Genomic DNA, 115343 nt, shown 5'->3' with positions numbered 1-115343 from the left:
AAAGGCATTACACGCAAGGCTGTCAGCTTGGGATCTGCCGTCTCTGTGCCCACCCGCGTCTGCACATCCGCCACCGTCGTCGTGCCGCTATCCACCAGCATCGCCGCTCCGGTCAGCCATTGCTCCGTCGCAGTATCACGATTGAACTTCTGCTTGCTCGCATTGATGTCCCGCACCCACTGGGTGAAACCATTCGCACCGCTGAATTGCCCGGCCAAGCCGGTGTATTCCAGATGCGCATGGGCATTCACCAATCCCGGCATCAAGATGACATTGCCCAGATCGATGATCTCATCTCCAGATGCCAGCGCACAAACCTCCGGCCATCTTCCTGATGCGACGATTCTTCCGTCACGCACAAGCACTCCGCCGTTTTCTATCGGCGGAGCAGTCACCGGCAGCAATATGCGCGCACGTAACAGCATGGAAAATAAATCAGCCCGCGCTGACGATAATGCAGCGCAGGCTGGATTTAAACATCGGAATCTATTCTATGCGCCTTACTTGAGGGCCGCTTCCTGCCGTGCGCGTTTGCCGCGCGAGGCCTGGGATTGCTTGCGATCTTTGCGTTTGCCCTGCCGTTTGCGGATCTGCTGTTCGATCTTTTTCGTCACCATATCGATCGCGGTATACAGATCGCTTTCCGTATCTTCCGCGAACAGGTCCGGTCCTGGCACCATCAGGCGCATGGAGACAGTATAGTTGTCATCCGCCGTCTTGGTGTTGTCATGTTCCAGGATCACACGCGCGTTGATCGCCCACCGGTCCAGATGCTCCAGCTTGTCGATGCGGTCCATGATATGGTCCTCGATAGCTTTGGTAAGCGTCACGTTGTGCGTTGATAGGATTAGTTTCATAGTTTTAACGTGCTTCTTTTTCCCCGTAAATTCCAGTTTAACCGGCGATTTATGCTTTCTATTTCTCCAGCTTAAACTGTTCCCTTTGCAGATGTTTAGCGACTGTTTCTCGGTTCACTTCTTGTGACCGTGTTTTTGTATGAGCCGTTCGAAAGAATCGAGCAGCCTGTGTAAATATGCCTTCTCGGAAAACTTCTCCCTCCACATTTGATGCCCATTCTTTCCCATGGCTTGCAGTTGCGACCGGTCTTTAAACAGGGCTGAAAGTGCAGCGTTTAGTTCAGTTACCGACCGCAGAGATAGCATGACCCCATTTACGCCATTTTGCAACCATTCAGGTGTCGCCCCGCCATCAAAAGCCAACACCGCTTTTCCATGGGCCATCGCCTCCGGCCCGATCAATCCAAATGGCTCCGGGCGCAAGGTGGGAGTCACCACCAATTCTGCCTTCGCGATCTGCTCATCCACCTGTTGCGGCGAAACCTCTCCTAGAAACTGGATACGCTCATTTACTCCTGATTGCTTCGCCAGCGCCTCCAACTCCTCACGCTCAGGACCATCTCCGCAAATTACCAGGGAACAATTATGCTCGTGCAGATGCGCCATCGCCTCCACCAACAGATGAACGCCTTTGGCCTTCACCAGCCGCGATGCCGCCACGATGCGTCCGGGAACCGTTGCCGCTTTTACCATCGGCTCTTTCGCATACAGCAGCACTACATCGATGGCCTCGCGTGGGATACCGTTCTCCAGCAGTCCGTGGGCCATGAATTCTGACGCCACCTGAAAATGTTGCTGCCGCCCAAAGGTGAAATTTTGCTGCACCCGTTGCCAGCGTTCCCAGTTCCCTTTCGGATTCTTGCCACCGCAACCGCTCGCGTAATGATGCCAGAAACACAATGCGTCATGTGGCCGGTGACATGCCTTAAAGCCGCGCCACATCCGGTCGCCTCCCGAGCAAAACCAGCTCTGGTCATGGAGAAACCGGACATACGGCACAGAGCGTCCTGCCTCTTCGAGAAAAAACGGATGATCCATCTGATGCACTTGCACGATGTCCGGTCGGAAGTCCCTGAGTATCTCCTCCCAACGCCCGCGCAAGACACTATCGGTCACATCGATGGAAAAACGATAGACTGGGCACGATACCTCGCTGCCTTTCCCATCCCAATAAGCCAGGGCCACTTCATGCCCTCCGCCCACCAGCAACGCCAGTGTCTCCACCACCACACGATTCGCCCCACCGGTGTGGCAACGGGCACTTTCATTGACCAGCAGGATGCGCATCGGTCAGCTCGCTTTTGCCGCGGAACGCTCCTGCTCAGGCAGCAGCGGTGCGCCGCAATCAAAACAATAATTGGATTTGGGCGGGCATAATGTCCCGCATTCCGCGCAGTTTAGGTGCGCCTTCTTATGACGACGATGGATGATCAGATTCCGGATGTAAGGAATCCACGTGAACGCGTAGGCAAAGATGAAAACGGAATCTTTTTGATAAAACAGTGCGTAGCTGAGCAGTAACAGCGATCCGCTCAGACTCAGCCACCAGAACGCCGAAGGCACCACCACCTGTTTCTTCTTTTCCGTGGCATACCACTGCACGATGAAACGCGAGAAGAAGACGAGGTTTCCCACCCAGCCGATGACCTTCCAGAAATGCCACTCGATCCCCAGCAGCTTGCCGCCGGGAAACACAAGGTTGTGCAGCCAATCCATAGTTCGCTGGATTTAGCCCGTAATCCGCGGCTCTGACAAACAGAAAGCCATCCCTACTCAGCCAGCAGCTTCTTTACCTTCTCTTCCAGGTCATTCACTGCATTGATCTCACGCAGGATGCCTTTTTTATCTATCAGGAACACCGTCGGGAAGGCCATCACACCATACTTCGCCGCCCAACCGCCCTCCGGATTCCCCATGTCGAAATGTTGCAGCCACGGTATCTTGTGCTTCTCCACAACCTCTTTCAGCACCTCCATGCTTTCATCCCGGTTGAGGCCGATGATCTCAAAACCCTGCGGCTTGTACTTCTCATACATCTCCTTCAACTCCGGTATGGCCCGCATGCAAGGCCCGCACCAACTGGCCCAGAAATCAAGCACCACCACCTTGCCGCGCATATGCTCCAGGTTGATCTCTTTCCCATCGATGCCGGGAGCCATGAAGATGAACGGATGTCCCACGGCATTGAGACGTTTCAACTGCGCCCGCATGATGTTTTGCGAGGCAACTCCCAGTTTCTTGCCTTCCAGTTCAGAAGCCAGTCGGCGCGCCAGCTGCACATTGCCTTCTCCGACCGCGCCATTGAATGTCTGCAACAGGATGTTGTCCGGTTCCGAACGGCCCGGAAACTCCTTCATCAATATCCGCGCGATCTTTTCCTGCACTTCCAGCAAAGCCGGCATCTCCAGTTCTCGATTGCCGATCATCTCCCGTGTCAACTGCTCCAAGCGTATCTGGAGACGTTTCTCTTCCGGCAGATCAGGTGAATTGATAAGCGCCGTCTTGAGCTCCTGCAACCGCGCCTCACGACTGGTATTGCCTAGCTCCACGGACACTTCATTCAGCTTGTACTCCTTCTCACGCGCCAGCTTCGCATTCGGATGATCGGGATATTTTTCGTAGAATGCCCGCGCCAGATCCGCTGCCTTCGCCGTCTGCAGACCGTTCTTCCGATGATACTCATCGATCTGTTCCTGCGTCGGCAGTTGCCCCTTCCACTCCGGTGGAGGTCCGCCGGGCGGGCGCGATTCTTTCAGGAATTCCTGCCACGCCTTGTCCGCTTCAGCCGTTTTGTCTTTGTCCGGTGCCTTGCCCTTCTCTTGCGCGTGAATACTTGGCGCCGTCAACAAAGCCATCCCCAACAAAAGAGATTGCCCGATGAAAATGATACGCTTCATGGCTTTGTTACTTCTCCACCTTTTTCGGCACTTCCGCAAGCCAACGTTCCAGCAGGATCTTCGACCGCCTCAATCGCCGCGGATTGTCCGGCGCATTGAAATCCCCTTCCCGCTCGTTCGCCGCCGGGTTGGCCAAAGCCATATCCACCGCCGCCAGCAGCGTTTGCAAATCCCCCTCGGAGATGTTTGCCGCGGCTTTTTCCACCTGCTCCAGCCGCATGGATTTGCGGGCAAATTCCAGCATCACCGCACAAGGCTCCAAGCACGGAATGACACTCTTCTCAACCGCATTGTCCGCAGCCAGTTCAGGACCACCCCACAACCGGCGCTTCAGGCATGCATCCCGATGACACCCCGCATGAGCCAGATCCCTCACCTGCCCATCCGTCAACATCTGGGATATGCGATACATCCCTGTCTGCCGGTTGACGAAACTGCGATAACTCGTGACCGGCGGCTCCGGTTGTGTTGCCATGAACCAATCAGCCAACGCCCCCGGATACAGATGGGCCAGCGCGCATTCCAGTTCCCCGGCCGTAGCCGCCTCCGCCAGCCAGCCACGGCGCAGACTTGGTGCTGACTTCAGCGGACGAAACCTCCCTTCTCCCGTGTGATTCGCCAAAGCACGTAATGCCCCGATCTCCACACGGTCCAAAGCAGAATCGCGCGCCCCACGGTCTGCCACATGGCGCAACTCGAACGAGCCTCCCTGATGGCTGATCTGGACCTCGCCAAAAACCATCCCGTCAGACAAAGCGGCCAAAAAAGCGTTCAGCGCCGGATTTTCAAGTATTGCCATCTGTGTGCTGACAACTTAGCCCACTGCGCCATTTAGCCAATCGGATTCGGTTTTTTATCGACCTCCATCGGCTTTTCCTCCGGCATTTCCCCGGTCAGCTTCCAACCGGAATCCTGCTTGAGGTACAAAGTCTGCGTCGGAAAGGCAAAGTTCAGGCTCTGGTCGTCAAAGCGCCTTTTTATCTCCAGATTCATCTCCTGCATCCCGGCCAGATAGGCTTTGTAGTCAGTATCATTCCACCAGTGAATGACCGTGATATCCAGCGAAGAGGCTCCAAACTTGTTGAAGCTGACCCACACATCCTGAGTCTTCTGATGCCCCGTATAGACCTCTTTCAGAATCTCCGCCGCTTTTTTGACCCGCTCGTACGGCGTGTCATAAGTCAATCCGATGCTCATCACCGTCTTTATATTCGTTCGCCGTGTGACGTTGGTGATTGTGGCATTACCCATCGTCTTGTTCGGTACCGTGACCAGAAAACCGTCCAGGTTGCGCACCCGCGTGCTGCGCAGGCCGATGGTTTCCACCGTGCCATCCACCGCATCGAGCTGGATGCGATCGCCGATACGGAACGGCTTGTCCAAGAACACAGCCACCGCTCCGAAGAGATTCGCCAAGGTGTCTTGCGCCGCCAGGCCGATTGCCAGACCGCCGATGGACAGTGACGCGATGGCTGCCGTGATGTTCACCCCAAGATTCGAGGATGTGACCAACACGGCCACCACGACGATGAATACCTTCAACGACTTCCGGATGATCGGGTAAAGCTGGTCATCGAACGTCCGGTCAGACTCGTTCTGATTCTTCTGCTTCCAATAACCCAGCAGCAGATCCACAAACTTCATGACCATGTACGTCAGCGAGATGGCCACTACAATGAGCAGCCCCTTGGACATGATCTTCTCCATGTAATCCGGCCACTCGAAAACACTGAGACCGATGTGCAGGAAAATGACGAAACTGACCACCTTGACCGGTCCCTGCAGCAATTCCAGCAGCAGGTCATCGAACTGCGTCTTGGTTCTTTTGGCCCATTGCTTGAGCCACACACCCACCAGGAAATCCAAAAACTTGGATATGTAGAACGCCAGAAAGATATAGATCAGTGAAGCAATGTATTTCCACCGCGGATTTCCCAGCGTCTCCTTTTGCAAAATGGGATACTGGTCCAGCCCGAAAGTGACCTGAAAATCCTTGGTTATCTCCGCCCACTCATCTTTATTCTTCTCAACCGGTTCCTTGACATAGTTCGTCACGGTCGAGCCATCCACGTTCGTGTAGATGATGGCATTGGTCACGAACAGTCCATTGGTCGCCGCCGGTGAATTCGTATTCGTCTGCGCGCTCGCATAAAACGACCACAACAACATCAACAGACACAATCCGAGGAATCCGCGATAAACTGTCTCAAACTTCAACTTCATAGAGACTTACTTGAGGCAAAAAAGGCAGGACGTCAACCCGCAGAGCCAAACTTTTTGGCTACAAATCGCTCATCCTCCCGCCACTATGCGGACTATCTCCAGCCTATCCCCGGGCTTTACCATGCGCGCGCCGAACTCGGAGGGCGGCACAGCCTCACCATTTAGCTCCACCACCACACTCTTGGGCAGCAACTGCTGGCGCGTAAGGAAGTCCGTCAATGAGCACGGTCGCTCCAGCGGCAATTCACGTCCATTGGCGGTCACAATATTATCCATCTTACTCCCTCGTTAGCTTTACCGGTTCCTTGCTGTTCTCTACCTGCAGAGTCACCGATTCCTCGCCGATCTCCAGCAGCTTCACCAATACCTTCTTCCCGGCGATCTCCATCTTGCGCTCCTCGCCCTTGGCAAACGTCTTGTCATTGATCAACGCCACTGCCTTCTCGTTCTGGCCGATGATTCCTTTCAACTTCAAAGCGGTAAAATCCTTTTTATAGGCCACCCCCGCCGCTGGCCACACCACGGATGCCTCCTCCTTTGAGGCATTCGCGAAATCCCCTTCATCAAAAACCGGCTGGTTCCCCTCCCTCACCCAGTCCAGCACCCGATTCAATCCATGCACCTTGTAATACTGGGCAGCCGGTTTGATCCTACCTTCCGTGTACGTGTTCTCCATGATGGCCGTCACCTGTCCCGGCATCTGCAAATGCTCCATCAGCGCCAGCGCCACCACCTCGCACACTGCCTCGATCGTCTGCGGCTCGATCATCCGGCTCTCCGGCTTGTTCTCATTGATCCACAGATGCGTGTACTCATGAGCGCAGACCGCGATCATCTCATCCTTCCACAACCCGCGATGCAGCAGCACCGTATGCACCATCCCATTGCCCACCGGGCGTGAAGTGGACAGCCCATGCCGCTGCATCACCCCCTTGTCACGTTCTCCCAGTTTGCTGTTCCAATAATCCACGTCGAAAACATTCACCGTGACGGTCGTGTTTTTCAGCCTCATCTTTCCGTTGCTCAAACTGTCCAGCGTGCTTGCGGCGGCACCGAACGTCTTCCGGATCTCGTCATCCTTCAATGCGGTCACTGGCACACAGACTGGGCAAAAATACCGCCCATCCTCCGTCTTCTCAGCCGTCTCCTTCACCGGCAAACCGCATTTGCTGCAATGCAACTTCAGCTCATTGCAGGTGGCACAGATGGCCACCGTGCCTTTTGTGGCGGGATGCTTTTCGTAGACGAAATATTTCTGCCCGGCTTTGACCGCTTCTCCACAGACGATGCAAACAGGCGGATTCTCCGCGCTGAATGCCTGACCAGGCGGCATCAACGACAGCAGCAACAACAACAGTTGGAGGTGAATCCGCAGCATCATCACGCCGTCAAGGCGGCATCCCAGTCTTTCCATACCGGCTCATAGCCAAGGCGGCGCAACACTTCCGCCATCTCCTGCGGTGAGCGTTCATCCGCGATGTCGAATTGTCCAGTCGCATTCGTGCTGCGATCTGCCGGTGCAGACCATTCGCTCGCCCCTACCGCCAGCTCTACGATCCGCCCCTTCTCCGTACGATGTATACGATCCTTGCCCGCCCCTGTATAGCCGCCCGGCTCTGTGTGGCTGCCCGCACTGATCATCGTGATGCCCAGCGGTATTAAACCATTGCGCAATCGCGCCGGTTCACGCGTGGACAGCACCAAACCTACATCCGGCAGGAATAAACGGAACGCGCAGATCAATTGTGCGAGTTCACGATCGCCCAAATGAGTCAGCGGTTGAAACTCACCAGCGCAAGGACGCAAGCGTGGTAACGAGATAGTCACCTGAGATTTCCAGCAATGACGCAGGAGATATTGCGCATGAGCAGCCACAGAAATGGCTTCATAACGCCAATCCGCCAGACCATACAACGCGCCGATGCCCAAACGACGGAACCCGGCAGTGTAAGCACGCTCAGGCGTTTCCAAGCGCCAGTCAAAATTGCGTTTCGGTCCAGCCGTATGCATCTCGGCATAAAGCCCGCGGTCATAAGTCTCCTGATACACGACCAAGCCGTCCGCACCCGCTTCCACGATTGGCCGATATTCTTCTGTCTCCATCGGGCCGACTTCCAGCGAGACGCTCGGCAGCACTTCATGAAGCGCGCGGGTGCAATCTGCCAAGTAACCGTTGGAGACAAATTTGGGATGCTCTCCCGCCACCACCAGCACATTACGGAAGCCTTGTTCTCTCAGAGCATGGGCTTCATGTAATACCTCATCCACGGAAAGCGTGACGCGCAAGATGGGATTGTCTCGGGAGAAACCACAGTACTTGCAGTTATTGATGCATTCGTTGGAAAGGTAGAGCGGCGCGAATAAACGGATGACACGGCCATAACGCTGTTTCGTCATCATCTGAGAACGGCGGCCCAACTCTTCCAAGGATTGACCGGCAGCAGGCGACAGCAAAGCCGCAAAATCCGCGAGACTCGCAGGTGACCTTTGCAATACCTGCTGCACGCGCTCGCGCCCCGCCGTCTGGGCCACGTCTAACAAGGCCGGGAACGGAAGCGCATTGAATTCATTCACGAACGACATGCATCCACACTAGCAAAAGGGCGCCCTCATTCAAGGGGCGCCCTTACGATTGCCAAATATTGCTTGCACAGTCTTGTAAACGCCTTAAGGAGCCTCGTAGGCCAGTCGGAAGAAGGCGTTCCCTATGCTGGCATTCAATGTCAGCGTCAGATCGTCACCATCTTCTTCCGGCACAGCTTCCACTCCCTCCCAGGCGGGTTCACTCAGGGAAAGAGTCGATTCCAAGTAGTAACCCGTCGTGTTTGGCCAGCGGAGAATCACATCGCTGCCTGACAGGGTGATGGTCAGCGCCGGACGCGTGCTGGCCGCACCAGAAACCGTGACTGTGACCAAGCCCTTGGCATGACCCGAGTTTCCGTCCGTGACCAGGTAGTAGAAAGTATCTTCCAAAGTTTCGCCCGGAGCCAGAGCCTGCAAAGCGCTGGAAGCCGAAGGATCATAGCTAAAACTGCCATCTGAATTCACCACCACGGTGGCTCCCAGCTCGCTCGTAGCAGAGTAAGCGGGTATGGTCGCACCCAAGATGTGAAGCACGCCGACGTAAACAATATCTGGATCGAGTGAACCACCTGTATAAGCTGTCGCCGATCCAGGAGGATCGGGGACGATGGCACTGGTGGCACCGTTATCTCCCGGCAATACTATTCCTTCGCCAGCACTCTGCATGCGATCCGCGCTGGTGATGTTCACGAGCCGGATGCGGTCAACGCGGCCATTCGCCGGAATACCGAAAGTATCCAGATTGAACTTGGTGGCGTGAAGGATGGAGCTGCCGCCGTCGTAGGGAGCCGAAGATTGAGAACCGATATAAACCCACGGTGTCCAGACGTCATCGACGGAATTATGTACCTGAACCATAAATGCTTCCGGCGCATTCACACCACCCGCTTCAAAGACCACAAAATCATCCCCGGAAAGATTGGTCAGCATCACGCCCGAGGCCCAGCTCAACTCAAAACCGCTTCGCTCGGTGGTGCCTGCGTTTCCCCGGGGAAGGTTCAATGCTTTCGTGCCGAAGAAAGTCGATTCATCGCGGAACTGATGTCCGATTGACAACAATCCCTGGAAACCAACGGCAGAATCCGGGAAGCCAGCGACTTCGGTCGCTGTCTCATTCGGTTCCGCAGTCACCGTCGCATTGCTATAGGTACCGGCTGTCAGTGTTAGATAGACATTGGGGGTCAACGCCTGATCAAAGGTGATACCATTGAAAGTGAACGTCTTGGATTCCAGCGCCACTACAGTCTTCGCGTGACCGTTGCTGTCAAAATCATTGACCAGCACACCTGGAGCCGAAACGTTCAACGTCAAATCATTCGCTATAGAATAGGTGTCGTTGGTGGCGACTGGAACCCGGCTATGACCACTGGGAACTACGCCCAAAAGAGTGACCAGCCCCAATACGGGAAAGAGATGACGTATGCGCATAACAGGTACAGCTTGCTTGATTGCGTTTTAAGTGTCTCCCCGTTTGGCGACCTAAGAGTAGATCTGAATAAGCAAGACTGCAACTCCGTTGTCATATTTTTAGGCAATAAGATTTGGAATTGACACAGCAAAAAAAGCCAAGGCAATGACCGCCTTGATCTTTCACATATTTCCCCGAAACGAAAAAGCCTGCCATCTTTCGATGGCAGGCCTGCAAATCTGTTCGGAAGATCTTAGAAAATCTCTTCCTGTTTGAAGAAGCGCTTCACTTCCGCAGCCGCATTCTCTGGTGTATCCGAAGCGTGGACGATGTTCTCCATCTTCGTCTTGCCAAGATCACCACGGATGCTGCCCTTCGGTGCCTTTGTGGAGTCCGTCGGGCCGACCATGTCACGCACCTTCACAATGACATTCTCGCCTTCCAAGATCATCGCGACCACGGGGGCCGACTTCATGAAGCCAGCGATCTCCGGGAAGAACGGCTTGTCCGCCAGATGGGAATAGTGGTCCTTCAGCAACGAATCCGTCAGTTGCATCATCTTGCAAGCACGCACCTTCAGCCCGCTCTTCTCAAAGCGGCCGATCACCTCACCGATCAGGTTCCGCTGTACGCAGTCAGGCTTCAACAAAATCACAGTCAATTCCATAGGCGGGCAAAGCTACGTGTTCGTATTTATGAGAAAAGCAAAATCTTTAGCTATTTTGGGCTGTTTTTTGCCATTCCTTATCTAAGGGCGACATCGGGACAGCAAAAAGGCCGATGGAAGATTCCATCGGCCTTCGCAAAATCAAGCGGGGTTTAGCCTCCCACTTCCGCCTTCGCCTCGGCCGCCAAGGCCGTGCTCAGATAGCGCTCACCCGTGGAGCAAGCCACAGTGACGATGGTTTTGCCCTTGTTCTCAGGACGCTTGGCAACTTCCAAAGCCGCCCAGACATTCGCGCCCGTGGAGATGCCGACGAGGATGCCCTCTTCCTTCGCCAGACGGCGCGCCATGGCAAACGCGTCATCATTCGTCACCTGCACCGCTTCCACGATCTGCGCATTGCCGGTCGAATCCTTCAGATGCAGGTTCTTCGGCACAAAGCCCGCACCCGTGCCTTGGATCTTATGTGGTCCGGGTTTAATGGCTTCGCCATTGAGCGTTTGCGTGATGACCGGAGAATCCTTCGGCTCCACCGCTATGGCTTGGAAGGATGGCTTCTTCGGTTTGATCACTTCGCAGCAACCCGTGATCGTGCCACCCGTGCCGACTGCGGCCACCAAGATGTCCACCTTGCCATCTGTGTCTTCCCAGATCTCGACCGCCGTCGTCTTCTTATGGATCTCCGGGTTCGAGGGATTCTCGAACTGCTGCGGAATCCACGCATTCGGCGTTTCCTTGGCCAATTGCTCAGCCTTGTTGATCGCACCGCGCATGCCTTCTGCGCCAGGCGTCAGGACGAGCTTCGCACCAAGCATCGCCAGCAAGGTGCGGCGTTCCAACGACATCGTCTCTGGCATGGTGAGGATGATCTTGTATCCCTTCGCCGCTGCCACGAACGCAAGTGCAATACCCGTGTTACCGCTCGTCGGCTCAATGATGACCGTGTCTTTCTTCAAGATGCCGCTCTTCTCGGCGTCCTCGATCATGGCCATACCGATACGATCCTTCACGCTGCCCAGCGGATTGAAAAACTCGCACTTCAAAAGAATGCTCGTACTGGCGTCGATGCCTGCGCTGGCCGGAATGCGATTCAGGCGAACGAGCGGCGTACGCCCGACCGTCTCCACGATATTGTTATAGATGCGTCCCATAAATCAGTGATTTCGAATTCAGTTACCTCGGAAAAATGTGAGCGCAAGTTTCCGCGCATTATGCATTCCGGGCAAGATTTTTTACCGGATAACCCAGATGGGGTGTCCCACCCAAGTGATGATGGGACTGTAGAGGGAAATCTGTGAAGAACTGCCGCGCCGTTTAACTGGCATTCGCATTCTTCTTCAGAACCGTCTTGATGGCATCCGTAAGCATGTAGAACTCAAACGGCTTCCACAGCATCAATCCTTTCACGCGTCGGATGAATTCATCGATCTTTGCATCACCGCGATGGCCCGTCATGAAGATAAAGCGTTTGCAGAGATGCGGCTTGGTGCGCTCCACCGCGAGGTAGAACATGTCACCTGGCAGCTTGGGCATGGCCATATCGCACAGGATGATGTCGAAATCCGTCGCCATCACATGCTTCACTCCTTCCACGCCGTTCTCCACCGCCGTGACCTCGAAGTGCTGGTCCACCAGATACTCTTTAAGGAGAAAAATGAAATCCTTGTCGTCATCCAGCACGAGAATCTTCCGTCTGTCGGGCGGCAATTCATCCTCGGGCACCTCATGAACTTTTTCCTGACCGGGAATAAAGAACTTTTTGAAATTCATATGGGCGCCGCAGGCAAACGGAATTGATTTTGCCAGAGATGGTGCGCGAGGCGGGGGTCGAACCCACAACCTACGGCTTCGGAGACCGTCACTCTATCCAATTGAGCTACTCGCGCATCCGCACTGACAAAACAGGGCCATAGCGGCCATCCGCTCCTAGCCCCATTTGAACGCAGGATAGGTAACACAACCAGCGTGCCGCAAGGAAATTACAGATGCTACGCACACCTTTATTGCCTAGAATCACCTTCACTAAGGCCGGATGGCACCCCCATGTGAAATCGTCAAATCGATAGTGCATCACCCGGCTCATCCACTGATTTTAACCACTGCTCCGCTATCGGCGACTCCACCTCGAACGGATTGGATAATTCCAACGTCTTGGCTCCCGCCGCATCCAATACTTCCCAATCCACATAGTAGCGCAGACTCCTGCGGCTCAACTCCTGCATCAGACGAGAGCGCAATCCTGCCCGCGTATTGTTCGGTGCTGTTTGCAACGCGTGGATGACGTCATCGCCGCCAGGTGTCCAACCCGCCTCAATCTTATCCAACGGCAACGCCAAGCTGCGTCCGGGTGAAATGTGATGGAACTCCAAGTCCAATGACTTCAGCCATGGATCATCCCAATCCAAATTCTGCTCTGTAACGAACTGCTCAAAGAGCCACCGCTTCGTCACCCAATCCACTACGCCAACCAGTTCTTCCTTCTTCTTGCACAGACGCTCGATCGTTCCCTGCCAAAGTCTTAGCACATCATCCGTCTCATCATCGCGACCGCCAAATTCGCTCTGCGCTTTGCGCCGATACAGGTCTAGCAACTCCAGCGCATCAATCTGCCGTCCATCGTTCAGATGCACCAGCCATGGCCCTTCCGTATCATGTGAGAGGATATGGAAAGTCATCACCGCGTCCGACAACGCGATCTCAGGTAATTGATCCACCTCCAGCAAATCCAGCACGAGCGCCGTGGTGCCGACTTTCAACGCTAGTGTAGAAGGCAGCACCGAAGTATCACCGTGCAGCAGATGCAGGCGGCGATACTTGCGCCCATCGGCCAGCGGTTCATCACGTGTATTGATGATGGCGCGATTGAACTGCACCCACTCGAACAAGTCGTTATTGATATAATCCGCACGCTGGCTGATCTGAAATTTCGGCACGCGACCTGTGGGGAAAGGCGCATTCCCCTGCTCTACTCCCGGTGACGCACCAACCTTTCCCGCGCCAACCATAAGTAGTCTCACCGTAAGAAATGCCAAGAGGGAGAGGACATTCTTTTCCGTCAACGGTGCCTGCCGTCGCACGAGATAATTCTCATGACAACCGAACGTCGCGCCGGAGTAGTGATCCACATTGTTCCGTACGAAACCGGCCAACTCCGTCATCTCCAACTCCTTCAAGGCCAGGTTTAGCATCGCATCCCCTGCGCGATCATACTTGATGACATCACGCACCGTCAGGCATTCGGGCGTGCAATACTCGAAGTGGCCCATGTCCACATACGCACGGCCACCATTGAAGAGGAAACCGCCATTCCCCGCCGGCTCATCCCAATCGCGCTGATGCAAATCAGGCAGGCCGAAACGGTTGTTCTCAAAGAGCCAGTTGCGCACGCGGCCAATCAAACCTGCAGGCACGCCGCTCTCAGCCAGCAGGCATCCATACTCGGTTTCAAGTCCGACAATGCGATTCATAGGACTTAGCCAGTTAGCAATGGAATGCGTGGTGTGTATCGCGCCACATTGGTGCTCTTACGCTCCAACAAGGCTGCTTCCACCACTTTCCCATTCAGATTTTCACGCAGGGCATCAGGCAATTTCACAGAGACATCGACGGTCTCCGGCAGAGCCTGACCGCTCACCAAGGCATCCCACGCGAGCAAGAGAATCAGTGCCGCGCGCTCGGGCGTTTGCTTTTGATCGATGTGCTTCTTCAGCCACTCCGTCGTCGATGCCACTTGCTCCTGCTTCGGTGTCGCCACCATCACGCCGCCGTGTTGAATCTGGAAACCACCATCGAAGTTCACTTGCACGAGCACATCTTGATTCGCCTGCTCAGCAACTTCAGCCAGCAGCAAGGTGATGAGGAACGGCGCTTGAAAGACTTGCTCAAAACTCTGTTTCAATTGCGGGCTCAAACCAAAACTCACAAGCCGACGCACATTCACATCTGCACTCGCCCGCGTGAACGCCTCCAGATGCGCGGCATCGATCAACATCTGGCGCACGCGCTCGATATCCGCCGGATGTCCCAATGCCGCCATCGCTTGGCGATCGAATATCTCGAACACTTTCGATTGCCCGCTACCCACGCCGAGCAACAACACACCTGTTTCCAAGCTCACCGCGAATACTGGTGAGCCCGCTGCGATTTGTTGCTGCACGTAGTCTCGGCGATTCGCGATCGCCTCCAGCCAGCGAAATGGTTCCTCGGTCATGCCCCCTCCTTCTGCGCCGCCTGATGCTCGGTGCTCTGCACATCCCGCACGCCCTTATCATCCAGCACTTTTAGAATCGGCCACAGCGTCCGTGTCGGATCGACACCACCCGTAGCCGCATCAAATTCCGACGCCACCGTCAGCACGTTGTGCGCGAAACGGATGGCCTGCTTCAGCGTCATCGTCGAGGGTTTCACCTCTCCGAACCGTTCCTGAAAACTCAATACACTCCGCACCGTGCCTGAACCCGAACCGGATGCCGCAAAAGACACCGCTTCAAATTGTGCGCCCAAGGGATCGTAGAAATAAATTCGCGGAACAATTCGATCTCCCTGCGTCTCCACCGTAGCAAACACTGGCGCGACCACACCCACGCCTTGCAATGTCAGGGGTAAATTCTCACGAAGTAATCGCGCCAAAGCTCGCACCTTCGCTTCCAAACTCAGTGGCTGTAATTGGCTGCGACGATAGTAAGCGAATGAAACCTGCATCGCCCGCGCCATCTCAAACGCCATCGCAGGGACACCGGCAATGGCGAGCACAGAAGAGCGGTCGATCTCGATGATCTTGTTCACATCATCCGCCACGATGATGTTACCCGCTGTTGCCCGTCGATCACCCGCCACCAGCACGCCATCGCGAAAGCGGAAGGCGAAAACAGTCGTGGAGTGCGTCTGCTCCGGCGCGCGTGAAGAAGCCTCTGCGCTCAATGGCCGCAGATTGTGCTGCGCGAGCAGTCCGAGGAAATCCCCTGCTATCCCGGTGTTCATGTCAGTTCATTGGCCGGTGCGTTGCCGATAGCGCCGCGCCTGGTCGGGATCGACCTTGCGCATGCGCTTCAGAAGTTCCTCCGTGCTTGGCTTTTCCACTTGAGGTTCCCGTGGCCCCTCGCCTCCGCCGCCACCCGGTGAAGGGCCGGTCGGCCGTTGTTTCTGGCTTTGATCAGGCATATCTCATGTCTCCGCAATGGCTTGCAGGTCATCAGGCGTCACCGCCCGCTCTATGCATTGAGCATAGCGCAAAATGTCTTCCGGCGCGAATAAATCCAGCAACGAAATGCGCAAGCGCCCCCGGCTGCCTTGGAGCGTCACATGGTCCCACTGGGCGGAGATGACGGCATCCGTGAACTTCGCCACGCACTTGCCTCGTATCCATGCCCGAGTGTCCTTGGGCGGTTGATTAACAGCGGCCATCACCGCCTTTTCCTCCGGCACACCAATCATCACCCCAGCGTGTTCCAAGCCCGCATGCAATCCCTCCGCCTCATCTACCAAGTGATAAGCCAAGTCCAAGCTGCGCAACCAAGGATCATCATTCGACACATTCTCCGCCGCTTGAAACTCACGGACCAACATCAGCTTCGCCACCCAGTCCAGACGGTCGCGGCAACGCCGGTAATCCTGCTCCAAATCATTCAAGGCCGTCTCCCAATCCTTGACCAATTCTATGCGCTCAACCGAACTCAAGTCACATACCGCCTTCACGCATTCCAAGTAGTGCCGCTGAATCTCCAACGCCGTGCTAGGCACACCACCGCGCAACTTCACTTCCCATTTATAGCTTAAATCCTGCGAGATAACAGGGAGAGCCAGCAACGGATCATCCAATCGCGGATGACGCTTTTTCGGATCCAGCACGAGTGCTTCCAACACCAGTGCTGTCGTGCCAACCTTCAAGCGCGTGGCAAAGGGCGACATATTCGCATCACCGATGATGACATGGAATCGCCGATACAAGAGTGCATTCGCGTGCGGCTCATCGCGCGTGTTGATGATGGGCCGACGCTGCATCGTATCCACGCTCTGCAACTCACTAAAGAAATCACTACGCTGAGCGATCTGAAATCCAGGGCCCTCGAACGAATCCTCCGCTTCGATGCCAAACTTGCCCGCGCCCGCAAAGATCTGCCGTGTGACGAGAAACGCTTCCATCCCTTCGGCTAAAGTCGCCCACACTAGCGAACGTGGCAGCAGATAATTCTCATGGCAACCGTAGCTATGCCCCCAGAAATCCGTGTTGTTCTTATACACCCGCACCTTCGCTTCACGTCGCTCAGAAAGTTTCTGTGCACACGCCTCTACGATACGTTCCCCTGCCCGGTCTTGCAGCACGATGTCCGCAAAGGAACGGCATTCCGGCGTGCAGTATTCGGGATGCGCGTGGTCGTTGTAGAAACGTGCACCATTCGGCAGCACCAAGTCGCTCTTGATCTCCTCGAAGCTCAGTTCACGTTCTTCGTCCTGCCGGGTGTAGTTCGCCTCGTCGTAATCCTGCCTGAGTTCCATCACGCGAAAACCGCGCATGTCCAGATGCGGATCTTCCGCTGAATAATCCCAGCGCTGCCGCACACCGGCGATAGTCGCGCTGCGGACGAGATCGATGGATTCCTGCACGACATCCAGTTCATCAGCGCCATCCCGCGCGATGCCATACTCCGTCTCAATCCCAAACAAAATCGGCAGCGTGTCCATATCTACTATCACCGGTAGGGCGAGAGTCCTCTCGAGCCCATGCCAAACCTTTGTGCGCCCGATAGCCTGTAACGATGCTCAGGCAACAAGTTAAACTTTCAAATTATCTGACTGGCGAATACGCCTCTATCTGGCAACAGCTCGACAGAGTCTCGCCCTACCGGATTAGATAATCTTCCCCGCATACCCCGTCGTCTGGCGTGGTCGTATCGGCGTGAGCCGTGCCACATTATCCGGCTCCAGATCCGTGAGCTTTAACCAATCCTCCGTCATATCGTTCGACGGGAACAGGCCGCTTTCCACATACTCTTGCTTCAACGACGCCAGCAAATCTCCATACGTGATTGGCGACTCCGCTCCATTTGCAATAGAACGCTGGATGGCCACCGCCTTCGCCCGCTCCACGATCGCCGCAATGATCGCCCCGCTCGCAAAGTCACCCCGATAAAACGTCTCTTTGCGACCACTGCGATAATTCACTTCGAGAAACGCATTCTCATCCGTCTTCGCGTAATGCGTATCCGCCATGCGCTTGGCCAACTCAGCCCCCGGCTCTGCCAACGGCAACGTATCGCGCAGATAAATTTGGTAGATCGCCCGCGCGCCTTCCTTATCCGGTCGCGCCACTTTGATTTTCCGATCCACGCGACCGGGCCTAAGAATCGCCGGATCAATCAAATCTGCACGATTCGATGCCAAAATGATCACCACATTCGCGAGGGCTTCCAGCCCATCCATCTCCGCACAGAACATCGGCACGAGCGTGCTGGACATGGAATTGAACCGTCCACCATGACGCACCCCTAGCAGCGATTCCGCCTCATCCATGAACAGGAATGCGAGATAGCCCTCAGCCGCGCGTTCGCGGCATTGCTGAAAAAGATCGCGCACCTGTCGCTCGGATTCACCCACCCACATGTTGAGCAATTCCGGCCCTTTCACATGCAGGAAGAACTCAGGATGATCCACACCCGTCTGCTGCTTCAATTGCTGGCGTAGATTGTAAGCGGTCGCTTTGCCGAGCAGCGTCTTGCCACAACCGGGCGGCCCATGCAGAAGAAACCCTTTCGGGATGCGATGATCAAAACGCTTATAGAGATCACGATGCAAGAACGGCAGCTCGATCGCGTCGCGGATGGATTTCACCGCTTCCGCCTGTCCACCGATCGCTGCCCAAGGCACTTCACCTACGACATCCAGGGTGCGATCCACTCGCTTGCCATGTCCGATGACCTCCAGTGCGATGCGTTGATTCGCATCCAACCGCACTTCCATGCCGGGCTTGAGCTTCTCCTTCTGCAAGAGCGCCGAACGCTGCACCACCAGCGGCATCACCCCAGATTCTTGTCCTATACGCAGGCGTCCATCAGACAGCGTTTCATCCACCCGCACGATCGGCCCGTGTTGATCGAAACCAAGACTGCGCGTCACCGCAAAAGCTTCGTTACACAGGACGCGTTGGCCAGGTTGCAAACTAGCGAGCGACAGATCGGGATCTATTTTGCACACGTAATCCGTTCCCCCGACACAGACGTGCGCTTGATCATCTTTCAACGCCGCCAGAAAAGTTCCGATGCGCAGAGCTGGCGCACGTAATTTCTCCACCGCTTGATCCAGCTTCTCGATGACTTCACGCGCCTGATCGTTCATCTCCTCCATCATCGTGATGCGATCACGCAGATAGACTAAGTCTAGCAACACTGTGCTCCGTGCCGGCATCTTCGTAGCGATGAGGTCCAGCAATTGGAGAGCGGAAAGAGAATCAAGGTCTTCGCGACTCAAAAGGTCGTTCAGCGGAAGCGACGTAGAATCGCCGGGAACGGGTGTTTCCGGCTTGGGAGACGGGGTTGGCGTTGGCGTACCCGGCTGCTTCTTTTGCCCAGCCATAACAGAACACTACTCTGTTTTGCCGGGAACGCAACCGGGAGTGAAACCAGTGAGATAGTTAGCCATAGCGCCCGTGCTGCCGGATTCCAGCCGGCAGTTGAGCGCATCCGACGAAGCCTGTTTTCTCTGCCTTATCCTGTCGGATTTCCTCTCGCTGTTGAGAGTTCAGCGCGTCTCAAATTGCGTCGTCACCCAAACTGCCGGCTAGAATCCGGCAGCACCTTACTCCAAACTCTTACCCAGCGCGGTCACGGCATTCTTCACGGATTCAATCAGTTCCTTCGGCTCCACCGCTTGCGCATGTCCCCCCCAACCAAGGATCCATCGTTGCACCTCGATAAGGCTCGATAGCTTCATCGTCAATTCCGCGCCGCCACCTTCCAACTCTTTAAGCTGCTGTGAAGGATGCCAGCGTTTCTCCCGGATGTAATCCGCCGCAAACTCATCGAAACGGATGATCACCGTTTGCTCCTTCTGCCCGGAATGAACGCCAAAGCTATCACGCAACCGTTTCTCCAAAGAGAACTTCTCCGGTCGCGCGAACTTCTTGCCCGTCGGCTCCGCTTTTACGATACGTGCGGGCGCAAACGTCCGCAGGTCATTGCGCAAATGATCGAAGGCGAAGAGGAACCATTCACCATTGATATTCGCCAGATGATACGGGTCCACCACACGCTCCTCCGTATTGCGCTGGCCGCCTTTGCGATACTCCAGCTTGAGCTGCTTCCGCTCCGCCGCTGCTTTGCTCAACAACTCGAACACTTCTAGATTCAGGATCGGCTCAGCACTGGTGCGGAAAGAAATGGTCTGCTCCCAATCTGCAAGATTCAATGAAACCGTGTCTGGTAGCGAAGACGCCATCTTCTTGAAAGCCGAAACCAAAGGTCGCTCGAAATTCGTGCCGCGATATTGTTGCAATGCTTTTTCCGCCACCAGCAACGCGAACAATTCACCCTCGGTTATTTGCAGCGTGGGAAATGCACCGACTTCTTCCGTGTAATAATAACCGTTGCGACCCTTATCGTAAGCCAGCGGCAGATTCATCCGGTCGCGCATGAACTCCAGATCGCGCTGGACAGATTTAGCACTCACTTCCAGTTCTCGCGCTAAGCCTGGTCCGTTCGGATACTTACCCAACTGGATCTCCTGATGGATGCGCATCATGCGGTCCAGCGGAGGACGCGTGGTGGGTACAGAACGCGGTGCCGGTGCTTTCTTTTTTGTGGAGCGCTTGGCCATGCTATTTCCCTAGGTACGTCTCCGGGTCCTGTTGATAAAACTTCTCCAGTTCCTCGTAGAGTGCGGGGTGATTCTTCCTCATCTGTCGCGGCTTTTCAAAGAAACATTCCGAGGCGACCGCAAAAAACTCCGCCGGGTTGCTCCCACCATATTCATCCATCACCGTCTTGCGCCCACGTTCGATAGCTTCCTGCAACTCACGATATTCCTCACCGAGAATACGTGCCCACGCCAGATGCCGCCCGTATCGCTCGCGAACGGTATCTCCCGGCAATGAAGGCGCCCCATCTGCCGCACCGTCTTCCTGATCCAGTTGATGGGCGAACTCGTGGTAAACCAGATTGTGCCCATCATTGGCATTGGCCGCACCATGCAGGGTGGCATCCCAAGCCAGCACCACTACACCGGCATTCCATGATTCACCCAACCTGCCCTGCCCCTCGTGTTCCACCTGCTGATCACCGTGATTTCCTGAGCCTTTGGCAAAATAGCCAGAGGGATACACGAGAATGGTCTTCAGCTTGGGATAGCAATCCGTATCGCGATTCAGCAGAAGCAGGCAGGCTTGGGCTGCGATAACCAGCCGCACCTCATCCGTGATCTCCATGCCACCACAGCCTTCAAAGACTTTCTCGCCCAGAAAGACTTGGATGAGGTCTTCCAGGGCTTCGCGGCCTGCGGCGTCCAGCCGTTCGTAAAAAGGAAAACGGCGCAGCAGGATGTCCTGCCACGCCGTGGGGAAAGGCTGTGCCTTCAGTTGTTCGCGACGACGACGTTTAAAATACCCAAACATGCCGGGATATTTTGGCCGCCTGCGCGGACAACGCGTTTTTAGCCGATCAGCTTCGCGAGCAACTCGTCGTTCGTCTTGTGCTTCTTGAGCGCGGCCTGAAGGGTCTCCATGGCCTCGATCGGGTTCAAGTCCACCATCATACGGCGGAGCTTGCGGATGGATTCCAGATTCTTCGCGGCGAAGAGTTTTTCTTCCTTACGAGTGCCGGACTTCGGGATGTCGATGGCCGGATACAGACGGCGATCAGACAGCTTGCGATCGAGCACCAATTCCATGTTACCCGTGCCTTTGAATTCTTGGAAAATCAGTTCATCCATGCGGCTACCGGTATCGACGAGCGCCGTGGCGAGAATCGTGAGGGAACCGCCGCCTTCAATATTACGCGCAGCGGCGAACATCTTACGGGGGATTTCCAGAGCGCGGGCATCCACACCACCGGTCATCGTACGGCCGCTGCCGCCATGCACGCTGTTGTAAGCGCGGGCCACGCGGGTGATGGAGTCCAGCAGCACGAGCACGTCCTTGCCGCATTCCACCATGCGACGGCAACGCTCGATCATGAAGCGGGAGAGACGCACATGCGTTTCCAGGTCCATATCGTTCGAGGAGGCCACCACTTCGGCCTTCACGGAACGCTGGAAGTCGGTGACTTCCTCAGGACGTTCGTCGATGAGCAACACAATCACATGCACCTCTGGGTGATTCGTCGTCACCGCATTGGCGATCTGCTTGAGGATGGTCGTTTTACCCGTGCGCGGAGGTGCCACGATCAGACCGCGCGTGCCTTTGCCGATGGGCGTGACGAGGTCGATGATGCGCGTCTCAAGGATGTCCGGCGCGGTTTCCAGCGTGAACTTTTCCGTCGGGTCGATGGAGGTCAGGTTCTCGAAGCGCACCAGCTTGGTGTAATCAGAGAACGGCATGCCGTTGACGGCCTGCACTTCGCGGAGCTGCGGGCTGTTGCCACGATGCGGCGGTTGGAGCGTGCCACTAATCAAGGCCCCTTCACGGAGGAAGCTGCGTTTGATGGTATCAGGCGTGACGAAGATGTCGGAAGGCTTGGGTTGGAACCGGCTCTCTGGGGAACGGAGGAAGCCAAAGCCCTTTTCGGATATTTCCAAATAGCCGGAACCTGTTTCCGGCGTATTCACTGACGGTTTGTTCATAGATGTATCGACTTAAAAATATAAATGGGTGCGCCCCTGACTGACCCGGCCAAAGACATCAAATGATGAAGTCCACTTGGAACGATGAATCGTCTAGGGAGAACCGGAACCCAAGAACATAGAAACTGAGAAAACCTGACTTACTAGGGGCCGGTTAATACCTGCAACGCGGCAGTAACTAAACCTAATATTCCGCAAATGCAACTAGAATTTCACCTGTTAACCAGCACTATACCATAAACCCCGTAGAATGCCATCGGCTTTCGCTAAGTTTCTTTCCTTTTGGACCCCGGCCACCGGAAAACGCTCAATCGTTTTATTATACCCGGTGCCAGCGGCAACCTCCTGCCACACAAGCCCCTGCGAGTCATCCACTGACTTTTGGGGGATTCTTGTTTTGCAGAATTTGGTGCGGTTAGCAGGACTTGAACCTGCATGGGTTTCCCCACTACCACCTCAAGGTAGCGCGTCTGCCAATTTCGCCATAACCGCAACCGAGCGCGTAATTGAACCTTGAATTTCTGCGAGTGCAAGCGAATTTATCAATAACCCGATGAACGAGACCAAAAGGCATTCCAAGGACGCCCCGGGATTTCCTGTGGATTTTTTCAGCGGGGGAAAATACTATCAAAGCCATGCCAGAGAAGAACAGTAACGAAATCCCACGGGATGTGCGGGATTTGCTAGAAAAGGGAAATGCAGCGGTTCAGCGGGAGAACTGGGACTACGCCTTTTTGTTTTACCTCCAAGCACTGCAGAAGGAGCCAGGCTTCTTTGATTGCCGCCAGGCTTTGCGCGCTGCCCAGATCGCCAAGGCCAGCAAGAAGACCAGCTTTTTTGGCAAGGTCATGAGCACTGCGGGCAGTTCACCGCTCATCGCCAAAGCTGCTGTCTTGGTTAAAAAGAATCCTTACGAAGCCATCGCAACCTGCGAACAGATCCTGAACAGCGATCCGGACAACAGCATGGCGCATAATACGCTGGCTGAAGCCGCGATGAATGCCGACCTGCCCAAGACGGCCATCTTCTCACTGGAACAGAATCGCAAGAACAACCCGAATGACCGCGGCATCGCCATGGCTCTGGCACGTGCCTACATCGCGAGCAAAGCCTTCTCCAAGGCGGAGCTGGTCTATCACGAGTTGCTCAATAAGAATCGCAACGACACCGAGATCGCCGTTCTCTTGAAAGACCTTTCGGCGACCAAGACCTTGCAGGAAGGCGGCTACGAAGGTCTGGCCGATGGCAAAGGCTCCTATCGCGACATCCTCAAGAACAAGGAAGAGGCGATCGCGCTGGAACAGGAGTCCAAACAGGTTCGTTCCATCGAGCAGACACTCAAGCTGCTGGATGAAGCCGTGGACAAACTGCGCGAAGACCCCTCCAATATCCAACAGGCAAAGGTCGTGGCCGATCTCTACGTGCAGGCCAAGGACTACGACAAGGCCATCAAGTATTATGGCATGCTGATGGAAGTCGGCGCCGGTGATGCCAACATGGAACGCATCATCAATGAATTGAAGAGCAAGCGCTTCGACCAACAGGTCATCGCCCTCGACAAGGAATCTCCAGATTACGACCAGCAACGTGCCGAGATCGAGAAACAAAAGGCGGAGTTCCAGATCGAGGATGTCAAACGTCGCGTGGAGAAATATCCGAACGACTTGCTCATCCGCTACGATTACGCAGTGATGCTCCTCAAGCTCGCGCGTTACAACGAAGCCTTGCAGGAATTCCAGAAGACGCGCAATCACGGCAACCGTCGCGTAGCCTCCCTCGTGCAGATGGCGAAGATTTTTGCCGCTACCGGCAAGAACGATTTCGCCATCGCCCGTTTGCAAGATGCCCTCAAGGAAAAAGCCGGCATGGACGAGGAAAAGAAAGACATCCTCTACATGCTGGGCGATCTCTATGAGAAGATGGGCAAAGGCGAGGAAGCCATCGAACAGTTCAAGGTCATCTACGAAGTGGACATCGGTTACAAGGATGTTGCAGGCAAGGTGGATGCCTATTACGCGGCGAAGAAGTAAGCGACAATCTAGAAAAGAAGAGGCCGGTCCAGTCGGACCGGCCTTTTTCTTCACCGAACGGATCCAGCAGGACGCTTCGTTTTCAACTGCAGCAACTTCTCCCCCGCTGCGCGCAAGGTTTCCTCTTTCTTGGCGAAATGGAAGCGGACGAGGTGGTTCACAGGTTCGCGGAAGAAGCTGGATCCGGGCACGCCGGTGACGCCGATCTCGGTGGTAAGCCATTCGGCAGCCTTGGTGTCATCGGTGAAGCCAAGCGAGGAGATATCCAGCAGCACGTAGTAGGCACCTTGCGGCTCAGAATACGGCAAACCAGTTTGGGCGAGGTAGCTGAGGAACACTTCTTTCTTCCGCTGATAGCTCTGCTGCAACCCGGCGTAGTATTCCGGCGGGAATTCCAAGCCCGTCACGGCGGCTTCTTGCAACGGCGCGGCGGCACCGACGGTGAGGAAGTCATGCACCTTGCGGGCTTGCGCGATCACCTCCGGCGCGGCCTGCACATAGCCTAAGCGCCAGCCGGTGATGGAATACGTTTTCGAAAGCGAGTTACACGTTATGGTGCGCTCGAACATGCCCGGCAACGTCGCCACGCTGATGTGCTCCTGCGGTGCATAGACGATGTGTTCATACACTTCATCCGCGATGACGAACACGTCATGCTCCTGCGCGAGCACGGCAATCTCCAAAAGTTCTGCACGAGTGAACACCTTGCCGCAGGGATTGGAAGGATTGCACAGGATGATGGCCTTGGGCTTTTGCGCGAAGGCAGCGGTGAGTTCGGCTTTCGTGTAATCGAATTGCGGCGGGCGCAAGGGCACGTAGATGGGCGTGGCGCCGCAGAGGATCGCATCGGCCGCATAGTTCTCGTAGAAGGGCGAGAACACGATGACTTTATCGCCGGGATTACACGCGGTCATCATGGCCACCATCATCGCCTCGGTGCTGCCGCAAGTAACGACGAGATGTTTATCCGCCTCAATGGGCAGGCCGCTGAAGTGCCGGATCTTCTTCGCCAACGCCTCACGAAAGCGCGGTGCGCCCCAAGTCACGGCGTATTGATGATACGGGCCATCGGCGGCACGTTTCAGAGCGGCGAGCAATTCAGCAGGCGGCTCGAAATCAGGGAAGCCTTGCGCGAGATTGATGGACCCGTGGCGGTTCGCCAAGCGTGTCATTCCGCGAATGACGGACTCGGTGAAACCGGCAAGACGTGTGGCGGTGGACGGCATATTTAGATTTCGGCGAAGAGTAACGAGGCCGTTCGCGGCTGCAATCTTTCGCGGAAAAAATTATGTTGTCCGCTTAAAACTAATCTTCACGCACCGGATCGCGGTCTGCGAGTTCTCCTTGGTTCAAAGTCCGACCCAGCTGCAAACGGCTTGGACCACCCTGCTTTCTCTTTTGACGAGGCACGTCAGGGATGTCCAAAAGAGATGTCCCGGCATTGGAAGAATTCGTTGAAGCCCGCTGATGCCGCATCTTGAAGCGGCGATCAACTGATTTATTGATCGCACGCTTTTTCGTGTGGGAAGGTTTGCGCGTCGTTTTCATCCGGGAAACTACCATCACTGAGATGGCATCTTAACGGCAGGCTTTTCCCTCAAAAGAAAAGGCAATCACCCCATATCCAGATCGCTTTCTATGTGATTGCTGAAATCTCGGGAGAGCAGCAAAATCTTTTGCAGTTTCCTGTTCGCTTTGTCCGTCCGCGGGAACTTATCAGGCAAGATGGAAGATACAGCTCTACTTCGGGATTATGTGGATAACCGGTCGGAGGCAGCTTTTTCCGCGTTGGTGAAGCGTCATCTGCCACTGGTTTATTCCGTGGCGCTACGCCGCACCAGCAAGCCACATATCGCAGAAGAGATCGCGCAATCCGTATTTTGCCTGCTGGCTGATAAGGCCCGGACGATCCGTTCCGAAGCAGCACTCGCGAGCTGGCTCCACCAAACCGCCTGCCTGATGACGGCCAAGTATTGGCGGACTGAGTATCGCCGTCAGCACCGCGAACTGGAGGCCGCCCAAATGATTCAACCGCAACCCACCGTAGAAACGCCTTGGGACGACATCGCTCCACATCTGGATGAAGCCATGAGCGAACTCCCGGAGCAGGAACGCATCGCGTTGCTCCTGCGGTTCTTTCAGGGAAAATCCTTTGTGCAAGTCGGAATGACGCTGGGTGTCACAGAAGATGCCGCACGTATGCGGGTAAACCGGGCATTGGAAAAACTCAGGTCTTTGCTGGAGGCCAAGAAGGTTGCCTGCACGACGGGCCTTTTGGGTGCTTTCTTGTTGGAGCATTCGGCACAAGCAGTTCCACCCGGCGTTGAAGGATCAGTCCAAGCAGCCGCACTAAAAGCAGCCCATGCTGCAAGCACTGCTTCGCTTTTGGGAGGGTTGCTGACTGGGTTCACTACGGCGAAGCTAAAAACCGTGACCATTGGCATTGCACTGTGCGTTGTGGGGTTAGGCCTTTATTTCGCTGACAGACCATCGCCCAAAAATCATAGGATTGAAACCCGCAACTCGAAGGCAATTATCCGAGAAAACTCTGTTGTAACGAGCAACACTATCAATGCCAAAACTTCCATAAGAAGACCAGCCATATCGGGTAAAAATACAGCACAAGTTACGCCACAATCCACAGAAGCACGGGAACTGTATGATCTTGGCTGGAAACTTCAGCAGGAGAAAAAATATGATGAAGCATTGGACGCCTACGGCAGATCCATCGCCTTGCTCGACCAAGGGATTGGCCGGTGGAATGCCTTCAAGGATGTTTATTTCAGCCGGGCCAGTCTTTACGCAGATTTGAAGGATTACGAGAAGTCGATTGCTGACCATACACGAAGACTGGAACTTGATCCCAAGTATTACAGTTCACGACACAACCGCGCTTTGTATTATTCCTACTTGGGTAAAATGGATGAGGCCATAGCCGACTATTCCGTGATAATCGATGACCGGGATATTGATTATTCAACATATAGTCACCCAAAAGAAGAAGCCATTGCGTTGGCTTACGAATATCGAGGTCGGATTTATGAGGATCGAAAGGAATACGACAAAGCATTGGCCGACTACTCAAACTCCATCCTAAATGACCCCACGGGTGGACATAGTATGCTTGTTTATTGGAGGCGCAGTAAACTCCACCAAAAAATTGGACGCAAAGACTTGGCAATCATCGATCTCGATATTATGTCAGAACGCGCCATGGAATTGGCCGCCACAAGCAAATCCAATTCTCGTTCTAATGAGGAACCACTGATGATTGTCAGCAAGGCTATGGAGGTGCTGAAAGAATCCGAACCCTATCATCTGGAAGCAGCAGCGGCGGTGAATTCGCGTTATGGAAAATATGACTCCGCAATTCGCTACCAAGAGCTTGCGTTGAAACGCGCGGTGAACATTTCAAACGAAGAGCGCGCAGTCATGGAAGCCAGACTGGCACTCTACCGTTCCCAAACACCGCTAATCAGCGATCCGAGTAATAATCGGCGTGCTTCAGGTAGCAGATGAACCTCAGTTATCCCGCTTCAGCAGATAGCTCGCGATGCTTTCGAGCGCTACAGCTTTGCCCTTGAACGGCTTCAATGCAGCGAAGGCTTTGTCGGTGAGTTGCTTCGCGATCTTTTGGGATTTCTCCAGGCCGACGATGGAGGGATAGGTGGCTTTTTGCGCGGCGGTGTCTTTGCCGGCGGTCTTGCCGAGCTTCTCGCTTGTCTGGGTAACGTCGAGGATGTCGTCGATGACTTGGAAGGCGAGGCCGACGTTGTAACCGAAATCGGTGAGGGCTTGGAGTTGAGCAGGCGTGCAATTCGCGCTCATGCCGCCGAGGCGCACGGAGCAGCAAAGGAGCGCGGAGGTCTTGCGCTCATGGATGTAGCGCAGCTCGGGCACGGAGAGCTTCTTCCCCTCGCCTTCCAGATCCGCAGCCTGACCAGCGATGAGTTGCAGGGAGCCGGAGGCTTTCGCGATCTCCAGCACCAAGTCCTTATGCGAGTAGCGCGGCCAACCTTTGCTCAAAGCGGCGATCTCGAATGCTTGGGTCAACAGAGCGTCACCGGCGAGGATGGCCATGCCTTCGCCATACACCTTATGGTTCGTCAGTTTGCCGCGACGGTAATCGTCGTTATCCATCGCGGGGAGATCATCATGGATCAGCGAGTAGGTGTGGATGCATTCCACGGCGCATGCGAGCGGCAAGGCAGGTTCGATCTCGCCACCACAGGCTTCCGCGGCCGCGATGCACACGGCCGGGCGGATGCGCTTGCCACCGGCGAAGATGGAGTAGCGCATGGATTCATGCAGCACGGCGGGTTTGGTCTTCGCTTTGGGCAGAAATTTATCCATCGCGTCATTCACTTGCGCGGTGCGCTCGGTGAGATAGGCGCTCAGATCAAAAGTCACGTTTTTGCTCGCGGACTTGGCGGAATTGGTCGGCATGGGGAGGTTTTCTACGGAAACCTGCCCCTCCGCGCAAGCGAATGAATGAATTTTCCTGTTGCTTCCAGCCATTAGCACAGTAAGTTTCCCCGCTCTCGAAGACAGAGACTATGAACGCTGAAATCACTCGCAAAGCCCTGGATAAGGTTGGAAACCCGAATGTTTTGATCAACGTGGTGTCACGCCGTGTGCGCCAGTTGAACTCGGGTGGCGGCAGCGGTCGTCCGTTGATCCAAGACGCAGCCGGTCTCGGTGCAGCAGATATCGCCATGCGCGAACTGGCCGAAGACAAGCTGGCCTACGAGCAGACGATGGACATCACGGATTTCGAATAAGCAAAGAGCAAGAGGGGTTGAACCCCGGCAATTTCACGGCAGCCAGGAGGTTCACTCTTCCTGGCTGTTTTATTTTCTCATGGCGGATATATTGACCAATTCCAAAGCCCGGCGCGATTATACCATCCTCGAGACCTACGAGGCGGGCATCGTGCTGCATGGCACTGAAGTGAAGGCCTTGCGCGCCGGCAAGGGCCAGATCAGCGATTCCTTTGCCCGGGTGGAGAAAGAACAGGTCTATCTCTACAACGCCCATATCGACGAATACACGCAGGGCAACCGCTTCAATCACCAGCCCAAGGCCCCCCGCAAGCTGCTGCTGAACAAGAACGAGATCCGCAAGTTGTATGAGCTGGCCTCAATCAAGGGCAATACGCTCGTGCCGTTGAGCTTTTACTGGAAAAACAACAAGGTGAAGGTCCAGCTCGGCGTGGGTCAAGGCAAGGAAAAGAGCGATAAGCGTGAGGATTTCAAGAAGCGCGATGATGAGCGCGAGATGAAACGGGTGACGATGAAGTATATGAAGGGGCGGTGAGCGGGAGGAATGCGCTTTTCAAGGCATTGGAAGCATCGTTTATTCCACTTCACTGCTTCAGATCGGAGAACAATTCAAGATTCAGTCAGGGCTCGAGGGGATTCTCGCCCTGCTGATTTTGATAAAAGAAAAAGGCGGAGAAATTATTCTCCGCCTTTGCAAATTGGTTATGCGAAAATGGCTTAGGCCGCAGCGGGCTTCTTCCAAGTGCGCTTGGCCGGCTTGGTCACGAGACCTTCCTTGATGGCCTTCGCGGTCACGCGGATGTAGCGAACTTCGCCGTCCACCACAGCCTTCACGCGTTGGAGGTTCGGGAGGAAACGGCGCTTGGTGATCGCCGTGACGTGGGTGCCGATACCGCCTTTTTTCTTGGCCTTACCAGAGCGCCAGATGTGACTGCCTTTGATGGGGCGCTTGCCTGTCAGTTCGCAAATTTTCGACATAAACTCTAACTTTTATCTGTTAAAAGAGTGCGAACAGTAATCATCCACCCCTCCCTGTGCAAGCCCGAATTAAAAATTTTTTCAACAGCCTTTCCCAACTCGCCTAACCACCCAACGGGAGCCTTTTTAGGTCCAGCTACCATACATAGTATGACACAGTTCAGAAACCACAACCAACTGGCGGATTGCGAGCCGATCTGAACGGCGTAATCTCTCCCGAAATGGTCATTCATGCACATTTAACATTTTCTCGTAAATGTGTGTTGACTGAAAGAAGCCATTTGATATTGTCCCGGCTCTTTCGAAATCGAAATTGGATGAAAACGTATTTGCCGAAGATTAATCAGGACCAGAAGAAGTGGCACGTGGTGGATGCCGACGGAGCTGTCCTTGGTCGTGTCGCTGTCCAGGTTGCCAACATCCTGCGCGGCAAGAACAAGCCCGTCTTTACCCCTCACATCGACGCTGGTGATTTTGTAGTCGTTATCAACGCGGAAAAGATCGCCGTGACTGGTAAGAAGGAAACGGAAAAGGAATTTATGTCCTACTCCGGCTGGAAAGGCGGCGAGAAGTATAAGACCGTCTCCCAAGTCCGTGAGAGCCATCCTGAGCGCCTCATCATGCATGCCGTGAAAGGCATGCTGCCGAAGAACCGTTTGGGTGCCCGCATGCTGACGAAGCTGAAGGTGTACAAGGGTACTGAACATCCGCACAAGGCGCAGCAACCTGCCGCCCTCGCTCCCGCGAAGTAATTTTAATTTTACCCAGATATGGCTACTACCTCTGAGTTTTTGGGCACAGGCCGTCGCAAGACCTCGGTCGCCCGTGTGCGCCTCGCCTCCGGTTCCGGCAAGATCACCGTGAACGGTCGCGAATTGAACGCTTATTTCATGACAGACACCCAGCGCGCGCTGGTGCTGCAACCCCTGAGCATCACGGATACGGCCAGCAAGCTGGACGTGAATGTGAACGTCAAGGGCGGCGGTCCTGTCGGCCAAGCTGGTGCGGTCCGTCATGGTATCGCCCGCGCTTTGCTCAAGTTTGATGCAAACTTCCGCGCTGCCCTCAAGACTGAAGGCACGCTGACCCGCGATTCCCGTATGAAGGAACGCAAGAAGTACGGTCAGCCGGGTGCGCGCAAACGCTTCCAATTCAGCAAACGCTAATTCTGGAACAAGTTTCACAAAAACCCCGCTGGCCTCCAGCGGGGTTTTTTGTTTTTACCTATGGCCACCATCCCTGCCCCATTCGAGAAGCAAGTCGGCGAGATTCTTATCTCCACTGATAAATCGCGTCTAGACCGTGACTTCATCCATGGCGAACTAAGCCGCACTTACTGGGCTGCAGGCATTCCGCATGAAGTGGTGGAGCGTTCGATCGAAAACTCCCTGTGCTTCGGTGCCTATCTGGCCGGACAGCAAGTGGGATTCGCCCGAGTCGTCACAGACCAAGCTACATTCGCGTGGTTAAGTGACGTCATTGTCGCAGAGCGGGAACGTCAGCATGGCATCGGCAAAGCGCTGGTGAGCACGATCATCACTCATCCTGGTCTGCAAGGCTTGCGGCGGTTCATGCTGGGCACCAAAGATGCGCAGGGGCTCTATAAGAAGTTTGGGTTCCAGATCGTGGAAGACACCGGCTTCTTCATGCAAATCTTCAATCCTAACCCATATGTTGCAAAACTCTGCTTGCCAAAAGAGGCGGCAGGAAATTGATTGTCGCCATGTCGAAAACTGTTCGTGTCGCTATCGTTGGAGCCTCTGGTTATTCCGGTGAAGAACTTGTGCGTCTGCTGCTGCGTCATCCGCACGCCGAATTGACCGCGGTGACCTCCCGCCAATCCGCGGGCAAGAGCATTGCGGAAGTGTTCCCGAAGTTCGCCCATTATCCGAAAGCACGGGATCTGCACTTCTCCGATCCCAATGTGGAGCTGCTCGCCAAGCAAGCAGATGTCGTATTCCTCGCCCTGCCCCATGGCGTCGCAGCGGAGTTCGCTATTCCACTGCTCCAGCTTGGCTGCCGTGTCATCGACCTCAGCGCGGACTTCCGCCTCAAGAGCGCGGAGGTTTACAAAGAATTTTACGCACATGACCACCCGGCTCCCGATCTGCTCACGAAGTCCGTGTACGGCTTGCCGGAAGTGTATCGTAACGAGATCAAGTCTGCGCAGCTCATCGCTTCGCCGGGTTGCTATCCTACGAGCATCTTGTTGCCGATCATCCCGTTGTTGAAAGCGGGATTGATCAAGCACACCGGCATCATCGCCAATTCGATGAGCGGCGTGAGCGGCGCGGGTCGCAAGGCGGAGATTGATTACCTCTTCGTAGAGTGCAATGAGAGTGTGCGTTCCTATGGCCTCCCGAAGCATCGTCACCTCTCTGAGATCGAGCAGGAATTGTCGAAGGCAGCCGGAGCACCTGTCACCATCCAGTTCACACCGCATCTCATCCCGGTGAACCGTGGTATTCACAGCACTTTGTATCTCGCGCCAGAAAAGCATTTCAGCACGGAGACAGAAGCGGCGGAGCTGAATGCGAAGATCAAAGCGTGCTACCAGCAGGCTTATGCGAACGAGCCGTTCGTGCGCGTGCTGGAAGGCAAGGCATTGCCGGACACCAAGAATGTCGTAGGAACCAACATGGTGGAACTCGCGTGGCGTCTGGATGTGCGCACTGGCCGTCTGATCGTTCTCAGCGCGGAAGACAACATCGTGAAAGGCGCGAGCGGACAGGCGGTGCAGAGCTTCAATATCCTCGGCGGATTCCCGGAGATGTCAGGACTAATCTGACCCATGTAGCTGCCGAGGTAACGAGGCAGAACTAACCAACTCGCTAAAACAGTTGAATCGTTAAAATGGGTTTCAGCCCGTTTTAACGATTCACTTTTTTACGATTTAACGCCGTTCAGATATGACGCAGTGCCAAGGCCACTACCGTCAGGATGCACATCATGCCTGACGGCATGAACTTCTTGTTCTTGGCGAACTTCATCCCGAAGAAAACCAGCAGAAAAGCCAACACCACATCCGCCGCGTAAGGCCAAGAGATAACGCCTAGGGCGCAGATGGCCAGAATCGCCGCAAAGATGCTTGAGGCGATGAGCGAAGCCTTGCTACCAGCCTTGACCAAGCCCATCACTCCGCCGATGACGAGCAACACGATGTAAATCCACAAAACAGTATTCGGTGACATAAAAATTTAAAACAACGGGCAGGACTTTCAATCAATCGGCGCTCACATCCAAGCTCAGAATCTCGCCGCCGGAACATTCCACATGCACGCTAAACGGGCGGCAGCAGACTTCACAATCCGTGGTGAAAGTCTGACTACGCACGGTAGCATCCAGCACAAGGGTGCTTTCACCGCCGCAATAAGGGCACGAGACTGAAGCATCATCTTCCATGAATCAAAGAAGCCGTAGTTGGCCTAAAAAGCAACTGCAGCGATTTACTCGCCAGCAGTCTCATCCAAGAAATAGTCAGCGGGTTTCACTGGAGGGATGATACGATCGAGCTGTTCGGCCAGCGTATCCAAATCGCCTTCGTTCCAGATGACGTAATTGGCACGGTTCATCTTTTTTTCCAAAGGCAGTTGAGATGAAATACGCTGGTTGATGTCCACATCTGACCAGCCGCGCTGATACAAGCGCTGCCTCTGCGTTTGCTCAGAACAGCCCAGGCAAATGACGGCATCAAAGCTGGTTTGGGCATTCGTCTCGAAGAGCAACGGAATCACCACGACACCCACCGGACAACCTTGCTGACGCCATTGTTGCGTTTCCGTTTCCCACGCCTGACGGATGCGAGGATGCAAAATCCCTTCAAGATCTTTGCGGGCAGCTTCGTCCCCGAACGCGATACGGGCGAGGGCGCGCCGGTCCAGATGCTCGCCTTGCAGCACGCCATTACCGAAACGGGCGACGATCTCCACTAAAGCAGGCTGGCCTGGCTCGACCAGTTGACGGGCGAGATGATCCGTATCCGTGACCATCACGCCGCGGTTGCGCAATATCTCCGCAGCTGCGCTTTTGCCCGCACCGATCCCGCCCGTTAATCCGTAAAGCTTCATGAGAGTTCATGTACACACCAATACGGACAGGGAAAGCAAGCAAGCCTCAAATTCACTCCGGCAGCAGGGAAGCCGGGGTGCAGGGAATGGTCAGCGTAAAGATCGCGCCATGGCCATAATGGCTCTCCACTCGTAGCAAGGCTTGCGTCTCAGAGATGAGATGGCGCACGACGGAAAGGCCTAGGCCGGTGCCCTGGCCCGCCTCGCGTACGGAGAAATACGGCTGGAAAATACGGCCTAATACGGCTTCTGGTATACCTACGCCATTGTCACGCACTTCGATGACAACAAACGGACCTTTGTTCAGAAACCGCTCCTCATTCACCACTTTGGCACCATGGCTGGATTCGAGTTTGTCGGCAGACAAGTTTTCATTCTCCATGCGCGCATGAACCCACACATGATGATGACGGGCCGTGCAAGTAAGTGCGTTATGGATGAGATTGATGAGCACCTGCTCCAGATCGAGGGCGTTCACCGGTAGCATCACATTGCCTGCACTGTTCACGATCTCCAGTTCGTGCTTCTTGACGGCCGGATGGAACGAAAGAAGTTCATCAACATTCTTCAGCACTGAGCCGAGGTAGGCTTCCTTCTCGCTGTGGGCACGCTGGCGGAAGAGATCCATGTAACGGCGGGAGATTTCCAAGCAACGTTCCACATGCTTTGAAAGCTGGGCCACATCCTTCCGCATGGCTGCCAGCTGTTCGCCGTTCACGAAGGTCACCCCGCTCAGCCGTTCCCCCATCATCTCGGCCATGCCTGAAACGACAGTCAACGGACTGTTAAGATCATGAATGATGCCGGCGTAGAGTTCGCCTTTCATCTGCGAGGAACGAACGGTCTTTCGCTGGCCCTCGATCTCTTCCTGCAGGGAATTGAGGAGGCGGGCTGTTTCTTTGATACGACCGGCGGCGTTACGATGCTCCATCGCGGCGGAGACGACCTTGCGAATCTCATCCACACCGAATGGTTTCACGAGGTAATCCCGCGCACCTAGGCGCAAGGCCTGCCGCGCAGTTTCCAGCGTCTGATAAGCGGTAAGGATGATGACCTCGATGGCCATATCCATCTGCTTCAACCCCGCCAGAACATCAATACCAGAAACGCCCGGCATACGGATGTCCACGATGGCGGTGTCCACCACATGATTGCGTGCCAGTTCCAGAGCTCGTTCCCCATTTTCCGCGATGAGCAGCTCATAATCATCTCCGAACACCATGCAGAGGGCTTGTCGGGGGCTCTCATCATCGTCCACGATCAACAACGTACGACGGTGCTTGGCTCCGCCTGCCATATCCGCCTGTGCTTCATGCGTCACAGGCCTCTCTGCGTTATTGTTCGTGCTCTTCATGATCGGTGCGTTTGAGCCGGTTTATTCGCCAGACAGTAGCTTCTCCCACAAGGCGTCGTTCAAAAGCACCTTGTTGATGAAATCGCGATCATCATTCCCCACAGGCACGGAAGATTTTTCCAACGGGAATGTGAGCGTGAACTTGGCCCCCTTGGGCGAGCGGGATTCCGCGCGAACGCGACCACCCAAGTGATAAGCCAAGAAATAAAACGCCATCAGGTTGATGCCGAAATCTTCCGGATGACCGCTGCGGGCAAAAAACGGATCGAACACCCGACGCAAGGCTTCGGCAGGCAAGCCGGGACCATCATCCTCGACGACGAGCTTCACGCCATTTTCCTGAGACTCCGCGGACAAGGTAATGTGACCGCCAGCCGAGAGCTGGGCGATCGTCTCCTGCATCAGCAACTGGAGCATGCGCGTCAGTTGCGGACGCTCGGTGTTCATCGCCGGCAGATTCACCGGCACGTTGTTCGTCACGGCGATCTTGCGGCTCGTCAGAACAGGCTCCAACGTCTTGAGCGCTTCGATGACCACCTCAGACAGGTTCACGCTTTGGAGCGCGCCGCTGTTGGCGTTGAGCAGGCCGAGATTGTCGAGCTGGGCGGAGATGCGCTCCACCTGCACGCGGACGTGATCGTAGAAATCACGCCAGAAGTTCGGGTTGCGCAGTTCATCCATCGCCATCTTCTCCTCCTGCAACTTGGCCGGAGCCAGATCGAGGAAGGTGCGCACGGCCACCAGCGGATTGCGCAGATGATGGCTCAAGCCCGCTGCCATCACGCCGAGGCTGACGACGCGGTCCGTGATCATCATGTTGTGCAGCACGGAAAGTTTCTCGCGCATCAACTGGTCACGCTCGTGCTGGACGATGAAGAATTCGATACCACGCTTCAAAGTCGTTTCGAGCTGTGGGATGTCCCACGGTTTGGTGACGTATTTGTAGATGGCACCGGTATTCACAGCGTCGATGGCGGCATCGAGATCGGAATAAGCGGTGGCCAGAATACGGATCACACGCGGGCTGATCGCACGGGCCTTCTCCAGAAGCTGCACACCTTTTTCACCGGGCATGCGCTGATCCGTCATCAACACGGCGATGGAGTCGCGGTTCGCCTCAAAGATCTGCAGACCTTCTGCTGCATTAGGGGCTGTCAAAATGCGAAATTCATCGGCGAAGGCGCGGGAGAAATACTTCAGGGACTTCTCCTCGTCGTCTACATAAAGGACCGCGTATTTTTTGTAGTCGTACAGATTCTGCATATATGTAAATCAGGATACGGCCTCTAGGGCTTCTTTCTTAACAGCTTTCAATGGGAATTCGAGTATAAATTCGGTGAACTTGCCGGTTTCAGTATTCACCTGTATGCGGCCTTCATGTTGCTGCATGATGCGATAGCAGATGCTCAGGCCGAGGCCCATGCCCTGCCCGACGTCTTTCGTAGTGAAAAACGGGTCGAAAATCTTGTCGATGACGTGGCTTGGGATGCCGGGGCCATTGTCCCGCAGGATGAGATGGTAATGGTATTCGGTGACCTTTTCCTCGATCCAGATGGCGGGCTTGTCCCCCCGTTCGCCCCGGCCCTTGAGAGCGTCGAGCGAATTCTGCAGCAGGTTCATGAGCAACTGCAGCAAGGTGCTTTCATTGCCCATGACGATCTGCTGGGCGTTGAAGCTCTGATGCAGTTCCACATGATCTTTCAGCTCGCCCGAAAGAAAACGCAAGGCAGCGGCTACCGGTTTGCCGATCTCCACTTCATCCAGCTTGTCTTCACGCGGATGGGTGAAGGTCCTGAGGTCGGAGACGATGTCCTTCACGCGATTGACACCGTCTTCAACGTCCTTGAGCACCTCGTTGAAATCTTCCAGTTCTTTTTCCGGAACGTACTTCGATTTTTTGCGCAGCGTGAACAGGCCGGTTTTGGCGTAGTTCAGCGGGTTGTTGATCTCGTGGATGATGCCCGCGCTCATACGGCCGAGGGAGGCCATCTTCTCCGTCTGCACGAGCTGCGTCTCAGTCTCTTTCAACTGCTCCAGCGTGGCCTCAAGCACCTGATTTTGACGGGCGAGCTTGCGCTGCATCTGATAAGCACCGACGAGGTTGCGCAGGCGCACATGCAATTCGGTCACGGAAAACGGCTTGGTGAGGAAATCACTCGCACCGTGGGAGAGCGCATTCAGTTTCGTATCTTCATCCGCGCGGGCGGTGAGCAGCAAGACGGGGATGTTCTGCGTGGTGCTCTTGGTGCGGAGTTCCTTGCAGACCTGCACGCCATCCATCTCCGGCATCATCATGTCGCACAGAATGATGTCCGGCTGGAACTGGGCGGCGAGTGCGATGGCCTGGCGGCCGTCGGCGGCTTCCAGGACTTCGTACTCGGCGACCAGTTCGGACTTCAGGTAGCGCAGCATGTCGGGCTCATCATCCGCGATGAGCACCTTGGCCCGTTGGCCGTTCACGCCGATGGGTTGCAAGGGACGGATGCTGTCCTTGAGCGCGGTGAGCGAGGGGAAAAGTTCCGCACGACGATACAGACCTTGGAGCCATTCGCCTTGGGGCGAAGGATCAGGCGGCTGTGCGTCTTGGGACACGACAGGTTCTGGTGTAATGACAGGCATCTGTGGAGACACAGGTACAGTTTTTTCCTCCCTGCCCACAGCTGCCGGGAGACGCACCGCCATGGTGGTACCCACGCCTTCCTTACTGGCAACGGCAACTGATCCGCCCTGAACTTCAACTAATTCTTTCACCAAAGCAAGACCGATACCGGTTCCCTGATACTTTCTTTGTGCTGAGGTATCCGCCTGCCAGAAACGGGTGAACAGGTAAGGAATATTGGCTTCGGCAATACCAACACCGGTATCCACCACCTCTATCTGGGTAAATTCTCCGTCTTTCCTTGCTTTTATGATGACCTGCCCTTTGGCCGGAGTGAACTTGATGGCATTGAAAACCAAGTTGAGGAGAATTTTTTCCAGCTTGTCCCGATCCGTCACAATCGCGGTGACCGAGGGATCCACTTGGGCGGAGATATGGACGCGCTTATCATCCGCCATTTTCTGAACGGAGCTGCGCAGGCCTTTAAGAAAGTCTTCCAAATTCACTGAGTCCCGCCGCACATCCATGTGACCGGACTCGAGCTTCACGAGGTCCAAAAGGTCATTGATGAGTTTCAGAAGGCGCAGACCGTTGGCTTCCATCGTAGACAGCCATTCACGAGTTTGTTCATCGAAGTTATGCGCCTTCTGGCGGCGCATGGTTTCGATGGGAGCCAAAAGCAATGTCAGCGGTGTACGCAGTTCGTGGCTGATATTGGCGAAGAAACGGGTCTTCACCTCATCCAGCTCCTTCAGCTTTTTGTTCGCATCCTCCAAGACCTGTTTATTGCGGTCCAGTTCGAAGCGCAGGGCGAATTCACGGTAACGAGTATCCCCGGTGTAATAGCTGGAAACGACGACGATGAGGCCGGTCAGGATGAGGAAGTAGAGGTTATTAAACACCAGTGGGAAATCATGCGTAGTGCCGATCATGAGCACCGCCACCGCATACATGGCCGTCACCAAAAGCCAGGCGAGGAGATTTTCAAAATAGGTCCAAGGGAGGAACAATCCGGCACCGATCAACACGATGTTTAAACCCGCGTAATAAGGCGAAGTGACATCATCTGAGGCGTAAATCATACCCGCGATGAAAAACGCCGGGAGCATGTACCAAATCATCCCCAACACGCGGTAGTTTCGATCACCGAACTCCGTATTGAAGGCGGAACGGACGATGCCGACGTAGATGGAGCACAGTATGCGCAGCCACAGGAACTCCCAGACCAGTTGCGGATAGACCAGATAATCGAGCGTGAAGCCAGCCGGCATCAGGATCATCGCCCAAACAGCTCCGAGGCGCGAATTGCTGATCCGCACCTTCTTGTCGTATTCGGCAAAGGCTGTTTTGACGTCCTGCTGGTTCACGATCAGAGAGGCTTGCGGACTTCCACGAAAATATTGGCACCGGTGTGATCAGCCTTCACAGAATACATCCCTTGAGTGCTTTCATCGGGGATCAGCGTGCCGAGCTGCTTGTCATCGCGATACACCAAGTGCCATTCAAAGATGTACTCCATGATGTTCTTGATCGGATTGCATGAATCCACATTCGTGGCCACCACCAAACCACCGGGCGCAAGCTGTTCGTAGAAGATCGTCATGAGACGCTTGCAGATACGGTCGCTGAGGTAATCGAACAACCCGGCGCAATAGATGAAGTCATATTGCTGGCCCAGAGACATCGGCTTGCCGCCCTCTTTCAGGATCTGATGCACCGATTTCTTGGTGAACTGGAGGCCGGTGAAGCGGCGATAACGCGCCTTCACCTCGTTCAGCTTCTGGCCGGTGGATTCGAGTGTTTCATCATTGAAATCCAGCAGCGTCAACTGCGCGCGGTCACAGATGTCATCCTGTTGCAGGAAATCGTGGATCTCCTTGGCCGGACCGCAGCCAAGATTCAGCACCCGGCAAGGACGGCCCAAGCGCGTGACGCGGCGGGTTTCTTCAGCAAGACGTTGGGTGAGGTATTTGACGCGGTTGCGATGCGCTTCGGCAGGAGCCTGATTCAGGATGTAGACATTCAGGATCTTGGCGAAGAGCGAGCTGCCTTCATGCGGGTCGCGCAGAATCATGTTCACCATCTCGTAATCACCAGCATAACCCAAAGGCTTCTGGTAAATACGATACATGAACGGCGAGCACAGCAGCAACGGGTGCAACTGCCGTTTCACATAAGTGCGGTGAATTGGTTGCAGCTCGGTGTCGATCTTCTGGGCGATGTCCTCGAACCGCACAAAGAGATCATTCACCACGGGTAACATGGGGCTGCTCAGCTCGGCGATGACTTCGCGCTCGCGTTGCTGGCGGTCTGCACCGGGATCGGAGCGGATGCTCAGCTCCACCTGCTCCAGCCAGCGTCGCAGATCGGCCAACAAGGTCTGCATATCCGCGACGACGACCTTGAAATCCGGCGTGACGCGCTGGTTTTTGCTCCATTCGGTGATGAAATCCTTGAATTCATCACGCAACCGGTTGGGTTGAGTGCTGGAAACAAGGAAATCGACGTCCACCCACGCTTCATCAAGCGTGGTTTCACAAACGAGCACGATGCCCGTGTTCACCAGATTGCTGACGACAGCACGGCCCGAGTACACAAGCCGGTCCCGGATAATGATCCGGAAATCAGAAAGCACCTCGGACAGCTGGAGGATGCTGTAAGGGTTATAGACTTCGAAAACAACCAGATAGCGAGTCAGGCGCAGGAGGGTCGCACGCACTTCTGCGCCTTGGCTGTTTCGGCAGACTATAAAGCTATCCCGATCTCGGGAAGGCGATGTTATGACATTTTCGTTTTCCATTTGATACGTCCGCCACGGTTAGCCCGTTGATATAAAAAAGCACACCAATCCTCCCCCTCAAGAATAGGTAAATGGATACCAGAACCATTCGGCCCCGGACAATGTTTTTTCTTCTCCAAGACAAGAACTTGCAAATTATTTTGACCAACCTTTTTTTTGACTGAAAGAAATTTCCGCACAAACAGGTACAAAGACAAAGGAGTTGATGACCAAGTGTTTCATTAACTGAAAACATAGGAACTTATCGTCAAATTTTGCTCTATGGTGAACAGAATGATGATAATAAGATTTTTTGCTTTCATACAAGAGCGACATCGGTCTACTAGAAAACTATCATGCGGACCCCAACTCCAACCAACACACGCCCGCTCTGTTTGCTGACATTGGCCGCAACCAGCCTGTTAGCAGTACAAAACACCCAGGCGATCGGTTTTCGGATCGTCAACCAGGATGCAGCGGCCATTGCCCGTGGCAATGCGTTCACCGCCACCGCAGATACACCGGCAGCGATGTATTACAACCCTGCCGGCATCACCCAGATTGAAGGCACTCAAGCCCAACTGGGATTCTACATCACCTCCGTCAATTCAACATACCACTCACCCGCAGGCGGCAAAGCCCACTCTCTCTTCGAGGTGCAACCGGTGCCGCAAATGTATTTGGTGCACTCTCCAAAAGAGAGCGATCTCTCATTCGGCTTGGGAACATATGCACCTTATGGATTAGGCATCGAATGGCCGGAAGACAGCGGTTTTCGCACGCTCGCGCTGGAAGGTCGCCTGATGTATACCACCGTGAATCCAGTGGTGGCATGGCAGGCACTTCCCTCGCTATCGATCGCAGCCGGACCGACCTTGAATTATGGCCGCGTGGAATTGCGCCAAGGCATCTTCCTGCCAACGGCGGGTGATGAGTTCAAATTCAAAGGCACAGATTTCGCCTATGGGTACACGGTTTCCGCCCGTTGGCAGCCCACTGAGAAGCTGGCGTTCGGTATAAACTACAAATCCAAGTCGGAGATGACCTTCCGCGGCCATTCCGTGGCGATGCCATACACTGCCGAGGAAACCACTCGGGCGACCATACCCTTCCCACAATACATCATGGGCGGCGTTTCCTATCGCCCCACGCCGGACTGGAATTTTGAATTCAATGTGGATTGGACGGATTGGGACTCACTTAACACCGTGACATTTGAAAAATCTTCCGGCAACACTCCGTTCGCCTTCAACTGGCAATCCTCGTTCCTCTACGAGTTCGGCATCACACGCAAGCTGAAGGACGGCTACTTCGCCAGCATCGGCTACTTCTACAGCGGCAACTCCACTTCTGCAGTGAATTTCAACCCGCTGACGCCTGACACCAATCTGCACGTGGGCAGTCTCGGCATAGGACGTCAGTTGGAGAAATGGTCTTGGGCGGTCTCTTATCAGATCATCACCGGGCCAAAGCGTACCATCACCGGAAGCACCCCCTCCATCGGCGGCCAGTCTGCAGACGGTACATACAAATTCTTCAACCACTCACTCAACATCGCGGTGGGTTACGGCTTCTAAGCTAGCTTAAGACAAAACGAAAAGCCGCGCCCTGGATGGACGCGGCTTTTCCAATTACTGGAGCGTTATCTGGCCAAATTGAGATTCTTCACGATGCGCATCGTGGAAGCCGCCTTGTTCAAGGTGTAGAAGTGGATACCGGGAACACCGTTCTTCAACAGTTCCTGGCATTGTTCTGTGGCATATTCGATGCCGTATTCCTTCGCCGCTTCGTCGTTATCGCCGATCTGGTCGAGGCGGTTGACGAGCTTGGAAGGCAATTGCGCACCGCACAGCGCGGTGAAGCGCTTGATCTGCGAACCGCTCATCACCGGAATGATACCGGGGATGATGGGCACTTTCACACCGAGCTTGGTGAGGTGATCGCGGAACTCAAAGAAATCGGCATTATCGAAGAACAACTGGGTGATAACGAAGTCCGCGCCTTTATCGATCTTGTTCTTCAGGCGTTGCCAATCAACCTGTTTGCCTTCCTTGCAAGCGATGTGGCCTTCTGGAAAACCGGCCACGCCGATGCAGAATTCGTTCATCTGCTGGATGAATTCCACGAGTTCGTAGCTGAACTCGAAGCCGCCCTCAGTCTTTACGAAACCGCCCGTGCCGCCCGGAGGATCTCCGCGCAGGGCCAATATGTTTTTAATGCCCAGATCTTTCGCCTGCTTCAACACAGCAGCCAGTTCATCCTTCGTGCTGTTCACGCAGGTGAGGTGGGACATGGCGGTGAGCTTATGCTCGCGCTGGATGCGGTCTACAATCATCAGCGTCTTGTCGCGCGTGCTGCCGCCTGCACCGTAGGTGACGGAGCAGTAATCAGGGCGGAGGGACATGAGTTCGGGAATCGTCTTCTCCAAGAGAGACGCGTCACCTTCCGCCGTTTTCGGTGGGAAGAACTCGAACGATATGGCCGGACGTTGCGCCTGGGCGCACGCCTTATGGATGTCCCGTATCAACTGCATTGTGCTGGTTATTATGCGCTTAACCGGGTTAAGCGCAAGGCCGGTTGCGACGAAGTGATCACTAATGTCCGGAATGTTGCACATCCCGATACCGGTTCGGCCAGCACCTGGATCTGACTACCGTGCCCTACCTAGCTTCCACACAACCCCTTGACGAACGGCCCAAGCTCGTCTTGATTGGCGGTGAAGTAGTATGCCGAAAAAGACCACGACGACCAAGCAACTCTCCCGCGAACAACGGCGTGACCTGGACATCGAAATAGGTTTTCTGGAAGGTGTTGTCCGGCGCGATCCCCAATACGAGGAAGCCCTCCAGATCTTGGGCGATGACTACACCGCCCGCGGCCGTGTGACCGAAGGCCTCCATGTGGACGAACAGCTCGCCCAGTTGCGACCGGAAGATCCATTGGTCTTCTACAACCTCGCCTGCAGTTACGCCCTCATGAAGGATTATGAGAAGGCCATCAAGACCCTCGACCACGCCATGGACCTCGGCTATCGCGACTTCCACTGGCTCTCCCGTGATGAAGACTTGAAAGAACTGCGCAAGCATCCCCTCTTCAAGCCCATGCGCGAACGCATCAAGAAACTCAAGGGCGGCAAATCTTCGGGCAAATAATCTGAACGCATGAACGTACGCACGGGCCGCAAGGTGCAGCACTACCGGACGGTAGGCTTCGATGAATCAAAGAACTCCGTGGTGCTCATCGAGCAACGCCTCCTGCCTCACGAGTTCCAGCTTATTCACACCAGGAACTTTCGCGACACCGCCGTCGCCATTCGCGACATGATCGTGCGCGGTGCTGGAGCCATCGGAGCCACCGCCGCCTACGGCCTCGCCCAAGGCGCCCGAGCCTTCAAAGGCAATGACCTCGCCAAGTTCCAAAAGCACGTGGACGAAGTCTTCACCGTCCTCAAAGAAGCGCGCCCCACCGCGGTCGATCCCGTGAACGCCATGCTCGATGTCCGCGCGCAAATGGCCGCTGGCACCACTGTGGCCGAGCAACAGACCCGTGCCCTGCACGCCGCCCATCACTTCGCCGATGACGATGTGGAGCATTGCCACGCCATCGGGAAACTCGGTGCGCCCTTGATCAAAGAAGGCATGCGCGTGCTCACCCATTGTAACGCCGGCTGGCTCGCCTTCGTAGACATCGGCTCCGCCACCGCCCCCATGTATGAAGCGCAGGCACAGGGTAAAAAGTTTCACGTCTTCTGCGATGAAACGCGTCCCCGTTGCCAAGGCGCCTCGCTTACCGCGTGGGAACTTTCGCAACAAGGCATCAGCCACTCCGTCATCGCGGATAACGCCGCCGGTCACCTCATGCAACGCGGCGAGATCGACATGGTCATCGTGGGCAGCGACCGCACCCTCGGCCGCACCGGTGAAGTCGCCAACAAGATCGGCACATACACGAAAGCCGTCCTGGCCAAGCGTCACAAAATCCCCTTCTACGTTGCCATTCCACTTTCCACCATTGATTGGGACATGCGCTCTGGTTTCGACATCCCTATCGAAGAACGTCACGAAAGCGAAGTTCTTGGCGCATGGGGCATCGCTCAAAGTGCAAAGGGCAAAGTGCGCGGCGCGAAACAGGTTGGTGAGAGGACTTACGTCCGCATCGGCAACCCCGACAGCCATGCCCGCAACCCCGGCTTCGACGTGACACCTCCCGACCTCATCACCGGCATCATCACCCCCGCAGGCATTTTCAAGCCCAAGGAGTTATGGAAACGCCGGAAAGAACTGGGCCATCAAGACGATTCGTAGTTGATAAATTGAACGGCAACTAGTGCCGCCGTAGTTCATTGGGAGCTTGTCATTCGGCTTCATCCAGATTTGGTCTGGTGCATTTTTCCTTTGCTCTCCCCTACTTCACCATGGTCGAATCAATCCCATGCTCCGTTTCAACTCCTTGGCCACCGCTGTCGTCTTGAGCCTCACCGGCCTGACCCTTTCCCTTTCCGCTGCCGATAACAAACCCGCGACCGTTAATACAAACTTGGTCGCCGCCGATATCCTCCCGCTCGCTCTCGAATCCGTCCCCACGAACGTCAATCCCGGCCCTGAATACTCCGCCGCACAACTCGACTACGCCATGGTCATCGGCATGGACCGCACGCCGAAAGGCCGTATCTGGGCTGCGTGGGTCGCGGGTGGCGATAGCCACAAAGGCCTCTTCGTCGCCGCTTCCAGCGATGATGACGGCAAGACATGGTCCGCCACGCGCTTGGTCATTGATCCCACCGATTCTCCCACAGGCATCCCTCGCCGCGCCCTCGTCGGCAATTTCTGGACCGATCCCACCGGCAAGCTCTGGCTTTTCTACGATCAATCCATGGGCTACTTCGATGGCCGCGCCGGTGCTTGGGCTATCACCTGCGATAATCCCGATGCCGATAAACCCGTCTGGTCCGCTCCGTTCCGCATCTGGCACGGTGCCACCCTGAATAAACCCATCGTAATGAAAAACGGTGAATGGCTCATGCCCATCTCTCTCTGGGGTCGCAATCATATCGGTCCTGCCCTCTTCAAAAACGAATTCCCTGAACTCGACGATCTCCGCATGGCGAATGTCTTCGTCTCGAACGATCAAGGCAAAACCTGGACCCGCCGTGGCGGTGTGAAAGTCCCGCAAAGCCAGTTCGATGAACACATGTTTGTGGAATTGAAAGACGGCCGCCTCTGGCTCCTGGCCCGCACCACCTACGGCCTCGCCGAAAGTTTCTCTTCCGATCAAGGCCGCACGTGGACCGATGCCCAGCCCTCAAAGATCAAACACATCAACGCCCGCTTCCACCTGCGCCGCCTCGCCTCCGGCAAACTGCTCTTAGTGAAGCACGGCGAGATTGATGAACGCACCGCCAAGCGCTCTCACATCCGCGCTTTCCTCTCTGATGACGAAGGCCAGACCTGGAAAGGCGGCCTCCTGCTCGATGAACGCACTGGCGTCTCCTACCCCGATGGCTTCCAAGCTCCCGATGGCACCATCAACATCATTTACGATCATAACCGCGCCAAAGATCGCGAACTTTTCATGGCCAAATTCACCGAAGAAGACATCCTCGCGAGCAAAATCGTCTCCAACAAAGGCCAGCTAAAGATGATAGTCCACAAAGCATTGGGCAACCCAAGCCGCACAACCGAGTAATCACGCGCCCTAGATTTGGTGTTTGATGTGCCTCTGGTGTTGGGAGCTTTGGATTTGGGATTTATCTTTGCATAAGAAATTTTCTCCCGAAACCTCCTCGCCTCTGCTACCGTCTTTCCACTCATGAAAGCGACCTCCACTCGTTGGTGTTTCCTGCTGTCTCTGTTCATCCTCACCTTGGCGCACACCCATGCCGCCGAGAAATACAATGTCCTCTTTATCTCCGTGGACGACATGAACAACACCCTCGGTTGTTACGGCGATCCGCTTATCAAAACCCCGAACCTCGACAAACTCGCCGCCCGAGGCGTCCGCTTTGACCGCGCCTATTGCCAATTCCCCTTGTGCAGCCCCAGCCGCAGTTCCTTGATGACCGGCCTGCGTCCCGACACCACCCAAGTCTTCGATCTGCAAAAACATTTCCGCAGCGTCGTGCCCGATGCCGTCACGCTCTCACAACATTTCCAGAATAACGGCTACTACGCCGCGCGCGTCGGCAAGATCTACCACTATGGCAACCCCGGCCAGATCGGCACCGATGGACTGGATGACGCCCCTTCATGGAATCATAAGATAAACCCCAGTGGTCGCGACAAGGTCGAGGAAGCCAAGATCACCAACCTCACGCCCAAGCGCGGCCTCGGCAGTTCGCTCAGTTTCATGGCCTCCGAAGGCACCGATGAAGAACAGACCGATGGCATGGTCGCCACTGAGGTCATCAAGCTCATGGAGACGAACAAGGACAAGCCCTTCTTCCTCGCCGCTGGATTCTATCGTCCTCACTGCCCTTACGTTGCGCCCAAGAAATATTTCGACATGTATCCATTGGAAAAGATCACCCTGCCGCCCATTTCTGAAAGTGAGTTCAAAGATGTCCCCGCCGCTGCGCTCGCTTCCACCAGTCCACGGCCCTATTTCGGCGTAACGGCTGACGAAGCGCGTAAGGCCAAACAAGCCTACTTCGCCACCATCACCTTCGTAGATGCCCAAGTCGGTCGTCTGCTCGCAGCTTTGGACCGCTTAAAGATCGCGGACAAGACCGTCATCGTCTTCTGGAGCGATCACGGTTATCACTGGGGTGAGCACGGCCTGATGATGAAGCAGAGCAACTTCGAAGAATCCGCGCGCGTCCCCTTGCTCATCGCCGGTCCCGGTGTGAAAGCCGCACCAAAAGGCTGCCAACGCACTGTCGAATTGCTCGATCTCTACCCCACGCTCTCAGATCTCTGCAATCTACCCAAACCCACCAAGGTCCAAGGTGTAAGCCTCCAGCCCCTCCTGCAAGACGCCACCGCCAAGTGGGATCGCCCTGCCTACACGCAAGTCGCCCGTGGCGGCACACCCGGTCACTCCGTCCGCACTGAACGCTGGCGCTACACCGAATGGGACAATGGTAAGGTCGGTGCCCAGCTCTACGATCATCAGAACGATCCCAAAGAACTGAACAACCTCATCAACGACCCGAAACATGCGGGTGTCGTCGCCGAGATGAAATCCCTCGTCCAAAAGAACTGGCCCGCCAACTCCTTCTCCAATCAAGCGCCCGCCAACGACGGCAAGAAAAAAACAAGAAGAAGAACGCGTAAGGCTCAGTTACAAACTTATTGTGGCACAAGCAACCGCCTACCAAGCGATTACTTGCATCCCAGACGCGGCAAATGTTAACCCCCTCTCCCCAAGGGAGAGGGCCGGGGTGAGGGGAAAGGCGACTTTCCTGAGTAAAGGCCGCGTTCGTTACTGTTTCCATCATTCAAAGCACACTAATAGCCGCCTGAAAACTTGCCTTCCTCACATTCTTAGACTACTAATCTCCCCGTTGTAATTAACAACAAGGAAGCCGTAACCAGGTTCCACACAATATGAACGAACACGCATTTTCTGCTCCGTATATGGCCTCGGAAGCGCCCGCTGAACAGCGCGCGCAATTCATCCGTCGCACTTATCTGCATCTCGCCGCCGCCATCCTGTTCTTCACAGCACTTGAAGTGTCGTTGTTCAAGAGCGGCATGGCTGATTCCATCCTGAAGATGATGGTGGGCGGCAAATACACCCCATTGATCGTGTTAGCCCTTTTCATCGGCGCTTCCTTTCTGGCCAATTGGTGGGCCAGGTCAGATAGCTCGCCCGCACTGCAATACGCTGGCCTTACGCTCTATGTCATCGCAGATGCCATCATCTTCGTGCCGATCCTCTGGTATGCGCAGAAATTTAGCGGCCCTACCGTGCTGCCCATGGCGGCATTTTTCACGCTCCTCCTTTTCGCCGGCCTGACTTTGTCTGCCTTTATCACCCGGAAGAACTTCTCATTCCTCGGTCCAATCGTGACCATTGCCAGTTTGATCGCCTTGGGCGTGGCGGTCGCGAGCATGATCTTCGGCTTCAATCTCGGCATCTTGTTCTCCGCAGTGATGGTTCTGATTGCTGGTGCATCGATTCTTCACACCACTTCGAACATCATCCATGAGTACCGTCCAGACCAGCACGTGGCTGCTTCCCTGGCTTTGTTCGCTGCCGTAGCGATGCTCTTTTACTATATCCTGCGCATCCTCATCGAGCTCACGGGCCGCCGATAATCACTGGATAAAGTTTTCACCAAACGCCGGACGTCACAACGTCCGGCGTTTTTTCTTTTTCACTTACTGAATAAATCACGCTACCATCGCTTCCATACTTAAGCATGAAGAACCTCATCGCACTCACCTTGCTTTGCGTCGCCACTCTTGCTGCCACCGCACAAGAAGCCATACTGCTGGAGACCACGAAGATCTGGGATAAGGGAAATCATAACGCCTTTACCGATCTCATCCGTTTCAAAGGCCGCTGGTATTGCACCTTCCGCGAAGGCGAAGCACACGTCTCGCCCAAGGCAGACCTGCGCATCCTCACCTCGAAGAACGGCCGGGAGTGGCTCTCGGCCAGCGTCATCGAGATGAAAGGCCACGATCTGCGCGACCCCAAGCTCAGCGTCAGTCCCGATGGCAAATGGCTCGAAGTCCTCGGCGGCGATGTCATCCGTGAAGGCAACAAAGCCGCCACCTCCACCCGCAACTTCATCGCCCGATCCAAGGATGGCATCACCTGGAACCGCTTCGATTATGTCGGTCCCGATCAGGAATGGCTCTGGCGGGTCACTTGGAATAAAGGAAAGGCATACGGTGTGGCCTATGATGTCCGTCCCGATACCCGTGCTTCCGGCAAATTCTCCTCCAAACTTTATGTCTCGGAAGACGGCGTGCGTTTCGATCCCCTTGCCGATCCGCTTTGTGAAGAAGTTGGCGCGAATGAAGCCACCATCCGCTTCGCCAAAGATGGCACGGCGTATGTTCTGCAACGTCGCGATGGCAAAGCCGGGGCCAATAGCGCCTTCCTCGGCATCAGCAAAGTGCCTTACAAAGAGTGGGAATGGAAAGACCTCGGCGTCTTCTTCGGCGGACCGAACTTCATCCAGATACCCGATGGCCGCTGGATCGCCGTCGGTCGTATGCTCCGTCCGGATGACAAAGGCAAGATCGTCGCCCGCACTACCGTCTGTGAATTGGATGTGAAAGAAGCCAAACTCCGCCCGCTCCTCGATCTCCCCAGCGGAGGCGATACCAGCTATGCCGGCCTGCAATACTACGGCGATCTCTGGATCAGTTACTACTCCTCGCACGAAGGCAAAACGAGCATCTACATGTCCAAGGTGAAACTTCCCAAGGTGAAGAAATGATCCGAGAGCAAGCCAGCATGACCCGCCGCCGATGGTTCCTTGCCACCAGCGGTTTGGCTTTGTCCAGCTATTTTGGTGTCGCGGCCGAAGCGAACGCACCAAAACTCCTCTCCGTCCAAAAGATTTGGGACTCTGCTCCGCACAACGCCTTCACCGACCTGCTCCACCATAAAGGCGAATGGTTCTGCGTCTTCCGTGAAGGAGCCAAGCACGCCTCACCCGATGGCAAACTCCGCGTCATCACTTCCCACGATGGCGAGAGATGGGAATCCGCTGCTCTGGTGGAATCTCCACTCGGTGATGCCCGCGATGCCAAGCTCTGCGTCACACCAGATGGTCGCCTCATGCTGAACGGCGCCATCGCCCTGAAAGATCAATCCCAGCACCGCCACCAATCCGTCGCGTGGTTCAGCGATGATGGCCGCAAATGGTCCGAGCCTTCACTGATCGGTGATCCCGATTTCTGGCTCTGGCGTGTGACGTGGCACGAAGGCAAAGCCTACACCATCGGCTACAACACGAACAAAGACCGCACCAAACGCTTCCTCCGCCTCTACCGCAGCGATGATGGCAAGAAGTTCGAAGTGCTGAATGAACGCTTGTTCGATCAGTCTTCTCCCGGTGAAAACACGATCCGTTTCTTGAAAGATGGCACAGCCCTCTGTCTCGTTCGCCGCGATCTCGAACCTTTTACTTCCCTGCCCGGCACCGCCAAACCACCTTACAAAGAATGGACATGGCGCGAGGGTCTGCCGCGCATCGGCGGCCCGAATTTCATCCAGCTTCCCGATGGCCGCTTGCTCGCTGCGGGCCGCAATCACGATGGCTCCATCCGAACCTCCTTGTTTTGGCTGGATGCCGAAAAAGCTACCTTGACCGAGTGCCTGAAACTTCCCTCCAAAGGTGACTCCAGTTACCCCGGATTAGTCTGGCACGAGGGCCAGCTTTGGGTTAGCTACTACTCCTCACACGAATCCAAGACCGCGATCTATTTGGCCAAAGTATCTTTATGAATCAGCCGCTGTATCCCTTGCTCTCGCCCAAGGCAATGAACCGCCGCTCCTTCCTGTTCACCACCACCTCGATCGCTGCCGCCGCATTGTGGTCTGGTCATGCGCTGGGTGCGGTCACCAAGAACCCCAAATTCTCCGCCTATCCTTTCCAACTCGGTGTCGCCTCGGGCGATCCCGATGATAAAAGCGTGATCCTCTGGACGCGCCTCGCACCAAAGCCGCTCGAAGAAGATTTTGGCATGACGCCGGACTCCATTGAGGTCTCCTGGCAGATCGCCGAAGATGAAGCCATGGCCAAGGTCGTGAAGAAAGGCACCGTCATTGCTTCACCGGATTGGGGCCATTCCGTACACGTGGAAGCGGATGGACTGAAGCCGGACCGCTGGTACTGGTATCAATTCAAAGCCGGCAGCGAGTTCAGCCCGAAAGGCCGAACACGCACTATGCCCCCGAAGAACAGCACACCTGAGCGCCTGCGCTTCACTTTCGCCTCCTGCCAGCATTACGAGACCGGCCTCTTCACTGCCTACGAGCACATGCTCAAGGAAGACCTCGATCTTGTGCTTCACCTCGGTGACTATATCTACGAATACGCGGGTATCGATAAACGGGTGCGCAAACACGTCGGCCCGGAATGCAAAACCTTGAACGGTTATCGCTCGCGTTACGCCCAGTATAAGGCGGACCCCGCCTTGCAAAACATGCACGCTGCCGCACCCTGGATCGTCACTTGGGATGACCATGAGTTCGACAACAACTGCGCGAACGACATCTCTGAGGAGAAAGGTGTTCTCCCCGCAGACTTCCTCATCCGCCGCGCCGCGTCGTATCAAGCTTACTACGAGAACATGCCCCTGCGGCGCTCTGCCTTGCCGAAAGGCCCGGACATGACGCTCTATCGCAAGCTGAACTTCGGCAAACTCGCTGAATTCCAAGTGCTCGATACGCGCCAATACCGCTCCGACCAGCCTTGTGGTGACGGCAACAAACCGCAATGCGATGAAGCGCTCGACCCAAGCCGCACCTTGCTCGGCGTCAAGCAACGCGACTGGCTTTTCAACAACCTCGGCAAATCCGCTTCCACTTGGAACATCCTCGCCCAGCAGATCATGATCGCCCGCGTGGACCGCAAGGCCGGTGCCGAAGTCGGCTACAGCATGGATCAGTGGCCCGGCTACGAAGGCGATCGCCGCAAGCTCCTGAAGTTCCTGCACGACCGTAAGATTTCCAATCCCGTCGCCCTCGCCGGTGACATCCACACGAATTGGGCAAACGAACTCATCGCAGACTTCGACAACCTCGACTCCAAGAGCGTCGCCACTGAATTCGTCGGCACCTCCATCTCCTCCAGCGGCGATGGCCTGAACATTCCGAAGAATCTCGACGCGCTCTATTCCGAAAACCCCTTCGTGAAATTCCACAACGCCGAGCGCGGCTACGTCCGCTGCGAAGTCACGCCCAAGCAATGGCGCACCGACTACAAGACCGTGGAATACGTCACCCGCCCCGGCTCACCAATGAACACGCGCCGCTCGTTCGTTGTAGAAAGCGGCCAGCCGAAATTGCAGAAGGCGTGATCCGCTTGCAAAAGCAAAGCGTATCGCTTAAACTGGTTAAAGACTGGTTAATTTAAAGCTATGGCAACTATAACTGCATTTGACGCCAAGACGCGCTTTGGCGAATTGCTGGACCGCGTTGCGACCGGCGAAGAGATTGTCATCACCCGGCACGACAAACCGGTTGCACGAATTGTGCCTGAAAACCGCAACAGCCTCGCTGACGTACAGGACGCTGTAAATGGCCTCAATGAATTAAGGCAGCAAATCGCCGCCCGCAAGCGAAGCGGCCGCAAGCTGACCGATCAAGATGTCCGTTCTGCGTTGGAGGAAGGAAGGAAGTGACAGATCCATTCGTAGTCGATAGCTCCATCGCTATTGGCTGGGTCCATCCCGATCAATCAACGGATTTGTCCGTCCGCTTGCTAGTCGATGTCAAGCAGGGCGCGAAACTTCATGTCCCCTCCCTATGGTTCATAGAAATGGCCAATGTGCTAGCCGTGCTGGTTCGCCGTAAAAAACTGACTGAAGCCGATTGCTCCACCGCATTAGCTCGACTGGAACGCTTGAACTTACAAGTTGACCACGAATCAACCGTAATCGCTTTTACACGTTTGTACACCTTGGCAGAACAGCATGGATTGACCGTCTATGATGCAGTTTATCTCGAATTAGCCATCCGCAAATCACTGCCACTGGCCACTAAGGATGCCCAATTGCAATTCGCCGCCAGAAAATGCGGTATCAAAGTGCTGTGACAGTCAGTGATGAGATAGTTCTGTCGAGTGAATCAGGTGAGATACCGCTGAAAATCCACCACAACCGCAAAGCTCGCCGTTACCTCCTGCGCATCCGCCCGGACGGCAGCTTGCGCGTGACCATCCCGCGTTATGGCAATCGTGAAGAAGCCATGCGCTTTGTCGCCCGTCAAAATGAGTGGATCATCCAGCATCGCGCCAAGGTTTTAGCCCGCAAACAAATCGCGCAACCTGTCATGCACGGTTCGCTCATCCGGTTTCGCGGAGAGAAAATCCCACTGCAAGTTCATACTCACGATTCCATCCACACTCTACATTTCTGTGATCAGATGATCAGCAGCAACGTCGCCAAAGACGACTGGCGACCGCTCATTGAACTGCACTTGCGAACGCTTGCGGAAGAAGAATTTCCCAAACTAGTCCAAACCTTGGCCAGACAACATGGATCGGAAGTAAAACACGTTTCGATCCGCGATCAGAAATCCCGCTGGGGTTCTTGCTCTGCGCGCAAGACCATCTCGCTGAACTGGCGACTCATTCAAGCACCTCTCTTCGTGTTGGAATACGTCATCGTGCATGAGCTTATGCACTTGCGGGAGATGAACCATTCCGCCCGTTTCTGGCAGCACGTCGCCAGCGCTTTTCCTCGACATAAAGAAGCGGAACAATGGTTGAAAGATTTCGGCAAAGAATTGCGCTGATATTTCTCTCGCCGTGCAACACTGACAAGCTACCGGACGGTAGGATATATTCGTCCGTATACGTCCTATTTTCTTTTCACACTAAAGCGAAACAGGTATCTAAGTCCGCACAATGAGTCTCCACGAGGAATTTATCGACATGGCCGGTTCATCGCTGTCCCGCACGGCGATTTTTTGGGGTGATGACAAGATTACTTATGCCCGCTTGCTCGCGCAGGTCCGCGCCCTGAGCCAGCGTTTGATCAATGAATTCGGTTTGAAACCTGGTGACCGCGTGGCCGTGTGGGTGAAGAATTGCCCGGAATTTCCCGTCGCCATCTTCGGCTCCTGGCATGCTGGCGGAGTGGTGGTGATGGTGAACAATTTCCTCAAGCCGGATGAAGTCGCCTTTATCCTTAATGATTCTGGGGCGAAGATCGTTATCACGGACCAGAGCCTTACCGAACATCAGGCCAAGGTGAAGACTCTCGTGCCTGATATCCGTTATATCTTCGTGGAGCAATTCACCACCACGGAAGACGACTCCATCGAACCCGTCCGCCGCTATAAGAACGAGCTGGCTGCCCTGCTCTACACCTCAGGCACCACAGGTCGTCCGAAAGGCGCGATGCTCACGCACGGCAATTTCCTCGCGAACGTGAAGAGTTGCGTTCAAGCACTGGAGATGACAGCGGATGACCGCATCGTGGTCATGCTCCCGCAGTTCCACAGCTTCATGTTCACCGTGGGCTCATTGCTGCCGCTCATCGGTGGCGCGAGCATTTTGCTCGTGAAATCGCTGCATCCGATGAAGCACGTGCTCGAAGAAATCATCCGCCATCGCGGCACAGTTCTTCCTGCCGTTCCGCAAATTCATCGTGCACTCGCTTCCCTGCCGCAAGGCATTGAATTGAATCTCCGCCTTTGCGTTAGCGGTGGCGCTCCGTTGCCGATGGAAGTCTTGCATCAATTCCAACAACGCTTCCCCAAGATCAAATTCCTCGAAGGCTACGGTCCCACGGAGAGCAGCCCGGTCGCCTCGGTGAATCCCATCAATGGACCGCAAAAGCCCGGTTCCGTTGGTGTCGCTATTCCCGATGTTGAACTTAGCATCCGCGATGAATCGGGCAATGCCCAACCACACGACGTGACCGGCGAGATATGCATCAAAGGCCCGAACGTGATGCAAGGCTACTGGAAGCAACCGGAGGAAAGCGCCCTCGTCTTGCGCGGCGGCTGGCTCTACACCGGCGATGTCGGCCATCGCGATGCGGACCATTTCTTCTATATCACCGATCGTAAGAAAGACATGTTGCTGGTGAACGGCATCAACGTCTATCCGCGCGAGATCGAGGAAGTCATCTATAAATTCCCCGGCATCAAGGAAACCGCCGTTATCGGCAAACCGGATGCGCGCCGTGGTGAACAAGCCGTTGCTTTCGTGGCATTGAACGAAGGTGTGACGCTGGATGAAAAAGCCCTGCTCGCCTTCATCCGCGAGAAGATGGCCGACTACAAAGTTCCGCGCAAAGTCATCGTCGTGCCTGCCCTGCCGCGCAATGCGACAGGTAAGATTCTTAAGACGGAGTTGCGCAAAGTGGAGATCGATTGAAAGGTCTAATCTCGACAAAACCCGCATCCATCTCCAACCTCCCGCGCCGTGAAACAACAGACGATTGTCACCTTGGATTTGGAAGGCGTTTTGGTGCCTGAGATTTGGATCGCCGTCGCCGAAAAGACGAAGATTCCCGAACTGCGCCGCACCACGCGTGATGAGCCGGATTATGACAAGCTCATGCGCGGTCGTCTGGAGATTCTCGACCGCCATGGCCTGAAACTCTCCGACATCCAAGAAGTCATCGGCACACTCAGCCCCTTGGCTGGCGGCAAGGAATTCCTCGATGAACTGCGTTCCTTGACGCAAGTGATCATCCTTTCGGACACCTTCGAAGAGTTCGCCCAACCGCTCATGCGCCAGCTCGGTTGGCCCACCATCCTTTGCCACAAGCTCGAGGTGAAGGAAGATCGCATCGTGAACTACAAGCTGCGTCAGGATAACCAGAAGCAGAAGGCTGTAGCTGCGCTGAAGATCCTAAATTACAAGATCATCGCCGCCGGGGACTCTTTCAATGATACGACGATGCTAGGTGAGGCGCATGTGGGCTTCCTCTTCCACTCACCCGAGGCTATCAAGAAGCAGTTCCCGCAGTTCCGCGCAGTGGATGAATATTCCGATCTGCTAGGTCTGATGAAGGCAGAGCTGTGACCGTTTTGACCTTCAAAACGTCACCAGTTTTTCCGGGACAATTCTTTACATAAATTGGCTTACCCCGTAGCCTTTCGAGGTCACGGGGTATCGCCATGAACCAGCAGGAAACCATTCCGTCGGGCTTTGCGGGATTGAAGCCAAAGCCGCTTCCCAGCTTTGAAAACAGTGGTGACGTTTTCTGGCATAAACTCGGTCGCGCAAGCATCGACTTCGCTGCGCTGAAAGATTCCCGGGACGATCACCGCACCCGTATACATCTCAAGGCTCCAAACAAGCCGTGGTATCACTCCCTTGCCTCTGATCTGCGTTTTTCCGATATCCAATGGTTCATGGACCCGACCGGACGGATGCTGCCGCCCAATCGCCACGGTCACCCTGACTTCGCCCAAGTATTCCCCGGTTACCCGGAGATTCCCGTGGAAGGCCAAGGCGATGAGCTCGGCGAAATCTTCACAGAAGCAGCGGACACCGTTGTGCTGCGTCGCGGTGAAAAGGGCATCGAAGTTCTCCTGACCCAACGTGCTTCCGGTTACTTTGCGTTACCCGGCGGCATTCGCGCTCAGAATGGTGAGGGACAGTTGTACGAGATCAATGACGCGGGTGTTTACCGGCAATTGCCCGAAGGCCGCGAGACATCTGCAGAAACGGCGCGCCGGGCGTTGAGGGAAAAGGCGGGCATCGACCTTCCAGCAGAAGCTTTCAATCGCGTCGTTTACAGCGGCATCGTGGATGATGTGCGCAATTCCAGCGGCGCGGCCATCTACAGCACCGTTTACTCGTATGTGGATGAAAGCAACTCCATCAAGACCACTGCGCAAATCTTGAGCGGCATCATCGCTCCGTTCATACCACTACAGGAGCTGTTGCACAATCACAGCGAGCCGACGCTCGGGGGACTATGGGGCAGCCACTCTTACTTTCTGAAGCAGGCTTTGTGGAATGAATTCGTAGTCCAGCCGAAACGCTTCAAGGAGCTTACCGAAGAAGAGCGCAATGCACTGCGCGAAGTCCTCGCTTACGATCCATTGGATGGCCTCTTGGATGATGAGGTGGCTTATGCCGCGCAGAACCAGTGGGCCAGTGTGCAATGGAATCATCGCCTGCCCTGGCCGGTGCGCGGTCCCCTCATGACTCCCTTGGATGGCGGCTATCTGCTTCCGGGCATGGAAAAGCTGCAAGGGCATCTCGGCTTGGTCCCGGCGTGGATCATGAAGAAGGCCCGACGTCTGCCGGAATACAACATCGATGAATTGATCTCCGATCTGGAACTGCATCGCGATAACCACTCGGACATCCCGGAGTATATCAATTTCCGCTACCTTGAATCGCTCAAGCATGAAACACCCGAGCGTATCAAGAAGTGGATGCAATATCTGGGCAAGGAAGCCATTGAAGCGAACCGCATCTGGGTGCGCAGCGCCATGGCGGTGCTGAAGCGCTTGGGCATTGATAAAAAGCAGCTTGGCTCGTTCCGCCCGGGATCACCGACTTTGGAAAGCCTGCTGGAATTGAAACGGCAGATGATGGCCGTTGAATGCGCCCGTTCCATTCCCGAGATCGTGCAGATGTTGGCGGAGAATGATCAGGCGAATGATTTCATGGTGGTCTCGCACACCTCGTGGCGTGAGAATACTTACAGCAAAACAATCCAACCTGGCCAGATCACCACGAATCCCTATCGCCCCGGTGAACGCAGCGTGGTCATCCGTGGCATGGTGCATGATCTCATCGCGAATGTGCGCCAGGATTTGGCGGAACTGGAAAAGCAGACTTCCCCCAGCGATAGCGATCTGGCAGTGAAAATTTCCAAAGCTATCGGCGCACGCGTCAGCAAGCTTCGTCAGGAGTTGGAGGCGAATCCTACCGTCTCAGGAGCCCAATCGTTTGCGCTCATGTTGCAGATCGGTCGCGCGCTGGAAGATCTCGCCCGGGACCGCGCGTTGCCACAGCTCTTCCGCACACAAGCCACCAATCAGATCAACGATCTCGTCTATGTGGTGAAGATGGACGCGAATTCTGCGGTGATCTCAGGCATCCTCAATGCCGCCCGTAAACAAGGCGCACGCCTGAAATACAAGATCGAGCCGGAACACTAAGCGGCTTAATCCTCCGCCTTGTAATCACGCGAGAGCAAGTCTTCCACGGCTTTACCCGGGTTCTTGCCCTCGTAGAGCATGGCGTAGATCTCATTGATGAGCGGTGCCTCGATCCCCTTCTTCTGCGCAAGCTGATGCGCTGAACAGGCCGTGGGATAACCTTCAGCCACATGCACACCAGTGAAGAGGATTTGGGAGATCTCTTCACCTTTGCCCAGACGTTCACCGAAAGTGCGATTACGGCTGTGCTTCGAGAAGCACGTCACCGTCAAATCTCCCAAACCGCTCAAACCCGCGAATGTCTCCGCTTGAGCACCACAGGCCACACCCAATCGGCTGATTTCCACAATGGAGCGAGTGATGAGCGCGGCCTTGGAGTTATCACCAAAGCCCAAGCCATCGCACACACCCGCTGCGATCGCGATGACATTCTTCAACGCACCGCCGAGTTCCACACCGAGCATATCGTTGCTGCTGTAAACGCGGAAGTAAGGACGATGGAAAAGCTGCTGCACCTTTTTGGCAGCCTTCTTATCCGGGCTGGCGACGACTACCGCTGATGGAATATTACGCGCCACTTCATGCGCGATGGACGGACCGGAAAGCGTCACATGCACGCCTTTGGGCATCGTCTGCTCCAAGATGCCGCACATCGTCAGACCAGTATCATACTCGATGCCCTTGGTGACGCTGACCACCAGACCGGAATAATCGGCCAAGCGTTTCGTCACCGTACGAAATGCCTTGGATGGCAATGCGACCACGAGGCATTCGCTGCCTTTGACCGCTTTAGCGAGATCGGTTTCCAGCTTAAGACCCGTGGGCAATTTCACGCCCGGCAGATAGCGCGTATTGATGCGCGTGGTCTTGAGGTCTTGCAAGTGCTGGGGATTGTGGCCCCACAGGGTCACGTCCGCACCTTCCGCCTGATGTAACAGGCGGGCCAAGGCGGTGCCCCACGCACCCGCTCCAAGAACAGTGATCTTCATGCCGGAGGTTTGGTCTTGTTGCCACCGATACGATTTTCCGTCCCGGCGCGCAAGCGCTGGATATTGGCGCGATGCTTATAGATGGCAAGCACGGACATCACGGTGGTGATGACGATCAAAGAAGTCCGTCCATGTAATTGCCATGTGGCAAACGGCAGCACAACCGCCGCCAAGATCGAAGCCAGAGAAACATACTTGCTCGCAAAGAAAACGATGAGCCATGTGGCCAACGCCACGAGGAACGCATATGGCACCAAACCAATCAACACGCCCGCCGAAGTTGCGATCCCTTTTCCACCTTTGAACTTCAGCCAGCAGGTGTAGTTATGCCCCAAGACGGCGCAGATACCGGCCACGATTTTCAGATGATGGCGGATATCGTTTCCACCTGCCGCTTGATCGCCCAAGAATTGCCACACCAGATTTGCCACTAACCCCACCGCCAAGAAGCCTTTCAGCGCATCCACGGAAAGAACGAAGATGCCCGGCCCCTTGCCCAAGATGCGAAAAACATTCGTGGCCCCGATATTACCGCTGCCTACAGAGCGGATATCGATGCCTTTGGCCTTCGCCACAAGATACCCCGTGGGGATAGATCCCAAAAAGTACGCGACGATAGCGGTCACCAGATAGACCATTGTTTCCACGCGCGAAATGTAGGCAGTTCAACGGACCGGACAAGGCTCAAATTTTTGGCGTGTCAGGGTGCCACCTCACAGGCAGACTGCTGCCACATGGAATCGGGCAAGTCAAATCAACGTGTGCGGGTCGGCGTCATCGGAACCGGCTCGCTGGGCAAAGAGCATGCGCGCCTCTATGCCGAGCTGGCAACGGCGGGGCAATGCGAGTTCGTAGGCATCTACGACTCTTTTGCCGATAATGCCCAACGTGTGGCCGACAAGCTGGGTGTCAAAATCTTCCCGACCATCCAGGGTCTCGCTGAAGCCGCCGACGCCTTTAGCGTAGTGACCCCCACCATCACCCACCATGCCATCGCCAAGGATTTGCTCTCCCAAGGCAAACATGTGCTGGTGGAAAAACCGATGACCGAGCGCGCCGATCAGGCCGCTGAACTGGTACATTTGTCCCAGCAAAATAAACTGATCCTCCAGGTGGGTCATGTAGAGCGGTTCAATCCGGTTTTCGATTATCTGCAAAAAGCCGCCACGCAACCCAAGTTCATCGAAGCACACCGGCTCTCCCCCTACCCTGCCCGCAGCATCGATATCGGTGTGGTATTGGATCTGATGATCCATGATCTCGATGTGGTTCTGGCGTTCGTCAATTCGCGCGTCGTGAGTGTGGATGCCGTAGGTATTCCCGTGCTAAGTACCACGGAAGACATCGCGAATGTTCGCCTACGCTTCGAAAATGGTTGCGTGGCGAATCTCACCGCCAGCCGTATCAGCCCGGAGCGCATGCGCAAGATCCGCGTGTTCAGCGGCGGCACGACGAGCAGCAGCTACATCTCGCTGGATTACCGCGCGCAACAAGGCTTCCTCTATCGATTGGCCCGTTCTGATGAACAGGAGTCATCTTTGCTCAAGAAATTGCTGAGCGCGAATGACTCCACGATCGTGAGCGAGTTCGCTGGCAAGAAGATCGTGCGTGAACCGGTGCCGATCGTGAAAGACGAACCGCTCAAACTGGAACTGCAGCATTTCGTATCTTGCGTTCGCGAACGCCAGCAGCCGCGTGTCAGCGGTGAATCCGCCAAACAGGCTCTCGACCTCGCCTTGGAGATCACCGAACAGATCACGCGCCAAGGCGCGAAGATTCCTGCGGGCTCATGAGCAAGCGTTTCATGGTGGTGGCTGGAGAAACCAGCGGCGACACGCTGGCGGCAGAACTTGTCCGTGCCATCCGCCAGCAACCTCAGTTCAGCCGCGAACCTTTTCCGCCCACATTCTTTGGCGCGGGTGGAAATAAAATGGCGGAAGCGGGTGTGGAACTGTCCTTTGATCTGACCAAGCACGCGGTGTTCGGATTCTTCGACGTTTTCAAAAAATATCTCGAATTTCAGCGGCTCTTCAACCAGCTCGTAAAACTGGCGGAAGACCGGCTGCCGGATGTTTTCATCGGCGTGGATTACTCCGGTTTTAACCGTCGGCTGGCTCATGCCTTGAAAGAACGCGCCCGCGCCCAACAAGGCCCGTTCACCAATTGGCGGCCGAAGTTCGTCCAGTTCGTCTCTCCGCAAGTCTGGGCTTCACGCCCCGGACGTGCTTATCAACTGGAAGAAGATCTCGATCTGTTGCTGAGCATCGTGCCGTTTGAAAAAGAGTGGTACGCCAAGAAGACCCCGAAACTTCAGGTGGAATATGTCGGGCATCCTGTGGTGGACCGGCTCAAGGCATTTCGTGAGAAACGGCGGGTCATGGGACCAAAGACAGAGAAACCCGTGGTGCTGCTTTTGCCTGGCAGCCGGCGCAAGGAAGTCTCACGACATCTCGAAGTGATGCTCGCTGCTGCGGCACAGATACGCACGCAAGTGCCCGCCGAATTCCGGATCATCCTGCCCAACGAAAACTTGGTGGAACTGGCGCGACCGATGATCACCGATTCCTCCATCAAGGTGCAAATCGGGGGATTGTCTGAAGCTTTGTGCGAAGCCACCATGGCGATCGCCTCTTCCGGCACGGTCACCACAGAGTGCGCCTACATGGAAGTACCGACCGTAGTCCTATACAAACTGTCCACTCCCGAATACTGGATCGGGAAACAGATCGTGACGGTGGAATATATCGCACTGGTAAACCTCATCGCCGGGAGGGGCATTTTTCCAGAGTTCATCCAGCAGGCAGCTACCGTAGAGAACCTCACGCAGGCATCACTGCACTGGTTGAAAAGTCATGAACTCAGACAAAGTATTGTCACCCAGTTGCAGCCGATCTTGGAAACTTTTGGGGAGGGCGGCGCCCCCTGTCGGGCCGCTGCGTTGATCGCAGACCTGAAACAAAGCCGTTTTCAATCCTGATTGGCTGGTCCCTGACGTTTCAAGTCTTTCTCATATTTCGCAAACTGCAGCGAGGAAGCGATCTGTTTCAACGCATAGAAGGCAAAATCTTTTTGAGATCCGTAAGCAGTAGCACCCAAGATGATGATTCCTGAATCGCTCTGGACAACCTGAATTTGAGAGTGGCGTGTATTGCTGTCGGCCCCTGATTGAACTGTATAAACCAAATACTTTCTGCCATCGGCAAAGACAGTAGAGAAAACCGGCACACCTTTGCCGAGGTCATCTGAAATCAAGGGCAGAACACCTTCATGGGTGAAGTCCACCTGTTTGACATCCTTGAACTCGGCTCTGACCCATCCCTGGCGGCTAGAATCAAGATAAGCTGTGATTTCACGACCACTTTCAGAAGCTGAAAACTGAAACCGTGCCGGAACGGTCAGGCCGATGATGCTCCTGCCATTACTGACACTGACAAGCGTCGAATAGAGCTGGCTGCCGTTGTAAATCTTGGTCGCCTTGAGTTTTAGTGCGGGTGATGAATTTGTCCCGCCAGGATTCGCATCAGCTTGAGCCAATTGTGTTTTTTGGGCTGTGGTTTCTTGGGCAAAGCCAGTCTCTGAGTTCAAGAAAACGGCCACCACGGCGGCGAGGATGAATGGTCTCATAGATTAGATCTCAGTAACCAGCATATGTGGTCGAATTGGGCGGTGGTGTCGTCCATTTCAAACGTTCCAGCACCCGCACTGCAGGTGTTCCCGGCGGCAATTTGTTTGGATTCAGAAAGTTCTTGTCGAACGACCAGTTACGGGTCGGAGGATTATAATAAGTATCCGTCTGGCCCGTAGTGACGAACTGCCCATTGGCTTGCTGACTCTCAAACAGGCAGACCAAGGAACCGTTGATGGTGCATGTCCTGTTCGACCAATCCTCAAGGAATCGGGGCAGGTTGTGTGCACCACCACTCGGAGGATCATCGCCGTTTGTGCCGCCCGCTTTTACATTACCCGTCAATATGGCAGCATTCACAGTAGTATCCGAAGCATCACGGTCTGTGTAGCTTGCAGAACCCTGACTGTCCTTCCAATTCGAAGAAAGAATGGTCAACGCATCACAGACGAGCGAGGCAGGCTTAACATCCGAGGTATTGGTTGTGCCCAAGTGCGCCGCAGTGGGGCAGTTGTAGCTGCCCGCCACGTACAAACCGTTGGGAGTGGAGACGGTCAGGCCATTTGAAGGCAAGGAAATGCCGTTGGTGAGCCGCACGGCACCCATACCTCCATCATTTACTGTAGTGACTACATTCGTGATTCTCGTGGTGAGAGTGTAATTACTGACAAGTTTATACCTGTAACGGGCACTACTTTGGCCTGCGGTGCCAGAGTACAGCCAATTCGTCGCAGCATTGCCGGGGATATCAGAAAGTCTCACGCCACCGCTGTTCGGCTGTGTAGAACCCAGGTTTGTAGTGATGGTAAGTTTGGGCGCCACTATAGGACCAGGCCACGAAGTGGAGGTGGTGTTTGTGTTATAAATGTTCGTCGTGTAGTTCGTAGAGTAACCGCCACGACTGTCATCAACGTAAAGCAAGGAAGGAACTGTAGATCCCAATGTACTGGCGATCACTGTGTTCGTGGCTATGAACGTCTTGAACTTCGCAACATCGATTTCCGTGATAAGCTGGGTGCGGTCCTGACGCTGGTCATACATTGACTTGTTGGTCGTCACGAACGTCAAAACATGGTTTGTGGGAATGGCGTTTGAGGTGGTCGAGAACGGGGTCTTCACGCTCATGGAAACCACGTTATTGCTCACCAAGAGCAAAATCTCCGATTTATTGTAATAACGCTCCTTGCCCATCGCCGAGTTCGGAGCCTCACCGCTGTCCGGACGCTCGATCACCTTATGCACGGCAGCAGAGGAGTTGTTCGTGCCGATGGGCAGAGACATCGGAACACCGTTTGTCGTCTTTTCCTGGTTGAATGTGATGACACCAGATGAATTGACCGTATCAACACCATTCCACAATCCCGGCTTGATGATCACACCTACAGCAGTGACATCTTCAAAAAATGTCACCGGCGAAGATCCGCCAACATAGATGGAACCGTTACTGTGAACGCGCCCACGGATGTTCATGGTGGCGGCTTTCACGAATTCAAGCAGATCATTGTAGAAAATGGCGTACTGGAAAATCGGGATGGTAGTGAAAGCCACTTCTTGCTGCACCGCATTGGTCATGGTGAAACGGCCGTTCACCATGCGAGCATTGGAGACAATCTTGTAAGGGATGCGCGTGCCGCCCAGACCTGAAAAACTGGACCCTAGATCGCTCGAAAAATAAGACGACCCATTCTCACCAACGTAAGTCTTGTTCGTATTGCCCTGCGCATCTGAAAACTGGAATGAAGACCAATATGTGTTCTCCGCATAGGTCGGCACCATCGCCCGGTAATTGTTCATGTTGTTGGCGATGCCCGGCTGGCCGTACGTCTTAAAGTCCATGATCATGTTGCCGACCACTTTCTCAGTGGCCGCCTCGGCTGCCAGCATGGTGGAATTGTACTGGTTGTTTCGCTCGTTCAACTGGGCGGAGTTGGAGGTATAACTCAGCGAGGCAGTCATCAACAGCAGGCCGATGCTGATAAATACCAGCACCAACAACAGGGCAAAGCCCCGGTTTTTACGTGCGAATCTTAGAAGTAGCTTCATACAACACCTTTAATAGACGGAGCGCCGCGCGACACGCGCGGAGATCTGGAAAAACTCGAAAAACTGGTTTGTACCGATTCTGACTTGCGGATACCGCAGTTGATAGAACTGGAACTTCACATCGATCACGGCACTGTTATCGTTCTCGGTCAGCACATTGGTGCCGGTAAAATCGGTGGATGCAAAGACTATCTGGTTCGTGAGGTATTCTGCGATGAGTTGAAGCCCCGCAGCAGGTCCGGGCTTGCGATATAGTGCAGAGGTGGTGCTGTCACGGTAGTAGCGCACCCACGAATTGGAATTCGTTGTCGCATGCCAGTCCGGGCGGTAGATTTGGATGGCGTTGCCTCGCTGGGCGCTGCCTGCGGTAGCCTGGGTGAAACTGCTGCTGGAGCCAGTGCCCACTTGTATCTTTTGCGCCGCACGGACTTCCGAGATGAGCAATCCCAAACTGATACGCGCCGACTCGCTTGCCCCAAGTTTGGCCCGCGTAATCTCATAAAAACGCAGGCCGTTGATATGGGAATAGATGATGCCGCCTGAAACGATGACAAACAGGGCCATCGCGACCATCAGCTCAGTCATCGTGAACGCCAGCCTGGTCCGACTGAGCCGTTGGGAGCTGGAAATGTTTATTTTCATATCAAACTCCAGGCGAGCGGTAGGTCACCACAGTGTTGGTGTAGATGCGACCGTTCATGAACGGCCACTCGCAGTCCACTCGGATCATTTTGATGTGGGGACTGGTGCTGATGGTGTAGATATTGATCTTATTGATACCGTACACCATGTTGGTTCCTGTGATCGGGATATCCATCAAGACACGTTCTTCTGGAAAATTGGCCGTTGTCAGCATATCGACCACCGGATCACGGCTCGGATCCCACTTGGCCGCCTTGGTTCGCTCCAAAACCTGAAGCGCAGCCGCATGGGCCGCCAAAGAATAACCAGACCACTCCGCCCTCCTGGCAGAAATGATGTATCCGTAAATGATGCCTCCGATGGCGATGGCGGAAATAGCCACAGAGATAACCACTTCAGGCAGGGTAAATGCCCTGCGCCTCTTAGCTTTGCCACCTGACCAATATTTCGTGAGATTCATGTTGAAAATCAGCTAATTTAGAGCCATTTAGATTTCACGCTAGATTCTTTACACCCTACGTCAAGGGTATTATGGCCCTATTAAAACGCCAGCAAAATCCCGCAGTTCATTCTATCGCAAGGGTTTCTGTTTTCGGAACCTCAGTTTAAGTTAGTTTGAAAATATTTCTCACTGTCAGCAAATTTTTCCATTTCAAACTATTGACAACATCGCTTACTTCAATATCCTGCCGGTCCCATTTGGGGCCTCGGTAGCTCAATGGTAGAGCAGTTGACTCTTAATCAATTGGTTTTAGGTTCAAGTCCTAACCGGGGCACCACTTTCGACCTTTTCACCCTTTCATCCCATTGACAAAAGGGGCTGCATGGCATCCCATTAACGTTTTCAATAGCACCTTACGTACCAATATCACCAGTGCATAAAGCCCTACCGTAAGTTATTTCAGCCCTATTTCTATACATGCAAAATTTGTTGCACAGGCAGGAAGACAATGAAGCATCGCAAATCCGTTGAATCCCCTTCGAACACAGGGGTTTCTGGTTTATTTCTCCTCAATAACCGCGTTTCCCACCACTTTGGGACGCAACACAAAATACAAAGCCGCGATTACTGCGATGATGAAGCCGGCGATGAGGGGAGCTTTTTTATCCGCTCCAGCCGCAGTCAATCTGGCAAATATGAGACAGAGGCAGACGATGACACCCAAGACCGGCACAATCCTGGGTATTTCCATACTGCCCTTGGGTTCATCGGGACGGCTCTGAAGTATAAACAACGCCCCGTTCACCAAGCAAAAGCACGTCAACAACAACAGGCTGGTGGCCGAGGCCAACTGGCTAATATTCGCCGAAAGGGCTAGCACGACCACAATCACAGTCAGAGCCAAAGTGGCGATGTGTGGTGTGCGAAAACGCGGGTGAACTGCTCCCAACCGCTCCGGCAACAGACCCTGCCGTGCCATACCGTAGAGCAAGCGTGACCCCATCACACAGTTCAGCAATGCCGTGTTCGCCACCGCGAAGAGCGTGATAAAGGTATAAACTTCCTTGGGCATCCAAGGGGCCGCTTTTTCCACTATTTGCGCCAGCGGTGCTCCCAGCTTGGAATCTCCCAGATTCTTGGCCTCCACCACAGATACGGCGGTGATGCTCACCAACATATAAACTACCGTCGCCACCAGCACGGCGATAATGATGCCCTTGGGCAGTGTCTTCTGCGGGTCTTTTACCTCTTCCCCCACATTCAGCATGTCCTCAAATCCCACAAAGGCATAGAACGTCAACACCGCTCCGGATAGCAGCATGGACATTCCCAATGTGCTCCCTTGCGGCACCTCCAGGTAATTCACCTTGCCCCAATACTTCGCACCCACGAAGATGACGAATAACAACCCACCGATCTCCACTGCCGTACATACGAGATTCGCCGTCATCGATTCTTTGATGCCGATGAAATTGACGGCGGCGATCAACAGCAGGAAAGCCACGAGGATCACCTTCACGGGTATTGCGGGAAACATGCCGCCCAAGGTCGTGGCGAACACATTGCTGCCAGCCGCCATGGAGGTCAGACCAGACGCCGTCACCGCCAGCCCGACCACGTAGGATAGAAATTTGAAACCATATGCCCGCTCCGTGACATAGGCCGCTCCACCGGCACGGGGATAGCGTGAACCAAGTGAGGCATAGCATAGGCCCGTCAACAACGCCGCGATCATGGAGACACCGAAAGCCAGCCACACCGCGTTGCCCATCATGCCCGCCGCCACGCCGATCGTGCCGTAGATGCCCGCCCCCACCATGTCCCCCACACCATACACCACGAGGGAAAACAACCCGATATGACGTGCCAGTTCCGGTCCGGATTTTTGCGATTTTCCCTCAGCCATAAAACCACCTTAAGAAATGACCGTGCACGAAACGAGGGAAAACCTCCTCCTCGTGAACCTTTTCACCTCACAACGACCGGTACAACTCCGCGACCTTGTCCAGGTCCACCCCCTTCGGTTCATTGTCCAGTAACCACCGCAAATCTCCCCGGCTCCCCTGCGTATCCCCCATCTGCAAGCGCATCCCAGCGCGGCGCAACCGCATCCCTGCATCTTCCGGCATCAGCGCCACCATCGTGTCCAGATAACGGACCGATTCCGCCGGTGTGTCTTTATCCAGGCTGCTGTTCAGCAAGTTCGACAACATCCGCACGACGATCTGCCGTTTCGTCATCGGCTCGAACGCCTCCTCCTGCGAACGCCCGCGCTCATTGAAGCGCACGATCAATTCCGCTTCGAGCTGGCTCATCGGCTTCCCGCCCTCGAACACATCGATGAACTGCGCCTGCCCTTCCTTCGGCCGGTGTTGCACCACGAAATGCGTCGGCAACCCGATGCCCACCATGTCCTCCACCCCGATGCGTTTCGCCAGCTCCAGATACAGCACCGAGAGCGTGATGGGAATCCCCTCCCGATCATCGATCACATTGCTCAGGTAACTGTTCGCCTTGTTCTCGTAATCACTCCGGCTCCCGCGAAACCCATTCTCCGCGAAGAGATAATCATTCAGCAACTTGATCCGTTCCTTCGCCGTCGCCTTCTCCGTCAGGCGCTCGCGCATCTCCCGCGCCATGCGGTCCAGTTGCTTGCGATACGGTGTCACCTCCAGCTCTTCATTATCCAGCTTCGCCACCAGCATCGCCGCCTCGAAAAGATCCGCCTTCGCCTCGCCATCCGCGAACAGCTTCGTGAGTTGCTCCTGCACATTCCGCTCGTGCACCGCGGCGGCCAGGCGTTTCAATTGCTCCGCCTCCTTCTTCACCGTCTCCGCGCGCTCCGTCAAAATCTTCCGCCCCTCTTCGCCGTGTAATTGCAACGCCTCCACCAGCTTGCTGTCCGGCAGAGTTGAAGCTTTCATCCCCTTCAACTGCTCCTCCACCTTCGCCAACGTCGCCTCCGAGGCCACCCCCGCAGGCAACTCCTGTCCCACCTGGAATTGTTTGAACTCTCCCACCGTCTGCCGGAACTTCGCCAAACCCACCTTCCCCGTCACTGGAGCTTCCCAAGGCACCGTAGTAAAAGGCTGGCCGTTCACAAAGCACTTGATGACCTTCCCCTCCACCTTCACGCGCAATTCATTCCAGTCACCCGCCACATAATATTGCGAGGGCAGATCCCTCAACACCTGCCACGAATACACGCTCGGCCCGTTGAACCGCGTCAGTCGCAAGCGCCCATTCGAGGGATAAAATCCGAAATGTTCGTTCTCATTCTCCCCGCCGAAGATCAAACCCGCCGCACCGGATTCATCATCCATCTTCACCTTCACCGCCACCTCGAATTTCTCCTCCGGCACCGCCGCCTTCGAGAGCAGGATGGATCGCCCGCCAAATCCCGCCCCCGCTCCCTCCACGGAAAGCAGCCCGCCCTTCTGCACCCAACGCGCACCAAAGAACGGCTCCCACTCCTCTGTATTCACCGTCGCGATCGTCAGCCAGCGCCCCAGCGGCACCGGATTCGGCCGCTCCAGCAACGGCTTCAACGCATTCACCGGCATCGCGAAACCCAAGTTCCTCGTCACCGCATGCTTGAGTGTCAGCACCCCATGCACATTGCCGAACATATCCAGCAACGGCCCCCCGCTATTCCCCGGCTCCAGCGGAATCGCCAACTGGATCATCTCGCTATATTCAAATTCCCTCCGACCCGACACCACCCCTTGCACCACGCTGTATTCGAGCCCCTGCGGATTCCCCAGCGCCACCACACTCGCCCCCTGCTTCAGCGCATCCGAATCCCCCAGCGGCAACGGCGTCAATCCCTCCGCCTCCACCTTCAAGATCGCCAAGTCCATCTTGCGATCCCACGCATACACCTCCGTGACCGTGCGCTGTTTGCCATCGGGAAACGCCACCTTGATCGGCCGCGCCTCGCCGATCACATGAAAACTCGTCGCGATCAACCCCTTCGCATCGATCACAAACCCGGAGCCCACCCCATCCACCTTCCCATCCCGCCCGTAATGCGAGATCACCACCAGCGATTTCTTCGCCCGCTCCGTCAACTCCTCCACCGACATCGCCCCCGATTCCACCCGCGAATCCGTGGTTTTCTTATCACCCGTTTTGCTCTCCGCCTTCGCGGGCGCAGTCGCCTTAACCGGTGCCTTTTTCGCAGTATCCTTGCGCGGCACAACCCGTTGCTGCGCCTCAACATGGGAAGAAAAACCGGCGAACGCCATCAACCCGATGGCCAACCAGATGCGAACGGTACGATTTTGCCTGCGCATGCTGCTTTCTTGGACGCCGACCTCCGGCATCCCCATCAATAGAACTGCCATTTTGCTCCTTTGGCAAAAACAATGTGCTACCCCACTTCAAACTTTCCGCCCTTCCGCAAAGTCGTTCCCTAACGTCCCAACAAAATCATCCTAAACCCATTCCCCTCCGCCAACGCCTCCCCCTTCTCCCGTCCCACCACCACCATCGCCGTCGCCCACCCATCCGCCTGCGCGCATGACGTATGGATCACCGTCGCCGATGCCACCTTCGCCTCACTCGGCCAGCCCGTATGCGGATCGATGATGTGATGATACCGCTTCCCATTGATCGTCCGAAAATTCCGATCATCCCCCGAAGTCGCCAGACACTCATCCCGCAACACCACCACGCGCTGAATCTTCTTACCTTCAGTCCCCGGCTCTTCAATCCCCACCGACCAACCCTTCCCCTCCGGTCCTTCACCCCGCGCAACGAACTCTCCTCCCATATCCACCAGATGATTCGTGCTGCCTAATTGCCTCAACCTCTCTCCCACCCGATCCGCCGCAAACCCCATCGCCACCGCACTCACATCCATCGCCACCTCCTCTTTCAACTTCCGTACTGCCGGTGGATTCAACCGCACTTGCAAATTCGTATACCCCACCCGCGCCCTCGCCACCGCGATCGCCTTCACCGTCGGCAATTGACCTAATCTCCGCTCCGGCCCAAATCCCCACACCTGCACCAGCGGAAACACCGTCGGGTCCAGCGCTCCATCCGTCTTCCGCGCGATGTCCAAGCTCACCTCCACCACCCGCGCCAGATTCGTCGAAACCGGAAACCAATTCGTCTCCGCAAAAGCATTGAACCGCGAAATCTCCGAATCATTTCTATACGTGGACATCTGCCCCTCAATCTCCGCCAGCAAACCCTTCGTCTCCTTCTCCACCACCGAGCGCTCCAACGCCCCAATCCACTTCACCGCCCACGTCATCCCCATCGCTGAACCGGTGACGTGATGCACACTCGCAGCCGGAGCGCCGGTCTCCGACCCGGCGAGAGTTGAAACCGTCTGCGCGTGAACCTGACTGAAACCGAACAGCCAACCGAAAGCGACCAACACATAGCAAACCAACAAGCCCACCTTCACGCCGAGTCGGAGACCGGCGCTCCGCCAGTGGAGCGCGGGACTGTGTCCCGCAGGACCTAGCTCATACCAGTAACCCATAAGAATATTTCAACCTCGCATACTGCACATCACAAATACCATTTCTCACATCGGCCCCAATATCCACTGCTGCAGCGCATAATACTTCCAATAAATCACCACCGCCACCACCAGCAACACACCCGCATATGCATCCCGCGCCGTGAACTTATCCTGCAGCCCGCGCGAACGCACGAACTCCAACACCGCCCCCGTGGGACACCCGAACTTGCAATACGCCTGCGGCACAAAAAACGCCGCGATCAATCCACCAAGCGCGATCAACAACGTCGCGATCCCCGCCACGCCTATGATGTAAGCATCAAACGGCTCCACACTCGCCAGATCGATCGGCAATCCCAACATCACAATGGCGATCACCATGAAGAGCAACACCCCCGGCAGATACCGCAATCGCTTTGCCACATCATCCGGCACGGACACGCGCCACTTCTTCGGCGTCAATCGCCCCACCAATTCCTGCGCCGCTCCATGCGGACACAGATGCAGGCAATACACCGGCTTCCGCGTGGCCCACGGCACCACCAGCGCGACTACGCCCAGCAACACGATTCCCGGCGCCATCCGCCACGGCAGACCCGACTTCGCCCACCCCATCAATAACGATTGTGCCACCAGATCCCCACTGATCAACCCCACATACGCAATCACGATCACCTGAAACACCCGCCGCACCCACTTCCGTTTCTCCACATTGGAAAACGTCATCACCAGCGCCGCAATGACAACCACTGCCAATCCAATATCTCCCGTCGAAGCCCGAAACGCCGGTTGTTCACTCGTCTCATTCCCTGACCGCCGAAACCGCAGCGCGATCCCCTCCGCCATCGCCAGACTCGTCATCGAGGAACCCGCCACCCCTTCCATCCGCAACGCCTTCGGTGTCATCTCCCCTACCTCTTCCCATTTCTTTCCGTTCCACACCTTCATGAACTGCCGGTCGATCGCCACATCCTCCACATGCTTCCGCGTGTCCTCACTGCTGCGGATTTTGATACCGAGCACCTTCAAATCTTTGTCCAAGGCTACCAACGTATCCGTCCGCCCCACATAGCCCGTGATATGATCCGCATCCGGCGACGTCCGCACCACATACCCAATCTTCTCTCCCGCTGCATTCAGCACTTCCAATCCACGAAACTCCGAATGATCCGGCCGCAACTCCTTCGCCTCCGGTAAAAACTTTGTGACCTCATCCGCCGTGATCGGCGTATCCCCTTGGATGCGCAACCGGTAATGATGATCCCGCACCACCCACGCGATAAGCAAGATAACCGCCAGACGATAAACCTTCATCGCGATGGGCACCCATCGTGAAGCAGATTTCTGAACTGGCTTTTGCTCGCTCACAAGTATGGCTGTTCTAAACGAACTGTTCTTAACTTACGATGATTTCATTATCACCAGACACAGGTTCCGAATTACCAACGGATAATAAAAGCACCGTAACGCTCCACCACCCTCTACCCTCGGAGGGGAGAGGGCCGGGGTGAGGGGTGCCCGTCTTCTCTCTACCACACAAAAAAACAAAACCGCCTGCCATGAACACACATGACAGGCGGTCTGAATTCCCCACTAAACTATTTCGCCGGCAGCACCTGGATGGCATCCGCATGGACATTCCCATCCACCTTGTCCGTGCCGATCTCCACCACGCCCTTCTTCGAGGCATCGAAAGTGTAGGTGCCAACCGAGACGAACCCGTTCGTCAACGGTGCTTGTAGCTTTTGATTGATACGGACGGTCTGAGAACCAGCCGAGTCCGTCACCGTGACCGGCACATTCGTCGCCCGATTCTCATGCATGCCATAAGCCACGCGCACCTCGTACTTGCCCGTCTGCGGCACGGAGAACTCATAGCGCACCGATGCACCCGCTTCACGGCCATACAGATAATGCTCGCCCACGAATCCCTTCAGGCCCTCACCCGCCGTCCACTTGCCCTTCTTCACCGCCTTGTCGTCATCCACCACGATGCCCGGCAGCTTCTTTGGATCGAGACCTGTCTCGAACACTTGCGGTGCAGGCAGCTCCGTCGTTCCTTCCTTCTTGTAGAACTGAGCGTTCACCGTATCACGACGCATGAAGTGATCCAAGTTCATCAACTCCTTCAATTGTTCCAGATAGGAGTGATACACATCACGCGGCAGGCAGTTCTGCTTGATGCAGATGGAGGCCGCCTTGCCCACCACTTCACCCATCATGCCGCCCGTCTTCATCACGCGCACCGTGCCCAGCGCCTCATGCGTCACACTCACATTGCGACCTGCCATGAACAAGTTCTCGATATTGCGCGAATAGAAGCTGCGGTAAGGCACCGGATAACCGTGATTGCGGTCCACCGCCTTGTCGAACACCGCCTTCGAGATGAACGGATCCTGCGGGAACTTCTTCATATACTGCTCGCGCGGATAATGCAGATCGATGTCCCACGTCGTCGGCACACAACCATCTGGGAACATCTTCTTGCTCGTGATATCTTCGCGCGTGAGGATCACATCGCCCAGCAATTGGCGGGATTCACGCGTGCCGCCCACATACGCCACCCACGTCATCTTCGCGTTCGGATGCTCTTTCGCGCCGTCCTTGTTCTTCATCGCGTTGAAAGCACCGTAGATCGCGCGGAAATTCCAGTCGCGCGTGTATTCCAGATCATGCAGCGGATGCTTGTCGAAGCCCGATTCCCAGAACCACTCCGCATGGCCCTTCTTCGGATACGGGAAATCATCCATCACCAGGTCCAGCGCCCAAGGTGTCTCTGGGAACTTCGTCGGTTCCTTGCCCTCTTCCCAGCGCCACATGTTGCTCATGCCCAGATGGCCTTCCTCCTGGATCGTGCTATCCGCCCCGGCCAATGCGCCCACCATCGCATGACCCGTGCTGTCCACGAAGAGCTTGCCCGCGAACCGCGTCACCTTCGTCGTGCGCGTGTCCAAGCCATGTACCGCCACGATCTTGTTCCCGTTCGTCTCCACCGCGAATACGTGGTTGTTCAGGAACAACGTGATGTTCTTTTCCGCGCGAACGAGTTCCTCTTTCTTCGCATCACCGAATTCTTCAAAGGTACCGGGTGAAGACTTCGCCTTGTCCATGAATTCTTCCACGATGCCGCCCAGCTTCGGATACAAGCCCCGACGCGTGCCACCCATCGCCCACACGCGGATCTCCGAGCTGCCATTGCCGCCCAACACCGGACGATTCTGGATCAGCGCCACTTTGATACCCATGCGCGCTGCCGAAATAGCCGCACCCATGCCACCGTAACCGCCACCGATCACCACCAGATCATACGGACCGGACTCAACTGGATTCGCCGGGAGCCCGAGCAATTCACGACGCCACTTCGGCAACGTCTCCTTGGTCTCCGGCGGATTGTAGGTCGGATCTTTCGTAAAGATGATCGCATCGCAACGTCCTTCAAAGCCGGTCAAATCACGGAGCGACACCTGCACCTCAGGCTTCTTGATCTCGACCGTCCCGCCGTCATGCCAGAACCAGTCCTCACCCTTCGTACCGAAAGTTTCCTTCACCGCTTCGCCATCGATCAGCACCTGAAACTTGCCCGGATTGCCCTGCGCCTTCCAGCGCGCCACCCAATCCTTCGTGCGCACCAGCACGCGATACTTGCCCATGCTCGGAAATTTCACCGTCGTCACTGCATCCTTCACCGGCGTCCCCATGCCATGCGCCAGCAGATAAGGCGAACCCATGATCTCGATGAACTGGGTATCCAGCATCCAGCCGCCCTGCTCTTGGAAGCTCTCCGCCTCCACCAGCACTGTATCCGCCGCCTGGGCCGTCCCGACCGCCGCCAAGGCCACCAGACCGGCGAACAAGCTCTTCAGTTTCAATGTCAGCTTTTTCGTATCGCGCATAAAATTAAGCCGCAGGCAGCGACGACCAAAGCAAATCGCCAACGCCAAAACGGGTTGTGGCCTATTATAGTTCCATTTCCCCCTAAACTGGACAGGAAAATTTTGCCTTTAAGCGTTTAAGCCTTTTGCCCGGTCCGACGAAACCCGCAGCCACGTGCTGCCGGATTCCAGCCGGCAGTTCATGTGTGGCCGACGTAGCACTATAGTGGTAGGGCCCGCTGTCCTCAGCGGGCCGCCGCCGAAGCATCTGCCCTCTCAAAAATCAACAGCGCCTTATGCGCTCATCACCTCCAATCGCTCTCCCACAACCCCTGCTTGACGCCTTCCCGCGTCCAGATACCGTCTCCGACCGTCGAAACGGGTCTTTTTCCGTCTCGATCAAGTTAAACCTAACCGTTTACGCATATTAGTACGCCCGCTGAAAATAGTCCGGTGACCGACGCCAACGCGCTGCCTGAAAAGCTCCGCGCCGTTGCCGATTTGCTCGAAGCCGTTGCCGCCAACCGCGCCCTCCTCGCTGGCATGTCCGCCAAGGACCGCGCCCGCCTCGTGCAAGCCGCCGGTCTCGTCTATTGCCCGGATGTCAAAGAACGCCGCCGCCTCACGAAAGCCAGCCAGCGCCAGCGCAAAGCCGATAAGCGCGATAAAGATCAGGCCGTCCTGCACGAAACCGGCATCCGCGAACTGCGCCGCAAACCCGTTTTCACCACGCCGAACTATCTGCCTCCCGCCAGTGATGAGCAGCAAACCGTGGAAGAGCCTGAATTCCGCGAAGTCGTTGAACCGCAGAACTGCTACATCTGCAAACAGGATTACTCGCAGATCCATCACTTTTACGACCAGCTCTGCCCCAAGTGCGCGGAACTGAACTACCGCAAGCGCAGCGAACTTGCCGACCTCACCGGTCGCGTGGCTTTGCTCACGGGTGGGCGCGTGAAAATCGGTTACCAAGCGGGTATCAAACTCCTTCGTGCCGGTGCGCATCTCATCGTCACCACCCGCTTCCCACGCGATTCCGCCATGCGCTATTCGCAGGAGCCGGATTTCCATTTATGGAAGGACCGCTTGGAAATCTTCGGTCTCGATCTGCGCCACACGCCGTCTGTCGAAGCCTTCTGCCGCCATCTGCTCGCCACGCGTAATCGTTTGGACTTCATCATCAGCAATGCGTGCCAGACCGTGCGTCGTCCGCCAGATTTCTACAGTCACATGATGGCGCAAGAAACCGGTCCCCTGCAGGACATGCCTGCTCAAGCGCAGAATCTGCTGGGCGCTTACGAAGGCCTGCGCGGTTACTCCATGTTACCGGAGGGCGATGCTTCTGCGGCCGTCGCCGAACGTCGCATCTCCGAAGTCGCCGGTCTGACTCACGCCGCCGCTCTTTCGCAAGTCCCCTTGCTCCCAGACGAACTGCACGCACAGAAAGACCTATTTCCCGAAGGACGCTTGGACCAAGACCTGCAACAGATCGATCTACGCGACCGCAATTCCTGGCGTCTCACCCTCGCAGAAGTGCCCTCCGTGGAATTGCTCGAAACGCAATTGGTGAACGCCATCGCACCGTTCATCCTGAACGCGCGCCTAAAACCCTTGATGCTGCGCACGCCCAACCGTGACAAGCACATCGTCAATGTCAGCGCCGTGGAAGGTCAGTTCTACCGCAAGTATAAGACCACGCGCCATCCGCACACGAACATGGCCAAGGCCGCGCTCAATATGATGACGCGCACCTCCGCTGCGGATTACTACGTGGACGGCATCCACATGAACAGCGTGGACACCGGCTGGGTATCCGATGAAGACCCCGCCGCCATCGCCGCCCGCAAGGCGAAGGACCACCGCTTCAATCCCCCGCTGGACATCGTGGACGGCGCCGCCCGCATCGTCGATCCCATCATCGACGGCATCAACACCGGCAAACACATGTACGGCCAGTTCCTGAAAGATTACGTACCGACGGAATGGTAGGGCTGGCTGTCCTCAGCCGGCCGCCGCCGAAGCCAAGCGGATACGATAGCCTATGGATTTTTGACGCCAAGTAGCGTCATTAATTACGTATCCACCTACTTCTCCAACATCCCCGTCCACGCCGCCACCGCGATGGGGATGAGCGCCCAGCCCAGCACCGTGTGGATGCGCCCCCAGAACCGCGCATAACGCGCCTCCGCCTTCGGCATCCACAGCTCCGCATCGTGTAATTTGATCAGAGGCAGGAACATATCCATGCTGTACCAGAACGGGCTGAACGGTCCCGTCTTGATATCCTTCGAGCGCGGCTCCATCCGCTTCGGACGGAACACACTCACTCCATAAGTGACAATGAGGATGCTCCAGAAGAGTGCCCTCAAAGGACTGCGCCCATAACCGACGAACACATCTAGGAACAAGCTCCAGCACCATTCCGTGCCGTGCAGCACTTCCTCCCGTTCACGCTTTTTCTGAGCAAAGAAAAATTCATTCGCCACACCGGGATATCCCTCCCGCTTATAGAACTCCTGCAAGCCAGTATAGATATCGATGCTGTAAGCCGTCCCACGCGCTGAACGATCCAGCAAGTGCATCAGGTTACTCCACGAATCTTTTTCCGAGCCCGCCGAGATGCGTTGATAGGACATGCCATTGAACCAGAGCCATTCCCCCGTCGCATGTTCCGGCCACTTCACTCCGGTCAAGTTCAAGGCATTGAACTTCGCGTCTTTGAAAGAAACGTAACCAGTAAAATCCGCTTTCTCCCAAGTAGCCGAGCCATCCACCTTCGTCGCCTCGAAACTCGCCAATGCCAGATGATTCGTCCAGCGCGCCCCATCGAACCGAAGATTGTCCGTGATATGCCCGTACTGCATCTGCAAGGCACCGGCAAAAACCGTCTTGGAAAAGATGACATTTCCACCCGCCTTCAAGGTGTTGAAATTCACCGGCGCAGACGTGCTGAGGAATGACGCCTCCTCCGCGAACAACACACCCTCCACTTGCAACTGCTCGAAGCTGACCGGCCCGTTGAACACCGACTTCAGCAGCGAAAGATCACGCGCCACCTTGATGCCATTGCCATTCATCGTCGTGGCAAACGTGCAACGCTCCAGCAAGAATCCATCCGCGAAATCTGCCTGCGCGAAGATCACCTCGCCGTTGAATTGGCATTTGATGAGGCGAACGTCATTCTTGATCTGGGCGTTTCGAAGATCGACCGTATCATGGATGATCGCTCCCTCGATCTGCACACCATTGCGATGGATGGAACAATCCTTACGCACACCCGTCAGCAGTTCTTCCAGAAAAACTCCCCGTATCACTCGCCGTTCATCATTCGGAAATGCGGAAGAAAGGTTCGCCACATTCCCGAGGATGACCTGATCCATCACATACTTCTCTGTCGCCGTCGGAGCGCCCGCAGAAGGACGAGCACTCGCCGCATGAAGTTTCGCCATGGGGAAGAGAACCAACCACCCCATCACCACCCACCGCCACCCCAATCCCGCAATTTGCATACATACGGATAACACAGGTTTTCAACTGCTCAAAAACCTGCACTCCGCTTACTATTAGCCACACCCAAACTAACGTATGCGATTGAATCACAATACTTTGAATTGAAATCCAAGCTGCATAGTCGAACCTCACGCTGTTGCTTGACGCATCAGCATCGCTGCTTACGCTCTAAATTATGACGCCTGACAACACATCCTCCCGTCGTGACTTCATCAAGACTGCTGCCGTCACTACTGCCATGGCTTCCTCGCTCTCCTTTCCGAGTGTGATGCGCGGTGCGACTGGCGACAAACTCAAGATCGGCCTCATCGGTTGCGGCGGGCGCGGCAATGGCGCAGCGAATCAGGCTCTGACAGCGGACAGCAACTGTGAACTTCATGCCATGGGCGATGTGTTCGCAGATAAACTTCAAATCGGCCTCCAGTCGCTGAAGAAACTGCAGCCAGAGAAAGTGAATGTGCCTGCTGAGCGCCAGTTCGTCGGCTTGGATGCTTACCAGAAAGTTATCGAGACATGCGACGTGGTCCTGCTCACCACCCCGCCCGGCTTCCGCCCGATGCATCTGAAAGCTGCGATTGAAGCGGGCAAACACGTCTTCGCCGAAAAGCCTGTCGCGACGGATGCCCCCGGCGTCCGTTCCGTGATCGAATCCGCTGCGCTCGCCAAGAAGAAGAACCTCGCCATCGTTTCCGGCTTCGACTGGCGCTACAATTACTCCCGCCGCGAGTTCGTGAAACGCCTGCATGAAGGCGCCATCGGCGACATCCGCTCTATGTATGTCACCTGCATGGTCGGCGCGATCAAGCCCATGCCCGATGCCAGCACGCGCCCCGCAGGCATGACCGATGTGGAATGGCAGTTGCGCAACTGGTATAACTTCGTGTGGACTTGTGGCGATTGCATCGTGGAGAACTGCATCCATAGCGTGGATCGCCTGCTCTGGATGATGAAAGATGAACCGCCCATCAAATGCGTCGCTGTCGGCGGACGCAACGTTCCCAATCCCGGCGGCAATATCTACGATCATTTCGAGGCGAACTATTGGTGGTCCAATGGTGCCCGCGCTTACGCCGTCGCCCGTCATCAGGACCGCACCTATTTCGAAGTGGCCGATGAGATCCTTGGCAGCAAAGGCCGCGCCTTTTCACGCGCTGACAACCGCCAGAAACCCGTCACCGAGATCCACACGGAAGGTTCCGAAGTCTGGAAGTATCCCGGCCCGTGGAATCTCAGCTACCAGACGGAACACGACGAACTCTTCGCCTCCATCCGCGCGGGAAATCCGATCAACAACGGCCATCGCATGGCCATCAGCACCATGGCCGGCATCATGGGCCGCATGGCCGCCTACACCGGCCAGGAAATCACCTGGGAGATGGCGATGAACTCGAAGGAAAAACTCGTCCCCGATAATCTCGACTGGAAACAACCTCTCCCCGCCGCCCCGATGGCCATGCCCGGCTATACGAAATTTAGCTAAGCTATAGCCGCCGAGGTGACGAGGCGGACCTCAAAAAGTAGCAGCCGACGTAAGGAGGCTCTGACTAACTGATTGACGATTAACCTCTTCACGCCTGAACGCTTGACCAGGCATGAGTTCATCCTTGTCACCACTGATAAAACAGCGTCGGAGACCTTTCCAAAGCTTTGATATCTCTTTGGATTTCGCTGTAGTCACCGCCTAGCCGGGAATACTCCACTTTAATTTTTCCCTGCACCTGCGGCATCAGCAAGATCAACTTCGCCAAGGCGCTTTTAGCAGGTCCTCGGCAATTATGATTCCCCGTCAACGCCAGCGTGACGATGTGCTGGATTGCCTCGGCCTCCCGCACTGAAACCAGCATGCTCGCCAGTCGGGCTGGCATCCACAGGTCATCTTCCTTCAAGTAAGGTAACAGCACGGCTCTTTCCGAGGGTGGCACCAACCGTGCGAGCGCATAGATGAGGAATCGCCTTTCCTCTTCCCCTTTGGAACTCGCGAGCATGTTACGGCATTGCTCGTAAACCGCCCGGTCGGTCTCGGTATATTTCTCCGCTTCACTCGGGTAATCCACCGGGAAGGCATGCCAGTTCACCGTATCGATTGACTCATAGTAGCGATAATGCGTGAACGGCTTGACCTTCTCTTTCAGTTCCTCCATCTCGATTTCACCCTCTTCGCAAGCATAGACGAACTGATTTCTCGCCACCGCCTCAGTGAGACATGCTTGGAATGATTCCACTGACCGGAACAGCGGGGATAGATCTCCCGAATAATACCCATCATGATCCAGGAAAAACACCCGTCCTTCAAAGATTCCTGAACAGAAAACGCCAGCATAATTGGAGCTATCATCCGTCCAGAAACAGATCATCCCATGGCGGCGCACCATTTCACCCAGCCCGGTCTGCTGAAAATTCTCATGCGTTTCAGCCGCTTCCTGCAAGGGCATCAGCCGTAAGATATTGAAGGTCCGGGCGTGTTCTGGCTGCACGCCATCACTCAGGCAGTACAGTGCCGCCATAGCTGGCGGTAGTTTGACTTCTGTTTTCTTCTCAAAGGCTGATATCTCGGCAGGACTGGCCGGAGGATTTACTGGCGATGGCGGCACCGGTGTCTCGTCTCCTCCAAAAAATGTTTTTGAACCAAGACATATATTAGCCAGACATATTTATTTCACAGTTCGGAAGCTGAGGCAAAACCCTTCAGCTGCGGTGCGAAATCCACATGTCAGACGCTACGCCGTCCGCCGCACCAGAAACACCGGGATCGCCCCATACTTCTTGGCGAGCTGCTTCGTGCCGACGTAATCGCAAGTGAACGCAGAAACCCCTTCGGACGCAGACAACGCAGCGAATGCCTCCGAAGCGTAGATCTGACCTTCCTCAGCGATCGGTTCAATGCGTGCCGTGCGATTCACATGTGAGCCGTTATACGTCAGCTTGCGCAACACCGGATCATAACATGTGAACACCGGTCCGGCGTTCAGCGCGATGCGGATGTTCAATTCCGGCAGATCGTAATGGCTCCAGTCTGTGCCGCGCACCAGATCGCGCATGTTCAATGCAAAACTTCCCGCGTCTTCCACCCGATCAAACACCGCGCACACCGCATCACCCCAAGTGTTCTGATGGATGGGCGGACGCTCCATGCGCTCCATCAATTCTGCGACCTTGCCGAGGAAGTTGTGCACGAATCCGGGAATCTGAACTTCCGTGAGCTTCGTGTAACCTACGATATCCGTGAAGATCATCGCCTTGATCTCCTGTCCCGTCGCCATCACGTTCTTGCTGGCAGCCGATGCCGGCACAGGCAGAGCTGGATACTTCGTCACTCTGCTTTCATCACCTGTTCCCCCGCTCGGGGTCAGAGGTTCTTTGGGCAGATAATCCGCCAAGGCCACGATTTCCACGTTCGCCTTCTGCTTGTTCTGCCAATAATCTACAAACGTCTGCGTGCCACCACGGCCATCACCCATCTTGCCGTCCCACACCACGATCGGCACCACGTCCATGCCGAGGAACCGGCTCTTCAAGATCGCCAGTCCGCTCAGGGCCTGGTTGCAAAAATCATATGCCGCACCGTCATTCGCATCACCCAGTTCGCTGAGCACAGTCACTGTCGCCGCGTTCTCTATGATCCGGTCGAAGCGTTTGCCCCAGTCCGTGCCCTCCATGATGTCCACGCTCGCCTTCTTGAAGTCCTCCTTCTTGAACGGCAGCACGATGTTCACCTCACCACCGCGATGTAGCAGAGCCTCGGCAAAGATGATGTCACCGCCACAGGCCAAAGACGAGTATCCCACCTGCGCCTTCACCTGCTCCAGACGTTTCACGATGTCAAACCGGACTTGCGGTTCGATAGTATGTGGGAAACGCGGATTCTTCCGACCTGGCCGGTCAAACATGTGCCCGGAGAACACTGCGATACGCGGCAATGAAAAACAATGATCCATCAGGTGCGTATCACCTGCGATGTATTCCGAGAGCAGACGCGCCTGCGAACGTGTGCGACTGAGCACCACGGAACTAACACCGCCCGTGCTGCCACGCTTGTAGTACTGCTCCGCCTGGGTCATATCGCCCAAGATCAGATACGCCTCCGCCAAAGTCGCCTCAAGCCAGTACGCTTCATCCGAATCCGGCCCCAACGCAGCGAGCTTGCTCAAGCACATCTCGACTACTGCGCGGGCGATCTCCTGAGCCGCTTCACGCTCGCCATAGATCAGACCCATCGAGGCCGCATTGATGCCGGTGTAGTAGCCCGTGTTCCGGCGATAACCTTCCAGATAAAGCTCGTAACTGGTCTTGAGATGCTTGCGCTTTTCCTCGGGATCAGCCGCGAGCTGCCAGAAATCTTTGTGTGTGCGGGCGAGGATGCCCAATGTCTCCTCATCCTTGTGACCAGAGAGACGGAGCTGCTCGAGAATCGCATTCGCCCGACGTGTCGCACCCGTGCGTGCCAACGCCAGTGCCTGCAACTGTATCAAACGCAAGTCACCCGGAAACGCCTGCAAACCTTCCTCCGTGATGTCGAAGGCCAAAAATGCTTCACCCAGTTTCAGGGCGTTATCCACCGCGCGCCGGTAAACCTGCACATTCTGAAACCAGACGAGCTGCAAACGCTCTTCCCAAAAGCGACGTAATTCAGCGATCGTCAGCTTCGGATTCTTCATCTTATCGATGACCTCGTTCGCCCGCTGCTTCAGATCATCACTCGCCACCAAAGTTTCACGACCTGCCTTGTCCTTCTTGTAACCCAGCGAGATCAATGTCTTGACGGTCTCAAGCGCCGTCTTGCGATCATACTCCTTCTCGCTCTCCGGAAGCTGCTCGTAGGGAATGAGCGAAGGATGCTCTTTCTTTTCATCGTCCCGGTTAGGACCAAAAACCCAGCCCTCCAGCACACGTTGCTGCGCCCAGACATCGTGCGCATTGGCTGCAAAAAGTTCGGTGAGACGGATGATCTCGTCCGTGAGCTGGACCTTGCTCGTATCGAGCGGCTTAGGAATGTAAGACTCGCCTGCCATGGTAAATATGCGCCACCCCGAAGCCCTTATACGAACCCCAGGCTGAACGCGCGACATTGTTGAACCAACCCCCGCACAGAATCAACGGCAAAGGATGGGAAGTGCCGTCTTGCCCTAGGCAGATGGACGTGCCATCTTCCTTTCAAGGATTACCACCATGAGCGATACACCGCCGCCACTTTCACCGCCAGCAGTTACCGGTAATGACCGTCTGTGGGTCATTCTTTCTCACATATCGCTCTTGTTAGGAGCCGGGCTTCTCTTGCCGCTCATCATCTATCTCTGGAAAAAGCCGGAACCTACATCCGTTGCCGAGCATGCCAAGGAAGCCCTGAACTTCCACCTTTCCATTTTCATCTATTCGCTGGCTTGCATCCCCTTGGCGTTCATCTTCATCGGTTTCATATTACTGATCGGGATCGGTATCTTCGGCTTCATCCTGAGCATCATCGGCACGATCAAGGCATCCGATAACATACTCTACCGTTACCCGCTCACCATCCGGCTCATTTAGGTCCGTCATCCATAAATGGACGACAACCGCCAAAACCCCGTGAGCACAGGCAGCCTCAATTTTCTCGACCACGATTCCTCAGCCAATCTTCTCCCCGCTGATGGCATTGTGAATTACTACGGTCCAATCTTGCCTGCCGCCGAAGCCTGGCGCTACCACGATACCTTGCTCCAAACCATCTCTTGGAAGAACGACGAAACCATCCTCTTCGGCAAGCGCATCGTCACTGCACGCAAAGTCGCTTGGTATGGTGATCGTGATTATTCCTACACCTACTCCGGCACCACCAAGCACGCGCTCCATTGGACTAATGAATTGCGTGAACTCAAATCCCTCGTGGAAAAACTTTCCGGTGACACCTACAACTCCTGCCTCCTCAATCTCTACCACACTGGAGAAGAAGGCATGGGCTGGCACAGCGATGACGAAAAGATGATCGGCAAGGATACCGCAATCGCTTCAATGAGCTTCGGTGCCGAAAGAAAGTTCAGCTTCAAACACAAACGCACCGGCGAAACTGTTTCTGTGATGCTCGAACATGGCAGCCTGCTCCTCATGAAAGGCACTTGCCAAACCTACTGGCTCCATCGCCTGCCGCCCACGAAGAAACTCACTACCCCGCGCATCAACCTCACCTTCCGCACGATCATCCTCTCGTAGCCGTCCCACATGCGGGATAACGAGGCTGCATTGACCTTTTCAATCGTCGTCGTCCTTCTTCCTAGCCTTGCCACTTAGCCTGTTTCGCGTTTAACACCCGCTTGCTCTTTCCCCCTCAAACCGCTTTCCTTTCTCCATCACCATGAAAGCCGCCCAATCCCAGACTCGCCGCCGTTTTCTGCAAACGGCAGCTACCACTGCTGCGATCACCTCCACCCAATCCCTTTCCGCCGCGACTATGTCTTCCGGCAAAGCGAAAGCCTCACGCACCATCAAAACCGATGTCCTCGTCTGCGGTGGTGGTTGTGCCGGGACCGCAGCCGCCTTGGCCGCAGCCCGTGCCGGTGCAAAAGTTCTGCTCGTGGAAAAAGCTCCCTTCGCAGGCGGCATCATCACGAGTGTGGGTCTGCCCTATTTCGATGGTATTGCCCACATCTCCACAAACCGTGTCGTCGTTCGCGGAATCGCCTTGGAACTGCTCTCCAAAACTGGTGTCTGTGCACCTGATGCCAAAACCGTTTCACGCCACAACCCCACCATCCCGAACACGTTCGAGTTCAAGCTGCTCCTCGACCGCCTCTTTCAGCAACAATCCGCCAATCTCAGCGTTCTCTACAACTCTTTCGTCTGTGATGTCCGCACCAGTGGCGGCCGCATCGACACTGTGATGCTCGCCAATAAGGACGGCCTCGTGACGGTGAAGCCCAAGACGGTCATTGATTGCACGGGCGATGCCGATGTCGCCGCATGGGCTGGTGCGCCTTTTGAACAAAACGCCGAAGTGCAACCACTCACGCTCCACTTCCGCATCGGCAACGTGCAGAACGTTCCCGGCCTCAGCTCCCAATGCCGCACGGCCTTGGCGGCTGCGCAAAAACGTGGTGAACTCCCTTACTACTACGGCCCCGGCGTAATGTTCCTCTTCGGCAAAAATGAGATCTACGTGCACGGTGTCCGTGTTCCCGCTGATCCCACCAATGCTGCCGATCTCTCCCGCGCCGAGATGCAAGGCCGCGCCGATGCCCACGCCATGTTCCGCGCCTGGAAGCAAGATGTGCACGCCTTTGCCGACTCCTACTTTCAAGAGGCCTACCCGTGGATCGGTGTCCGTGAATCCCGCCGCATCATCGGCCAGCATGTCTTGAGCGAGGATGATTTGATGAAATCCCGCCGTTTCGATGACGCCATCGCCACCGGATGCTGGTATCTCGACCTCCATCCGAACAAAACCGTCATCGGCAGCGCCAATGATTTCGATCCCAAGAAAGTCCAACCCGAGCCTTACGATATCCCCTACCGCTCACTCGTCCCGAAAAAGGTCGAAAACCTTCTCGTTGCCGGTCGCTGCCACTCTGCGACGCGCGGTGCCCACGCCTCTTCACGGGTGACCGTCACCGCCATGGCCCTCGGCGAAGCCGCCGGTTGCGCCGCCGCGATGTCACTGAAAGGCAAATCCTCCGTCGCCACTCTGAGTGGCGTAAAAGTCCGCGAAAAATTATCCGCTCAAAACGCCGGCCCCTTCACCGACGCCTAAAGGCTTTCATGCCAGCAGTCCCTTCACCACGTGCCCATGCACATCCGTCAACCGAAACTCCCTCCCCTGATACTTGAACGTCAGCCGCTCATGATCCATCCCCAGCAGATGCAGCACCGTCGCGTTCAGGTCATGCACATGCACCGGATTCTTCGCCACGTTGAACCCATATTCATCCGTCTCCCCATAGCTGACCCCGCCCTTGATGCCCCCGCCCGCCAGCCACATCGTGTAAGCGTCCTTATGATGATCTCGCCCCGGTGACGTCTTCGCCCCATCACCATTGATGCCTTGGCCCACCGGCGTACGACCGAACTCCGCGCCCCAGATCACCAGCGTATCATCCAGTAATCCGCGTTGCTTCAAGTCAGTGATGAGTGCAGCCATCCCCTGATCCACATCCTTACATTTCGCCCGCAAACGATTCTCCAAGTTGGAATGATGATCCCAATCCGAATCATACAACTCGATCAACCGCACGCCCCGCTCCACCAATCGCCGCGCCAGCAGACAGTTATTCGCAAAGGACGCCGCGCCCGGCTTCGCTCCGTAGAGCTTCAATGTATCCGGCGATTCCTTCGAGATGTCCATCAACTCCGGCACCGAGGTCTGCATGCGATACGCCATCTCATACTGGCTGATGCGCGTCGCGATCTCCGGATCGCCCACATCCGCCAGTTGCGCCTGGTTCAACTGGTTCACCGCATCCAGCACCTGCCGCCGCTGCTCCTGGTTGTGCCCCTTCGGATTCGAAAGAAATAACACCGCATCCCCGCTCGAACGGAACTGGATGCCTTGATACACGCTCGGTAAAAACCCGCTCGACCACAAGCTCGTCCCCGCCCCACCCGGCGGGCCTGACAACATCACCACGTATGAGGGCAGATCCCGGTTCTCCGAGCCCAATCCATAAGACACCCACGAACCAAAACTCGGCCGCCCACCGCGCCCAAACCCCGTGTGCAAAAACATCTGCGCCGGCGCGTGATTGATCTCATCCGTATGCAACGATCTTACCACCGCGATATCATCCGCCACCTTGCCCAGAAAGGGCAGCAACTCCGAAATGCTCTGCCCGCTCTTTCCATGCTGCGAAAATTTGAACTTCGTCCCCGACAATTTAAGATTGTCCCCGATGAACGCAAAGCGCTTCCCCTTCGTCAGCGACTCCGGACAAGCCTCCCCATCCAGCTTCTGCAACGTCGGCTTATAATCGAACAGGTCCAACTGGGACGGCGCCCCGATCATGTGCAGATAAATCACATGCTTCACCCTCGGCGCAAAATGCGGCTGATGCAACCCCAGCGGATTCACCGCCCCCAACGCCTCCCCCCGCAGCAACGACGAAAGCGCCATGGCCCCAAACCCAAGGCTGGTCCGCCGAAAAAACTCCCGCCGGGGAATCACGTGACTGATGTCGCTATGGTTGTTCATGGCTAATCTCAAAATTCAAAACTCAAAGCTCAAAATAAGCTCCAAGCCTAAATTACTAATGATGTCTCATACTTCCGAAAACGCGAAGCAGCTCGTGTGCTTCTTTATACAGTGTTCTGGCTTCTTCAGCTAACGCGGCTTCGGAGGCCGCTATCATCCTCAAGAAAAACTTGGTTTCCTTGGCCTCTTTCATGCAACGGCTGATCATAAACCGGAAATCCTTCTTGGAGACCGCTTCGTTGGCTTCACAATAATTTGCTCCAACGCTCGTTCCAGCGCCTACCACCTGGCTTATCAAACGCGTATTGGCAGGATGCAAAGGAACTTTCCTGGCGAATCTGACAATGGCTTCCCCGAACTGCGCCGTTCTCTCCAGCAAATCTCTAGGCTTTCCGTTTGGCAGAACTGTTTCATCCTTCAGAATCAGGGTTAAATCGGCCGACTCCAGCCAGGCATCATACAAAAATTCATCGCCCGCCTCCCATTGGCCATTTCCAACTGGAGCTTTTTTTGAGCTTTGAGTTTTGAGCTTTGAGCTTCTGTAATCCATAGCCTCTCAATTCTTCGTGATCGTCTCATCCAGATTCAACATCGCCGTCGCCACGCCGTACCACGCCGCAAACTCCGCTGCCTCCACACCTTTCGGCGCCTCAAAATTTCCTAGCAACTCCTTCGCCGCCTTCGCATCCGCACGATACGCCGCCAGTTGTTTCGCGTACAATTCCGCCAACACCTTCGCCTCCTCCGCCTTCGGCACGCGTGCCAGACAGATCGTGAACGCCCTCTCGATCCGTGCCCCCACATCCGCCTGCGGCACCTCGCGCATCAACCGCTGCGCCAGCCCGAACGCCGCCTCCACATACACCGGATCATTCAGCAGCGTCAGCGCCTGCAACGGCGTGTTCGAGCGCGACCGCTTCACCGTGCAGGCCATGCGTCCGCTCGCATCGAACGTCGTGAAGCTCGGATACGGCGCACCGCGTTTCCACACCACATACACGCCGCGCCGATACTTCTCCTCACCCGGACTCACCACGTAATCATACTTCTGCCCGCCCACTTTCAGCCACAAACCATCCGGCTGATACGGTTTGATCGGCGGCCCGCCCTGTTCGAGACTGATAAGACCCGCCATCGCCAGCGCATTGTCCCGGATCATCTCCGCATCCATGCGGAAGCGCGGTCCGCGCGCATACAATTTATTCTGATCATCCAGCGCCAGCAACTCCGTGCTCACCCGCGACGCCTGACGGTAAGTCGCCGACATCACCATCGTCTTCAGTGTCTGCTTCATCGACCACCCCTTGTCCATGAACTCCACCGCGAGCCAATCGAGCAACTCCGGATGCGTCGGGGTTTCGCCCTTGATGCCAAAATCCTCCGCCGTCGCCACCAGTCCGTGTCCGAACAACTCCATCCACCACCGGTTCACCGTCACCCGCGCCACCAACGGATTCTCGCGGTCCACCAGCCACTTCGCCAAATCCAGCCGTGTCGGGTAGGGCTGGCTGTCCTCAGCCGGCCGCAACGCGTCCGCTTTGTTTGCGGTCTTTGAACTAAAATTGAATTTATGCAACACCCCCGGCACACCCGGCGCAATCTTCTCCCCCGGACTCCGAAAATCTCCGCGCCCGAAAACCGTGCTCATCCGCGGCTGCTCCACCTCCTGCATCACCAGTGTGGATTGCCCCTTCGCCGCTTTCAGTTTGCGATCCAGATCCAGCTTCTTCAGCCGCAACTTCCGCAACTCCTCATCCTGCGCCAGGCAAAACTCCGTGATCGCCTTCTTCTGCTTCGCATTGCGTTTCGCCTCCGCCACCTTCAGCGCCGCCACCACCTCCGCCGGCATCGCTTCCGCCTCCGGATTTCCTGTTAATGCCGACAGCCGCATCCGGCCGATCAACCGTCCACCGCCAAACTCCTGCACCAGCGTGAACGTCAGTTTCGTTCCACCGTCAAACCCCACCGGCTCCGCCGTCTCAAACGTCGCCCAATGCGGCTTGCCGAACTGCGGGTTGATCGCCCACGCCGACTTCGCGTCTTCATCGATCGCTCTTTCCGGATCAAAACCCTTCTGCGCGAAATCCGCCTTCGCCTTCGCCAGCTTCACCGGCTTCGTCTCACTGCTGTTCTGCTTCGCCGCGCTCACCGCGAACGTGTTCAGCACAAAGTTCGGCCGCTTGTCATCCCCACGACCCGGCCCATTCCCCGGCAATGACGCATCCGTCAGCGTCTCCAGCTTGAACCCCGTGATGTCCTTCAACGTCGTATTCACCGTCACGATATACGTGTCCTTGTCCGGCGCCTCGTCATTGATCAGCACCGACTTGTCCGGCAGCACTTGCCCCGCCGAACCTTCCTTCGTCTCGAACTGCGCGATCTCCAGCACATGCTCCTGCAATACTTTCCCCACCTTCGCCGCCAGCGCCTTCTCCATCTCCGCCACCTGGCCGCTTAGCGCTTTCTCCCGCTCGGCGATTTTCTCATCCATGCTGCTCATCTCCGCCGTGAACTTCTCGCGCGCCGCCTTCGTCTCCGCATCCTCCACCGTCAGGAACGGTCCCTTGAACTGGATGGAGCCCGGCACCTTCGGATTCGTCCGGTCCGCCTCCAGCGCCGTGTTGTTGAAGAACGCGAACAACCCGTAGTAATCCTTCATCGTGATCGGATCATACTTGTGATTATGACACTGCGCGCACTCCAGCGTCGTCCCCAACCACACCGCACCCAGCGTGTTCACGCGGTCCAGCACCTGGTTCACCCGCGTCTCCTCCGGATCACTGCCCGCCTCCACATTCGTCGGCGCGGACCGGTTGAATCCCGTCGCCACCCTCTGCGCATCCGTCGCGTTCGGCAACAGATCGCCCGCCAGTTGCTCGATGGTGAATTGCGTGAACGGCATGTCCGCGTTCAACGCATTGATCACCCAATCCCGATACGGCCACAAGTCCCGCAGATCATCCCGCTGAAACCCGTGCGAATCCGCATACCGCGCCAGGTCCAGCCACGGCCTCGCCCAACGCACCCCGTATTGCGGCGATGCCAGCAAGCGATCCACCAGCTTCTCATAAGCATTCGCGCTCTTGTCCGCGAGAAACGCCTGCACTTCCTCCGGCTTCGGCGGCAGCCCCGTCAGGTCCAGCGTCACGCGCCGGATGAGCGCCGCCTTGTCTGCTTCCGGCGATGGCTTCAAACCCTCCTGCTCCAACTGCGCGAGCACGAAGTGATCCACCGCATTCTTCGGCCACGCCTTCTGCTTCACCGCTGGCAGCGCCGCTTGCTTCGGCACTTCATACGCCCAGTGCTTCCCGCCCGTGAAATTCTCCGGCCACTTCGCTCCCGCATCGATCCATGCCCGGATCTTCCCCACCTCCGCCTTGCTCAATGGCTCCCCGCGATTCGGCATCGCCTCCTCATGCCCCTTCGGCAACGTGATGCGCCGGTACAACTCGCTCTCCGAAGCCTTCCCCGGCACGATCACTTTTCCCGCGAGCAACGCCTCCCGCGAATCCACCCGCAACTTCCCCTTCTGCAATTCTGCCGCATGACACTCAAAGCAAGCGCGCTGCAACACCGGATACACATCCTTGGCAAAATCCACCTCCGCCCCGTGCGCTTGAAATCCAGTCCACGCGATCCCCGCCCACAGCAGCAACCACTTCCGTTGACGACCCAAAATCATAGCGATAAAGAACCAGACGCGCTGGCTCAGCAAACGGGTTACACGGCGAATGTCCGCACCATATCCCTTTTGCCCGCCTCCAACCATAAAGAAATCCACCGCCCCAATGTAAAATCCTGCCCCCGACTCCACCGGAGCCGCCGCCTTCCCCCCGCCATTTTCATTCCCTGTCTCAATCTTCATGCCCGCTACCATAACGGCGCAGGTATGACATCCGCTGTCATAGGGCCATTTTCTTGAAAATATTTTCAAACAGCGCAACCAACTTATCACGAGCATCTTACGCATAAAAACCCGCTCAAAACCGGAAAATCCCGAAAAATAATTCCCGCCATTTAGCTAAATTCGCGTCCGCCAAACCATGCACTGGTAAGGATCGGTTCCACCCGGTCCCAAACCAAGGCCTTCACTGCCGCCTGTCCATCATTTTGCCACCTTCCGAATCACCGACACATCCCCCTGTGTGATTAAAATTGGGTGAGCTTTGGCGAGCCGCGACGAAACCCGCGACCCGTGCTGCCGGATTCCAGCCGGCAGTCCGCGACGTCCGCCGTAGCCAACCAAGTCCATCCCACCCACTATTCATCACGCCCCATCCCCCTCCCCCCATTCCGCACCTCGGCACTTATCTACAAGTGCCGAGGTTTCCTACCGATTCCCCATAAACCCTCCCCCGCTGATCCCCCTCGTCCTCGTCCTGGACCCCGTGTCCCGCATGCGGGATCGGGGCGTCGTCGTCCTCGACCCGCTCCCCCCGGAGCGCCGATCTCCGATCCGGCGCTCCTCAGAACGTAGCAGTCCCGCGTGCGGGATAACGAGGCTCTAACACATCCCAGAAAATCCCGGCTGCCCACCTTTGGAGTGGGGAGGCTTGCCTCCGCTTTTTACCCCGTACCATGCGGCGTCTTGGTCAGGGTCCGCCCCACGCGGCCAGCCCCGGCTTCAGTCGGGGCTTGACGCATCGTCTCCCTGCCCCGTCCCCCGGAGCGCGGGTTGTCTCAACCCGCAGCAACTCACCTCAGCAACGCCAGCCCACCCTCGCCGAAAACCACACGCCCAGAATCTTCCCACCCCCTCGTTCGCGTATTCCGCGTGGTTCGCGGTAATCTCTCCCCCTTTGAAATCTGAAATCCTCAAATTTGGAATCCCCGCTCGCCCGCCATCCACCCCGCTCCCTTGGCCCAACGGGCCAAAAGACTCCAGCCCAGGGCAGTTCGCCTGCCCTGGGCACACCGCGTCTCCCCCCACGCGGCCTGAAAGGCCGCCAGACCTTCCCCCTCACCGGCACGAACAAATTTACCAGCGGCGTTACGGCGTGGGCTCAAACCGTATGCTTACCTCCGGGAAGTCCTCACCCGCCTGCCGCACCTGTCCAATCACGAGATCACGGACATCACTCCCGCTGCGATGGCTGCTGCAAACAACCAGGCACTTCTGCCAGCCGCTTCGAAAACGTCGGAGCAGAACGCTAAGATACTTCTGATAACTGCCGTTCGTTCGTCAAGAGGTGCTACGGACGACGTTTACGGCTTAGGGCCAAAGGCCCGCTTCAAGCCAGCCTGGGCCATCGGCCCAGGTTCTCGCCCCATTAAAGCAAAAGGGCTGAAAGCCCGCCTCATATTACGCGCGATCGTTTATGTGTGCTTAGTACACCATCAACCTTCCATTGGGCCAAACTCCCCGAAAGTAGTCTGACATTTTCTCTCCATCCCAGCCGCACAAAAAATGTCCCTCCTCATAAACTGGTAATGCCCTTGGCAAGAAAAACATCGGCTCCGCGACATCTTGAAATTCAGTTTCCATGCAGGCACTGAACAAATCCCACATGACTGTGTCCCTAAAGCTGCTGGGCAATTTGTTAGCATTTGCGGTCAAATCCACGAAAGGCCCTAGCTGTGCATTCAATTCCGCTTTAACCTCTCGAAGTATCGGGTTCCAAGAATCAAACCGGGTAAAGTGGTTCGTATTCAGCAGGAATTTTGTGTAGTTGGTAACCTGCAGTTGAACGGCCTCCCAATTTTCCGATTGAGAACTCTTCATGGCCAGCTTCCAGGAACCAACCTGCAGCAAACTCTTATTCTCTATTGGCTTCCCAACATTCTGAAACCACGGCACAAGTTTCATTCCTTGGATCAAATCGAATGTTTCTTTTCGCATAGGTCAATTTCCTGGCTGAGAAGTGTCAACAGCAAGCACTGGGTTTTCATATTCAATTTCGGCTCCAACCATCCCTTGGCAAAGAGGCTCACCAACAGACTTATGCTTTCCGTTTTTTCTTCGCGACGCTGGCGTGCTTCCCTCCCTGTCCAACTGCCTTTTCCCTTCTTAGCACCTCACAAATCTGACGTTGATTCTTGTGTTCATTCCGTTCCGCCCAATAAAACACATCCTGCCCGTACTCATCCTTCACGGAAACACTGGCCCCCTGGTTCAGCAGCCATTTCACCGTCTCCTCCTCACCGCTCCTTGCCGCCGCCATCAGCGCCGTGATCTTTTCCGCTTCCTCATTTTCATCCTCAAAAAAGACCGTCCCTCGCGCATCGATGGATGTCCCTTGCTCCAATATCACCGGCAGCACGGCGTTCTGTCCTTTCATCGCCGCATACACCAGCACATCTGCTCCCACCGCCCCCTTCACTTCCCGGGCAATCCCTTTCCGTATCAGCAAGATCGCGATATCGACACCCCCACGCTCCAACGCCGCCTTGATGGCCCGGTCCCTCTCAGTCGGTGATTTTAATCTCGCTCCCTTCTCGATCAGCTTCGCCACCATCCCCGCAAAACCTTCCTGCGCTGCGATCTCCAACGCTGAAACATCCAGCTCCGGCCAGCGCGCATCCGGGTTCATCCCCGCCTCCAGCAACCGCTCGATCACCGGCAGACAATTCTTCTCACCCGTTTGCAGCAACATGGCGACCAGATGCCCGCATTCCTTGTCATCAATCTTGGCCCCCGCCGCGAGCAGCAGATCCACCGTTTCCACCGATCTGGAACACACCGCCATCGTGAGCGCAGATTCACCGCCCAACTCCATGTGCTCAAAAAGTCCGCCCGATTTTTTGGATTTCTTCAGGATCGCATTCACCTCCGCTCCTGCTCCCAGCAACGCCTTGACGACTCCGGCATGTCCATCGCGAGCCGCACACATCAGTGCCGTCGCCCCCCGGTCATCCCGTGCATCCACTGCCACCCCTTCCTTGATCAGATACGCCACCGTTTTAAGGTCTCCCTTCTGCGCCGCCTCGATAAAGTCTCCCACCAGATTGGGTTTGGCTTTCTTCTTCTGTTGCAACAGCGCGAGCACCTCTTTGTGTCCGCAGCTTTTGGCCACATCCAACGCGGTGTCGCCGAACTGGTCCTTCTCATAAGGATCGCATCCCGCTTTGAGCAAGGCTTCACAGATTTTCACACTGCCTTTGCCCGCCGCCCGGACCAGCGGCTTCTCAGTATGCTTCCCCGTAACATCCACCACCGCCTCGATCAGGATCAACGCCGTCTCCTCATGCTCTCCCCGGATCGCCCGGTCCAAGGCCACCGCTCCGGCTTTTCCTTTGATCGGAGCACGGGCCGCTATGAGCACCTTCAGCACTTCCCCATGTCCCATCATCGCCGCAAGAGTCAGGGTATCGAACTGATAAAACCCGCTGCGCTTCACATCGGCTCCCGCCTGTAGCAGCGCTTTCACCACATCCAAGTGACCTCCCTTGGCCGCGTAAGCCAGAGTATCAGCCCCCTCCCCGTCACGCAGGTTCGGATTCGCACCCGCCTCCAGCAGACATCTCACCGCCTCCAGATAACCCCGCGCTCCTGCCAAAATAAGCGCCGTGCATTTGGCTTTGCTCAGGGCATCCACATTCACGCCCGCCTTCAGCAATTCTTGCAAACGTTCCGTATTTCCCTCGATCGCTGCAGCATGAAATTCCTGTTCCCGGTATCCCGCTTCATCGCCCCCGGAACCTTTCAAGATCTGGACGGCTGCCTCCTGCTTCTTCTCCGCCGCCAGCATCAGTGCGGTTTTGCCATCCCGGCTTTTGACATCCAGCTTGGCCTTGGCTTTCACCAGTTCCCGCAGCACCTCCACCTGTCCGCTCACCGCCGCATACATCAAAGCCGTCTTTTTCGCGAGGTCCGCCAGGTTCACATCCGCACCCGCCCGGATCAGTTCCAACGCGCAGGCTGCGTGCCCGTTCTGGGCCGCCAGCACCAAGGGCGTGGCCCCGTCCAGTTTGCTGTCGATCTTCGCCTTTCGGCCGATCAATGCCTTGAGCACTGCGAGTTGGCCGGTCTCCGCCGCCTTCGCGATGACCGGATGCTTCAGGTCATTCATGGCGTTGGGATTTGCCCCGGCCTCGATCAATGTCAGGCTGACTGCTTCGTGCCTCGCCCACACGGGAGCCAGCAGGATATCATTCGGCAACTTCGCCCCGGCCTTCACCAATGCGCGCACCATCTGTTCCGCTCCGGCTTCCGCCGCCAGACCGATGGCGGTGACTCCATCGGTAGTCTCACCGTCCGGCCCGCACCCTGCCGCCAGCAACAATTCCACGATCGTCGCATTCTTGCCCTCCACCGCATACAGCATGGCGGAACAGCGGAAACGGGAGGAATCCTTGTGGTTCACCACCGCCTTCGCATCCGCACCCGCTTTCAGAAGTGCTTCCACCACCGCCAGCCGACCCGCTTCGGCTGCCCTCATCAGGGCGGTGCGACCATGCTCATCCCGGGCATCCGGACTCGTCCCCGCCTGCAGAAATTCCCTGAGAGTGACGATGTTTCCCTTAAATGCCGCTTTGATGAAGGCGTCGTTGCCGCCCTTGATACTTTTTCCACCTTTGCTCATGACTTTCGCTCCCCTTCAATTTTATGAACACCTCACCTTACCTCAACGCTCCGCCCGCCTGTCCCCCACAGCCCGACACATCCTGCTAGCGGATGATTCAAGCATCCGTCTTGCACTTCAGCACCCACGCCTTCTGCTCACCCTCATGCTTTGTCTGGATGATGGAAGAAGTCGCCTGGATGGTCCCGCTCAACACACCGAACAGTTCCGGGCTGAACACGATCTCCCCGCCCTTCGCCCCGTCACAATAACGGGACGCCCGGTTCACCGTATCTCCGATCACCGTGTATTCCAACCGCTCCTCCGCGCCGATGAATCCATGCAACACCTCGCCCGTATGCAGACCGATGCCCAGTTCACAATACGGCAAGCCCGCTTCCTTCCGCCGGGTATTCACCCGCTCCGTCGCCGCCTGCATCCCGATGGCCGCCCGCACGGACTTCATCGCATGCTCAGGATCGGTCTCCGGGCTGCCGAAAACCGCCAGGATCGCATCCCCCATGAACTTATCGACCGTCCCGTCGTATTGGAAGATCACCTCCACCAGCGCGGAGAAATAATCATTGAGCATCTCCACCACCGTCTCCGCCGGCAAACCTGTGCTCACCCGCGTGAACCCGCGCAGGTCCGAAAGCAAAATGGTCACTTGCGATTTCTGCCCGCCCGGCTTCAATTTCCCTGCCTGCGCCTTCGCCAGCAACGTGCTCCGCAGCTTCGGTGAAAAATTCGCCAGCAAATGCTCCATCGTCTTGTTCTTCTGCGCCAGGCTCGCCTGCAAGTGCTGGTTCGCCACCGCCGCCGCCGCGTAATGCGCCACGGAAACCAGAAACTGCAGATCCTCCTTGGAAAACGCCGCGGGCCGTTCGGGATTGTCCACGCACAAAACCCCCATCGGATTTCCCTGCCACAGCAACGGCACATACATGCCCGTGCGCACATTGATGCGCTGGATGCTCTTGCTCAGGTCCTGCTCCCCCTCGTCTGCGCTCCAGATAAAACCATTCCCCTCGCTCACCGCCCGTTTGATCAAGGTGCGGCTGATGGGCGGGTTGTCCGCCGGGATGCTCGCCCGCAAGGCCAGCTTGCCGGAGGCCGGTTCAAAGATCAGCAACGCTCCGCGCAAGGCACCCGGGATGAGATCCACCACCCGGTTCAGGATCAGGCTGTAGAGCGCCTTCTCGCTCCGTTCCGCCGCGAATTGCAGGGGCAGGTCATACAGGAGATTCAGGCGCGCCGTGGCCTCATCCGCCAGGCCGGTGACTTGCAGCATCGCCCGCTGCGCCGCACTCACAGAATCCGTGATCTTGATCGGTCCCGTTTCCGCCGGTGATGAAGAATTGGATTGCATGACATCAATAAGCCCATCCGCACGATACGCCACTGCTATCGTCCGCCCCAGAGTCAGACGGTATGCTAGAAATGAATTCGCCCCCGGTCAATGGAGTCTAATTTCTTTTTTCTGCTCCCTTCTCAGCCTTATGCCATGCGGTTCCATCGCTCGCTTTGTAGTAAGACAGTTTTGAGTTTTTGCCCTGCGACGAAGCACCACGCCCGTGCTGCCGGATTCCAGCCGGCAGTCCGCGACGTCCGCCGTAGCCAACAGACTTGCCCATCCCCTCTCCTTCCTCCAATCTCCCCGCTGCAATCCCTTATGAATCGCCGCGCTTTTTCCATATTACTCTCTGGCACCGCCCTCACCCTGTCCCTCGGCCTGCACGCTGCCACCAGTCCTGCCGATTGGCCCGCCTGGCGCGGTCCGACACGTGATGGCCTCGCCTCTCCGAATCAGAACCCGCCCACCACCTGGAGCGAAACGGAGAATGTCCTGTGGAAAGTCGCCATCCCCGGCCGCGGCCACGGCTCACCCATCGTCGTCGGTGACCGCATCTATCTTCCGACAGCCGACACCACTAAGCGCACTCAATCCATCCTCTGCCTCAATCGCACCGATGGCAAACTCGTCTGGCAGACCGATGTCCACAGCTCCGGCGCCGAATACGGCAAGCAATCTCATTCCTCCGCCGCCTCCGCTTCCGTCACCTACGATGGCAACCAGCTCTTCATCAATTTCCTCAACTCCGGCGCCGTTTACACCAGTGCCCTCGATCTCAGCGGCAAGCTGCTCTGGCAGCAAAAGATCTGCGACTATGTGATCCATCAAGGCTACGCGGCCTCACCGGTCGTCCACGAATCCCTCGTGATTGTTGCGGCGGATCATAAAGGCGGTGGCGTGGTAGCAGGCTTGGATCGCAAGACCGGCAAGGTCGTCTGGAGCCAGCCACGTCCCAAGCATCACAACTACACCACGCCTTCCATCGTGAAAGCCGCTGGCCGCACGCAGATGGTCATGGCCGGTGGCAATGTCCTCGCCAGTTACGATCCGCTGAATGGCAAAGTGATCTGGGAGATCGAAGGCTCCACCGAAGAATGTGTCACCACCATCGTCACCGATGGCGAGCGCGTCTTCGCCAGCGGCGGTTATCCGAAGAACCACGTAGTGGCTGTCCATGCCGATGGCTCCGGCAAAATTGCCTGGCATAACATCGCCCGCGTTTACGTCCCTTCCATGATCGTGAAGGAAGGCCACCTCTACGCCGTCCTCGATTCCGGTATCGCCACCTGCTGGAAATCCGACACCGGCGAAGAACTCTGGAAAGAACGTCTCGGTGGCGAAGTTTACGCCTCACCCGTGATGGTCGGCAACCGCATCTATTCCTCGAACGTCGCCGGTAAAACCTTCGTCTATGAAGCCACGCCCAAGAGCTTCAAACTCCTCGCCCAAAACCAGCTTGGCGACCAAGCCTACGCCTCTCCCGTCATCTGCGGCAGCCGCATCTACCTGCGCGTCGCCACCAAGACCGAACCCCGCCAGGAATACCTCTATTGCATCGGCGAGAAGAAGTGATCATCACCCTTCAGACATAGGCATTCGAACATTCCTTCGCCATTGATGCTTAGACATTCATCATTTCGCCGCTACGCCAGAATCCCCTTCACCACCACACCCTCATCCGTCGGCCCTATCAACCGCTGATTCAATCCCTGATAACGGAAGCTGAATTGATGCGGGTTCATGCCCATCTGATGTAGGATGGTCGATTGCAGATCGCGGATCGTCACCTTGTCGCGCGTGATCATGTAGCCCAGTTCATCCGTCTCACCATGGATGTGCCCGGCCTTGATGCCCCCGCCCGCCATCCAGATGCTGAAGCAGTGTGGATGATGATCGCGCCCCAAGAGCTTCGAGCCGTTTCGTTCCTCATTCATCGGCGTGCGACCGAACTCTCCGCCCCAGATCACCAGCGTATCATCCAGCATCCCGCGCTGTTTCAAATCCGTGATCAGCGCCGCCGCCGCCTGATCCACATCCCGACACTTCTTCGGAAACGCCGTCATCAAATCATCGCCCGCGCCCGTGCCATGGATGTCCCAGCCCCAATCATAAAGCTGCACATACCGCACGCCCTTCTCCACCAGCCGTCGCGCCAGCAAACAATTGTTCGCGAACGACGCCTCGCCCGGCTTCGCGCCATATGCCTCGCGGATATGTTCTGGCTCACGCGCGATATCGAACACTTCCGGCACCGCGATCTGCATGCGATACGCCAGCTCGTATTGCTGGATGCGCGTGAGCGTTTCCGGATCGCCGAACTGCTTCGCCTCGATCTCGTTCAACTTCGCCAACGCATCCAGACTGCGCCGCCGCGATTCCCGGCTCATGCCCTCCGGATTGTTCGAGAACAAGATCGGCTCGCCCTGCGAACGGCATTGCACGCCTTGATAAACCGATGGCAAAAATCCGCTACTCCACAAACTCTTCCCACCTGTCGGATCCGTGCCGCCTGAGAGCAACACCACGAACCCCGGCAAATCCTGGTTCGTGCTGCCCAAGCCATACGTGAGCCATGAACCCATCGAGGCACTGCCCGCGCGCGATGACCCCGTGTAGAGAAACAACTCCGCCGGCGCGTGATTGAACTGGTCCGTGTTCATCGAGCGCACGAGGCACACGTCATCCACGATCTTTGAGAAGTGCGGCAACGTCTCGCTCACCCACATGCCCGCCTGCCCACGCTGCTTGAACTCATACGGCGAGCCCAGCATCTTCGGCACGCCCTTGATGAACGCGAACCGTTGTCCATCCAGCAGCGATTGCGGACACGGCTGCATGTTCAACTCCTTCAACTTCGGCTTGTAATCGAACAGGTCCAGCGACGGCGGCGCCCCCGACATGTGCAGATAAATCACCGACTTCGCCTTCGGCGCAAACATCGGCGCTCGCACCGCCAAAGGATTCCCCCCCGCCACCGCTGGTGCTGCTGAAGACGACGTTCCGCGCAATCCCAGTTGCCCCAACGCCAGCGCGCCGAGCCCCAGACCCGCGCGCCCGAAAAACGTCCGCCGCGTCATCGCCCGCATCGCCGCCAACCGTGGATTTGAAATATCGTCATTCATGTCTGAAAATTCTATCAAGGCTTGGAGGACAACTCATGGTTGCTTCGTTTGGCCACCGAATCACCGTCACATTTCAACTCAAACCCACCATCGGCGGCTCTCTCATAAGTGAAACGTGCAAGACCTTTCGCCAGATGTGCATCTTTAAAAATCAGATCTAATTCCATACCCAGATCATTCATACTATTCGGATACTGCCCTTCGCGCATTTGATAATTATCAAGCGCCATCAAAAGAATCTTAGAAACCGTCACCTTCTGTTGCCATTCCTGATGCGATTTCCTTGCTTTGACATGGTCTAATATGAACGGTGCCAACAGCACCACCGAAACCAAACAGACAATCAGGGTTATCAGTACGAATCTCGATTTTGGCGTCGTTTTCATAGAGGATAAGCCGCCTTTTCGCTGGTGTTGCATCAGAGGCCGTTTTCCCTTACTGTTCGTTTATGAGCGTCACTCTGGAAATCTCGGATGCAGTGGTGGAAGCCATGCGCCTGCCTCCGCCCGAAGTGGAGGCCCGCATGAAGCTCGAACTTGCCATTTCTTTTTACGCGCAAGAAATCTTGGGCTTGGGCAAGGCTGCCGAACTGGCCGGAATTTCCCGTCAAACCATGACGGAAACACTTGCCCGTCGTCACGTCCCCATGCACTACGGCGAAACCGAACTGGCCCAAGACCTCGCTCATGCCCGCGAATTCACCCATCGTCAGTGATTCCTCGGTCATCGTTTTCCTGGCCGCCATCCGGCAATTCGATTTGCTGCGCCAGCTATATTCGCAGCTCCTGATCCCAGACCAAGTTTTCCACGAAGTAGCTGATGCCAACGCAGCCTTAAAAGGAGCTGCTGAACTGCGTGCCGCAGTTTCTGCTGGATGGATCATCATCAAACATCCATCCACCGGTCCGCTCACGCCACTGTTAACCTCAGAGCTGGATGCCGGAGAAGCCGCTGCGATCTTGTTAGCTTTGGAAACCGGTGCCACCACCATTCTGATAGACGATGCCGCTGGACGCCGTGCGGCCGTGCGTTTAGGCCTCAAGCCCGCTGGCACCTTGGGTATTTTGCTCGCCGCCAAAAACGCCGGTAAAATCTCTGCCCTCAAACCACTACTGGACTCCCTGCGCACCGAACACAGTTTCCACATCAGCGAAGCCTTAGCCCAAGCCGCTCTCTCTGCTGCTGGTGAGGCATAAAGCTTCTGGCCATCTGGCTTCCCTGCTTCTTTCCCCCATCTGTGTCTATCTGTGTTCATCTGCGGTTAAAAAAACCTCACCCCTTCGCCAACACCCCATCCAGGTTCAACAACACATTCCCCACCACCGTCCACGCCGCCTGCTCCGCTGTGTCGCCGCTCATCACTTTCCCATCCGCGCCCGTCGCCAATTTTTTCGCCGCTTCTACGTCCGTGCGATAATGCTCCAGCTCGCTTTGATACAATTGCACCAACGCCTTCACCTGCTCCGCTTGCGGTGGTCGTGACAGACACAACGTGAGCGCATATTTCATCCGTTCCTCCACCGTGCTGCCGCCTTCCTTCTGGATGCGCCGTCCCAATGCCTGCGACATCTCCACGAACGCCGGGTCATTCATCGTCACGAACGCTTGCAATGGCGTGTTCGTGGGCAAACGCCGCATCGTGCAATTCTCGCGGCTCGGCGCATCGAATGTTGCCATGCTCGGATACGGCACCGTGCGCCGCCAGAACGTATAGAGCCCGCGCCGATACCGGTCCTCGCCCGTGCTCGTCGTCCAACTCCGTTGACCATTGAACGCCGCACGCCACAACCCATCCGGCTGCGGCGGATACACCGATGGCCCGCCGATCTTGCTGCTCAACAACCCACTCAACGCCAGTGCCTGATCCCGCACGCCCTCCGCATCCAAACGACGCCGTGGATAATGCGACAGCAACTCATTCAACGGATCCTTCGCCCGCGCCTGCTCGCTCACCACGGACGACTGCCGATACGTCGAGGACATCACCAACAGCTTGGTGAACGCCTTCATGTCCCACCCTTTGTCCATGAACTCCACCGCCAGCCAGTCGAGCAATTCTCGATGCGTTGGCATCGTCCCCTGCGTGCCGAAATCTTCTTCCGTCAGCACCAGCCCGCGACCAAACAATTGCGACCACACGCGATTCACCTGCACCCGCGCCGTGAGTGGATTTTCCCGGCTCACCAACCACTCCGCCACCCCGAGGCGATTCCGTGGCACCGAGGCACTCGGCGGCGCGAATTTCGCCATGAACTCCGCTTCCACCTTCGCCCCCGGGTCAAGGAAGTTGCCCTTGTTGAAGATCGTAGAAGTGCGCTTCTTATCCACACCTAACTCCTTCATGATCGGCAGCACCAACGGTTTGATCGCCGCCAAGTCCTTCCGTTTCTGTGCGAGCTGCGTGTTCACCTTCGCCAGCGAAGCCGACATCGGCCGGTAATAATCCAGTAACGCCGCTTGCTGTGCCTCACTCCGTTTTCCGGCCTCGACTGCGAGGATCGCCAGAATGTTCTTCGGTAATTCTCGCACCGGCGTCTTCTGCGTCGTCGCCTGCAAGCGGAACTTCCCGAGCAGATGTTTGCTCCCGTAATTCTGTTCCAGCGTCAGCGTGACAATCGACCCCTCGCCCTCCGTCAATGCACTGCCCAGTTCAAACACCGCCGCATGCGCCTTGCCGACTTCGCCACCGATCGCCCACCCCGTCTTCTTGTCTGCATCGATCGCCTTCGCCACCTCATAATCCTGCTGGCTGTGATCCGCTGACGCATTCTTCAGCGCGATGGCCCGCTCCCCGTTCGTCGCGAACTCCACGCTCGTCTTCGGCGCTTCGCTCACCGTCGTTTCCCACACCGGCTTGCGCGCCGCATCCAACGCGATCACCCGCGCCCCATTCAGCCGATTGCCCACGTTCCCATCTGTGCGATTCCACACCGTCACGCGCTCTACCGTCTGCACTTCGCCGAGGTCCACTTCCCACCACGGATTCTCTTCCGGTCCCGCGTGCGACGTGGATTTCAAATCAAATTTCCCGTCCGTATTCCCATCCACCGCGTAACCCGCCGCGCCATCGTATGTTGTACTCGATTGCTTCGCCGCCTTCCCCTGCGCGATATTCTTCCCGCCGCTGAATACCTGCACCTCCGCCAGCGAAAGCACCTTTTCTTTCCCCGCGATCTCCACGCGCACAAACCGCGCCTGCGGTACCGCCTTCTCGGATGCCTTCACCGTCAGCTTCACATCGCTCAGCACAAAATTCCCACCCGCGCGACCCGGCCCCTGTCCCGGCAAGCTCGCATCCAGCAACGCCTCCAAGCGCACCGCCGTTACGCCCTTTTCATTCAAGCGCCATGTCACCGTGTAAGTATCCGTCTCCGCCTTGCTGTCCTTCGCGAGGATCGATTGATCCGATTGCACCACCAGTTCCATGTTGGATTTCGCCTTCGCCTCCACCGCGTTCAGCGTCGTCCATTTCACACCCGCCTGCTGTGCCTTCTCCCACTGCGCCAATTCCGTGAGCAGTTCCGGCGTCGTCACCGACATCTGTTTCTCCAGCGCTACAATCTCGCTATGTATCTTCTCCGTCTTCGCCGTCTCATCTGCCGTCGGTAACGGCATCGTCGGAAACTCATCCGGCTTGTCCGTGTCCTCCGTCTGGTTGAAGAACGCGAAGAACTGGTAATATTCCTTGTGCGAGATTGGATCGAACTTATGCGTGTGACATTGCGCGCAATTCATCGTCAGGCCCATCCACACCTGCGAGGTCGTCCCTACGCGATCCTTCACCGCCGCCACGCGAAACTCCTCATCATCCGTGCCGCCCTCCGTGTTCGTCATCGTGTTGCGATGAAACGCTGTCGCCACCAATTGTTCCCGTGTCGGCTTTGGCAGCAGATCACCCGCCAGTTGCTCAATGGTGAACTGGTCATACGGCAGATTGCGGTTGAAGGCATTGATCACCCAGTCGCGATACGGCCAGATGTTCAATCGCAATGGATCGGAACCGTAACCCGCTGAATCCGCATAACGCGCCAAGTCCAGCCACATCCGCGCCCACTTCTCCCCGTAATGCGGCGAGGCCAGCAGACGATCCACCAGCTTCTCATACGCATTCGGCGACTTGTCATTCACAAACGCCTCCACCTCCTGCGGTGTCGGCGGCAAACCCACCAGATCCAGCGACAACCGCCGGATCAATGTATAACGATCCGCCTGCGCCGATGGCTTCAACCCCTTCTCTTCCAACTGCTCAAAAATAAAATGATCCACCCCATTCGCCGCCCACCGTTTGGAACTCCGCGTCTCCGGCACCTTAGGTAACGTCGGTTTGCTGAACGCCCAATGATCCTCATACACCGCGCCCTGCTGGATCCACCGCTTCAGCGTCTCGATCTCCTCCGCCGTCAGCGGATGCCCCGTCTTCTTCGGCGGCATGATATCATCCTCATCCGTCGTGATGATGCGCGCATACACCTCACTGTTCTTGATATCACCCGGCTTGATTGCGAACGACCCCTTGCGATCCTTCACCGCCTCCTCCCGGATATCCAAGCGCAACTTCGCTTCGCGCGTCCCCTCATCCGGCCCGTGACAATGGTAACATTTGGCCGAGATGATGGGTCGCACATCGCGCTGATAATCCACCTTGCCCGCCTTCTTCTCCGCCGCCTCGCTTGAAGCGGCCAGCGAAAGCAAAACCAGCAACCAACTCACGCGCTTCACCAGCGCTATTGCATTACAGCTCACCATAGGGATTTCAATGCCTTCACCATACCCATTCGTCCCCGACTCCGCCATGCAAGATTATCGAACCCACATGCACTTTTGGAGCGCAGTTCTCCAAACCAACCTCCTATAACCCCATCGCACTGCATCTCACGTCCTACCCTGCCCGCCTCTCAAAATACCGTTAAGCCTCCGTGCGCTATATGCACAATATGGAGCCAAAACCTTCCCATCTTCTCGCTGGTCGATGTTAGAAGTTCGATGTTCGAAGTTTTCCCCTTCGTCATTCGTACTTCGTCATGAGTCATTCCGGGCAAAACCCCTCGTTTTTTGCCTTTAAAACGTATTTGACTCTTTGCCCGGCTTGCCCTCCTATCTTGCCCTCTATTTATGAGCGATCCGGCACAAGTATTGCGCGATTTTAAGCCCTCGAAAGAATTCTTCGTCGGCATTGATTCTGACGGCTGCATCTTTGACAGCATGGAGATCAAGCACCAGGAGTGCTTTGCCCCCATGTTCATCAAGCATTTCCACCTCCAAGCCGTCAGCAAATACGCCCGTGAAACCTGGGCGTTTGTGAACCTTTACTCCAAGACCCGTGGGGCCAACCGTTTCCCGGCCCTCGTCCGCGCCTTGAACCTCCTGCGTGAACGTCCGCAGGTCAACGCCCGTGGCGTCAAGATCGCTGACACCAAAGCACTCGATGAATGGATCGCCCGTGAAACCAAGCTCGGCAATGCGACCCTCGCCGCCGAAGTGAAGAACGGCAATCGCGGCCTCGACCAGGTCAAAGTCTGGTCGGACGCCGTCAATGACACCGTGCTGGACCTCGTCCATGGTGTGCCCCCCTTCCCGCTCGTCCGCGAATGCCTCGCCAAAATCAACGCTCAGGCGGATGCCATGTGCATCAGCCAGACGCCCGTGGACGCCCTCCAACGCGAGTGGAGCGAGCACGGCATCGAGAAGTTCGTGAAGATCATCGCCGGTCAGGAGATGGGCACGAAGACCGAGCACATCAAATTTGCTGCGAAGGACAAATACGCCCCCACCAAGATCCTCATGATCGGTGACGCCCCGGGCGATTTCAACGCCGCCAAGAAAAACGGCGCGCTGTTCTTCCCCATCAACCCCGGCAAAGAAGAAGCCTCCTGGGAACGCCTGCACAACGAAGCGCTCGACCGCTTCTTCAAGGGCACCTATGCAGGCGAATACGAGACCGCACTGGTTAAGGAATTCGACGCCTGCCTGCCGGAAAACCCCGCGTGGAAGTAGTCCCGGCCAAAGGCCATATTAGTTGTCATGCAGCCGATCAATAACCTGCACGTACAGGAGACCAAACGCTTGCTCTCGCCCAATGCGCTGAAAGCCCAGTTGCCGCTCAGCCAGAAGGCGGAACAGACCGTCGTCAAAGGTCGCGAAGCCGTCCGCGCCATCTTGCGTGGCGAAGACCCGCGCCTGCTGGTCATCCTCGGCCCCTGCTCCATTCACGATCCGTCCGCCGCGCTGGATTACGCCGCCCGCCTCGTGAAACTGCAGCAGGAATTGAGCGACCGCCTGTGCATCGTGATGCGCGTTTACTTCGAGAAACCGCGCACCACCATCGGCTGGAAAGGTCTGATCAACGATCCGCACCTGAACGGCACGTATGACATCGAAGCTGGCCTGAAAGTCGGACGCAAACTGCTCTTGCAGATCAATGAACTCGGCCTGCCTGCCGCGACGGAGTTCCTCGATCCCATCGTGCCGCAATACCTCGCCGAGCTCATCAGTTGGGCCGCGATCGGCGCGCGCACCACGGAATCGCAAACCCATCGCGAGATGGCCAGCGGCCTCTCCATGCCCGTCGGCTTCAAGAACGGCACCGATGGCAGCCTGCAAACCGCCATCGACGCCATGACTGCGGCGCGTAGCGCGCACAGCTTCCTCGGCATCGATCCCGATGGCTTCACCAGCATCATCTCCACCACCGGCAATCCCGATGGCCACGTGGTGCTGCGCGGTGGCCGTGTCCGCACGAACTACGATGCCGAGAGCATCGCCGAGGCCGTGACCGCGCTGAACAAGGCCAAGCTTCCGCCCCGCCTGATGGTAGATTGCAGCCACGCCAACTCCGGCAAGCAACACGCGAAGCAGGAAGAAGTCTGGAATAGCGTCATCGCCCAACGCGCGGAAGGAAATCAATACATCACCGGTGTGATGGTCGAGAGCTTCCTCAGCGAAGGCAGCCAGGCGCTCAAAGCCCCTGCCGATCTGAAATACGGCGTCTCCATCACCGATGCCTGCATCGACTGGACCACCACCGAGCGCATCCTCCGCAAAGGCCACGAAGGCCTCGCGAAACTGACCGCTCAAACCGCCGTGGCCTAAGCCAACTGCTTATCATCGTAAAAACAACCGGCCGCACATCACTGTGCGGCCTTTTTCTTTCCCGACGAAACCCAAAGCCCCGTGCTGCCGCGCTTCTAGCCGGCAGTAAGTTGCCCTCCGACGAATCAAATCCCCCTTCCCCTCCGACCTTCCTCATCTCTCACTTCCGATGTTGAAAGTTGGGCATTCGATGTCTTTCAGTTACGCATTACGCATTACGCATTACGCTCCCCATCCCGTAAATCCTATTAATCCTGTCAAAAATCTTCAACCCCAAGTCGGCCACGGCTTCGTCACCTTGTAAGCCTCCCGCTGAAACTCATCCGCCAGCACCGGATACGCCAGGATCAGACACGTCTTCAAAAAACCTTCCTGATCCAGCTCGAACTGCCACTCCGCCCCTTCCATCTCGTAGAATAGGACGATCTCGTCCTTCCCCTCATCCCGCCAATACTCATCATCAAAAATCGATTCGATCTCCTTCTCCGTTGTATCGCCATCCAGATGCAGCTCTTTGCCCTTGAAGCGGAACACCCCTTGAAACGGTTGAAACCCCTGCCGCAGGTAGTCATTCCACACGAAACTATAGCTGGCGACACTCCCTTGATAAAGGTCCGCACTGAACCCGCGTGAAAGATAGACCAGCGAATCCTCCACCTTGCGCCGCTTCAGCTCCGGCTTGCCGAATACCTCCAGCGCCGTCCACGGCGCATGAAGGCCCACGCCGTTAAGCGTATTCTTGTCGAAATCAAAGACCACCTTCTGCCCGCCCACCACCGGCCATTGCTGTGCCGGGTCTTTGTAGCCGAAGATGGTTTGCAGCAATCCCACGCGTTCCCTTAGTTCGCCGCCGCTTCTTCGAGCTGCGGTTCCACCCACTTGCCATGCTCGCGGATAAGATCCACCAGACGTTCCACGGCTTCCGCCTCGGGAATGTTGAACTTCACCGGCGTCTTGCCTACGTAGAGATTGATCTTGTTCGGTGCCCCGCCCACGTAACCGAAGTCCGCATCCGCCATCTCGCCCGGCCCGTTCACGATGCAACCCATGATCGCGATCTTCACGCCCTTCAGATGTTCCGTGCGCGCCTTGATGCGCGCCGTGACCGTCTGGAGATTGAACAACGTTCGCCCGCAGCTCGGGCACGCCACGTAATCCGTCTTGAACGAACGGCAACCCGCCGCCTGCAAAATATTGTAAGCGAGCCGCAACGATTGTCCCGCGCCCGATTCCCCCCGCACGAGGATCGCATCACCGATGCCATCCGCCAGCAACGCTCCGATGTTCACCGCCGCGCGCAAGAGTGCGATATTCGGGTGCAACGGCACCGGTTCAAACGTCAGGCAATCCTTCAGCAGAATCGGGTTCTTGCGGCCCAGACGCTTCAACTGTGCCACCAGCAGGCGATACGCCGTGATGACGGGCAACTGCACGCCGTCCTTCACCGCCACCAGTTGCGTATCGCAATTGATCGCTTCACTGGAAATCTCCTGCGTCGGATCGAGTTCGAGGATGTTCAGATCCTCATACACCGCTTCCGGTTTCACATCCGCCTTCGGCGAAATCTTCGGCGCGACCTTCTCCCACGTCGCTTTCGTCACCACCACGCGCACGGTCTGTTCACCGCCGCACTTGATCGTTTCGTTCAACTCCGTCTCCGGCGTCAACCGACGCTCGTAGTGGAATGGATCAAACGGGAACTGTGTGTGCCCAATGGTATTGTTCTTCGCCGTCAGCAACGGGATTTGCGCCACCAAGTCATTACACACCGCGATCTCACGCGGAGAATCTTCCGTGAGGGAAACCCGAATTGTATCACCCAAGCCATCGCACAGCAGCGAGCCGATGCCGATGGCGGATTTGATACGACCATCTTCACCCTCACCCGCCTCAGTGACACCGAGGTGGATCGGATAATTCCAGTCCGCACCTTCCTTCGCGAGACGCGCCACCAACAAGCGGTAGCACTCGATCATCACCTTCGGATTGCTCGACTTCATCGAGAACACGAAGTTATGAAAATCATTCTTCCGGCAGATGCGGGCGAACTCCAGCGCACTCTCCACCATGCCCAACGGCGAATCGCCGTAACGGTTCATGATACGGTCGCTGAGCGAGCCGTGGTTCGTGCCGATGCGCATCGCCCGGTTCAGGCGTTTGCATTCCAGCACCAACGGCGTGAATTTCTCTTCGATGCGTTGCAGCTCGGCCAAATACGCCTCGTCCGTATATTCCTTGATTGCGAACTTCTTCGAGTCCGCGTAGTTGCCGGGATTGATACGGATCTTCTCCACCCACTTCACCGCTTCCATCGCCGCATCTGGTTTGAAATGAATGTCCGCCACGATCGGCACGTTGCATCCTTTGGCGCGCAATTCCGCCACCACGTTCTGCAGGTTCGCGGCGTCCTTCACCGTCGGTGCGGTGATGCGCACGATCTGGCAGCCCACGGCCACCAGCTCCAACGTCTGCTGCACGCAGAGCGCCGTGTTCATCGTATCGCACGTGAGCATGGACTGCTTCACCACCGGGTGCTTGCCACCGATGATGACGCCACCGTTCGCCGGATCACCCACCACGACTTCACGGGTCTGACGGCGCTGGAACTGGAATGGAGAGGAACAATATTGCATGACTACTTCGGGGAATTCGTAGACGAACTGGGCTCCGGTGCAAACTTCATTTCTTTCGGCGGAGCCGATTTATCCGGTTTCAGATCCTGCACATCATAGAACGAGACATACATGATATAGCCGATCACCATCACCGCGCATCCCTGATAAACCCAGTTCAATATCTTCGGGCTTACCTCGCGACGACTGATGAGATTGATCAACGCCAGCGTGATATGGCCACCATCCAAGACTGGCACCGGTAACATGTTCATGATGGCGAGATTGATGTTCAACACCACGCTGAACCAGATGGCCAGGCGCCAGCCCTGATCGCTCTCGAAGAGCAGATAGTAGATGCGCATGATGCCCACTGGACCCGAGAGATGCTGCGGCTTGATATCAGATTTCGGGGAGAACAATGCAGCAAACGTGCCCACCATGGAATCGATACCACCCTTTACCTGCTCGATCGGATTCGGATGGATGAGGGACATCTTCCCCGTGGCATCCCATTCGATGCCGATCTTGAATTCGTCCCAATTGATCGGCTTGGCCGGCTTCACTTCCAAAGTCTTTTCCGCACCAGCACGCTTCACGGTGACCATCGAGACATTGTTGCTCGCCAGCGCGAGTTGCTGGGCCACACCTGCCGGGTGATACACTTTCACCCCGTTCACCGCCACGATCTCGTCATTGATCTGCAAGCCCGCCTTCAAGGCCGGTCCATGCTCTACCAATCCCGCGACAACAGGCGTCTGCGAAGGCTCCACACCGATCTGTCGCAATCCCTTGCGCTCATAGCTCTTCGTTTCCGGCAATCTCGGTGCCACCACGAAATTCGTCACCACCTCGCCGCGTTGTATCTTCACATTGATCGTCTCGCCTTCGCTGCTCACGATCCGCCACATGATGCTGTGCTTGCTGACACCCGAGAAGCGGTCCACGGGCGCTCCATCGATCTCCAAGATTTTATCACCAGCCTGGATGCCAGCTTGTGCCGCCGGAAACTCTTTCGGGGCAAAACCCACGATGGTTGTCGTCTCCTTCTCGCTCACCGGACGCCCAATACCCCATACGATCACAGCAAAAGCAAACGCCAGCAGCAAACTGAACAACGGTCCTGCGAACGCCACGATGATCTTGTCGATCGGCGAGATCTCCGGGAGATTCTCCTTCGGGCCTTCAATCTTGCCCTCGATCGCCTCCATCGGTGCCATCTGCGGTAGGGAAACGAAGCCACCCGCCGGGATGCAACCCAAGCAATAGGTCACGCCGCCGATTTTCTTCTCCCAGATCGGCTTGCCGAACCAGATGCCAAACCGGTCCACATGCAGCCCGCGCCACTTGGCCGCTAGGAAATGACCCAGCTCATGCACGATGATCACCAAGTTGAAGAGCACGATCACTTCAAACAGGATGAACAAAAATTTTAAGACACCAGCTATGCTCATATAGGGTTTACACCACGGATACGCCCGTGGTGTGAATGCCACAGGATTGACTATACTGGCGCACCAGCGACTGGCAACCTAGTAAAACCACGGATTTGCCAGCAACCTCGTCAGCCGCGCGCCGCCTCCTGCCGTGCCCAAGCATCGGCTGCAAGTATTTGATCCAGAGTCGGATGCGATACGACATTGTGCGCGTCCATCACCTTCGCAACCAGCCCTGTGATTTGAGGAAAGTTGATTTGGCGATTAACAAAAGCTTCGACCGCCACTTCATTGGCCGCGTTCAATACCGCTGGCAACGTCCCGCCAACCTCCCCTGCCCGACGCGCAAGTTGCACCGCTGGAAAGCGTTCCACATCCGGCTCTTCAAAGGTCAACGTGCCGATTTTCGCAAAGTTCGTCTGCACCCGGTCACTGCCGATCCGCTTCGGATAGCTCAGCGCATATTGAATGGGCAGGCACATGTCCGGCGTGGAAAGCTGGGCGATAATGGACCCGTCCACAAACTCCACCATGGAATGCACGATACTCTGCGGATGCACCACCACCTTCACCCGGGGCATCTCGATATCAAAGAGCCACCGCGCCTCGATCATCTCCAGCCCTTTGTTGAACAAGGTGGCTGAATCGATTGTGATCTTCCGCCCCATCACCCAAGAAGGATGCTTGAGCGCCTTCTCCAGTGTGATCTCCGCAAACTTCTCCTTCGGCCACACCGTCTTATCCCGGAAAGGACCGCCGGAAGCCGTCAACCACAAGGCCCGCACCGAATTGGCTGGTTTATCATCCAAGCATTGGAAAATAGCCGAGTGCTCGCTATCCACCGCCAGGACGCGCACCCCATGCTTCCGGGCCTCGTTCATCACGATCTCGCCCGCCATCACCAAGATTTCCTTGGACGCCACCGCGATGTCCTTGCCCGCCCGAATCGCCGCCAACGCCGGTTGCAATCCCGCCGTGCCGACGATGGCTATGAGCACGATGTCCGCCCCCGGCATCGTCGCCAGCTTCAAGAGACCTTCATTGCCGCTATAAACTTGGCAAGCCGTGCCCAGCAGGTTGGATAGCTCCTTCGCCTTGGCCGGATCGGTGATAGAGATCGCCGCCGGTTTGTGCCGACGCGTCTGCTCCAGCAACAACTCCACGTTGTTACCTGCCGCCAGCCCCACCAGTTGAAATTGATCCGGCAAGTCCTCCGCCACCTTGATCGTGCTGGTGCCGATAGAACCCGTGCTGCCCAATAAAACCACTTTCTTCATGCGCGAAAAACCCGGCGATAATGCGTACTCCACCTCAATGCGTCAAAACATGACGCAGATAAAGATACATGAGCGGTGCGTTGAAAAGGATGCTGTCCAAGAGATCCAGAATGCCACCGATACCCGGAAAGAACGCTCCCGAGTCCTTCACCCCCGACTCCCGTTTGAACAAAGACTCGATCAGATCCCCGATCACCGCCGCGATGCTCAGCATAATGCCCAAGATCACCGCATGCATGAGGTTCATCCCCGGCAGCTTCGCCGCCGCAAAGTGTGCAAACGCCACACTCACCCCCGTCGAGATCACGATCGCCCCGCCAAACCCCTCCCACGTCTTCCCCGGACTGATACGTGGAATCATCTTGTGCTTCCCGATCAATGACCCCGTCACATACGCCCCCAAATCACTGAACTTCGTCACCAGAATGAAATACAGCACATACCAATGCCCATTATCATTGATGCGCGGGAAGTAATTGATCTTCTGCACGAAATTCAACAGCCACGGCACATACATCAGGCCGAACAACGTCGTAGAAATCGCCAAAATGCCCGCTGTATTCGTCTTGGACGTGAACTGCTTCACACACAACCCCAGCACAAAGATGACGATGATGCTGGATTCAAAATCCGCCGGACGCGCCGGATCTTTCGGTCCCAAGAATCCGGAGACATAGAAGAACGTGCTCGTCATCAGCAAAACACCGCCGAACACCCCCCACCCTTTGAAGCAAACCAACCCGCGCTTCTCAACCATCCCGTAAAATTCCAGAAGCCCCGTCACCGCCAGCAACGTCATGATGCCGACAAAGAACCAATCCGAGATGACTTTGTTCCCGGAGAACAAAGCCGTAATCACCACCGTCCACAACATCACCGAGCTGAACAGACGGCGCAAGAACACCTTCCCCTTGCTGGGACCAGGTGCTGGCGCAGGTGCCGATGTAGGGGCAGGCGAACCCGCCGATGTATTCACTTCAGCCATTTGTTTGACCCCAGAAACCTAGCCCGCCCACCAAACCCCTGTCGAGCGGGTTTCACACCCACCCCCGATCGTAATCGTCCTTCGACTTATACCCTGCACCTTTTGGCAAAAACACGCACATCACCGTCCTTGATTTCGCAGCGCGTTAATTGAAAAACGGGGCCCGGCCTCAGCTGGCAAGTTCAGCGAACTCGAAACTTTACTAAAAACTCAAAACAAGAGCTTGCGCTGACGGGAGAGTTCCTTAGATTTCCCGGCACGCGTGATGGCGGGGTAGCCAAGTGGTAAGGCACGGCTCTGCAAAAGCTGCATTCGTCGGTTCGATTCCGACCCTCGCCTCCAATGCGAATTCTAGGCTGTTTCCTAGGGTTTTTCTGGCTTGAGGGGTTAAAAAGCGCCCAACGCATACCAAAACGCACACCTGCGAAGGTCATCCGCGCGAATCCGCGCCGATCGGCCGGT

The 115343-nt window shown here is 56.1% G+C and carries 97 protein-coding genes and 4 tRNA genes (1 of these 101 running past the window's edge); 37 read left to right on the top strand and 64 right to left on the bottom strand.

Translation table 11 applies throughout. The features are described 5' to 3' along the window. The 25 genes from VGH19_11020 to VGH19_10900 all read right to left on the bottom strand — a co-directional run. Positions 1-425, bottom strand: partial view of an amidohydrolase family protein gene (locus VGH19_11020; protein HEY1171891.1) — the start only. 796 nt of this gene lie to the left of the window's left edge; only the first 425 of its 1221 coding nucleotides appear in the window; the start codon lies at positions 423-425; its stop codon lies off the left edge, out of view. 75 nt (positions 426-500) lie between these two features. After that, a complete protein-coding gene (gene raiA, locus VGH19_11015; GenBank protein ID HEY1171890.1) occupies positions 501-857 on the bottom strand; it encodes a ribosome-associated translation inhibitor RaiA in 357 nt (118 codons plus the stop codon). Between the two features lie 114 nt (positions 858-971). After that, complete coding sequence (locus tag VGH19_11010; GenBank protein ID HEY1171889.1) at positions 972-2144, bottom strand: glycosyltransferase family 4 protein; 1173 nt, start codon at positions 2142-2144, stop codon at positions 972-974. Between the two features lie 3 nt (positions 2145-2147). After that, a complete protein-coding gene (locus VGH19_11005; protein ID HEY1171888.1) occupies positions 2148-2573 on the bottom strand; it encodes a lipid-A-disaccharide synthase N-terminal domain-containing protein in 426 nt (141 codons plus the stop codon). A gap of 53 nt (positions 2574-2626) precedes the next feature. Beyond that, on the bottom strand, positions 2627-3754 hold the full coding sequence (locus VGH19_11000) for a TlpA disulfide reductase family protein (protein ID HEY1171887.1): 1128 nt from the start codon (positions 3752-3754) through the stop codon (positions 2627-2629). A 7-nt stretch (positions 3755-3761) separates the two neighbouring features. Beyond that, entirely contained in the window at positions 3762-4553 is a 792-nt protein-coding gene (locus VGH19_10995; protein HEY1171886.1) for a DR2241 family protein, read from the bottom strand. 32 nt (positions 4554-4585) lie between these two features. Then, positions 4586-5977 (bottom strand): mechanosensitive ion channel family protein, encoded by a 1392-nt coding sequence (locus VGH19_10990; protein HEY1171885.1) that lies wholly within the window; start codon positions 5975-5977, stop codon positions 4586-4588. Between the two features lie 69 nt (positions 5978-6046). Further along, complete coding sequence (gene thiS, locus VGH19_10985) at positions 6047-6253, bottom strand: sulfur carrier protein ThiS (protein ID HEY1171884.1); 207 nt, start codon at positions 6251-6253, stop codon at positions 6047-6049. 1 nt (position 6254) lies between these two features. Further along, positions 6255-7391, bottom strand: coding sequence for a hypothetical protein (locus VGH19_10980; protein HEY1171883.1), 1137 nt, complete (start codon positions 7389-7391; stop codon positions 6255-6257). Then, complete coding sequence (gene thiH / locus VGH19_10975) at positions 7358-8560, bottom strand: 2-iminoacetate synthase ThiH (protein HEY1171882.1); 1203 nt, start codon at positions 8558-8560, stop codon at positions 7358-7360. Before thiH ends, VGH19_10980 begins: the two co-directional genes overlap by 34 nt. Before the next feature lie 84 nt (positions 8561-8644). Then, positions 8645-9988 carry a VCBS domain-containing protein gene (locus VGH19_10970; GenBank protein ID HEY1171881.1) on the bottom strand — a complete coding sequence of 448 codons (1344 nt, stop codon included), beginning with the start codon at positions 9986-9988 and terminating at the stop codon, positions 8645-8647. Between the two features lie 233 nt (positions 9989-10221). After that, the gene (gene ndk / locus VGH19_10965; protein ID HEY1171880.1) at positions 10222-10635 is read right to left on the bottom strand and encodes a nucleoside-diphosphate kinase; all 414 of its coding nucleotides are present in this window, start codon (positions 10633-10635) and stop codon (positions 10222-10224) included. A gap of 152 nt (positions 10636-10787) precedes the next feature. Next, positions 10788-11783 carry a cysteine synthase A gene (gene cysK / locus VGH19_10960; GenBank protein HEY1171879.1) on the bottom strand — a complete coding sequence of 332 codons (996 nt, stop codon included), beginning with the start codon at positions 11781-11783 and terminating at the stop codon, positions 10788-10790. 163 nt (positions 11784-11946) lie between these two features. Further along, positions 11947-12402: a response regulator gene (locus VGH19_10955; protein ID HEY1171878.1), complete on the bottom strand. Its 456-nt coding sequence runs from the start codon at positions 12400-12402 to the stop codon at positions 11947-11949. A gap of 39 nt (positions 12403-12441) precedes the next feature. Then, a tRNA-Arg gene (locus tag VGH19_10950) sits at positions 12442-12518 on the bottom strand. A gap of 168 nt (positions 12519-12686) precedes the next feature. After that, complete coding sequence (locus VGH19_10945) at positions 12687-14099, bottom strand: proteasome accessory factor PafA2 family protein (GenBank protein HEY1171877.1); 1413 nt, start codon at positions 14097-14099, stop codon at positions 12687-12689. Between the two features lie 5 nt (positions 14100-14104). Then, positions 14105-14842 carry a hypothetical protein gene (locus tag VGH19_10940; protein ID HEY1171876.1) on the bottom strand — a complete coding sequence of 246 codons (738 nt, stop codon included), beginning with the start codon at positions 14840-14842 and terminating at the stop codon, positions 14105-14107. Then, complete coding sequence (locus VGH19_10935) at positions 14839-15612, bottom strand: proteasome subunit alpha (protein HEY1171875.1); 774 nt, start codon at positions 15610-15612, stop codon at positions 14839-14841. Before VGH19_10935 ends, VGH19_10940 begins: the two co-directional genes overlap by 4 nt. A gap of 6 nt (positions 15613-15618) precedes the next feature. Beyond that, on the bottom strand, positions 15619-15792 hold the full coding sequence (locus VGH19_10930) for a ubiquitin-like protein UBact (protein HEY1171874.1): 174 nt from the start codon (positions 15790-15792) through the stop codon (positions 15619-15621). 3 nt (positions 15793-15795) lie between these two features. Next, positions 15796-17313, bottom strand: coding sequence for a proteasome accessory factor PafA2 family protein (locus tag VGH19_10925; GenBank protein ID HEY1171873.1), 1518 nt, complete (start codon positions 17311-17313; stop codon positions 15796-15798). Positions 17314-17478: 165 nt separating this feature from the next. Beyond that, positions 17479-19200 (bottom strand): AAA family ATPase, encoded by a 1722-nt coding sequence (locus VGH19_10920; GenBank protein HEY1171872.1) that lies wholly within the window; start codon positions 19198-19200, stop codon positions 17479-17481. A gap of 222 nt (positions 19201-19422) precedes the next feature. Continuing rightward, on the bottom strand, positions 19423-20439 hold the full coding sequence (locus VGH19_10915) for a YafY family protein (protein HEY1171871.1): 1017 nt from the start codon (positions 20437-20439) through the stop codon (positions 19423-19425). A 1-nt stretch (position 20440) separates the two neighbouring features. Beyond that, a complete protein-coding gene (locus tag VGH19_10910; GenBank protein ID HEY1171870.1) occupies positions 20441-21232 on the bottom strand; it encodes a M90 family metallopeptidase in 792 nt (263 codons plus the stop codon). 38 nt (positions 21233-21270) lie between these two features. After that, the gene (rho, locus tag VGH19_10905; GenBank protein ID HEY1171869.1) at positions 21271-22398 is read right to left on the bottom strand and encodes a transcription termination factor Rho; all 1128 of its coding nucleotides are present in this window, start codon (positions 22396-22398) and stop codon (positions 21271-21273) included. A 407-nt stretch (positions 22399-22805) separates the two neighbouring features. After that, positions 22806-22890: transfer RNA gene (locus VGH19_10900), tRNA-Leu, on the bottom strand. A gap of 143 nt (positions 22891-23033) precedes the next feature. Here VGH19_10900 and VGH19_10895 point away from each other — a divergent pair. Then, positions 23034-24428, top strand: a complete 1395-nt coding sequence (locus tag VGH19_10895) for a hypothetical protein (GenBank protein ID HEY1171868.1) — start codon at positions 23034-23036, stop codon at positions 24426-24428. Between the two features lie 50 nt (positions 24429-24478). On the opposite strand, the gene VGH19_10890 is transcribed toward VGH19_10895, so the two are convergent. After that, complete coding sequence (locus VGH19_10890; GenBank protein ID HEY1171867.1) at positions 24479-25654, bottom strand: aminotransferase class I/II-fold pyridoxal phosphate-dependent enzyme; 1176 nt, start codon at positions 25652-25654, stop codon at positions 24479-24481. Between the two features lie 499 nt (positions 25655-26153). Here VGH19_10890 and VGH19_10885 point away from each other — a divergent pair, with 499 nt between their 5' ends. Further along, positions 26154-27947, top strand: coding sequence for a sigma-70 family RNA polymerase sigma factor (locus tag VGH19_10885; protein ID HEY1171866.1), 1794 nt, complete (start codon positions 26154-26156; stop codon positions 27945-27947). Between the two features lie 3 nt (positions 27948-27950). On the opposite strand, the gene VGH19_10880 is transcribed toward VGH19_10885, so the two are convergent. After that, positions 27951-28874: a farnesyl diphosphate synthase gene (locus VGH19_10880; GenBank protein HEY1171865.1), complete on the bottom strand. Its 924-nt coding sequence runs from the start codon at positions 28872-28874 to the stop codon at positions 27951-27953. 110 nt (positions 28875-28984) lie between these two features. Here VGH19_10880 and VGH19_10875 point away from each other — a divergent pair, with 110 nt between their 5' ends. Together VGH19_10875 and smpB are read left to right on the top strand one after the other, a co-directional pair. Next, a complete protein-coding gene (locus VGH19_10875; protein ID HEY1171864.1) occupies positions 28985-29209 on the top strand; it encodes a DNA-directed RNA polymerase subunit omega in 225 nt (74 codons plus the stop codon). A gap of 79 nt (positions 29210-29288) precedes the next feature. Next, positions 29289-29744 carry an SsrA-binding protein SmpB gene (gene smpB, locus VGH19_10870; protein ID HEY1171863.1) on the top strand — a complete coding sequence of 152 codons (456 nt, stop codon included), beginning with the start codon at positions 29289-29291 and terminating at the stop codon, positions 29742-29744. A gap of 182 nt (positions 29745-29926) precedes the next feature. Here smpB and rpmB read toward each other — a convergent pair whose 3' ends face one another. After that, positions 29927-30187, bottom strand: a complete 261-nt coding sequence (gene rpmB, locus VGH19_10865) for a 50S ribosomal protein L28 (GenBank protein HEY1171862.1) — start codon at positions 30185-30187, stop codon at positions 29927-29929. Positions 30188-30504: 317 nt separating this feature from the next. On the opposite strand from rpmB, the gene rplM reads away from it, so the two are divergent. The 4 genes from rplM to argC are packed head-to-tail and all read left to right on the top strand — an operon-like array spanning position 30505 to position 32975. Next, complete coding sequence (gene rplM / locus VGH19_10860; GenBank protein ID HEY1171861.1) at positions 30505-30939, top strand: 50S ribosomal protein L13; 435 nt, start codon at positions 30505-30507, stop codon at positions 30937-30939. Between the two features lie 18 nt (positions 30940-30957). Then, the gene (gene rpsI, locus VGH19_10855) at positions 30958-31353 is read left to right on the top strand and encodes a 30S ribosomal protein S9 (protein HEY1171860.1); all 396 of its coding nucleotides are present in this window, start codon (positions 30958-30960) and stop codon (positions 31351-31353) included. A gap of 60 nt (positions 31354-31413) precedes the next feature. Continuing rightward, positions 31414-31902 carry a GNAT family N-acetyltransferase gene (locus VGH19_10850; GenBank protein ID HEY1171859.1) on the top strand — a complete coding sequence of 163 codons (489 nt, stop codon included), beginning with the start codon at positions 31414-31416 and terminating at the stop codon, positions 31900-31902. Positions 31903-31910: 8 nt separating this feature from the next. Next, entirely contained in the window at positions 31911-32975 is a 1065-nt protein-coding gene (gene argC / locus VGH19_10845) for an N-acetyl-gamma-glutamyl-phosphate reductase (protein HEY1171858.1), read from the top strand. A 115-nt stretch (positions 32976-33090) separates the two neighbouring features. On the opposite strand, the gene VGH19_10840 is transcribed toward argC, so the two are convergent. Genes VGH19_10840 through VGH19_10810 form a run of 7 tightly spaced genes read right to left on the bottom strand, consistent with a single transcriptional unit; the run spans position 33091 to position 40926 of the window. Further along, entirely contained in the window at positions 33091-33378 is a 288-nt protein-coding gene (locus VGH19_10840) for a TMEM14 family protein (protein ID HEY1171857.1), read from the bottom strand. Between the two features lie 31 nt (positions 33379-33409). Then, positions 33410-33589, bottom strand: coding sequence for a CPXCG motif-containing cysteine-rich protein (locus VGH19_10835; protein HEY1171856.1), 180 nt, complete (start codon positions 33587-33589; stop codon positions 33410-33412). A gap of 44 nt (positions 33590-33633) precedes the next feature. Further along, a complete protein-coding gene (gene coaE, locus VGH19_10830; GenBank protein HEY1171855.1) occupies positions 33634-34254 on the bottom strand; it encodes a dephospho-CoA kinase in 621 nt (206 codons plus the stop codon). A gap of 52 nt (positions 34255-34306) precedes the next feature. Then, the gene (locus VGH19_10825; GenBank protein HEY1171854.1) at positions 34307-35608 is read right to left on the bottom strand and encodes a hybrid sensor histidine kinase/response regulator; all 1302 of its coding nucleotides are present in this window, start codon (positions 35606-35608) and stop codon (positions 34307-34309) included. A gap of 21 nt (positions 35609-35629) precedes the next feature. Continuing rightward, the gene (locus VGH19_10820) at positions 35630-36871 is read right to left on the bottom strand and encodes a hybrid sensor histidine kinase/response regulator (protein ID HEY1171853.1); all 1242 of its coding nucleotides are present in this window, start codon (positions 36869-36871) and stop codon (positions 35630-35632) included. Positions 36872-36880: 9 nt separating this feature from the next. Further along, positions 36881-39574: an ATP-binding protein gene (locus tag VGH19_10815; GenBank protein HEY1171852.1), complete on the bottom strand. Its 2694-nt coding sequence runs from the start codon at positions 39572-39574 to the stop codon at positions 36881-36883. A gap of 2 nt (positions 39575-39576) precedes the next feature. Beyond that, a complete protein-coding gene (locus tag VGH19_10810) occupies positions 39577-40926 on the bottom strand; it encodes a class I SAM-dependent methyltransferase (protein ID HEY1171851.1) in 1350 nt (449 codons plus the stop codon). 416 nt (positions 40927-41342) lie between these two features. Here VGH19_10810 and VGH19_10805 point away from each other — a divergent pair, with 416 nt between their 5' ends. After that, positions 41343-42563 carry an outer membrane protein transport protein gene (locus VGH19_10805; protein ID HEY1171850.1) on the top strand — a complete coding sequence of 407 codons (1221 nt, stop codon included), beginning with the start codon at positions 41343-41345 and terminating at the stop codon, positions 42561-42563. 65 nt (positions 42564-42628) lie between these two features. On the opposite strand, the gene metF is transcribed toward VGH19_10805, so the two are convergent. Then, complete coding sequence (metF, locus tag VGH19_10800) at positions 42629-43519, bottom strand: methylenetetrahydrofolate reductase [NAD(P)H] (protein HEY1171849.1); 891 nt, start codon at positions 43517-43519, stop codon at positions 42629-42631. A gap of 193 nt (positions 43520-43712) precedes the next feature. Here metF and VGH19_10795 point away from each other — a divergent pair, with 193 nt between their 5' ends. From VGH19_10795 to VGH19_10730, 14 genes are all read left to right on the top strand, one after another. After that, positions 43713-44138: a hypothetical protein gene (locus VGH19_10795; GenBank protein HEY1171848.1), complete on the top strand. Its 426-nt coding sequence runs from the start codon at positions 43713-43715 to the stop codon at positions 44136-44138. A 9-nt stretch (positions 44139-44147) separates the two neighbouring features. Beyond that, a complete protein-coding gene (gene mtnA, locus VGH19_10790; protein HEY1171847.1) occupies positions 44148-45290 on the top strand; it encodes an S-methyl-5-thioribose-1-phosphate isomerase in 1143 nt (380 codons plus the stop codon). Between the two features lie 127 nt (positions 45291-45417). Further along, positions 45418-46671 (top strand): sialidase family protein, encoded by a 1254-nt coding sequence (locus VGH19_10785; GenBank protein HEY1171846.1) that lies wholly within the window; start codon positions 45418-45420, stop codon positions 46669-46671. A gap of 123 nt (positions 46672-46794) precedes the next feature. Then, positions 46795-48336: a sulfatase gene (locus tag VGH19_10780; GenBank protein ID HEY1171845.1), complete on the top strand. Its 1542-nt coding sequence runs from the start codon at positions 46795-46797 to the stop codon at positions 48334-48336. Positions 48337-48530: 194 nt separating this feature from the next. Continuing rightward, on the top strand, positions 48531-49244 hold the full coding sequence (locus VGH19_10775; GenBank protein HEY1171844.1) for a Bax inhibitor-1 family protein: 714 nt from the start codon (positions 48531-48533) through the stop codon (positions 49242-49244). A 104-nt stretch (positions 49245-49348) separates the two neighbouring features. After that, entirely contained in the window at positions 49349-50380 is a 1032-nt protein-coding gene (locus VGH19_10770) for an exo-alpha-sialidase (protein HEY1171843.1), read from the top strand. After that, complete coding sequence (locus tag VGH19_10765; GenBank protein HEY1171842.1) at positions 50377-51393, top strand: sialidase family protein; 1017 nt, start codon at positions 50377-50379, stop codon at positions 51391-51393. The genes VGH19_10770 and VGH19_10765 overlap by 4 nt, the downstream gene beginning before the upstream one ends. Next, positions 51390-52970, top strand: coding sequence for an alkaline phosphatase D family protein (locus VGH19_10760; GenBank protein HEY1171841.1), 1581 nt, complete (start codon positions 51390-51392; stop codon positions 52968-52970). Before VGH19_10765 ends, VGH19_10760 begins: the two co-directional genes overlap by 4 nt. A 60-nt stretch (positions 52971-53030) precedes the next feature. Next, a complete protein-coding gene (locus tag VGH19_10755) occupies positions 53031-53294 on the top strand; it encodes a type II toxin-antitoxin system prevent-host-death family antitoxin (protein ID HEY1171840.1) in 264 nt (87 codons plus the stop codon). After that, positions 53291-53707 (top strand): type II toxin-antitoxin system VapC family toxin, encoded by a 417-nt coding sequence (locus tag VGH19_10750; protein HEY1171839.1) that lies wholly within the window; start codon positions 53291-53293, stop codon positions 53705-53707. The genes VGH19_10755 and VGH19_10750 overlap by 4 nt, the downstream gene beginning before the upstream one ends. Then, positions 53704-54408: a SprT family zinc-dependent metalloprotease gene (locus tag VGH19_10745; GenBank protein HEY1171838.1), complete on the top strand. Its 705-nt coding sequence runs from the start codon at positions 53704-53706 to the stop codon at positions 54406-54408. The genes VGH19_10750 and VGH19_10745 overlap by 4 nt, the downstream gene beginning before the upstream one ends. Before the next feature lie 112 nt (positions 54409-54520). Then, the gene (locus tag VGH19_10740) at positions 54521-55999 is read left to right on the top strand and encodes a long-chain fatty acid--CoA ligase (GenBank protein ID HEY1171837.1); all 1479 of its coding nucleotides are present in this window, start codon (positions 54521-54523) and stop codon (positions 55997-55999) included. Positions 56000-56047: 48 nt separating this feature from the next. Then, a complete protein-coding gene (thrH, locus tag VGH19_10735; GenBank protein HEY1171836.1) occupies positions 56048-56653 on the top strand; it encodes a bifunctional phosphoserine phosphatase/homoserine phosphotransferase ThrH in 606 nt (201 codons plus the stop codon). A gap of 95 nt (positions 56654-56748) precedes the next feature. Beyond that, the gene (locus tag VGH19_10730; GenBank protein ID HEY1171835.1) at positions 56749-58752 is read left to right on the top strand and encodes a hypothetical protein; all 2004 of its coding nucleotides are present in this window, start codon (positions 56749-56751) and stop codon (positions 58750-58752) included. 5 nt (positions 58753-58757) lie between these two features. On the opposite strand, the gene VGH19_10725 is transcribed toward VGH19_10730, so the two are convergent. Together VGH19_10725 and plsY are read right to left on the bottom strand one after the other, a co-directional pair. Continuing rightward, positions 58758-59741, bottom strand: a complete 984-nt coding sequence (locus VGH19_10725; protein ID HEY1171834.1) for an NAD(P)H-dependent glycerol-3-phosphate dehydrogenase — start codon at positions 59739-59741, stop codon at positions 58758-58760. Beyond that, positions 59738-60379 carry a glycerol-3-phosphate 1-O-acyltransferase PlsY gene (gene plsY, locus VGH19_10720; protein HEY1171833.1) on the bottom strand — a complete coding sequence of 214 codons (642 nt, stop codon included), beginning with the start codon at positions 60377-60379 and terminating at the stop codon, positions 59738-59740. Before plsY ends, VGH19_10725 begins: the two co-directional genes overlap by 4 nt. A gap of 96 nt (positions 60380-60475) precedes the next feature. Here plsY and VGH19_10715 point away from each other — a divergent pair, with 96 nt between their 5' ends. Together VGH19_10715 and lpxB are read left to right on the top strand one after the other, a co-directional pair. Then, positions 60476-61534, top strand: a complete 1059-nt coding sequence (locus VGH19_10715; protein ID HEY1171832.1) for a Gfo/Idh/MocA family oxidoreductase — start codon at positions 60476-60478, stop codon at positions 61532-61534. Next, a complete protein-coding gene (gene lpxB / locus VGH19_10710) occupies positions 61531-62718 on the top strand; it encodes a lipid-A-disaccharide synthase (GenBank protein ID HEY1171831.1) in 1188 nt (395 codons plus the stop codon). The genes VGH19_10715 and lpxB overlap by 4 nt, the downstream gene beginning before the upstream one ends. Here lpxB and VGH19_10705 read toward each other — a convergent pair. From VGH19_10705 to VGH19_10690, 4 genes are read right to left on the bottom strand one after another with little or no spacing between them, the layout of a single operon-like run. Next, positions 62709-63365 carry a hypothetical protein gene (locus VGH19_10705; GenBank protein HEY1171830.1) on the bottom strand — a complete coding sequence of 219 codons (657 nt, stop codon included), beginning with the start codon at positions 63363-63365 and terminating at the stop codon, positions 62709-62711. The genes lpxB and VGH19_10705 overlap by 10 nt on opposite strands. 10 nt (positions 63366-63375) lie before the next feature. After that, complete coding sequence (locus VGH19_10700; GenBank protein HEY1171829.1) at positions 63376-65409, bottom strand: hypothetical protein; 2034 nt, start codon at positions 65407-65409, stop codon at positions 63376-63378. Positions 65410-65418: 9 nt separating this feature from the next. Then, a complete protein-coding gene (locus VGH19_10695) occupies positions 65419-66051 on the bottom strand; it encodes a prepilin-type N-terminal cleavage/methylation domain-containing protein (GenBank protein HEY1171828.1) in 633 nt (210 codons plus the stop codon). Between the two features lies 1 nt (position 66052). Then, positions 66053-66511, bottom strand: a complete 459-nt coding sequence (locus tag VGH19_10690; GenBank protein HEY1171827.1) for a prepilin-type N-terminal cleavage/methylation domain-containing protein — start codon at positions 66509-66511, stop codon at positions 66053-66055. Positions 66512-66755: 244 nt separating this feature from the next. Between VGH19_10690 and VGH19_10685 the strand changes: the two genes are divergently transcribed. Next, a tRNA-Lys gene (locus VGH19_10685) sits at positions 66756-66830 on the top strand. Between the two features lie 222 nt (positions 66831-67052). Here VGH19_10685 and VGH19_10680 read toward each other — a convergent pair. From VGH19_10680 to VGH19_10660, 5 genes are all read right to left on the bottom strand, one after another. Beyond that, positions 67053-68399, bottom strand: a complete 1347-nt coding sequence (locus VGH19_10680) for an amino acid permease (GenBank protein HEY1171826.1) — start codon at positions 68397-68399, stop codon at positions 67053-67055. Between the two features lie 67 nt (positions 68400-68466). Next, a complete protein-coding gene (locus VGH19_10675; GenBank protein ID HEY1171825.1) occupies positions 68467-70839 on the bottom strand; it encodes a transglutaminase family protein in 2373 nt (790 codons plus the stop codon). A 68-nt stretch (positions 70840-70907) separates the two neighbouring features. Beyond that, on the bottom strand, positions 70908-71990 hold the full coding sequence (locus VGH19_10670) for an FAD:protein FMN transferase (GenBank protein HEY1171824.1): 1083 nt from the start codon (positions 71988-71990) through the stop codon (positions 70908-70910). A 45-nt stretch (positions 71991-72035) separates the two neighbouring features. After that, entirely contained in the window at positions 72036-73340 is a 1305-nt protein-coding gene (locus tag VGH19_10665; protein HEY1171823.1) for a 4Fe-4S binding protein, read from the bottom strand. 230 nt (positions 73341-73570) lie between these two features. Beyond that, the gene (locus VGH19_10660) at positions 73571-75865 is read right to left on the bottom strand and encodes an FAD-dependent oxidoreductase (GenBank protein HEY1171822.1); all 2295 of its coding nucleotides are present in this window, start codon (positions 75863-75865) and stop codon (positions 73571-73573) included. 432 nt (positions 75866-76297) lie between these two features. On the opposite strand from VGH19_10660, the gene VGH19_10655 reads away from it, so the two are divergent. Further along, positions 76298-77833 (top strand): SDR family oxidoreductase, encoded by a 1536-nt coding sequence (locus VGH19_10655; protein HEY1171821.1) that lies wholly within the window; start codon positions 76298-76300, stop codon positions 77831-77833. Between the two features lie 95 nt (positions 77834-77928). On the opposite strand, the gene VGH19_10650 is transcribed toward VGH19_10655, so the two are convergent. Further along, positions 77929-79353, bottom strand: coding sequence for a hypothetical protein (locus tag VGH19_10650; protein HEY1171820.1), 1425 nt, complete (start codon positions 79351-79353; stop codon positions 77929-77931). Positions 79354-79529: 176 nt separating this feature from the next. Here VGH19_10650 and VGH19_10645 point away from each other — a divergent pair, with 176 nt between their 5' ends. Further along, positions 79530-80834 (top strand): Gfo/Idh/MocA family oxidoreductase, encoded by a 1305-nt coding sequence (locus VGH19_10645; GenBank protein HEY1171819.1) that lies wholly within the window; start codon positions 79530-79532, stop codon positions 80832-80834. Between the two features lie 127 nt (positions 80835-80961). On the opposite strand, the gene VGH19_10640 is transcribed toward VGH19_10645, so the two are convergent. Together VGH19_10640 and VGH19_10635 are read right to left on the bottom strand one after the other, a co-directional pair. After that, positions 80962-81945 (bottom strand): SMI1/KNR4 family protein, encoded by a 984-nt coding sequence (locus VGH19_10640; GenBank protein ID HEY1171818.1) that lies wholly within the window; start codon positions 81943-81945, stop codon positions 80962-80964. Between the two features lie 126 nt (positions 81946-82071). After that, positions 82072-84363 carry a RyR domain-containing protein gene (locus VGH19_10635; protein ID HEY1171817.1) on the bottom strand — a complete coding sequence of 764 codons (2292 nt, stop codon included), beginning with the start codon at positions 84361-84363 and terminating at the stop codon, positions 82072-82074. Between the two features lie 157 nt (positions 84364-84520). Here VGH19_10635 and VGH19_10630 point away from each other — a divergent pair, with 157 nt between their 5' ends. The 3 genes from VGH19_10630 to VGH19_10620 all read left to right on the top strand — a co-directional run bounded on the left by VGH19_10630 (position 84521) and on the right by VGH19_10620 (position 87071). After that, complete coding sequence (locus VGH19_10630; protein ID HEY1171816.1) at positions 84521-84877, top strand: DUF4870 domain-containing protein; 357 nt, start codon at positions 84521-84523, stop codon at positions 84875-84877. Positions 84878-84892: 15 nt separating this feature from the next. After that, entirely contained in the window at positions 84893-85537 is a 645-nt protein-coding gene (locus VGH19_10625) for an alpha-ketoglutarate-dependent dioxygenase AlkB (GenBank protein HEY1171815.1), read from the top strand. Positions 85538-85679: 142 nt separating this feature from the next. Further along, entirely contained in the window at positions 85680-87071 is a 1392-nt protein-coding gene (locus VGH19_10620) for an FAD-dependent oxidoreductase (GenBank protein HEY1171814.1), read from the top strand. A gap of 6 nt (positions 87072-87077) precedes the next feature. Here VGH19_10620 and VGH19_10615 read toward each other — a convergent pair whose 3' ends face one another. The 6 genes from VGH19_10615 to VGH19_10590 form a co-directional block, all read right to left on the bottom strand. Next, the gene (locus VGH19_10615) at positions 87078-88505 is read right to left on the bottom strand and encodes a DUF1501 domain-containing protein (protein ID HEY1171813.1); all 1428 of its coding nucleotides are present in this window, start codon (positions 88503-88505) and stop codon (positions 87078-87080) included. Between the two features lie 55 nt (positions 88506-88560). Beyond that, positions 88561-89055 carry a four helix bundle protein gene (locus tag VGH19_10610; GenBank protein HEY1171812.1) on the bottom strand — a complete coding sequence of 165 codons (495 nt, stop codon included), beginning with the start codon at positions 89053-89055 and terminating at the stop codon, positions 88561-88563. A 6-nt stretch (positions 89056-89061) separates the two neighbouring features. Then, positions 89062-92370, bottom strand: a complete 3309-nt coding sequence (locus VGH19_10605; protein ID HEY1171811.1) for a PSD1 and planctomycete cytochrome C domain-containing protein — start codon at positions 92368-92370, stop codon at positions 89062-89064. 1461 nt (positions 92371-93831) lie between these two features. Further along, a complete protein-coding gene (locus VGH19_10600; GenBank protein HEY1171810.1) occupies positions 93832-94344 on the bottom strand; it encodes a hypothetical protein in 513 nt (170 codons plus the stop codon). A gap of 100 nt (positions 94345-94444) precedes the next feature. After that, on the bottom strand, positions 94445-97027 hold the full coding sequence (locus VGH19_10595; protein HEY1171809.1) for an ankyrin repeat domain-containing protein: 2583 nt from the start codon (positions 97025-97027) through the stop codon (positions 94445-94447). 97 nt (positions 97028-97124) lie between these two features. Further along, on the bottom strand, positions 97125-98375 hold the full coding sequence (locus VGH19_10590; GenBank protein ID HEY1171808.1) for an adenylate/guanylate cyclase domain-containing protein: 1251 nt from the start codon (positions 98373-98375) through the stop codon (positions 97125-97127). A 303-nt stretch (positions 98376-98678) separates the two neighbouring features. On the opposite strand from VGH19_10590, the gene VGH19_10585 reads away from it, so the two are divergent. Beyond that, entirely contained in the window at positions 98679-99932 is a 1254-nt protein-coding gene (locus tag VGH19_10585; protein HEY1171807.1) for a PQQ-binding-like beta-propeller repeat protein, read from the top strand. Positions 99933-100003: 71 nt separating this feature from the next. Here the strand turns inward: VGH19_10585 and VGH19_10580 are convergent, their stop codons facing one another. Together VGH19_10580 and VGH19_10575 are read right to left on the bottom strand one after the other, a co-directional pair. Beyond that, complete coding sequence (locus tag VGH19_10580; protein ID HEY1171806.1) at positions 100004-101482, bottom strand: DUF1501 domain-containing protein; 1479 nt, start codon at positions 101480-101482, stop codon at positions 100004-100006. 14 nt (positions 101483-101496) lie between these two features. After that, a complete protein-coding gene (locus VGH19_10575) occupies positions 101497-101868 on the bottom strand; it encodes a hypothetical protein (protein ID HEY1171805.1) in 372 nt (123 codons plus the stop codon). Positions 101869-101930: 62 nt separating this feature from the next. Between VGH19_10575 and VGH19_10570 the strand changes: the two genes are divergently transcribed. Together VGH19_10570 and VGH19_10565 are read left to right on the top strand one after the other, a co-directional pair. Beyond that, entirely contained in the window at positions 101931-102197 is a 267-nt protein-coding gene (locus VGH19_10570) for a UPF0175 family protein (protein ID HEY1171804.1), read from the top strand. Beyond that, entirely contained in the window at positions 102169-102678 is a 510-nt protein-coding gene (locus VGH19_10565; GenBank protein ID HEY1171803.1) for a DUF3368 domain-containing protein, read from the top strand. The genes VGH19_10570 and VGH19_10565 overlap by 29 nt, the downstream gene beginning before the upstream one ends. A gap of 76 nt (positions 102679-102754) precedes the next feature. On the opposite strand, the gene VGH19_10560 is transcribed toward VGH19_10565, so the two are convergent. Continuing rightward, positions 102755-106276, bottom strand: a complete 3522-nt coding sequence (locus tag VGH19_10560) for a DUF1553 domain-containing protein (GenBank protein HEY1171802.1) — start codon at positions 106274-106276, stop codon at positions 102755-102757. Positions 106277-106594: 318 nt separating this feature from the next. On the opposite strand from VGH19_10560, the gene VGH19_10555 reads away from it, so the two are divergent. Both VGH19_10555 and VGH19_10550 read left to right on the top strand, forming a co-directional pair. Beyond that, entirely contained in the window at positions 106595-107476 is an 882-nt protein-coding gene (locus VGH19_10555) for an HAD hydrolase-like protein (GenBank protein ID HEY1171801.1), read from the top strand. Positions 107477-107503: 27 nt separating this feature from the next. Then, positions 107504-108571 (top strand): 3-deoxy-7-phosphoheptulonate synthase, encoded by a 1068-nt coding sequence (locus VGH19_10550; protein ID HEY1171800.1) that lies wholly within the window; start codon positions 107504-107506, stop codon positions 108569-108571. A gap of 267 nt (positions 108572-108838) precedes the next feature. Here VGH19_10550 and VGH19_10545 read toward each other — a convergent pair whose 3' ends face one another. The 5 genes from VGH19_10545 to VGH19_10525 form a co-directional block, all read right to left on the bottom strand. Continuing rightward, complete coding sequence (locus VGH19_10545; GenBank protein ID HEY1171799.1) at positions 108839-109402, bottom strand: hypothetical protein; 564 nt, start codon at positions 109400-109402, stop codon at positions 108839-108841. An 8-nt stretch (positions 109403-109410) separates the two neighbouring features. Beyond that, complete coding sequence (gene ispG / locus VGH19_10540) at positions 109411-111204, bottom strand: (E)-4-hydroxy-3-methylbut-2-enyl-diphosphate synthase (GenBank protein ID HEY1171798.1); 1794 nt, start codon at positions 111202-111204, stop codon at positions 109411-109413. Positions 111205-111206: 2 nt separating this feature from the next. Further along, positions 111207-112637 (bottom strand): RIP metalloprotease RseP, encoded by a 1431-nt coding sequence (gene rseP, locus VGH19_10535; protein HEY1171797.1) that lies wholly within the window; start codon positions 112635-112637, stop codon positions 111207-111209. Between the two features lie 110 nt (positions 112638-112747). After that, entirely contained in the window at positions 112748-113896 is a 1149-nt protein-coding gene (locus tag VGH19_10530) for a 1-deoxy-D-xylulose-5-phosphate reductoisomerase (protein ID HEY1171796.1), read from the bottom strand. Between the two features lie 34 nt (positions 113897-113930). Next, the gene (locus VGH19_10525) at positions 113931-114881 is read right to left on the bottom strand and encodes a phosphatidate cytidylyltransferase (protein ID HEY1171795.1); all 951 of its coding nucleotides are present in this window, start codon (positions 114879-114881) and stop codon (positions 113931-113933) included. 267 nt (positions 114882-115148) lie between these two features. On the opposite strand from VGH19_10525, the gene VGH19_10520 reads away from it, so the two are divergent. Beyond that, a tRNA-Cys gene (locus VGH19_10520) sits at positions 115149-115223 on the top strand. Positions 115224-115343: the final 120 nt, after the last annotated feature.

This window comes from Verrucomicrobiia bacterium (genome assembly GCA_036405135.1).
Lineage (GTDB): Bacteria > Verrucomicrobiota > Verrucomicrobiia > Limisphaerales > JAEYXS01 > JAEYXS01.
Note: the sequence above shows the minus strand (reverse complement) of the source record. Positions and strands in the feature narration are given on the sequence as shown.

Bases quoted from the DNA above. Each gene is read 5' to 3' on its own strand.
- raiA (HEY1171890.1), bottom strand. From the start codon at position 857: ATGAAACTAATCCTATCAACGCACAACGTGACGCTTACCAAAGCTATC.
- VGH19_11010 (HEY1171889.1), bottom strand. From the start codon at position 2,144: ATGCGCATCCTGCTGGTCAATGAAAGTGCCCGTTGCCACACCGGTGGG.
- VGH19_11005 (HEY1171888.1), bottom strand. From the start codon at position 2,573: ATGGATTGGCTGCACAACCTTGTGTTTCCCGGCGGCAAGCTGCTGGGG.
- VGH19_11000 (HEY1171887.1), bottom strand. From the start codon at position 3,754: ATGAAGCGTATCATTTTCATCGGGCAATCTCTTTTGTTGGGGATGGCT.
- VGH19_10995 (HEY1171886.1), bottom strand. From the start codon at position 4,553: ATGGCAATACTTGAAAATCCGGCGCTGAACGCTTTTTTGGCCGCTTTG.
- VGH19_10990 (HEY1171885.1), bottom strand. From the start codon at position 5,977: ATGAAGTTGAAGTTTGAGACAGTTTATCGCGGATTCCTCGGATTGTGT.
- thiS (HEY1171884.1), bottom strand. From the start codon at position 6,253: ATGGATAATATTGTGACCGCCAATGGACGTGAATTGCCGCTGGAGCGA.
- VGH19_10980 (HEY1171883.1), bottom strand. From the start codon at position 7,391: ATGGAAAGACTGGGATGCCGCCTTGACGGCGTGATGATGCTGCGGATT.
- thiH (HEY1171882.1), bottom strand. From the start codon at position 8,560: ATGTCGTTCGTGAATGAATTCAATGCGCTTCCGTTCCCGGCCTTGTTA.
- VGH19_10970 (HEY1171881.1), bottom strand. From the start codon at position 9,988: ATGCGCATACGTCATCTCTTTCCCGTATTGGGGCTGGTCACTCTTTTG.
- ndk (HEY1171880.1), bottom strand. From the start codon at position 10,635: ATGGAATTGACTGTGATTTTGTTGAAGCCTGACTGCGTACAGCGGAAC.
- cysK (HEY1171879.1), bottom strand. From the start codon at position 11,783: ATGGGACGCATCTATAACAATATCGTGGAGACGGTCGGGCGTACGCCG.
- VGH19_10955 (HEY1171878.1), bottom strand. From the start codon at position 12,402: ATGAATTTCAAAAAGTTCTTTATTCCCGGTCAGGAAAAAGTTCATGAG.
- VGH19_10945 (HEY1171877.1), bottom strand. From the start codon at position 14,099: ATGAATCGCATTGTCGGACTTGAAACCGAGTATGGATGCCTGCTGGCT.
- VGH19_10940 (HEY1171876.1), bottom strand. From the start codon at position 14,842: ATGACCGAGGAACCATTTCGCTGGCTGGAGGCGATCGCGAATCGCCGA.
- VGH19_10935 (HEY1171875.1), bottom strand. From the start codon at position 15,612: ATGAACACCGGGATAGCAGGGGATTTCCTCGGACTGCTCGCGCAGCAC.
- VGH19_10930 (HEY1171874.1), bottom strand. From the start codon at position 15,792: ATGCCTGATCAAAGCCAGAAACAACGGCCGACCGGCCCTTCACCGGGT.
- VGH19_10925 (HEY1171873.1), bottom strand. From the start codon at position 17,313: ATGGACACGCTGCCGATTTTGTTTGGGATTGAGACGGAGTATGGCATC.
- VGH19_10920 (HEY1171872.1), bottom strand. From the start codon at position 19,200: ATGGCTGGGCAAAAGAAGCAGCCGGGTACGCCAACGCCAACCCCGTCT.
- VGH19_10915 (HEY1171871.1), bottom strand. From the start codon at position 20,439: ATGGCCAAGCGCTCCACAAAAAAGAAAGCACCGGCACCGCGTTCTGTA.
- VGH19_10910 (HEY1171870.1), bottom strand. From the start codon at position 21,232: ATGTTTGGGTATTTTAAACGTCGTCGTCGCGAACAACTGAAGGCACAG.
- rho (HEY1171869.1), bottom strand. From the start codon at position 22,398: ATGAACAAACCGTCAGTGAATACGCCGGAAACAGGTTCCGGCTATTTG.
- VGH19_10895 (HEY1171868.1), top strand. From the start codon at position 23,034: ATGCCAGAGAAGAACAGTAACGAAATCCCACGGGATGTGCGGGATTTG.
- VGH19_10890 (HEY1171867.1), bottom strand. From the start codon at position 25,654: ATGCCGTCCACCGCCACACGTCTTGCCGGTTTCACCGAGTCCGTCATT.
- VGH19_10885 (HEY1171866.1), top strand. From the start codon at position 26,154: ATGGAAGATACAGCTCTACTTCGGGATTATGTGGATAACCGGTCGGAG.
- VGH19_10880 (HEY1171865.1), bottom strand. From the start codon at position 28,874: ATGCCGACCAATTCCGCCAAGTCCGCGAGCAAAAACGTGACTTTTGAT.
- VGH19_10875 (HEY1171864.1), top strand. From the start codon at position 28,985: ATGAACGCTGAAATCACTCGCAAAGCCCTGGATAAGGTTGGAAACCCG.
- smpB (HEY1171863.1), top strand. From the start codon at position 29,289: ATGGCGGATATATTGACCAATTCCAAAGCCCGGCGCGATTATACCATC.
- rpmB (HEY1171862.1), bottom strand. From the start codon at position 30,187: ATGTCGAAAATTTGCGAACTGACAGGCAAGCGCCCCATCAAAGGCAGT.
- rplM (HEY1171861.1), top strand. From the start codon at position 30,505: ATGAAAACGTATTTGCCGAAGATTAATCAGGACCAGAAGAAGTGGCAC.
- rpsI (HEY1171860.1), top strand. From the start codon at position 30,958: ATGGCTACTACCTCTGAGTTTTTGGGCACAGGCCGTCGCAAGACCTCG.
- VGH19_10850 (HEY1171859.1), top strand. From the start codon at position 31,414: ATGGCCACCATCCCTGCCCCATTCGAGAAGCAAGTCGGCGAGATTCTT.
- argC (HEY1171858.1), top strand. From the start codon at position 31,911: ATGTCGAAAACTGTTCGTGTCGCTATCGTTGGAGCCTCTGGTTATTCC.
- VGH19_10840 (HEY1171857.1), bottom strand. From the start codon at position 33,378: ATGTCACCGAATACTGTTTTGTGGATTTACATCGTGTTGCTCGTCATC.
- VGH19_10835 (HEY1171856.1), bottom strand. From the start codon at position 33,589: ATGGAAGATGATGCTTCAGTCTCGTGCCCTTATTGCGGCGGTGAAAGC.
- coaE (HEY1171855.1), bottom strand. From the start codon at position 34,254: ATGAAGCTTTACGGATTAACGGGCGGGATCGGTGCGGGCAAAAGCGCA.
- VGH19_10825 (HEY1171854.1), bottom strand. From the start codon at position 35,608: ATGAAGAGCACGAACAATAACGCAGAGAGGCCTGTGACGCATGAAGCA.
- VGH19_10820 (HEY1171853.1), bottom strand. From the start codon at position 36,871: ATGCAGAATCTGTACGACTACAAAAAATACGCGGTCCTTTATGTAGAC.
- VGH19_10805 (HEY1171850.1), top strand. From the start codon at position 41,343: ATGCGGACCCCAACTCCAACCAACACACGCCCGCTCTGTTTGCTGACA.
- metF (HEY1171849.1), bottom strand. From the start codon at position 43,519: ATGCAGTTGATACGGGACATCCATAAGGCGTGCGCCCAGGCGCAACGT.
- VGH19_10795 (HEY1171848.1), top strand. From the start codon at position 43,713: ATGCCGAAAAAGACCACGACGACCAAGCAACTCTCCCGCGAACAACGG.
- mtnA (HEY1171847.1), top strand. From the start codon at position 44,148: ATGAACGTACGCACGGGCCGCAAGGTGCAGCACTACCGGACGGTAGGC.
- VGH19_10785 (HEY1171846.1), top strand. From the start codon at position 45,418: ATGCTCCGTTTCAACTCCTTGGCCACCGCTGTCGTCTTGAGCCTCACC.
- VGH19_10780 (HEY1171845.1), top strand. From the start codon at position 46,795: ATGAAAGCGACCTCCACTCGTTGGTGTTTCCTGCTGTCTCTGTTCATC.
- VGH19_10775 (HEY1171844.1), top strand. From the start codon at position 48,531: ATGAACGAACACGCATTTTCTGCTCCGTATATGGCCTCGGAAGCGCCC.
- VGH19_10770 (HEY1171843.1), top strand. From the start codon at position 49,349: ATGAAGAACCTCATCGCACTCACCTTGCTTTGCGTCGCCACTCTTGCT.
- VGH19_10765 (HEY1171842.1), top strand. From the start codon at position 50,377: ATGATCCGAGAGCAAGCCAGCATGACCCGCCGCCGATGGTTCCTTGCC.
- VGH19_10760 (HEY1171841.1), top strand. From the start codon at position 51,390: ATGAATCAGCCGCTGTATCCCTTGCTCTCGCCCAAGGCAATGAACCGC.
- VGH19_10755 (HEY1171840.1), top strand. From the start codon at position 53,031: ATGGCAACTATAACTGCATTTGACGCCAAGACGCGCTTTGGCGAATTG.
- VGH19_10740 (HEY1171837.1), top strand. From the start codon at position 54,521: ATGAGTCTCCACGAGGAATTTATCGACATGGCCGGTTCATCGCTGTCC.
- VGH19_10730 (HEY1171835.1), top strand. From the start codon at position 56,749: ATGAACCAGCAGGAAACCATTCCGTCGGGCTTTGCGGGATTGAAGCCA.
- VGH19_10725 (HEY1171834.1), bottom strand. From the start codon at position 59,741: ATGAAGATCACTGTTCTTGGAGCGGGTGCGTGGGGCACCGCCTTGGCC.
- plsY (HEY1171833.1), bottom strand. From the start codon at position 60,379: ATGGTCTATCTGGTGACCGCTATCGTCGCGTACTTTTTGGGATCTATC.
- VGH19_10715 (HEY1171832.1), top strand. From the start codon at position 60,476: ATGGAATCGGGCAAGTCAAATCAACGTGTGCGGGTCGGCGTCATCGGA.
- lpxB (HEY1171831.1), top strand. From the start codon at position 61,531: ATGAGCAAGCGTTTCATGGTGGTGGCTGGAGAAACCAGCGGCGACACG.
- VGH19_10705 (HEY1171830.1), bottom strand. From the start codon at position 63,365: ATGAGACCATTCATCCTCGCCGCCGTGGTGGCCGTTTTCTTGAACTCA.
- VGH19_10700 (HEY1171829.1), bottom strand. From the start codon at position 65,409: ATGAAGCTACTTCTAAGATTCGCACGTAAAAACCGGGGCTTTGCCCTG.
- VGH19_10695 (HEY1171828.1), bottom strand. From the start codon at position 66,051: ATGAAAATAAACATTTCCAGCTCCCAACGGCTCAGTCGGACCAGGCTG.
- VGH19_10690 (HEY1171827.1), bottom strand. From the start codon at position 66,511: ATGAATCTCACGAAATATTGGTCAGGTGGCAAAGCTAAGAGGCGCAGG.
- VGH19_10680 (HEY1171826.1), bottom strand. From the start codon at position 68,399: ATGGCTGAGGGAAAATCGCAAAAATCCGGACCGGAACTGGCACGTCAT.
- VGH19_10675 (HEY1171825.1), bottom strand. From the start codon at position 70,839: ATGGCAGTTCTATTGATGGGGATGCCGGAGGTCGGCGTCCAAGAAAGC.
- VGH19_10670 (HEY1171824.1), bottom strand. From the start codon at position 71,990: ATGGGTTACTGGTATGAGCTAGGTCCTGCGGGACACAGTCCCGCGCTC.
- VGH19_10660 (HEY1171822.1), bottom strand. From the start codon at position 75,865: ATGCGCGATACGAAAAAGCTGACATTGAAACTGAAGAGCTTGTTCGCC.
- VGH19_10650 (HEY1171820.1), bottom strand. From the start codon at position 79,353: ATGCAAATTGCGGGATTGGGGTGGCGGTGGGTGGTGATGGGGTGGTTG.
- VGH19_10645 (HEY1171819.1), top strand. From the start codon at position 79,530: ATGACGCCTGACAACACATCCTCCCGTCGTGACTTCATCAAGACTGCT.
- VGH19_10635 (HEY1171817.1), bottom strand. From the start codon at position 84,363: ATGGCAGGCGAGTCTTACATTCCTAAGCCGCTCGATACGAGCAAGGTC.
- VGH19_10630 (HEY1171816.1), top strand. From the start codon at position 84,521: ATGAGCGATACACCGCCGCCACTTTCACCGCCAGCAGTTACCGGTAAT.
- VGH19_10625 (HEY1171815.1), top strand. From the start codon at position 84,893: ATGGACGACAACCGCCAAAACCCCGTGAGCACAGGCAGCCTCAATTTT.
- VGH19_10620 (HEY1171814.1), top strand. From the start codon at position 85,680: ATGAAAGCCGCCCAATCCCAGACTCGCCGCCGTTTTCTGCAAACGGCA.
- VGH19_10615 (HEY1171813.1), bottom strand. From the start codon at position 88,505: ATGAACAACCATAGCGACATCAGTCACGTGATTCCCCGGCGGGAGTTT.
- VGH19_10610 (HEY1171812.1), bottom strand. From the start codon at position 89,055: ATGGATTACAGAAGCTCAAAGCTCAAAACTCAAAGCTCAAAAAAAGCT.
- VGH19_10605 (HEY1171811.1), bottom strand. From the start codon at position 92,370: ATGAAGATTGAGACAGGGAATGAAAATGGCGGGGGGAAGGCGGCGGCT.
- VGH19_10600 (HEY1171810.1), bottom strand. From the start codon at position 94,344: ATGCGAAAAGAAACATTCGATTTGATCCAAGGAATGAAACTTGTGCCG.
- VGH19_10595 (HEY1171809.1), bottom strand. From the start codon at position 97,027: ATGAGCAAAGGTGGAAAAAGTATCAAGGGCGGCAACGACGCCTTCATC.
- VGH19_10590 (HEY1171808.1), bottom strand. From the start codon at position 98,375: ATGCAATCCAATTCTTCATCACCGGCGGAAACGGGACCGATCAAGATC.
- VGH19_10585 (HEY1171807.1), top strand. From the start codon at position 98,679: ATGAATCGCCGCGCTTTTTCCATATTACTCTCTGGCACCGCCCTCACC.
- VGH19_10580 (HEY1171806.1), bottom strand. From the start codon at position 101,482: ATGAATGACGATATTTCAAATCCACGGTTGGCGGCGATGCGGGCGATG.
- VGH19_10575 (HEY1171805.1), bottom strand. From the start codon at position 101,868: ATGAAAACGACGCCAAAATCGAGATTCGTACTGATAACCCTGATTGTC.
- VGH19_10570 (HEY1171804.1), top strand. From the start codon at position 101,931: ATGAGCGTCACTCTGGAAATCTCGGATGCAGTGGTGGAAGCCATGCGC.
- VGH19_10565 (HEY1171803.1), top strand. From the start codon at position 102,169: ATGCCCGCGAATTCACCCATCGTCAGTGATTCCTCGGTCATCGTTTTC.
- VGH19_10560 (HEY1171802.1), bottom strand. From the start codon at position 106,276: ATGGCGGAGTCGGGGACGAATGGGTATGGTGAAGGCATTGAAATCCCT.
- VGH19_10555 (HEY1171801.1), top strand. From the start codon at position 106,595: ATGAGCGATCCGGCACAAGTATTGCGCGATTTTAAGCCCTCGAAAGAA.
- VGH19_10550 (HEY1171800.1), top strand. From the start codon at position 107,504: ATGCAGCCGATCAATAACCTGCACGTACAGGAGACCAAACGCTTGCTC.
- ispG (HEY1171798.1), bottom strand. From the start codon at position 111,204: ATGCAATATTGTTCCTCTCCATTCCAGTTCCAGCGCCGTCAGACCCGT.
- rseP (HEY1171797.1), bottom strand. From the start codon at position 112,637: ATGAGCATAGCTGGTGTCTTAAAATTTTTGTTCATCCTGTTTGAAGTG.
- VGH19_10530 (HEY1171796.1), bottom strand. From the start codon at position 113,896: ATGAAGAAAGTGGTTTTATTGGGCAGCACGGGTTCTATCGGCACCAGC.
- VGH19_10525 (HEY1171795.1), bottom strand. From the start codon at position 114,881: ATGGCTGAAGTGAATACATCGGCGGGTTCGCCTGCCCCTACATCGGCA.